The sequence below is a fragment of the Methylotenera sp. genome (assembly GCF_030684185.1).
Classification (GTDB): domain Bacteria; phylum Pseudomonadota; class Gammaproteobacteria; order Burkholderiales; family Methylophilaceae; genus Methylotenera.
In genome coordinates this window covers 458,035-573,377 of sequence record NZ_JAUXOY010000014.1, presented here as the reverse complement: position 1 = coordinate 573,377, position 115,343 = coordinate 458,035, and the positions used below count along the sequence as shown (strand labels likewise).

The 115,343-nt window shown below is 44.0% G+C and carries 109 protein-coding genes (2 of these 109 only partly in view); 45 read left to right on the top strand and 64 right to left on the bottom strand.

Annotated elements, in window-relative coordinates:
- The 4 genes from purL to htpG form a co-directional block, all read right to left on the bottom strand.
- On the bottom strand, window positions 1-132 hold the beginning of the coding sequence (purL, locus tag Q8J82_RS05450) for a phosphoribosylformylglycinamidine synthase (protein ID WP_305327896.1). Its footprint begins 3,816 nt before the window's first position; 132 of the gene's 3,948 nt are visible here — the first part of the coding sequence; the start codon lies at window positions 130-132; its stop codon lies beyond the left edge, outside the window.
- A gap of 423 nt (window positions 133-555) precedes the next feature.
- Entirely contained in the window at window positions 556-1,197 is a 642-nt protein-coding gene (locus Q8J82_RS05445) for a DUF4197 domain-containing protein (RefSeq protein ID WP_304891869.1), read from the bottom strand.
- Window positions 1,198-1,452: 255 nt separating this feature from the next.
- A complete protein-coding gene (locus Q8J82_RS05440; protein WP_305327895.1) occupies window positions 1,453-3,996 on the bottom strand; it encodes a glycogen/starch/alpha-glucan phosphorylase in 2,544 nt (847 codons plus the stop codon).
- A gap of 161 nt (window positions 3,997-4,157) precedes the next feature.
- Window positions 4,158-6,074: a molecular chaperone HtpG gene (htpG, locus tag Q8J82_RS05435; protein WP_305327894.1), complete on the bottom strand. Its 1,917-nt coding sequence runs from the start codon at window positions 6,072-6,074 to the stop codon at window positions 4,158-4,160.
- 212 nt (window positions 6,075-6,286) lie between these two features.
- Between htpG and Q8J82_RS05430 the strand changes: the two genes are divergently transcribed.
- The gene (locus Q8J82_RS05430) at window positions 6,287-7,840 is read left to right on the top strand and encodes a Ppx/GppA phosphatase family protein (RefSeq protein ID WP_305327893.1); all 1,554 of its coding nucleotides are present in this window, start codon (window positions 6,287-6,289) and stop codon (window positions 7,838-7,840) included.
- A gap of 78 nt (window positions 7,841-7,918) precedes the next feature.
- Entirely contained in the window at window positions 7,919-8,353 is a 435-nt protein-coding gene (locus Q8J82_RS05425; protein ID WP_304891860.1) for a hypothetical protein, read from the top strand.
- A 19-nt stretch (window positions 8,354-8,372) separates the two neighbouring features.
- On the opposite strand, the gene Q8J82_RS05420 is transcribed toward Q8J82_RS05425, so the two are convergent.
- The 11 genes from Q8J82_RS05420 to lepA all read right to left on the bottom strand — a co-directional run bounded on the left by Q8J82_RS05420 (window position 8,373) and on the right by lepA (window position 18,529).
- Entirely contained in the window at window positions 8,373-8,846 is a 474-nt protein-coding gene (locus tag Q8J82_RS05420) for a histidine phosphatase family protein (RefSeq protein ID WP_304891859.1), read from the bottom strand.
- A 21-nt stretch (window positions 8,847-8,867) separates the two neighbouring features.
- A complete protein-coding gene (gene ppk1 / locus Q8J82_RS05415) occupies window positions 8,868-10,949 on the bottom strand; it encodes a polyphosphate kinase 1 (protein WP_305327892.1) in 2,082 nt (693 codons plus the stop codon).
- A gap of 102 nt (window positions 10,950-11,051) precedes the next feature.
- Entirely contained in the window at window positions 11,052-11,822 is a 771-nt protein-coding gene (locus Q8J82_RS05410; RefSeq protein WP_370868627.1) for a ThiF family adenylyltransferase, read from the bottom strand.
- A gap of 8 nt (window positions 11,823-11,830) precedes the next feature.
- Complete coding sequence (gene acpS, locus Q8J82_RS05405; protein ID WP_304909199.1) at window positions 11,831-12,208, bottom strand: holo-ACP synthase; 378 nt, start codon at window positions 12,206-12,208, stop codon at window positions 11,831-11,833.
- A 41-nt stretch (window positions 12,209-12,249) separates the two neighbouring features.
- Window positions 12,250-12,978 (bottom strand): pyridoxine 5'-phosphate synthase, encoded by a 729-nt coding sequence (gene pdxJ, locus Q8J82_RS05400; protein WP_304909200.1) that lies wholly within the window; start codon window positions 12,976-12,978, stop codon window positions 12,250-12,252.
- A gap of 41 nt (window positions 12,979-13,019) precedes the next feature.
- Window positions 13,020-13,754: a DNA repair protein RecO gene (gene recO / locus Q8J82_RS05395; protein WP_304909201.1), complete on the bottom strand. Its 735-nt coding sequence runs from the start codon at window positions 13,752-13,754 to the stop codon at window positions 13,020-13,022.
- Window positions 13,755-13,799: 45 nt separating this feature from the next.
- Complete coding sequence (era, locus tag Q8J82_RS05390) at window positions 13,800-14,711, bottom strand: GTPase Era (protein ID WP_304892196.1); 912 nt, start codon at window positions 14,709-14,711, stop codon at window positions 13,800-13,802.
- Window positions 14,708-15,415, bottom strand: a complete 708-nt coding sequence (gene rnc / locus Q8J82_RS05385) for a ribonuclease III (protein WP_305327121.1) — start codon at window positions 15,413-15,415, stop codon at window positions 14,708-14,710. The genes era and rnc overlap by 4 nt, the downstream gene beginning before the upstream one ends.
- Before the next feature lie 30 nt (window positions 15,416-15,445).
- Window positions 15,446-15,838 (bottom strand): DUF4845 domain-containing protein, encoded by a 393-nt coding sequence (locus tag Q8J82_RS05380; RefSeq protein WP_305327122.1) that lies wholly within the window; start codon window positions 15,836-15,838, stop codon window positions 15,446-15,448.
- A gap of 37 nt (window positions 15,839-15,875) precedes the next feature.
- Window positions 15,876-16,655, bottom strand: coding sequence for a signal peptidase I (gene lepB, locus Q8J82_RS05375; protein ID WP_305327123.1), 780 nt, complete (start codon window positions 16,653-16,655; stop codon window positions 15,876-15,878).
- Window positions 16,656-16,735: 80 nt separating this feature from the next.
- Window positions 16,736-18,529: a translation elongation factor 4 gene (gene lepA, locus Q8J82_RS05370; RefSeq protein WP_304892192.1), complete on the bottom strand. Its 1,794-nt coding sequence runs from the start codon at window positions 18,527-18,529 to the stop codon at window positions 16,736-16,738.
- A 300-nt stretch (window positions 18,530-18,829) separates the two neighbouring features.
- Here lepA and Q8J82_RS05365 point away from each other — a divergent pair, with 300 nt between their 5' ends.
- Together Q8J82_RS05365 and clsB are read left to right on the top strand one after the other, a co-directional pair.
- Window positions 18,830-19,582 (top strand): endonuclease/exonuclease/phosphatase family protein, encoded by a 753-nt coding sequence (locus tag Q8J82_RS05365; protein WP_305327890.1) that lies wholly within the window; start codon window positions 18,830-18,832, stop codon window positions 19,580-19,582.
- Window positions 19,579-20,769 carry a cardiolipin synthase ClsB gene (clsB, locus tag Q8J82_RS05360; protein ID WP_304892190.1) on the top strand — a complete coding sequence of 397 codons (1,191 nt, stop codon included), beginning with the start codon at window positions 19,579-19,581 and terminating at the stop codon, window positions 20,767-20,769. Before Q8J82_RS05365 ends, clsB begins: the two co-directional genes overlap by 4 nt.
- A gap of 120 nt (window positions 20,770-20,889) precedes the next feature.
- Here the strand turns inward: clsB and Q8J82_RS05355 are convergent, their stop codons facing one another.
- The 5 genes from Q8J82_RS05355 to rpoE all read right to left on the bottom strand — a co-directional run bounded on the left by Q8J82_RS05355 (window position 20,890) and on the right by rpoE (window position 25,297).
- Complete coding sequence (locus tag Q8J82_RS05355) at window positions 20,890-22,314, bottom strand: DegQ family serine endoprotease (protein WP_305252233.1); 1,425 nt, start codon at window positions 22,312-22,314, stop codon at window positions 20,890-20,892.
- Between the two features lie 69 nt (window positions 22,315-22,383).
- A complete protein-coding gene (locus tag Q8J82_RS05350) occupies window positions 22,384-22,884 on the bottom strand; it encodes a SoxR reducing system RseC family protein (RefSeq protein WP_304891971.1) in 501 nt (166 codons plus the stop codon).
- A gap of 66 nt (window positions 22,885-22,950) precedes the next feature.
- Window positions 22,951-23,913: a MucB/RseB C-terminal domain-containing protein gene (locus Q8J82_RS05345; protein WP_370690408.1), complete on the bottom strand. Its 963-nt coding sequence runs from the start codon at window positions 23,911-23,913 to the stop codon at window positions 22,951-22,953.
- Between the two features lie 5 nt (window positions 23,914-23,918).
- The gene (locus Q8J82_RS05340; RefSeq protein WP_304891969.1) at window positions 23,919-24,443 is read right to left on the bottom strand and encodes a sigma-E factor negative regulatory protein; all 525 of its coding nucleotides are present in this window, start codon (window positions 24,441-24,443) and stop codon (window positions 23,919-23,921) included.
- A 68-nt stretch (window positions 24,444-24,511) separates the two neighbouring features.
- Window positions 24,512-25,297, bottom strand: coding sequence for an RNA polymerase sigma factor RpoE (rpoE, locus tag Q8J82_RS05335; protein WP_370868626.1), 786 nt, complete (start codon window positions 25,295-25,297; stop codon window positions 24,512-24,514).
- A 160-nt stretch (window positions 25,298-25,457) separates the two neighbouring features.
- On the opposite strand from rpoE, the gene nadB reads away from it, so the two are divergent.
- From nadB to Q8J82_RS05315, 4 genes are all read left to right on the top strand, one after another.
- Window positions 25,458-27,107 (top strand): L-aspartate oxidase, encoded by a 1,650-nt coding sequence (nadB, locus tag Q8J82_RS05330; RefSeq protein ID WP_304891968.1) that lies wholly within the window; start codon window positions 25,458-25,460, stop codon window positions 27,105-27,107.
- Window positions 27,104-27,601, top strand: coding sequence for a thermonuclease family protein (locus Q8J82_RS05325; protein WP_304891967.1), 498 nt, complete (start codon window positions 27,104-27,106; stop codon window positions 27,599-27,601). Before nadB ends, Q8J82_RS05325 begins: the two co-directional genes overlap by 4 nt.
- Window positions 27,602-27,839: 238 nt before the next feature.
- Entirely contained in the window at window positions 27,840-29,456 is a 1,617-nt protein-coding gene (locus Q8J82_RS05320) for a DEAD/DEAH box helicase (RefSeq protein ID WP_370653580.1), read from the top strand.
- A gap of 123 nt (window positions 29,457-29,579) precedes the next feature.
- Window positions 29,580-30,059: a peptidylprolyl isomerase gene (locus Q8J82_RS05315; protein WP_304891966.1), complete on the top strand. Its 480-nt coding sequence runs from the start codon at window positions 29,580-29,582 to the stop codon at window positions 30,057-30,059.
- Between the two features lie 74 nt (window positions 30,060-30,133).
- Here the strand turns inward: Q8J82_RS05315 and mutS are convergent, their stop codons facing one another.
- From mutS to Q8J82_RS05300, 3 genes are read right to left on the bottom strand one after another with little or no spacing between them, the layout of a single operon-like run.
- Window positions 30,134-32,752 carry a DNA mismatch repair protein MutS gene (mutS, locus tag Q8J82_RS05310; protein ID WP_304891965.1) on the bottom strand — a complete coding sequence of 873 codons (2,619 nt, stop codon included), beginning with the start codon at window positions 32,750-32,752 and terminating at the stop codon, window positions 30,134-30,136.
- Window positions 32,749-34,797 carry a site-specific recombinase gene (locus tag Q8J82_RS05305; RefSeq protein WP_305327889.1) on the bottom strand — a complete coding sequence of 683 codons (2,049 nt, stop codon included), beginning with the start codon at window positions 34,795-34,797 and terminating at the stop codon, window positions 32,749-32,751. The genes mutS and Q8J82_RS05305 overlap by 4 nt, the downstream gene beginning before the upstream one ends.
- A 2-nt stretch (window positions 34,798-34,799) precedes the next feature.
- A complete protein-coding gene (locus tag Q8J82_RS05300; protein WP_304891963.1) occupies window positions 34,800-35,606 on the bottom strand; it encodes an inositol monophosphatase family protein in 807 nt (268 codons plus the stop codon).
- A 142-nt stretch (window positions 35,607-35,748) separates the two neighbouring features.
- On the opposite strand from Q8J82_RS05300, the gene Q8J82_RS05295 reads away from it, so the two are divergent.
- From Q8J82_RS05295 to fdx, 10 genes are all read left to right on the top strand, one after another.
- The gene (locus tag Q8J82_RS05295; RefSeq protein ID WP_304908728.1) at window positions 35,749-36,510 is read left to right on the top strand and encodes an RNA methyltransferase; all 762 of its coding nucleotides are present in this window, start codon (window positions 35,749-35,751) and stop codon (window positions 36,508-36,510) included.
- A 4-nt stretch (window positions 36,511-36,514) separates the two neighbouring features.
- The gene (cysE, locus tag Q8J82_RS05290) at window positions 36,515-37,273 is read left to right on the top strand and encodes a serine O-acetyltransferase (RefSeq protein ID WP_304891632.1); all 759 of its coding nucleotides are present in this window, start codon (window positions 36,515-36,517) and stop codon (window positions 37,271-37,273) included.
- Window positions 37,274-37,555: 282 nt separating this feature from the next.
- Window positions 37,556-38,062, top strand: a complete 507-nt coding sequence (locus Q8J82_RS05285) for an Rrf2 family transcriptional regulator (RefSeq protein ID WP_304891633.1) — start codon at window positions 37,556-37,558, stop codon at window positions 38,060-38,062.
- 2 nt (window positions 38,063-38,064) lie between these two features.
- Complete coding sequence (locus Q8J82_RS05280; protein ID WP_304891634.1) at window positions 38,065-39,219, top strand: cysteine desulfurase family protein; 1,155 nt, start codon at window positions 38,065-38,067, stop codon at window positions 39,217-39,219.
- Window positions 39,220-39,259: 40 nt separating this feature from the next.
- On the top strand, window positions 39,260-40,513 hold the full coding sequence (locus Q8J82_RS05275; protein ID WP_304908727.1) for an IscS subfamily cysteine desulfurase: 1,254 nt from the start codon (window positions 39,260-39,262) through the stop codon (window positions 40,511-40,513).
- A 169-nt stretch (window positions 40,514-40,682) separates the two neighbouring features.
- Window positions 40,683-41,099, top strand: a complete 417-nt coding sequence (gene iscU, locus Q8J82_RS05270; protein WP_304891636.1) for a Fe-S cluster assembly scaffold IscU — start codon at window positions 40,683-40,685, stop codon at window positions 41,097-41,099.
- Between the two features lie 91 nt (window positions 41,100-41,190).
- The gene (gene iscA / locus Q8J82_RS05265; protein ID WP_304891637.1) at window positions 41,191-41,514 is read left to right on the top strand and encodes an iron-sulfur cluster assembly protein IscA; all 324 of its coding nucleotides are present in this window, start codon (window positions 41,191-41,193) and stop codon (window positions 41,512-41,514) included.
- Window positions 41,511-42,032 carry a Fe-S protein assembly co-chaperone HscB gene (gene hscB / locus Q8J82_RS05260; RefSeq protein WP_304891638.1) on the top strand — a complete coding sequence of 174 codons (522 nt, stop codon included), beginning with the start codon at window positions 41,511-41,513 and terminating at the stop codon, window positions 42,030-42,032. Before iscA ends, hscB begins: the two co-directional genes overlap by 4 nt.
- 1 nt (window position 42,033) lies before the next feature.
- Window positions 42,034-43,938, top strand: a complete 1,905-nt coding sequence (gene hscA, locus Q8J82_RS05255; protein WP_305327888.1) for a Fe-S protein assembly chaperone HscA — start codon at window positions 42,034-42,036, stop codon at window positions 43,936-43,938.
- A 104-nt stretch (window positions 43,939-44,042) separates the two neighbouring features.
- Entirely contained in the window at window positions 44,043-44,384 is a 342-nt protein-coding gene (gene fdx, locus Q8J82_RS05250) for an ISC system 2Fe-2S type ferredoxin (RefSeq protein ID WP_304908724.1), read from the top strand.
- A 227-nt stretch (window positions 44,385-44,611) separates the two neighbouring features.
- On the opposite strand, the gene Q8J82_RS05245 is transcribed toward fdx, so the two are convergent.
- The 22 genes from Q8J82_RS05245 to Q8J82_RS05140 all read right to left on the bottom strand — a co-directional run bounded on the left by Q8J82_RS05245 (window position 44,612) and on the right by Q8J82_RS05140 (window position 65,076).
- On the bottom strand, window positions 44,612-45,250 hold the full coding sequence (locus Q8J82_RS05245; protein ID WP_304908723.1) for a carbonic anhydrase: 639 nt from the start codon (window positions 45,248-45,250) through the stop codon (window positions 44,612-44,614).
- Window positions 45,251-45,329: 79 nt separating this feature from the next.
- Window positions 45,330-46,676 (bottom strand): alkaline phosphatase PhoX, encoded by a 1,347-nt coding sequence (locus tag Q8J82_RS05240; RefSeq protein WP_305327887.1) that lies wholly within the window; start codon window positions 46,674-46,676, stop codon window positions 45,330-45,332.
- 109 nt (window positions 46,677-46,785) lie between these two features.
- Window positions 46,786-48,261 carry an OprO/OprP family phosphate-selective porin gene (locus tag Q8J82_RS05235; protein ID WP_305327886.1) on the bottom strand — a complete coding sequence of 492 codons (1,476 nt, stop codon included), beginning with the start codon at window positions 48,259-48,261 and terminating at the stop codon, window positions 46,786-46,788.
- Window positions 48,262-48,399: 138 nt separating this feature from the next.
- Complete coding sequence (locus Q8J82_RS05230) at window positions 48,400-49,257, bottom strand: EamA family transporter (RefSeq protein WP_305327885.1); 858 nt, start codon at window positions 49,255-49,257, stop codon at window positions 48,400-48,402.
- 140 nt (window positions 49,258-49,397) lie between these two features.
- Entirely contained in the window at window positions 49,398-50,165 is a 768-nt protein-coding gene (gene phnP / locus Q8J82_RS05225) for a phosphonate metabolism protein PhnP (RefSeq protein ID WP_305327884.1), read from the bottom strand.
- Window positions 50,166-50,401: 236 nt separating this feature from the next.
- Window positions 50,402-51,025, bottom strand: coding sequence for a phosphonate metabolism protein/1,5-bisphosphokinase (PRPP-forming) PhnN (gene phnN, locus Q8J82_RS05220; protein ID WP_305327883.1), 624 nt, complete (start codon window positions 51,023-51,025; stop codon window positions 50,402-50,404).
- Window positions 50,985-52,139, bottom strand: coding sequence for an alpha-D-ribose 1-methylphosphonate 5-triphosphate diphosphatase (locus Q8J82_RS05215; protein WP_305327882.1), 1,155 nt, complete (start codon window positions 52,137-52,139; stop codon window positions 50,985-50,987). The genes phnN and Q8J82_RS05215 overlap by 41 nt, the downstream gene beginning before the upstream one ends.
- Window positions 52,136-52,897 (bottom strand): phosphonate C-P lyase system protein PhnL, encoded by a 762-nt coding sequence (gene phnL, locus Q8J82_RS05210; RefSeq protein WP_305327150.1) that lies wholly within the window; start codon window positions 52,895-52,897, stop codon window positions 52,136-52,138. Before phnL ends, Q8J82_RS05215 begins: the two co-directional genes overlap by 4 nt.
- A gap of 136 nt (window positions 52,898-53,033) precedes the next feature.
- Complete coding sequence (locus tag Q8J82_RS05205; RefSeq protein ID WP_304889926.1) at window positions 53,034-53,864, bottom strand: ATP-binding cassette domain-containing protein; 831 nt, start codon at window positions 53,862-53,864, stop codon at window positions 53,034-53,036.
- On the bottom strand, window positions 53,857-54,735 hold the full coding sequence (locus Q8J82_RS05200; protein WP_305327881.1) for an alpha-D-ribose 1-methylphosphonate 5-phosphate C-P-lyase PhnJ: 879 nt from the start codon (window positions 54,733-54,735) through the stop codon (window positions 53,857-53,859). The genes Q8J82_RS05205 and Q8J82_RS05200 overlap by 8 nt, the downstream gene beginning before the upstream one ends.
- Complete coding sequence (locus Q8J82_RS05195) at window positions 54,732-55,877, bottom strand: carbon-phosphorus lyase complex subunit PhnI (protein WP_305327880.1); 1,146 nt, start codon at window positions 55,875-55,877, stop codon at window positions 54,732-54,734. The genes Q8J82_RS05200 and Q8J82_RS05195 overlap by 4 nt, the downstream gene beginning before the upstream one ends.
- Window positions 55,877-56,458, bottom strand: coding sequence for a phosphonate C-P lyase system protein PhnH (gene phnH / locus Q8J82_RS05190; RefSeq protein WP_304908510.1), 582 nt, complete (start codon window positions 56,456-56,458; stop codon window positions 55,877-55,879). The genes Q8J82_RS05195 and phnH overlap by 1 nt, the downstream gene beginning before the upstream one ends.
- Window positions 56,451-56,936, bottom strand: coding sequence for a phosphonate C-P lyase system protein PhnG (phnG, locus tag Q8J82_RS05185; protein WP_304908511.1), 486 nt, complete (start codon window positions 56,934-56,936; stop codon window positions 56,451-56,453). Before phnG ends, phnH begins: the two co-directional genes overlap by 8 nt.
- 178 nt (window positions 56,937-57,114) lie before the next feature.
- Window positions 57,115-58,140, bottom strand: a complete 1,026-nt coding sequence (phnE, locus tag Q8J82_RS05180) for a phosphonate ABC transporter, permease protein PhnE (protein ID WP_304908512.1) — start codon at window positions 58,138-58,140, stop codon at window positions 57,115-57,117.
- A 10-nt stretch (window positions 58,141-58,150) separates the two neighbouring features.
- The gene (gene phnC, locus Q8J82_RS05175; protein ID WP_304908513.1) at window positions 58,151-58,957 is read right to left on the bottom strand and encodes a phosphonate ABC transporter ATP-binding protein; all 807 of its coding nucleotides are present in this window, start codon (window positions 58,955-58,957) and stop codon (window positions 58,151-58,153) included.
- An 89-nt stretch (window positions 58,958-59,046) separates the two neighbouring features.
- Window positions 59,047-59,169, bottom strand: a complete 123-nt coding sequence (locus tag Q8J82_RS05170; protein WP_304908514.1) for a hypothetical protein — start codon at window positions 59,167-59,169, stop codon at window positions 59,047-59,049.
- An 8-nt stretch (window positions 59,170-59,177) separates the two neighbouring features.
- Complete coding sequence (locus Q8J82_RS05165) at window positions 59,178-60,119, bottom strand: phosphate/phosphite/phosphonate ABC transporter substrate-binding protein (protein ID WP_304892260.1); 942 nt, start codon at window positions 60,117-60,119, stop codon at window positions 59,178-59,180.
- Between the two features lie 61 nt (window positions 60,120-60,180).
- The gene (gene phnF, locus Q8J82_RS05160) at window positions 60,181-60,909 is read right to left on the bottom strand and encodes a phosphonate metabolism transcriptional regulator PhnF (protein ID WP_304892259.1); all 729 of its coding nucleotides are present in this window, start codon (window positions 60,907-60,909) and stop codon (window positions 60,181-60,183) included.
- Window positions 60,910-61,224: 315 nt separating this feature from the next.
- Entirely contained in the window at window positions 61,225-62,781 is a 1,557-nt protein-coding gene (lysS, locus tag Q8J82_RS05155) for a lysine--tRNA ligase (RefSeq protein ID WP_304892258.1), read from the bottom strand.
- 2 nt (window positions 62,782-62,783) lie between these two features.
- Window positions 62,784-63,888, bottom strand: a protein-coding gene (gene prfB / locus Q8J82_RS05150) for a peptide chain release factor 2 (RefSeq protein WP_304908515.1) whose coding sequence is annotated in 2 segments (ribosomal slippage) — window positions 62,784-63,806 and window positions 63,808-63,888 — 1,104 coding nt in all. Because the reading frame shifts where the segments join, the coding sequence is not laid out codon by codon here.
- 142 nt (window positions 63,889-64,030) lie between these two features.
- Complete coding sequence (gene arsC, locus Q8J82_RS05145; protein ID WP_305327879.1) at window positions 64,031-64,435, bottom strand: arsenate reductase (glutaredoxin); 405 nt, start codon at window positions 64,433-64,435, stop codon at window positions 64,031-64,033.
- Window positions 64,432-65,076, bottom strand: coding sequence for an MIP/aquaporin family protein (locus Q8J82_RS05140; RefSeq protein ID WP_305327878.1), 645 nt, complete (start codon window positions 65,074-65,076; stop codon window positions 64,432-64,434). The genes arsC and Q8J82_RS05140 overlap by 4 nt, the downstream gene beginning before the upstream one ends.
- A gap of 391 nt (window positions 65,077-65,467) precedes the next feature.
- Between Q8J82_RS05140 and Q8J82_RS05135 the strand changes: the two genes are divergently transcribed.
- From Q8J82_RS05135 to phoU, 5 genes are all read left to right on the top strand, one after another.
- Window positions 65,468-66,466 carry a PstS family phosphate ABC transporter substrate-binding protein gene (locus Q8J82_RS05135; protein ID WP_305327877.1) on the top strand — a complete coding sequence of 333 codons (999 nt, stop codon included), beginning with the start codon at window positions 65,468-65,470 and terminating at the stop codon, window positions 66,464-66,466.
- 99 nt (window positions 66,467-66,565) lie between these two features.
- Complete coding sequence (gene pstC / locus Q8J82_RS05130) at window positions 66,566-67,513, top strand: phosphate ABC transporter permease subunit PstC (protein ID WP_305327876.1); 948 nt, start codon at window positions 66,566-66,568, stop codon at window positions 67,511-67,513.
- Between the two features lies 1 nt (window position 67,514).
- Window positions 67,515-68,462, top strand: a complete 948-nt coding sequence (gene pstA / locus Q8J82_RS05125) for a phosphate ABC transporter permease PstA (protein ID WP_305327875.1) — start codon at window positions 67,515-67,517, stop codon at window positions 68,460-68,462.
- Window positions 68,463-68,505: 43 nt separating this feature from the next.
- Window positions 68,506-69,285: a phosphate ABC transporter ATP-binding protein PstB gene (gene pstB, locus Q8J82_RS05120; RefSeq protein ID WP_305327874.1), complete on the top strand. Its 780-nt coding sequence runs from the start codon at window positions 68,506-68,508 to the stop codon at window positions 69,283-69,285.
- A 79-nt stretch (window positions 69,286-69,364) separates the two neighbouring features.
- Window positions 69,365-70,072 carry a phosphate signaling complex protein PhoU gene (gene phoU / locus Q8J82_RS05115; RefSeq protein ID WP_304892248.1) on the top strand — a complete coding sequence of 236 codons (708 nt, stop codon included), beginning with the start codon at window positions 69,365-69,367 and terminating at the stop codon, window positions 70,070-70,072.
- A 72-nt stretch (window positions 70,073-70,144) separates the two neighbouring features.
- Here the strand turns inward: phoU and Q8J82_RS05110 are convergent, their stop codons facing one another.
- Window positions 70,145-71,365, bottom strand: coding sequence for a glycosyltransferase (locus Q8J82_RS05110; protein WP_305327873.1), 1,221 nt, complete (start codon window positions 71,363-71,365; stop codon window positions 70,145-70,147).
- 139 nt (window positions 71,366-71,504) lie between these two features.
- Between Q8J82_RS05110 and Q8J82_RS05105 the strand changes: the two genes are divergently transcribed.
- The 5 genes from Q8J82_RS05105 to Q8J82_RS05085 all read left to right on the top strand — a co-directional run bounded on the left by Q8J82_RS05105 (window position 71,505) and on the right by Q8J82_RS05085 (window position 77,651).
- Window positions 71,505-72,371, top strand: coding sequence for a zinc dependent phospholipase C family protein (locus Q8J82_RS05105; protein ID WP_305327872.1), 867 nt, complete (start codon window positions 71,505-71,507; stop codon window positions 72,369-72,371).
- 245 nt (window positions 72,372-72,616) lie between these two features.
- Window positions 72,617-74,410, top strand: coding sequence for an OmpA family protein (locus Q8J82_RS05100; RefSeq protein ID WP_305327871.1), 1,794 nt, complete (start codon window positions 72,617-72,619; stop codon window positions 74,408-74,410).
- 13 nt (window positions 74,411-74,423) lie between these two features.
- On the top strand, window positions 74,424-75,968 hold the full coding sequence (locus Q8J82_RS05095) for a hypothetical protein (RefSeq protein WP_305327870.1): 1,545 nt from the start codon (window positions 74,424-74,426) through the stop codon (window positions 75,966-75,968).
- Complete coding sequence (locus Q8J82_RS05090) at window positions 75,965-76,795, top strand: hypothetical protein (protein WP_304908771.1); 831 nt, start codon at window positions 75,965-75,967, stop codon at window positions 76,793-76,795. Before Q8J82_RS05095 ends, Q8J82_RS05090 begins: the two co-directional genes overlap by 4 nt.
- A 25-nt stretch (window positions 76,796-76,820) precedes the next feature.
- Entirely contained in the window at window positions 76,821-77,651 is an 831-nt protein-coding gene (locus Q8J82_RS05085) for a LemA family protein (RefSeq protein WP_304908772.1), read from the top strand.
- A gap of 22 nt (window positions 77,652-77,673) precedes the next feature.
- Here the strand turns inward: Q8J82_RS05085 and Q8J82_RS05080 are convergent, their stop codons facing one another.
- The 5 genes from Q8J82_RS05080 to rlmE form a co-directional block, all read right to left on the bottom strand.
- Window positions 77,674-78,210: a phosphatase PAP2 family protein gene (locus tag Q8J82_RS05080; protein WP_304892241.1), complete on the bottom strand. Its 537-nt coding sequence runs from the start codon at window positions 78,208-78,210 to the stop codon at window positions 77,674-77,676.
- A 121-nt stretch (window positions 78,211-78,331) separates the two neighbouring features.
- Window positions 78,332-79,690, bottom strand: a complete 1,359-nt coding sequence (gene glmM / locus Q8J82_RS05075) for a phosphoglucosamine mutase (protein WP_304892240.1) — start codon at window positions 79,688-79,690, stop codon at window positions 78,332-78,334.
- Window positions 79,691-79,727: 37 nt separating this feature from the next.
- Window positions 79,728-80,555 carry a dihydropteroate synthase gene (gene folP / locus Q8J82_RS05070; protein ID WP_305327869.1) on the bottom strand — a complete coding sequence of 276 codons (828 nt, stop codon included), beginning with the start codon at window positions 80,553-80,555 and terminating at the stop codon, window positions 79,728-79,730.
- A 73-nt stretch (window positions 80,556-80,628) separates the two neighbouring features.
- Window positions 80,629-82,521, bottom strand: a complete 1,893-nt coding sequence (gene ftsH, locus Q8J82_RS05065; RefSeq protein WP_305327868.1) for an ATP-dependent zinc metalloprotease FtsH — start codon at window positions 82,519-82,521, stop codon at window positions 80,629-80,631.
- Window positions 82,522-82,726: 205 nt separating this feature from the next.
- Window positions 82,727-83,347 (bottom strand): 23S rRNA (uridine(2552)-2'-O)-methyltransferase RlmE, encoded by a 621-nt coding sequence (gene rlmE, locus Q8J82_RS05060; protein ID WP_304892237.1) that lies wholly within the window; start codon window positions 83,345-83,347, stop codon window positions 82,727-82,729.
- 55 nt (window positions 83,348-83,402) lie between these two features.
- Between rlmE and Q8J82_RS05055 the strand changes: the two genes are divergently transcribed.
- Window positions 83,403-83,693 carry a YhbY family RNA-binding protein gene (locus Q8J82_RS05055; protein ID WP_304892236.1) on the top strand — a complete coding sequence of 97 codons (291 nt, stop codon included), beginning with the start codon at window positions 83,403-83,405 and terminating at the stop codon, window positions 83,691-83,693.
- Window positions 83,694-83,737: 44 nt separating this feature from the next.
- Here Q8J82_RS05055 and Q8J82_RS05050 read toward each other — a convergent pair whose 3' ends face one another.
- The 4 genes from Q8J82_RS05050 to carA form a co-directional block, all read right to left on the bottom strand.
- Window positions 83,738-84,187, bottom strand: coding sequence for a DUF4149 domain-containing protein (locus tag Q8J82_RS05050; RefSeq protein ID WP_304892235.1), 450 nt, complete (start codon window positions 84,185-84,187; stop codon window positions 83,738-83,740).
- Window positions 84,187-84,669, bottom strand: coding sequence for a transcription elongation factor GreA (gene greA / locus Q8J82_RS05045; RefSeq protein WP_304908773.1), 483 nt, complete (start codon window positions 84,667-84,669; stop codon window positions 84,187-84,189). Before greA ends, Q8J82_RS05050 begins: the two co-directional genes overlap by 1 nt.
- Window positions 84,670-84,750: 81 nt before the next feature.
- Window positions 84,751-87,957 (bottom strand): carbamoyl-phosphate synthase large subunit, encoded by a 3,207-nt coding sequence (gene carB / locus Q8J82_RS05040; protein ID WP_304908774.1) that lies wholly within the window; start codon window positions 87,955-87,957, stop codon window positions 84,751-84,753.
- A 474-nt stretch (window positions 87,958-88,431) separates the two neighbouring features.
- Window positions 88,432-89,568, bottom strand: a complete 1,137-nt coding sequence (gene carA, locus Q8J82_RS05035) for a glutamine-hydrolyzing carbamoyl-phosphate synthase small subunit (RefSeq protein WP_305252210.1) — start codon at window positions 89,566-89,568, stop codon at window positions 88,432-88,434.
- Between the two features lie 247 nt (window positions 89,569-89,815).
- On the opposite strand from carA, the gene Q8J82_RS05030 reads away from it, so the two are divergent.
- Window positions 89,816-91,150 (top strand): glutamine synthetase family protein, encoded by a 1,335-nt coding sequence (locus tag Q8J82_RS05030; RefSeq protein WP_304908777.1) that lies wholly within the window; start codon window positions 89,816-89,818, stop codon window positions 91,148-91,150.
- 14 nt (window positions 91,151-91,164) lie between these two features.
- On the opposite strand, the gene Q8J82_RS05025 is transcribed toward Q8J82_RS05030, so the two are convergent.
- From Q8J82_RS05025 to bamE, 3 genes are read right to left on the bottom strand one after another with little or no spacing between them, the layout of a single operon-like run.
- Window positions 91,165-91,779, bottom strand: coding sequence for a DUF2238 domain-containing protein (locus tag Q8J82_RS05025; RefSeq protein ID WP_304891372.1), 615 nt, complete (start codon window positions 91,777-91,779; stop codon window positions 91,165-91,167).
- Window positions 91,780-91,811: 32 nt separating this feature from the next.
- Window positions 91,812-92,630: a 4-hydroxy-tetrahydrodipicolinate reductase gene (gene dapB, locus Q8J82_RS05020; RefSeq protein ID WP_304908778.1), complete on the bottom strand. Its 819-nt coding sequence runs from the start codon at window positions 92,628-92,630 to the stop codon at window positions 91,812-91,814.
- Window positions 92,631-92,654: 24 nt separating this feature from the next.
- Window positions 92,655-93,857 (bottom strand): outer membrane protein assembly factor BamE, encoded by a 1,203-nt coding sequence (bamE, locus tag Q8J82_RS05015; protein WP_304891370.1) that lies wholly within the window; start codon window positions 93,855-93,857, stop codon window positions 92,655-92,657.
- 87 nt (window positions 93,858-93,944) lie between these two features.
- On the opposite strand from bamE, the gene fur reads away from it, so the two are divergent.
- Window positions 93,945-94,370 carry a ferric iron uptake transcriptional regulator gene (gene fur / locus Q8J82_RS05010; RefSeq protein WP_304891369.1) on the top strand — a complete coding sequence of 142 codons (426 nt, stop codon included), beginning with the start codon at window positions 93,945-93,947 and terminating at the stop codon, window positions 94,368-94,370.
- Window positions 94,371-94,397: 27 nt separating this feature from the next.
- Here fur and recN read toward each other — a convergent pair whose 3' ends face one another.
- Both recN and Q8J82_RS05000 read right to left on the bottom strand, forming a co-directional pair.
- Complete coding sequence (gene recN, locus Q8J82_RS05005; protein WP_305327867.1) at window positions 94,398-96,077, bottom strand: DNA repair protein RecN; 1,680 nt, start codon at window positions 96,075-96,077, stop codon at window positions 94,398-94,400.
- Window positions 96,078-96,219: 142 nt separating this feature from the next.
- Entirely contained in the window at window positions 96,220-97,089 is an 870-nt protein-coding gene (locus Q8J82_RS05000) for an NAD(+) kinase (RefSeq protein ID WP_304908780.1), read from the bottom strand.
- Window positions 97,090-97,190: 101 nt separating this feature from the next.
- Here Q8J82_RS05000 and hrcA point away from each other — a divergent pair, with 101 nt between their 5' ends.
- The 6 genes from hrcA to waaF all read left to right on the top strand — a co-directional run bounded on the left by hrcA (window position 97,191) and on the right by waaF (window position 103,617).
- Window positions 97,191-98,207, top strand: a complete 1,017-nt coding sequence (gene hrcA / locus Q8J82_RS04995) for a heat-inducible transcriptional repressor HrcA (protein WP_305327866.1) — start codon at window positions 97,191-97,193, stop codon at window positions 98,205-98,207.
- A gap of 24 nt (window positions 98,208-98,231) precedes the next feature.
- Window positions 98,232-99,335, top strand: coding sequence for a ferrochelatase (gene hemH / locus Q8J82_RS04990; RefSeq protein ID WP_304908781.1), 1,104 nt, complete (start codon window positions 98,232-98,234; stop codon window positions 99,333-99,335).
- Window positions 99,336-99,499: 164 nt separating this feature from the next.
- Window positions 99,500-100,489, top strand: coding sequence for an ADP-glyceromanno-heptose 6-epimerase (gene rfaD, locus Q8J82_RS04985; protein WP_305252205.1), 990 nt, complete (start codon window positions 99,500-99,502; stop codon window positions 100,487-100,489).
- A gap of 41 nt (window positions 100,490-100,530) precedes the next feature.
- Window positions 100,531-101,097, top strand: a complete 567-nt coding sequence (locus Q8J82_RS04980; protein WP_305252203.1) for an SIS domain-containing protein — start codon at window positions 100,531-100,533, stop codon at window positions 101,095-101,097.
- A 27-nt stretch (window positions 101,098-101,124) separates the two neighbouring features.
- On the top strand, window positions 101,125-102,588 hold the full coding sequence (rfaE1, locus tag Q8J82_RS04975) for a D-glycero-beta-D-manno-heptose-7-phosphate kinase (protein ID WP_304891893.1): 1,464 nt from the start codon (window positions 101,125-101,127) through the stop codon (window positions 102,586-102,588).
- A 6-nt stretch (window positions 102,589-102,594) separates the two neighbouring features.
- Complete coding sequence (waaF, locus tag Q8J82_RS04970; RefSeq protein WP_305327012.1) at window positions 102,595-103,617, top strand: lipopolysaccharide heptosyltransferase II; 1,023 nt, start codon at window positions 102,595-102,597, stop codon at window positions 103,615-103,617.
- A gap of 31 nt (window positions 103,618-103,648) precedes the next feature.
- Here waaF and lpxO read toward each other — a convergent pair whose 3' ends face one another.
- The 4 genes from lpxO to edd form a co-directional block, all read right to left on the bottom strand.
- On the bottom strand, window positions 103,649-104,548 hold the full coding sequence (gene lpxO, locus Q8J82_RS04965; RefSeq protein WP_304891895.1) for a lipid A hydroxylase LpxO: 900 nt from the start codon (window positions 104,546-104,548) through the stop codon (window positions 103,649-103,651).
- Between the two features lie 91 nt (window positions 104,549-104,639).
- Window positions 104,640-105,317, bottom strand: a complete 678-nt coding sequence (locus tag Q8J82_RS04960) for an HAD family hydrolase (RefSeq protein ID WP_305327865.1) — start codon at window positions 105,315-105,317, stop codon at window positions 104,640-104,642.
- A gap of 88 nt (window positions 105,318-105,405) precedes the next feature.
- A complete protein-coding gene (eda, locus tag Q8J82_RS04955) occupies window positions 105,406-106,032 on the bottom strand; it encodes a bifunctional 4-hydroxy-2-oxoglutarate aldolase/2-dehydro-3-deoxy-phosphogluconate aldolase (RefSeq protein ID WP_305327864.1) in 627 nt (208 codons plus the stop codon).
- 241 nt (window positions 106,033-106,273) lie between these two features.
- Window positions 106,274-108,088, bottom strand: a complete 1,815-nt coding sequence (edd, locus tag Q8J82_RS04950; protein WP_305327863.1) for a phosphogluconate dehydratase — start codon at window positions 108,086-108,088, stop codon at window positions 106,274-106,276.
- Between the two features lie 213 nt (window positions 108,089-108,301).
- Here edd and Q8J82_RS04945 point away from each other — a divergent pair, with 213 nt between their 5' ends.
- The 8 genes in view from Q8J82_RS04945 to Q8J82_RS04910 are tightly spaced (at most 31 nt apart) and all read left to right on the top strand, a layout consistent with a single transcriptional unit that may run on beyond the window.
- Window positions 108,302-108,913, top strand: coding sequence for a CatB-related O-acetyltransferase (locus Q8J82_RS04945; RefSeq protein WP_305327862.1), 612 nt, complete (start codon window positions 108,302-108,304; stop codon window positions 108,911-108,913).
- A gap of 26 nt (window positions 108,914-108,939) precedes the next feature.
- Window positions 108,940-110,277, top strand: a complete 1,338-nt coding sequence (locus tag Q8J82_RS04940) for an O-antigen ligase (RefSeq protein WP_305327861.1) — start codon at window positions 108,940-108,942, stop codon at window positions 110,275-110,277.
- On the top strand, window positions 110,264-111,088 hold the full coding sequence (locus Q8J82_RS04935) for a glycosyltransferase family 2 protein (protein ID WP_305327860.1): 825 nt from the start codon (window positions 110,264-110,266) through the stop codon (window positions 111,086-111,088). The genes Q8J82_RS04940 and Q8J82_RS04935 overlap by 14 nt, the downstream gene beginning before the upstream one ends.
- Before the next feature lie 2 nt (window positions 111,089-111,090).
- Complete coding sequence (locus Q8J82_RS04930) at window positions 111,091-111,858, top strand: glycosyltransferase family 2 protein (protein ID WP_305327859.1); 768 nt, start codon at window positions 111,091-111,093, stop codon at window positions 111,856-111,858.
- 31 nt (window positions 111,859-111,889) lie between these two features.
- Complete coding sequence (locus Q8J82_RS04925; protein WP_305327858.1) at window positions 111,890-112,804, top strand: glycosyltransferase family 2 protein; 915 nt, start codon at window positions 111,890-111,892, stop codon at window positions 112,802-112,804.
- A 3-nt stretch (window positions 112,805-112,807) separates the two neighbouring features.
- Window positions 112,808-113,983 (top strand): glycosyltransferase family 9 protein, encoded by a 1,176-nt coding sequence (locus tag Q8J82_RS04920; protein WP_305327857.1) that lies wholly within the window; start codon window positions 112,808-112,810, stop codon window positions 113,981-113,983.
- On the top strand, window positions 113,968-114,966 hold the full coding sequence (gene waaC, locus Q8J82_RS04915; RefSeq protein WP_305327856.1) for a lipopolysaccharide heptosyltransferase I: 999 nt from the start codon (window positions 113,968-113,970) through the stop codon (window positions 114,964-114,966). The genes Q8J82_RS04920 and waaC overlap by 16 nt, the downstream gene beginning before the upstream one ends.
- An 11-nt stretch (window positions 114,967-114,977) precedes the next feature.
- A protein-coding gene (locus Q8J82_RS04910; protein ID WP_305327855.1) for a lysophospholipid acyltransferase family protein crosses the window boundary here: on the top strand, window positions 114,978-115,343 show its start. It continues 522 nt past the right edge of the window; the window shows 366 of its 888 coding nt (coding positions 1-366); the start codon lies at window positions 114,978-114,980; the stop codon falls past the right edge of the window.

Genomic DNA, 115,343 nt, shown 5'->3' with positions numbered 1-115,343 from the left:
AAACTCCGCGTACAAATGCTTGATATTCGTATTGTGGCTCAGTTGAGATTGAATCTTTTCAATACGAAATTGAGATAAAGCGGCGCTGCCACGCAGGCAAGCCATTTGAGGGCTGGAGTTAGATTGGCTCATGGAATATCGGGCAAAAATTCATCGATTTAAATAAGCCGAAATTTTAACAGATTAGCGCCCATTCAGCCGAAAAAATACAACAGTTGACGTCTGCATTAAAACGTCATTTTTGATGATTATATGCTCGAAAGAAAACAATGCCTCCGAAAGCCTTTATTTATAAGGCTTTCGGAGGCATTAAAAAGAATATAGGCGAAAATCTTTCATGCCAGTGTAGACTAAAATCTAAGAAACAAATCATTAGCATTGCTAATGATTTGTTGTAGGGCGTTTTAATGAAACATAATATGCCGAACGAAAGATATTTCATACAGCGGATTATGCAAGCTAATCAGCCCTAATCAGGCATAATCTTTCCCTAGAAATCAACTTTACATTGAATCAATGAACCAGAATCAATTGATTCATCCCTTATAAGCAAAATTACTTGCCCAAGGCCCCAAACACTTTCTTTAGCAAGCTGCTTGCCTGCCCCACAGGGTCTTGGCGAATCGCTGCCTCTTCTTTCGCAATCATCAAATACACGCCATCTAAAGCTTTTTTGGTCACGTATTGGTTGATATTCGCATCTTCTTTTTTCACCAATCCAAATTTACTGCCTTGTTCGGCATATTTATTATATGAATCAGCCAATTGAACGTTGGCAGTGGCTTTTTCTACAATAGGTAAAAACTTGGCGGTCATTTGCTCTGAAGTGGTTTTTTTGAAATATTGTGTGGCGGCATCATTCGGGCCTGTCAAAATCGCTTTGGCATCGGCCACACTCATTTTTTTAATGGAATCGACCAATAAGGTTTTGGCCTCGGGTACGGCGGCTTCAGCAGCACGGTTCATTTTTAAAACGAGCTCATCAGATTGCTTGCCCATGCCCATCAGTTTCATGCCTTTTTCTATTTTTTTAAGTGAGTTGGGCAGCGGAATTTTCACTTCATTATTACCTAAAAAACCATCAGTGGCTCCGAGTGAACTCACTGCTTTGCTAACACCTTGCGTCAACGCTTCTTTTAAGCCCGCGCTGGTTTCCTTATTGGTTAACTCACTAACACCTAAGGCATTAGCATGCATTGCATATAAGACAAAACCTAAAGTTGCTAAACTATATTTTGTAAAAAAAAGACGCATTTTTATCTCCAATGAATGACGTGTAACATAAGCATAACCTTAAATGGCGGTTTTGCTTGAGTGCTAATGATAATTTACGTTTACCTATTTTAGTGCGTTTTAATACACACAGGCTATAAATGAACACTGCCCTGCAAGCCAATATCCATCAGGCTTACAGGGCAGTTCTTTTAAAGACTTTTAAATCTGAATTAGGTTTTATACATGCCAGATATTTTTAGCATAATCACTTATCGCACGATCACTAGAGAATTTAGCCATATTAGCCACGTTCAAAATAGCCAAACGTGTCCACTCATCTTGATGTTGGTACAACTTGCCTACTCTATCTTGCGTTTCAATGTAGCTTGCATAATCGGCCAGCAACAAATACTGATCGCCATTTTTCAGCAAATTATCAACAATTGGCTGATAACGATTTGGCTCATCGATTGAGAAGTATCCATCAGCAATCATATCCAGCACTTGTTTCAGCTCTGGATTACTATGGTAACAATCATTCGGGTTATAGCCATTCGCTTTTACTTCAGCTACTTGCGGTGTTGTGAGACCGAATATAAATATATTCTCATCACCGACTTCTTCCATAATTTCGACGTTTGCACCGTCTAGGGTACCAATGGTTAGTGCACCATTTAAAGCCATTTTCATGTTACCCGTGCCACTTGCCTCAGTACCGGCTGTTGAAATTTGCTCAGACAAATCACTGCCCGGAAATAAAATTTCAGCCGCTGAAACTTCATAATTGGGGTAATACACCACTTTGAGCTGGTCACCAACGGCAACATCTTCATTCACGATTGCCGCCACATCGTTGATTAAACGGATGATTTGTTTAGCCATCCAGTAACCAGGCGCAGCTTTTCCGCCAAAAATAACCGTACGCGGTGTAAGTCCTTTTTCACCGCTACGAATGCGGTTATACAAAGTAATGACATGCAATACATTAAGCAATTGGCGTTTATATTCGTGAATACGTTTAATTTGAACATCAAACAAGCTATTCACATTCAGCTTAATACCGGTTTTTTGTTCAATCTTGGCAGCCAACCTGGCTTTATTAGCATGCTTTACTGCTGCAAATGCTTTTCTAAATTCTGCATCATTAGCTAAAGGTGTAATTTTTTTGATTTGTGTCAGATCTTTTTTAAAGTCAGCACCAATCGCTTTTTCTATCAGGGCAGTCAATCCAGGATTTGCTTGGTTCAACCAGCGGCGAGGTGTTATGCCGTTGGTCACATTGGTCATTTTTCCAGGATAAATGCGATCAAAATCAGCAAAAAGATGTTGTTTCAATAACTCACTATGCAAGGCAGCCACGCCGTTTACTGTATGACTACCAACTACAGCCAAGTGCGCCATGCGCACACGACGGCCATTAGACTCATCAATGATTGATACGCGTTTCAACAACTCAGGGTCACCCGGGAAGTGATGGTTAACCATGTGCAAGAATTCAAAATTGATTTTATAAATAATTTCTAAATGGCGTGGTAGCAAACGTCCAAAGAGATCTACTGTCCAGGTTTCCAAGGCTTCTGGCATTAAGGTATGGTTGGTATACGCAAAAACCTTAACCACTAACCCCCATGCAAAATCCCAAGCCAGCCCATGCACATCCACTAATTGATACATCATCTCCGCTACACCAATCGAAGGGTGCGTATCATTAAGCTGAATGGCAATTTTGTCTGGCAGGATTTTCCAGTCCGCCTGTTTTTTCATTTCATGCGTACTTAAAAAGCGACGCAGAATATCTTGAATAGAGGCTGAAACGAAGAAATACTGCTGTTTTAAACGTAACTCTTTACCCAATACTGAAGCATCATTTGGGTAGAGTACTTTAGAAATATTTTCAGTATCGTTACGCTCTTGCACGGCTTTTTCATAATTACCGTCATTAAAATGACTCAAATCAAACTCTCGCGCCGCTTTGGCCGACCACAAACGCAAGCTGTTTACAGTATCGCCGCCGAAGCCAGGCACGGGCACATCGTATGCCATTGCCACTACGTGCTCAGCATCTACCCAATGCTGCGTTTCACCGCCTTCAGACGCATACTTCACTACGTTGCCATAAAATTTGATGTTATAAGTGGCTTCCGGGCGTTGAAATTCCCAAATATTGCCATAACGCAGCCAGTTATCCGGGTTTTCAACTTGCAGCCCATTTTCAATGGTTTGCTTGAACATACCGTATTCGTAACGAATGCCATAGCCTGTAGCTGGAATATCCATTGTTGCCATTGAATCCAGAAAACAAGCAGCCAAACGACCCAAGCCGCCATTACCTAGTGCAGCATCCGTTTCCATTTCCACAGTGTTTTCTAAATCACGTCCTAATGATGAAAGTCCATCTTTTAGTTCATCATTTATGCCCAAATTTAGTGCGGCATTACTTAACATACGCCCGATTAAGAACTCCAATGATAAATAATAAACGCGTTTTGGATCATCTCGATAATAAGACTCGGCTGTTTTAACCCAACGCTCCACCACATGGTCGCGCACAGTATAGCTAGCTGCATCGTACCAATCCCTAGGTGTTGCGGCATCGTTTGTTTTAAAACTGGAAAAAATCAAATGGTTCTGCAAAGCTTGATCTATAGGCGATAGCTTAGGAACAGCAGCCACTTTAGACTTACTTGTTTTCTTCGGCTTTTCACTGATCCCGTCTTTTGCTTTGGGTGAAGCTTTAGTTTTAAGGGTTGCTTTAGCAGGGGTTTTCGCTGGAGTTGTCATTGGAGCCTTTGGTTGCTAATTATTAAATTTTAATCTCAACCTGTATTCTAGCAAAAAATGTACCACCTACAAATGACTGTTCATTGACAATTTCTTTAAACCAATATGAAAAAACCCGCCTGGCTTACGCCGAGCGGGTTCTTTTATTGAATCACCAATCGCTAACCGATTAAACTATTCATACGTTTAACAAAGCTTGCCGGGTCATCAAGCGTGCCTCCCTCAGCCAACAAAGCCTGGTCAAACAATACAAATGCCAAGTCACTAAATACTGCATCTGCTGATTCTGCTTCAAGACGCTTCACCAACTTATGCGTAGGGTTAATCTCCAATATAGGTTTAGATTCTGGTGCTTTTTGTCCCGCTGCTTTTAACATACGAGCTAGGTTACCTGATAAATCATGCTCATCGCTGACCAAACAAGCGGGTGAATCGGTTAATCGATGCGTTACGCGTACATCTTTCACTTGGTCACCCAGCGTATTTTTTATTTTCTCAACTAAAGTTTTGGCTTCTTCTTCAATTTTCTTATGAATCTCTTTTTCAGTATCCGATTCAAGCTTGCCCAAATCCAAGTCACCTTTGGCAATAGACTGTAGTTTTTTACCTTCAAACTCGGTCAAACTACCAAGTAACCATTCGTCAACGCGGTCACTCATCAACAACACTTCAATGCCTTTTTTGCGGAAAATCTCCAAATGCGGGCTATGTTGCGCTGCAGCAAAGCTGTCAGCAGTAATGTAATAAATCACATCTTGCTCAGGCTGCATACGCGCTACGTAATCTTTTAATGAAACTTCTTGCACACCAGAATCCGCTTTGGTTGAAGCAAAGCGCAACAAGCTAGCAATTTTGTCTTTGTTGGCAAAATCTTCACCTGGGCCTTCTTTCAATACGCGACCAAACTCGGTATAGAATTTTGTGTAATCTTCAGGCTTGTTTTCAGCCATATCCTCAAGCAGGCTCAACACTTTTTTCACAGAACCCGCTTTAATCGCGTCCACATCACGGCTAGATTGCAAAATTTCGCGCGATACATTTAATGGCAAGTCAGAAGTATCAATCACACCACGTACAAAACGCAGATATTGCGGCATCAACTTTTCAGCATCTTCCATAATAAATACGCGTTTTACATACAACTTGATACCATGACGGCGGTCGCGGTCGTATAAATCAAAGGGTGCCTTGCCTGGAATATACAGTAGTGAAATATATTCCTGCTTGCCTTCTACACGGCTATGCGTATAGGCCAGTGGGGCTTCAAAATCATGCGAAACATGTTTATAGAACTCTTGGTATTCTTCTTCGGTAATATCGTTTTTGCTGCGCGCCCACAAAGCAGAAGCCTTATTCACGGTTTCTTCTTCATCAGTTGCAACTTCAGCACCCTCTTTCCACTCGTTTTTTTTCATCACGATTGGTAAAGTAATGTGGTCTGAATACTTGCGAATAATGGTTTTAAGTTTCCAGTCACTTAAAAACTCATCTTCTCCTTCACGCAAATGCAGTACCACTTCCGTACCGCGGCCTGATTTTTCCGCCGCCTCAAGCGTAAAGTCACCTTCGCCTGTTGACTCCCAACGCACTGCTTCAGTAGCTCCTGCACGGCGAGTCGTCAGCGTGACTTTGTCGGCAATAATAAAGGCTGAGTAGAACCCCACGCCGAACTGGCCAATCAAATTAGCGTCTTTTGCCTGGTCGCCAGAAAGTGCATTAAAAAACTCTTTAGTACCTGATTTTGCAATCGTACCAATGTTCGCGATCACCTCTTCACGGCTCATACCAATACCGTTGTCAGTAATGGTCACCGTACGCGCATCTTTATCAAATGCGACACGAATCTTTAACTCACTATCACCTTCAAAAAGCGCACCATTTGCAATGGCTTCAAAGCGCAATTTATCTGCGGCATCAGAGGCATTAGAAATCAACTCGCGCAATACAATCTCTTTGTTACTATACAAAGAGTGAATCATCAATTGAAGTAGCTGCTTAACTTCAGCCTGAAAGGCCATCGATTCTTTTGGATGAGTCTCTTTTTGCGATGTTTCTTTTTGTGCAGTCTCTGCGGACATAGATTAAGCTCCTAAATAGGTTAATGAAAAACAATAAAGCACAAATGGGGATGAAACAGAATTTTTCAAGCGGCATATATTTAACTCACATTAGTACAATTGTTCAATTAAATATAACTTTGTCATCAAACTTTCAAACTATAATTACACTATAAACAATATTATTGTTTTTTCCATTATTAAAAACTCATATAAACCACCGATAAGTCACTATGGAAAATCTCCCAAATAACTTGCCCCCCAATCCTGCAGATAAAGCTTTGCTGGCCGCGATTGACTTAGGTTCCAATAGCTTTCGGCTGGAAATTGGCCGTTTGGATAGCGGTCATATTCAGCGTGTAGAATACCTGAAAGAAGCCGTGCGACAAGGCGGTGATTTAGATGAAGATCGCAACCTGACAGCAGAGTCCATAGAACGCGGTATACGCTGCCTAGCAAGGTTTGGCGAACGCCTTCAGGGCTTTGATGCCTCTCACGTGCGTGCCGTAGCAACCCAAACTTTACGAGAAGCGAATAATCGTGATGTGTTTATCAAGCTTGCTAAAAAAGCGCTGGGGTTTGATGTAGAGGTGATTTCCGGCGTTGAAGAAGCGCGACTCATTTATCAGGGTGTAAGTCGATTTCTACCGCAATCGAATGATAGGCGGCTGGTGATTGATATTGGTGGGCGCTCTACGGAGTTTATTTTAGGACAAGGCTTTACATCGCACCATACGGCCTCGTTACATGTAGGTTCGGTAGCGTGGTCACTCAAGCATTTTGGTACTGGCGATTACACTGAAAAAGCATTTACCCGTGCAGAAATTGCTGCTGAATCTATATTTGAAACGCTAGGGGCTAACTTTAGCACCAAGCAATGGGACGTTGCCTACGGCGCCTCCGGCACGGTAAGCGCGGTGGCTGATGTTTTAGTGCAATACGGCAGACCTGCTGATGCTGTGACCAAAGAGGGCTTACATTGGTTACGCGAAGAGTTATTACGCACTCGACATGTTGATAAACTGCGCCTGCTTGGACTAAGAGAAGATCGAAAACCTGTGATTGCTGGTGGTTTATCCATATTAATCGCTATATTTGATTTTTTAAATATTGAAACTTTAAATGTTGCACAAGGCGCACTCAGGCACGGCTTGCTATATGACATGCTAGCCCGTGAAAATGATATGGTGGATTTAAGAAACGCCTCTGTAAAGCGCTTAGCTCGCAAGTTTGATGTAGACGAAACTCACGCTAAAACAGTAGCAGATGTTGCAGAAAAGTTGTTTGAAAAAATAAGTGAAGATATTCAATTTGCACAGGGCGAGCGCCAGCTACACTCCCGTAAATTATACTGGGCGGGACTATTACATGAAATTGGCTGTATCGTCTCACCAATTGATGCACATTTACATGGTGCATATATACTGGAGCATACTGAACCTGCAGGATTTTCTCAAAGTGAATTACATTGCTTGAGTTTGTTAATATTAGGCCAAAAGGCGAAATTGAAACGATTAGAAGCGGATTTTACTGACCGTATTTTTGTCATGCAATTAATCTGCTTACGTTTAGCCGTTATTTTATGCCATGCCCGCCAAATGCCTAACCTGCGAGGCTTTCAGCTTCACTATGCAAAAAACAACGCAAACAACAACGCAAACAACACCATTCGGTTAACTTTACCAAAAACATGGCCTGATAAATACCCTCAATCCTATTATTTGCTAGATGAAGAAACCCTGGCTTGGCAAAAGATAAATTGGCGTTATGAAATAGCAAACAATTGACAAATTGTCATAAATATTTCATATTCAAAGCAGGCTTAACGGTATAAACTGTTTATACCGTTTATTTTGGAGATTTCAATGTCAAAAATCAATCAACTGCAAGCAGCTGCTTTAAGTGCACCCGTCAATAAAATTGAGCCTGTAAAGGCTCCAGTAAAAAAACCTGTTACGACTAAACCTGTTGTTTCAAATCCAGCTGCAGCGCAATCAGCGGCTGTAAAACCAGCTAGCGCCAAACCTGTGGCAGTGGTTAGCAAAGCTAAAGTCACCAAGCCTGTAAAAGAAAAAGTTCCTAAATTGAAAATGGAGCGCGATAGCTTTACAATGCCTAAAGCTGAATATGCGCAATTTTATGTGTTAAAAGAACGTTTAGCGAAACTAGGCCAGCCCGCTAAAAAAAGTGAATTACTACGTGCCGGAATTATGCTTCTGACTGCGATGACTGATGCTGCTTTAAAAGCAGCTATGAGCAAAGTGCCTACCATCAAAACAGGAAGACCAAAAAATAAATAAACTGCCACTATGATGTAGTTTAGTAATCTGGGTGTTGTACCGTAAATAGATAAGTCTGCAATACCCCGCTTACCTCACGTTGGCGCAGCCACCAAACTGCGCCCTTTTTCACCACGCAGGCACTTTCGTTCATACCCAGTAACTTTGCAATTAACATCCCTAGGTTTGGCTGATGGCCGATAACCAGTATGGTTTTAGTACTGTCGTCATTTGTTATTTTTTTGGCAATCTGCTCCACTGTACTATCCACGCTTAAAAAATCGGCTATTTTAATTTCAAGCCGGCTAAAGTTTTGCAAAGCTTCTGCAGTCTCAAGGCAACGCTTGGCTGGGCTACATAAAATCTCTGTATTTGGCGGCAAATGCTGGCTTAGCCACTTTGCCATTTTTACTGCATCTTTACGGCCATTTTTGGTTAAGATTCGATTTGTATCCAAACCATTTGCGCCCTGCACTTCGGCTTCAGCATGTCGCCATAAAATTAAATTCGCCATTATGTTTCCTGCAGTTCAATACTAATTAGCATATTTTTGAAGCAGCAGCTGTTGAGCACTTAAAGTTTGTTCTTGCGCCACTGCTTTGGCTTTGGACTGGGTTAACTTAGGTGCGCCCAATGTATATGTACCCTCCTGGTTAAGTAACCAGGCATCCTGATTATCATCCAAAGACATTTGGCAGCACTCCTGCAAAATCCGAGCTCGATTCTTTTCATCTGTAATAGGCCACGCAATTTCTACACGACGCATCATGTTACGATTCATCCAGTCTGCACTAGAAAGCCACATGTTTTCTACTTGATCGATTTTAAAATAAAAAATACGGGAATGTTCTAATAACCGACCAATAATAGACCTAACACGGATACGCCCATCCAATCCAGGAGCGTCTACAGGCAATATGCAGGCCCCACGTAAAATCAAATCAACTTCTACCCCAGCCCGGCCAGCCTTCACCAAGGCTACAACTAAGGCTTCGTCAGTAAGTGCATTCATTTTCAAAATAATAGTTGCAGTTTTACCTGCCTTTGCAGCAAGTTCTGCACTTCTGATTTTGGCAAGCATTTGTCTGTGCAAATTAAAAGGCGCAACCAATAACTTTTGCATGCGCAGTAGCTTAACCTGACTGGCAATATGCCTGAACAGATACTCCATATCACGTGTTATTTGAATATCAGATGTCAGCATACTCACATCCGTATATAAACGTGCGGTTCTGGGGTTGTAGTTACCTGTAGAAACATGCCCATAGTGTTTTAATTGTGAGCCTTCGCGACGCATGACCAGCAACATTTTTGCATGTGTTTTTAAACCGACAATACCGTAAACCACTTGTGCTCCAACAGACTCCAGATCTTCAGCCCAGTTGATATTAGCTTCTTCATCAAACCTGGCTTTCAGCTCCACTACCGCCATCACCTCTTTGCCACGTCGCACGGCTTCTTGTAACAATTTCAACATACGTGGATCCGAGCCAGTTCGATAGATAGTCTGCTGAATAGACAAGACATCTGGGTCGTAAACCGCTTCACGCAAGAAATCAATGACCGACTCAAAACTTTCATACGGCTGATGAATTAATATGTCCTGTTGTTTCAACTGCGTAAAAAATGATTGATTAGGCACTAACTGCTGACTAATCTTAGGTTCAAATGGTTTAAACTTAAGATCATTACCTTCTGCTAAATCTGCTAGCTGCATCAACCTAGCCAAGTTCACAAGGCCATTCACGCGATACAAAGATTGTTCTGGTAAGTCAAACTGTTGCAATAAAAATTTGGCTAATTTCTCATCACAACCATGTGACACTTCCAACCTTACCGCATCACCAAAATTACGTTGTACCAAACCTTTTCGTAACGCGGTGCGCAAGTTTTTAACATCCTCTTCATCAACCGCCAAATCCGAATGGCGTGTAACCCTGAATTGCGAGAAATTTATCACCTCTCGACCTGTGAATAAACTCGACAAATGTGCCCGAATCACGCTTGATAAAGATACAAATTTCTGCTGTTTATCACTTAAGTTTTTAGGCAGTTTAATTAAGCGCGGCAACACTCTTGGCACTTTAACAATGGCAATATTATTACTCCGACCAAAGGCATCATTGCCGCCAAGCAATACAATAAAATTAAGCGCTTTATTAGCCACTAACGGAAATGGATGCGAAGGATCAAGTGCGACAGGCACTAATAATGGACGCACTTCAGATTCAAAATACTTTGCAACCCATCGGCGTTGTTCTGCTGTACGGTCGCCATGTGACACTAAATGGACGCCATGATTGGCAAGCGCTGGCATTAATTCTGTATTAAAAATCTGATACTGCTTATTAACCAGCGCATGTGCTACATCTGAAATTGCCTGATAACTGTGTACATTGATCTCGCTCTGCTGTTGCTCATCGCGCATAGCATCGACATGCGGGGCTGCACGCACCTCAAAAAACTCATCAAGATTTGAAGAAACAATACAAACAAAACGCAATCGCTCAAGTAGCGGATAGTCAGGGTTTTGTGCAAGACTCAACACCCGCTGATTGAACGCCAAAATACTAATGTCGCGATTGAGTAGCTTTAAAGGTGGGTAAGTTAAGCGCATAAAATCATCTAGTTTATTGTGCTTTAATGGTATGCGCCGATTATGACAGTTTAATGAATTTTTGATGTAAAACTAACACTTCATTTAAGTGACTTGCTAACACTAGTCGTTCAGTATTTGTTGCAACAGCAAACCAGCCGCCACAAAACCAAAAGGCGCTGTCACACACACGCTTGAGCCATAGCCTGCGCAGTTTAATCCAGTCATTGCAGTTTCACTGACCTCACATGCACTATCAGGCTTAATGACGTCCTCATCGGAGTAAACACATTGAATATCCAATTTCGGTGACTTGCCTTTTGTACTGTGACCATTATTGAATCCATAGTCGCGACGCAATAAGTTACGCACTTTGGCAAGTAACTTATCATGACTAACCTGGCTTAAATCAGCTTGCTTGATACGGGTTGCATCTAAGCGCCCACCAGCAGCACCAGTCATGACCAATGAAATACTGTTCGCCATGCAGAAATTAGCAATTGCTGCCTTGGCTTTAGCATCATCGATGCAATCAATCACGCCATCAAACGACTGATTTAACGTGCTACTAACGTTTTCAATTGTAACGAAATCTTCAATCTCATTCACACTTGCAGATGGATTTATCAGTCTAATACGCTCAGCCATTGCAGTCACTTTGGCTTTACCGAAGGCACCATCGACAGCATGTAATTGCCGATTAACATTTGATTCTGCAATGTTGTCTAAATCAATTAAAGTGATGGCGCCAACGGCGTTGCGAGCCAGCGCCTCGGCCGCCCAAGAACCCACACCACCAATGCCAATCACGCAGATGTGTGCAGCCTTTAATTTGGCTAAGCCCTTTGCACCATATAAACGGGAAACGCCACCAAATCGACGCGCTGCATCCATGCCAGCACTCACGATTCAAGCACCACAAACGCAGCTGCGAGATTCTTTTCATCACTGATACTAATGTGTGTTTGCGTGATATTTTTAGTCTGCATGAAAGACTGTAACTCTAATGCCAACACTAAAATAGGTTTACCTAATTCATCGTGTGAAACTGCAATATTTTGAAAGGTCGCTGGGGTGCGCAAACCAGTACCCAGAGCCTTTGAAAATGCCTCTTTAGCTGCAAAACGCTTGGCTAAAAAACGCGCTTTGATAAGAGATTGTTGATAGCTCTCAAATTCACTTTCCGCCAAAATTCGTTTGGCAAAGTCATCCCCGAATTGCGCGATGGAAGTTTCAATACGAGACACTTCAACGATATCTGTACCTATGCCGAAAATCATATAGATGAAGTCTTATTAAGGGTTAAATAAAATTGGCTGATTTACGCGTATGAAAACTCTTTAACCAATGCCTTCATTTCACGAACAGCGTTATCCCAACCCACAAAAAGTGCGTGCGCTACGATTGCATGACCAATATTTAACTCATCTATACCTTCGATTGAGGCGATTTCATGCACATTATGATAATGCAAGCCATGACCAGCATTGACCACCAAGCCCAGTTTCAAACCGTGACTGACTGCATCCTTTATGCGCTGCAACTCACGCACTTTGTCTGCCGGATTTTCAGCATCTGCAAAGGTGCCAGTGTGTAACTCAATCACAGGTGCACCTGCTTTTTTTGCTGCTTCGATTTGTGCAGTATCCGGCCCAATAAATAATGAAACTCGAATGCCTGCATCACTTAATTTTTTAACAGCATTTTGCACATTTGCAAAATTACCTACTACATCAAGGCCACCCTCTGTCGTGCGCTCTTCACGACGCTCAGGCACTAAACATACGTCCTGCGGGGCAACTTCTAGCGCAATGCTTATCATTTCATCAGTCACCGCACATTCAAGATTCATGCGAGTTTGCAGCAGACCCCTCAAAGCGCGCACATCGGCATCCTGCATGTGGCGGCGATCTTCACGAAGATGCAGCGTGATGCTATCTGCACCTGACTGTTCGGCTCGCAAGGCTGCTTGCACTACACTTGGGTACTTGGTGCCGCGTGCCTGACGGATTGTTGCGACGTGGTCTATGTTGACACCTAATTTAATCATTATTAATTTTCTATCTTTTAAATTTATAAAATCGCCAGCATTTACAACCCTTGTAAGTCAATGAGCAATTGCCTTGTGTGCAATGGCTTATCGCCCAAATAATGCGCTAACAAATAGCGCATTAACTGCTTACTTTGCTGTTGTGTTTGGGTGTTACGGTAGTCATCACTAGCCATATCTATTAAAGTTTTGCCAAATAATTGTACGCCATTTTTTTGACTATTTAATGCACCGCTCAATCTGGTAGCTCCATGTTCAGCCATATAGCGATAACTTTCTGTTTCTACAATTTGCTCATGACTCACATCCTGATGCAATGGAATCGCATAGCCTAATTCCTGCAAAAGTTTTAGCTCAAAACGTCGGAGAGTAGTAGCTAAATCCTCACCGCTAGCCAGTATTTTTAATGTTGCACTGTAATATTCAAAAAGGGCTTCATGTGGGTCTTCACGCGGTAGCAAGCGCAGTAACAACTCATTGAGATAAAATCCACACATGAGTGCTTCGCCCTTCAGCAGCAATAGTCCTCCACCCCAATCTAAACTGTGTAGCGTTTTAAGTTCCAGCTTTCCAGACCATGTCGCAATTAATGGCTGAAAAGACTGCAACATACCGCGCATGGCTGACCTTGGACGCCTTGCACCTTTAGCCGTAGTTGCTACGCGGCCAAAGCCGTGTGCAAACAACTCAACAACTAAACTTGTTTCTTTAAATGGATAGGTATGTAGCACATACACTGGCTGATTGTCTTGACGATGAATATTGACTGAGGCCATGAAAACTCAAATTAGACCGCTGATTTATTAAGATTGGCGATTTAATTAATATCCAAGTGACTTTAACGCTCGCTCATCGTCTGCCCAGCCGCCTTTAACTTTCACCCAAGTTTCCAGATAAACTTTTCCGCCAAACAGCTTTTCCATATCCTGCCTAGCTTCAGTGGAAATCTGCTTCATTTTCTCACCATTCTTACCGATGAGCATGGGTTTCTGGCTATCTTTATCGACAATAATGGCAACAAAAATGCGACGTAAGTTGCCAATTACTTCAAACTTTTCAATTTCCACGGTGACCGCGTAAGGAAGTTCATCACCGACTAATCTGAAAATTTTCTCGCGCACCAATTCAGCAGCTAAAAATCGCTCATTTTTATCTGTGAGTTCATCTTCAGAATAAATCGCCGCTTGCTCGGGCAAATATTTACGAATGGCTTGCAAAAGCTCGTCCAAATTTAGACTCTTCTTAGCGCTCACAGGTACGATTTCTGCAAAAGGAAATTCCAAATCAAAGTCTTGAATCAGCGGCAATATATTACCTTTGTCCCCCATTAAATCTAATTTATTGACGACTAAAAATGTGGGTGTTTTTTCTGAAAGTAATGACAATACTTTTCGATCAGCATCGCCTAATTTCATGGGCTCAATCACAAACAGCACGACATCCACTTCAGTCAGCACTTGCGTAACAGTTTTATTCAATCCTTTATTCAGTGCATTAAGATGCTTTTGCTGAAAGCCCGGTGTATCCACAAATAAAAACTGTGTATCGTCAGTGGTATGAATACCCAGTAAACGATGCCGTGTTGTTTGTGCCTTACGTGAAGTAATCGCTAACTTCATCCCCAAAATGTGGTTAAGTAACGTTGACTTACCCACATTAGGCCGACCCACAATGGCAACTGTGCCACATCTAAATGCAGAAGGTGCTACTAAGTCTGAGTCTGAATCTGTCATTTTTTCGGTTTATCCAATTTAGTATTTACCAAGGAGTGATTGTCTAATGCTACGAGAGCCAGTTGAGCTGCCTGCTGCTCTGCAATACGGCGGCTGGTGCCCTCACCAAGAGTGCGAATATTTAACTTCTCTATCCAACACTCTACTTTAAACACTTGTGCGTGCGCTTCGCCTTCTAAGTGTGTAACGGTGTATTCCGGTACTGTTATTTTTTTGCCTTGAAGCAATTCCTGCAGCAAGGATTTTGCATCTTTATCAATTATTTTAGGGTCGATGGTATCGAGCTTGTCTGTATAAAATTGTAACACTAACGCTTCAGCTGCAGAAAAACCACCATCCAGATATACCGCTCCAATAATAGCCTCAAGCGCATCTGCTAGTATAGAGGGCCTTCGCCAGCCCGCACTTTTCAGTTCACCTTCACCTAATTTAAGTGCATCGCCTATATTGAGCGAAAAGGCTATTTCACTAATGGTAGCTTCTTTCACCAGTTGCGCTCGCAAGCGGCTTAGATCGCCCTCAGCCAGTGTTGGAAAACGCTGATACAATTGATTGGCAATAATAAAATTAAGCGCGCCATCGCCTAAATACTCTAACCGTTCATTATTTTGGGCGGCATAACTGCGATGGGTCAAGGCCTGTGTAAGCAGATTTTTATCTACAAACTTGTACGTAAGACGTTTTGATAAATCCTGCTGAGTCATTTAAAAGGTAAAAAAACCTGTATTTCTAACTTACTTGCCATCACTAGTAGCATTAAAATCCATCAAGACGCTGATATTACCAAAAAGCGGTTTAACTACCTGATACTGTGCTGACACTACAGTTTCGCCCGAACTGTTCTTATCTATGGATAAATCTGCGCCTTTAATCACAGTAATATATCCCGTATCGGCCCGTCTATTAAACGAATCCTGAATCTCTCTTTTGCTCATAGTACTCAAAGGTTCTTTATTCATAGCACGCATGACAGTTTTAACCGAAAAATATTCTTGGTAAGCCGGGAATATTTTCATCGCAATCAGTGCGACAAATACGATTAAACCACCCACAAACAACATGCCGAGCAAAGTGGCACCAGCTTGTTTTTTTGCACTATGCTGTTGATTAATTTGATAATGATGCATTATTTTCTCCGCCTTTATAGTTGAATGCTAATTGCCATCAATGTATTGAATTGCCTATTCTAGAACCTTGATCAAAATTCATCCAGATAAAAAATGCTTTACCTACTAAATTTTTCTCTGGCACAAACCCCCACACGCGGCTATCTGAACTGTCATCACGATTATCACCCATCGCCAAATAATGCCCATCGGGCACTACCACCTCTTCATCATTTGCAAATTTAGACCCAATAGCATCAGCATCGTAGCTACCCACCCAGTCATTAATCAAAATATCGTGTTGCTCACTACCAAGTTGTTCACGGTATTGCTTTGCTGTCACCATATTAAGTCCTGGTTTAACATAAGCGTAATCACCCACTTCTTGTACATCTAACAATTTTCCGTTGATTGTCAGTTGCTTATTTTGATATCGAATCTTATCGCCCGGTAAACCGACTACGCGTTTAATATAGTCTACTGATGGCTCTGGTGGGTAATGAAACACAAATACATCGCCACGATTCGGGTGATTGATCTCAAAAAATGTATTGTTCAAAATTGGCACACGTAAACCATAGGTAAACTTATTTACTAAAATATAATCACCCGCCAATAAAGTTGGCATCATCGAGCCAGATGGGATTTTGAAAGGCTCCACAATAAAAGAACGTACAAAGAAAACCACTAAAATGACAGGGAAAAAGCTTTTGGCATATTCCACAGCAACTGGTTCAGCTGCACCAACTGCACGTTTTTTACGCAATACCAAACTATCCAGCATCCATATGAAACCAGTAATCACCAGTATTGCCACCATAAACAAAGCAAAATACATTATTTATTAATCCTATTTAATTAGCTGTAACTTAATATTCAGCATATGAATTACAAAGGTCTATCTTCTGTAGCAAGTTATTACTTATCTTCAACACGTAAAATCGCTAAAAACGCCTCTTGTGGAATCTCGACATTCCCCACTTGTTTCATGCGCTTCTTACCCTCTTTTTGCTTATCTAATAGTTTTCTTTTACGTGAAACATCACCACCGTAACATTTTGCAATCACGTTTTTACGCATCGCTTTTACCGTTTCACGCGCAATAATATTCGCACCTATAGAAGCCTGAATTGCTACATCAAACATCTGACGTGGAATCAATTCACGCATTTTAGCCGCCACTTCGCGTCCGCGATGCACACTATTTGCTCTGTGCACAATCATACTTAACGCATCCACGCGCTCACCATTCACCATAATGTCAAGCTTCACCAAATCCGCCGCGCGAAACTCTAAAAACTCGTAATCCATAGAGGCGTAGCCGCGTGAGACCGATTTTAATTTATCAAAAAAATCCAGCACCACTTCGTTTAGCGGCATTTCATAACTCAACATTACTTGCCTACCCATATACTGCATATTCTTTTGAATACCGCGCTTATTGTTACACAAGGTCATGACTGGCCCTACATAATCTTGCGGCATCAACAAATTCACGTTAATCACTGGCTCACGCGTTTCTTCAACGCGTGAAGGCTCAGGTAAGCGTGATGGGTTTTCAATCTGTACCACCGAACCATCTTTAAGCAATAGCTCATAAACTACAGTTGGTGCAGTAGTAATCAAGTCCATATCATACTCACGCTCTAAGCGTTCCTGTACGATTTCCATATGAAGCAAGCCCAAAAAGCCGCATCTAAAGCCAAAACCCAAGGCTGTTGAGTTTTCAGGCTCAAACAATAAAGAAGCATCGTTCAAACTCAGCTTTTCAAGTGCTGTTCGTAAGGCCTCAAACTGATTAGATTCAACTGGATACAGCCCGGCAAACACTTGCGGTTTCACTTCTTTAAAACCTGCTAACGGTTCAGTTGCAGGCCTATTCACCAAAGTCACGGTATCGCCCACTTTAGCACTCGCCAGCTCTTTAATGCCCGCAATGATAAAGCCTACCTCACCTGCTGAAAGCGAAGTTTTCTGCAAAGATTTTGGCGTAAACACACCTACTTGCTCACATAAAAAGTCTGTATGGGTCGCCATTAAGCGTATTTTATCTTTTGGTTTTAATACACCATCAATTACGCGCACTAACATCACCACACCAACATAATTATCAAACCACGCATCAATAACCAACGCCTTGAGAGGCGCATCCACATTACCTTTCGGCGGCGGTACTTTTTTAATTACCGCCTCTAAAACATCGCGCACGCCCAAACCGGTTTTAGCAGAACACAGCACCGCATCACTTGCATCTACACCAATCACATCTTCAATTTCTTGCTTTACACGCTCAGGGTCGGCCGATGGCAAATCGATTTTATTCAATACCGCTGTCACTTCTACACCTAAATCGAGCGCAGTGTAGCAATTAGCAACACTTTGTGCTTCAACACCCTGGCTAGCATCCACTACTAATAATGCGCCTTCACAGGCGGAAAGTGAACGCGAAACTTCATAACTAAAATCAACATGGCCTGGTGTATCAATCAAATTGAGATGGTAAATTTGACCATCATCGGCTTTATAGTCCAAAGCCGCCGTTTGAGCTTTAATGGTAATGCCACGCTCACGTTCAATATCCATAGAATCAAGTACTTGCGCCTCCATTTCACGGTCAGCGAGGCCGCCACACAAATGAATGATACGATCTGCCAAGGTAGATTTACCGTGATCAATATGGGCAATAATGGAGAAGTTACGAATATTTTTCATTTAGTCTTTTAAGCTTTTTAAAACTTTGAATTCTGCTTTACAAATAAAGATAAGGCGCCAAAAGCGCCTTTTCACAATAGGCGTGATTTTACAACAAATGCTTGATTAGTTTGTAATTAATTGTGAGCCTGACTTTATAGTTTAAGATAAAACTCCATGTAAGGTATTTAATGTCATAAGCGCCATAAAACTGGTTGGCACAGCGATACCCCGTTCATTTCTGAACAATATGCTGCTCATCATGCCTATGCTTTTGTTGTATGATTATTCTAACGACAAGTTCTATCAATCGAGTTAAATTTGCACAATACGCTACGCATCGCCACATTCAATATCCATAAGGGCTTTACACACTTTAACGCCCATTTTTCTTTACATGTTCAACGTGAAATACTAAGAAAATTACATGCTGATATTATTTTTTTGCAAGAAGTTCAGGATGTGCATACTAAACATACCGAACGTTTTGCTTCATGGTCAACTTCAGGGCAAATGGAGTTTTTGGCTGATGCGATATGGCAGGATTATGCCTATGGTAAAAATTCGGTGTATCCGGCAGGGCATCACGGCAATGCACTCCTTTCAAAATTTCCGATTATTAGAAGTAACAACAAAGATATTTCTGCACATGCTACAGAACAGCGTGGCATGCTGCATAGTGAAATCAACGTACCTAACTGGGATGTACCATTACATGCCGTTTGTGTACATCTTGGTTTATTTGCAAGATGGCGGCGCCAACAATTAAGCGCTGTATCAGACTACATCGAACAGCACGTGCCAGCGAATGCACCTCTGATTATTGCAGGTGATTTTAACGATTGGGGCATGCATACCGGGCGCACCTTTGCCAAACGACTACACATGCATGAAGTGTTTGAGCATCATGCAGGCAAGCCTGCGAGGAGCTTTCCATCTTGGTTGCCGGTACTGCGACTAGACCGCATTTATGTTCGTGGTTTTCATGTAAAACATGTAGAGGTGCACTCCGGGGCGCATTTTGTTAAAGTATCCGACCACGCGATTCTTACTGCAACACTTTCTAAAATATGACGCATTTTGTTGGCGGCAATCAAATAGAACTATTACGAAATGGTGCCGAGTATTTTCCTGCACTTGAATCTGCCATTAATGGTGCCGCACGCGAAATTTATCTGCAGGCTTATATTTACCAAGCTGACTCTGCAGGTACTCGTATTGGCGACGCCCTTAAACACGCTGCAAAACGCGGAGTGGCTGTAAAAGTATTGCTAGATGGATTTGGCAGCAAAGATTTACCAAAAACTTTTGTATTAGAGCTAGAACAAGCGGGTGTTCTGGTGATGTTTTATCGTCCAAAAATATCACCTTGGACGCTGAAAAAAAGACGTTTACGGCGGCTGCATCATAAAATTGCCACTATTGATGGAATTATTGGTTTTGTAGGTGGCATTAACATCATAGATGACTTTGACATTCCCAACCAAGCCCCTAACAACGTACCTCCGCGTATTGATTATGCTGTGCGTATTCAAGGCAAACTCTTACTGGCCTTGGTAGCAAATGTACAAAAGATTTGGCGCCGGATTGCATGGATACATTTACGCCAAGTTGATGCCTCCTATGTAAAGATAACCAAAAGTTCAACTGAACCTGCCAATCTGCAAAGTAAAATGAATGAAGGGGTTAAAGCAGCGCTTGTGGTTCGTGACAACGTATTACACAGGCGCGATATTGAAGATGCTTATATGTCTGCTATAAGCCAAGCAAAACGCGAAATAATTATCGCCAATGCGTATTTTGTGCCTGGCAGAAGATTTCGTCTGGCCTTAATCGCGGCAGCCAAACGCGGGGTGAGGGTCAGGCTACTGCTACAAGGTCGCATGGAATACTTTGTTATGTTTGCTACCCATGCTTTTTATAGTGAGTTTCTAAAAAATGGTATCGAAATTTACGAATATCGTAAAAGCTTCATGCATAGCAAAGTTGCCGTAATAGACAGTGTCTGGGCAACTGTAGGTTCGTCCAACATCGATCCTTTTAGCCTGCTATTAGCGCGTGAGGCCAATATAGTCATGGAAGACAATCATTTTTCTAAAGAATTGCAGTTGGATATTGAGTCATCTATTCAAGAAGGCGCTCATCGTGTGGATGCTAAAAGTTGGGCTCAAGGCAATATTATTAAACGTATTGCTTCATGGATTGCATACGGATTCGTCCGGTTGCTTTTAGGTGTGATTGGCCAGTCAACTGAAAAGTGATTTTTTAATATCGATTGAAGCTTTTGAAAAAGATAAACCCGCCAGCAGGCGGGTTTATTTCATCTTAAAAACAGCCAATCTATAAAGCTGATTATTTTGCTAATTTATAGATAGCGGTAATCACTTAGTCACTTTAATCGGCACATACAAAGTATTTTCACCACGCAACACTAATACAGCAATAGTTTTACCGCTGACGACAGCATTAATTTGCTTATTAAATTGCTCCACACTTTGTGTTTCAGAATTATTTAAGCCTAATATTACATCACCACGGCGGATTCCAGCTTGTGCCGCTGCGCCGATACTATCAATCACCAATAAGCCGTTTTTACCATTCAGCTTTTTCTTTTGTTGTGGAGTAAGTTCTTTTAGTGTCAGGCCAATTTTATTGGCCTCAGCTTTAGACTCCGGCTTATTGGGCTGAGCAGCTTCATTTGAGTCATTAGGCATTTCACCTACACCTATATTGAGTGTTTTGGCACTCCCTTTACGCAAAATCTCAACTGCTGCAACTTTTCCTGGTTTGGCAGAACCGACTGCACGTGGCAAGTCAGCCGAAGTAACAATGGGTTTACCATCAAACTTGGTAATCACATCACCAGCTTCTAACCCACCTTTGTCCGCAGGGCCGTTTTTCTCGACACCGGCTACCAAAGCACCATTCGTATTCTTCATACCAAAAGATTCAGCAAGCTCTTTGGTAATTTCTTGAATAGCAATACCTAGCCAACCGCGTGTAATTTTGCCAGAGGCTTTGAGTTGATTTGAAATATCAATCGCCACATCAATAGGTATGGCAAACGAAAGACCCATAGAACCACCGCTGCGACTGTAAATTTGTGAATTAATCCCCACAACTTCACCTGCCAGATTAAACAATGGTCCGCCTGAATTACCAGGGTTAATCGCCACATCGGTTTGAATAAAAGGCACGAAATTTTCTTGCGGCAGCGCACGGCCTTTTGCACTGACAATGCCTGCTGTCATGGTATTTTCCAGACCGAATGGAGAGCCTATCGCAGCCACCCATTCACCTACTTTTAATTTTGATGAGTCGCCAATTGTTACCTTTGGTAAGCCTGAAGCTTCAATTTTAACAAGTGCGACATCCGTACGTTTATCCGCGCCTATAATCTTAGCCTTGAATTCACGTTTGTCGGACAGTTTGACAATGACTTCATCAGCTTCATTAATTACATGTGCATTGGTTAAAATATAGCCATCACTACTAATAATAAAGCCTGAACCTAATGATTGCGATTTGTAGTCTGGCTGGGGTGCACCATTTTGCCCAGGCATACCTGGCATACCCGGAATACCAAAGCGTTTGAAGAACTCCTGCATTTGCTCATCGCCCTCCATGCCCGGAAAAGGCATCGCATTTCTACCAGCACGGACATTTTGCGTCACACTGATATTCACAACCTCTGCGCCGTGTTTTTCTGCAAGCTCAGTAAAATCCGGCAAATTTTTTGCATAAACATTTGTACTAATCGCAGTAACTAAGCTAAAACCAATCACAGTAATCCAATTTCTTAACATCTATTCACCTCGTTTAACTTTTAGAAACATTCTGAAATTTAACAACGTTTACAACGTTACTATTTAATTTCAATATTTGGTAATGTCTTTAATTTGGGCATTATTACAATTTTCAAGCCTTGCATCCTCTGCATATCGCAAAATAACGGCTTGATATTTTTTACTGTAAGCAACACCAGAATGATGATGGCCAATAAGATGCCCTTTTACCCACAAGAAACCTAATACCAAGCCTGTAACTGCACCAACAATCACATATAACTGATTATTGAAGAAATAATCCGTCAACACCGTTCCTATCAACAATCCAATCAACGGCACGACATAAAGAAAGAACGCAGAATTCAATACAGCCTGCTCATCAATTCCAACAACCACGCTATCACCTACTTTAGCGCCAACTGGATTTTCAGCAGTAAAAGTATGGCTGTTATGCCCAAGCAACTTGCCCCAAGTAGCATTTCCGCAACCGCGAGTCTGCCCACAAAGTCCACAAGCCGTGCGTCTTTCTACTTCTAAAGTCGCTTGGTTGTCTATGCAACCAGTAACAATGGCGTACTCTTCTATCATGGCCAGACTTTTTTACTTTTTAATGAAATTCTATGAATGAAATTTAAAGTTAGCGTATTTTAAAAGTTATTTTATAAATACAACTGCATTTGCAATTTGAGCGACAGTCGCTTCTGGCACTTCACCTAACGCTGTAATTTGTAAGTATCCTGCAACACTTGAATAAAAACTCGTATTACCCACTACACTATTGCCCGATCTAGGTTTAACGCCTTTGGCGATTGGTTCAATAAACAATGAGACCGAGGCCAAGCCATCAGAAAATATCACATGGGTGACTGGAAAAGATTTGCCATGCACCATGCGTATCATCTGATCAACCTTGCGATAGCCTGCAGGCAATTCTTTCAATGTCCAATGAGGGCTGACGTTATTATCAGCTTTTGTTGGCACTTCATCTTCCATCACGTAACTTTTTTTGGAATCAATTCTAGGTTTAAACCAATCCAGATCAACGGTATTGAGCAGGTTTAATTGATTAAAAGCAATGCTGTCCATCATTTGGTTACGGCCATTAAACATCACCGATTTTAATATCAGTCCGTATTCCTTATCAATCCAGAACCTGTAGCTGTAGCGCAAGTTATCCTTAGGCTCTAAAAATAATATCAGCGCTTCACGATTCGCTACGCGTTCAGTATCACCTGTTCGTACGGAGTAACTCGCTTTAACCAAGTCCAGATTTGTAGGTAAAATAGCGGGGAACATGTTTTGTCCACGTCGTTTTTCAATCACAATTTTTTCGTTTTTTTGGTTGTAAATAACCAAGTCGCCGCCTTGACTAAGCACTTCACGCGGCGAACCATCAAGTACAACATTGTGCCCAAACTCATTTTGACCATCAAAATAATGCTTGATTTGAACAGATTTGGTATTTTGCCCAGACTGACAAACAAATATACCCTGATAGCTCAGTGCGCGCGCTGCAACCGCTGCTTTTTGCAGGATTTGCCAGCCATCTTCATCATTGGCAGCCTGTGCACTCAGTGTTACGCCAACTAATAGGCAGGCTAAAACAAAACGCTTCATGGGCATTACTCTGAATAACTGGCTGATTGAATGTAGTATGAGCTGGCCGTTGGGGCGGACGCTCGATGTGCCATCAAATAATCATCCGGAATCGCTTGTTCTGCTTCTATAGGTAAAGCTGGTGCTTGTTTTGTAACTACTGCCTGAGCAACTACTACTGGCGCCATGGTATCTGTCACTTGCGTTTGCAGCAACATCCATCCAACGACCATCACTGCGGCAAATGAAGCCGCTATTGACCATGTGACAGGCGTTTTGCTGGTGATTTCTGCAGATTGCTGATGTGTTTGGGCTTGATTCATCCATCCCGCATTCGGCGCCAGCACAGTGGGTTCAAGCTCTATTTTATGCATTAAATTTTGTTTAAAGCCAGGACTTAATGTGGCGGTTCCTCGCATCACGTCACCAATCAAATGATATCGGCCCCAAACCTCAGCCGCATGGCCATTGGTTTGCATAGCGGCTATCAAGTGCTCAGCATCTTTTAAGGCAATTTCATCATCGGCCAAGGCGGATATTTGTTCTGTCATCGTTAACTCCAAAATCTCATACGTTGTTTCTTTAAACGTCTCTTAAAATCAAATTGCAAAATTTACAACTACCATCTTTTGTTATCTGGCGTATCTAACAGCGGCTTCAATTTGAGTGAAATCGTGTCACGCGCTCTGAAAATACGCGACCTTACTGTACCAATTGGACAATTCATAATGGTAGCGATTTCTTCGTAGCTAAGGCCTTCAATTTCACGCAAGGTAATCGCCGTGCGCAATTCCTCTGGTAAACCCGCCACGGTATCATTCACAGTTTGTGCGATTTGCTTGGTCATCATAGAAGACTCCGGCGTTTCCATCGTACGTAACTCGTCACCATCTTCAAAGTTCTCGGCATCTTCAATTTCAACACCTGTGCTCACTGTAGGTCTGCGACCCATGGATACGAGATAATTTTTTGCAGTATTAATACCGATGCGATAAAGCCAGGTATAAAACGCGCTGTCGCCGCGAAAGTTTGGCAATGCGCGATACGCTTTTATAAACGTGTCCTGCACAATATCTTCGATTTCGGATTGATCCCGCACCATGCGCGAGAGTAAACGCGCCAATTTGCGCTGATACTTATCGACCAGCATACCAAATGCGCGCTTGTCACCACGCTGAGCGCGCAAAACAAGCTCATAATCAATCTCTCGATTTCCAGCTGAAGGATTAACGGCCACTACGCTTAGGTTTCCTGTTGGTTTAGTCTGGTTATTTTTAGGCACATTAGTAATTTCACTGATACTTTTTCCACTGTCACTTTCTGTAATAATTGAAGTATAACCTTGCGTAGCAGGTTGCACTAAACTTAGTTGCGTAAATTCTAATATTTTACCAATATGCATAATTATGCTTTCCTCTTAACAACAATACAAAATTACAATCTAGTTTTTTGTTACGTTTGTCAGGTATCTCTATTGCCTTTTATAAAGACAGCGATACACTCTCATTAGTTCCAGCGCGTGTATTTATCAACTGAAAGTTTAAAACAGAAATCACACCTTAAATATGCAGCAATTTGATGTCCTGATTATTGGAAGCGGTCTTGCAGGGTTGACCCTTGCACTGCGCACGGCGGCAGACAAAAAAGTCTGCCTGGTGAGCAAGCGTTGCATTAACGACACCGCCAGTGACTGGGCGCAGGGCGGGATTGCTGCGGTATTAAATGATGATGACAGCATAGAAAATCATATCCAAGATACGCTGATTGCTGGCGCGGGCTTGTGCGATGAAGCCGTTACTAAATTGGTGGCAGAACATGCCAAAGAAGCCGTTGAATGGTTGATTGAACAAGGCGTAGGCTTTACCCGTGACCAAGATAATAGCGGCTATCATTTAACGCGCGAGGGCGGTCATAGCCACCGCCGCATTATTCACGCAGCCGATGCTACCGGTCATGCGGTACAAATGACGTTATCAGACAAAGTAAAACGGCATCCCAATATTACTTTGATGGAAAATCATATTGCGGTCGATTTGATTACGACGCGTAAGATGGCAAAAACAAAATTCCAACCCACTGATTACAATACTGACGACAACGCCTGCTTAGGCGCTTATGTATTAGATAAAAATACAGGTAAAGTCATTACCATTGCAGCACAAAACACCATTTTAGCCACTGGCGGTGCAGGAAAGGTATACCTATATACCACCAATCCAGATGTAAGTACTGGTGACGGCATTGCCATGGCATGGCGGGCAGGTTGCCGCATTGCAAATATGGAATTCATACAATTTCATCCCACTTGTTTGTTCCATCCGCACGCTAAATCTTTTTTAATTAGTGAAGCTGTACGTGGCGAAGGTGGTCTGCTTAAACTGCCTGATGGCACAAGATTCATGCCCGAACATGACCCCCGTGAAGAGCTCGCCCCGCGCGATGTCGTTGCCCGCGCCATAGACTTTGAAATGAAAAAACGCGGCTTGGACTGCGTTTATTTGGATATTACAGACAAACCTTTAGCTTTTCTCAAGGAACATTTTCCCAATATTTATCGACGTTGTTTAGAATTAGGCATTGATATCAGTAAAACACCGATTCCGGTAGTACCAGCCGCGCATTACACCTGCGGCGGCGTAATGACGGACGATAAAGGGCGTACTGATATTAAACACTTGTACGCCATTGGCGAAACAGCGTGCACAGGTTTACATGGTGCCAACCGTCTTGCTAGCAACTCATTGCTTGAATGTTTGATATTTGGTAAAACAGCCGCTGAAGACATTCTAAGCCAACCCACAAAACCCTCGCCGCAGCTACCCTATTGGGATGAAAGCCGCGTGACAGACGCAGACGAAGAAGTACTGATTACGCACACGTGGGATGAGCTACGCCGCTTTATGTGGAACTACGTGGGGATTGTGCGCACCGACAAGCGCTTAAGCCGGGCGTTGCACCGCATTCACATGCTGCGTGATGAAGTGCATGAGTTTTATAGCAATTTTAAAGTCAGCAACGATTTAATCGAGCTGCGGAATTTGCTACAAGTAGCCGAATTGATTGTTGAAAGCGCCATTTCTCGCAAAGAAAGCCGTGGTTTACATTACAGCAAAGATCATCCAAACGCTGAATTAGAGCCTATCCCCACCGTGCTGGAGCCATCGAATTATTACAGCTTGCTAGACCGTGAGCATGGCAACGAGCATCAACATTGAATCGTAACTTTTGCTTTGCCTTCATTTTTATTAGCTTGCTTACCGCCTCAGCGAGCCATGCTGATGAAACTTTATACACCGTTGTTTACGTTTATGATGGCGACACTGTAAAACTAAGACCCATTAACTCAAATAACAAAAAAAATGACTTCAAACTCCGCCTTACAGAAATTGATGCGCCCGAGCGCAACCAGAACTACAGCCTAAAGTCACGCCGTGCGCTTATTAAGCTTTGCCAGGGTAATGACATCCTCGTCACCACTGAGGTTATTGCCAAAGATAAATACCATCGCTCATTAGGCAGGCTGCAATGCAACCATATTGATGCTAGCCTTTACTTGGTCGAACAAGGCTTGGCTTGGAATTACACGAGATATTCCATAGATGCAGAAATTTACCAAGCTGAAATCGATGCGCGTGTAAAAAGGCTGGGGCTTTGGGCAGATGATTATCCAGTTTCCCCTTGGGATTGGCGCCGCCAGCATACACATTAGCTGTGTTTTAGTCTAATTGTAATTACCCTGCAAAATACAAAACTAGCTTTAATTGCAATCTTCCGTATAATACTAGGCACGAAATATCAAAACCCTATGCCAACCAATCAGCGTAGCGGTCTCATTACCTTAATCTTCTTGATTTTCAAATCACTTGAATGATTATTACATTTGCCTTCCTCGATTGGTGTTGCTTCATAAGTAATAGGTCGGCTTACACCCAAGCTGGAGCTATACATTGACAATTGAAACCATTGTGCCTATTGAACATAGGCCACTTAACTTTAACGAGTTAGGCTTATCCGAACCGATTTTGCGTGCTATTAACGACGCGGGTTACACAACACCAACCCCCATTCAGTCTAAAGCGATACCGCAAGTATTAAGCGGTGGCGACTTACTGGCAGGCGCGCAAACAGGTACGGGCAAAACCGCTGGTTTTACCTTGCCAATTTTGCATTTACTCAGCCAAAAACCTTTATCCGAAGTCGCTAAAGGCCGCCCCCGCTGTTTAATGCTCACCCCTACGCGTGAACTGGCGGCACAGATTGAAGAGTCGGTAAAAACCTATGGTAAATATTTGCCGCTGACTTCAACCGTGATTTTTGGTGGCGTGAACGCTAATCCGCAAATTGCACGCTTGAAAAAACCGCTGGATATTCTGGTCGCCACACCTGGCCGCTTACTTGATCATGCTAACCAAAAAAATGTAGATTTGTCAGGTGTTGAGATTTTAGTGCTTGATGAAGCCGATAGAATGTTAGACATGGGCTTTATACGCGACATCAAAAAAATTCTCGCGATGTTGCCTAAGCAACGACAAAACCTGCTGTTCTCTGCCACATTCTCGGACGAAATTAAAGCCTTGGCCGACGGATTGTTACACAACCCCGGCTTTGTTGAAGTGGCGCGCCGCAATACCGCATCTGAATTGGTTGAGCAGACCGTACATATGGTCGCACAAGGTCATAAACGTGACTTAATGAGTCACCTGATTAAGCAAAACGACTGGAAGCAAGTGCTGATATTTACCCGCACTAAACATGGGGCGAATCGTTTAGCAGAAAAACTGGTTAAAGATGACATTCAGGCCGCTGCAATTCACGGCAACAAAAGCCAAGGCGCACGTACCAAAGCATTAGCGCAATTTAAAGATGGCAGTATGCGCGTACTGGTAGCAACTGACATTGCCGCACGCGGCTTGGATATTGACCAATTGCCGCAAGTTGTGAATTTCGAATTGCCAAATGTGCCAGAAGATTATGTGCACCGTATCGGCCGAACTGGTCGCGCAGGTAGTAGCGGTGCAGCGGTTTCACTGGTTGACCGTGAAGAATTGAAGTTACTGAAAGATATTGAAAAGCTGATTAAACGTGAGATTCCTAAGGTACATGTAGAGGGTTTTACGCCAAATGCAAACCCTGAGCCTGATGCGCCACGTTCTACTCAACCGCATGGCAGACCGCCGCGCGGGCACGGCCAAGGTCAGCAGCGTAAAGCACATGCGCCATCTAATACTGAGGGCAGTGCTGCAAACCCAAATGCTGGACGCAATCAGAACAGAGGCAATGGACAACGTAATGGCCAAAGTAGAAACCAAACCGCGCAGATTAATGAAGGACGCCCAGCGCAAGGAAACACACAAAAGCCTGCACAAAATATAAGCACAAAGAATATGTCTGAAGCGGCCCGTCATCAGGCAATGCCGCAACCAGCTCTATTTGTACCGCCAAGCCCTAGCCGTCACCAGCCAAATCGGCAAAATACAACACGTCCAAGTGAAAGTCGTGGTAACGCTGGCAGAACCAATACCAACCCGAACAGCACACATAGAAGCGGCGGTAGAGGTCGTTAATGTTTAGTAATTAAAAATAAATTCGCTTAATATTTTAGTGAATATCTAAAATAGATTAAAATTATATCCATAAAATTTTACAAACTTTGATTTAGAACTTTAGCTTAGAATAAGGATAGCATCATGCAAATTGCAATGAACACCGTAGTAACAATGACTTACGAACTTAAAGATGCTGATGGCAATGTGCTGGAATCTAGCGCAGATCCAGTGGCATATTTACACGGCGGTTACGACAATATTTTCCCGAAAGTAGAAGAAGCCATGCATGGTAAAAATATCGGTGACGTTGTGATTGTTGATTTACAGCCAGCCGATGCTTTTGGTGAATATGACGAAGAGTTGGTTCAAATTGAACCTGCAAATGCATTCCCAGCAGCTGATTTAAAAGTCGGCATGCAATTTGAAGGCGAGGACGAAACTGGCGAAGTGATTTTATATACTGTGACAGAAATCGCAGACGGCAAAGTGATTGTTGATGGCAACCACCCATGGGCTGGTGAGCGCGTGATATTTAGCGCAACCATTACCGCTGTGCGTGCCGCCAACAAAGAAGAAGTAACACACCAGCATGTACATGGCGCTGGTGGCCATCATCACTAAAATACCAGCACTGCTAATACAAAAAAGCACTCAGTTTTTGAGTGCTTTTTTATTGGGGTTGAAACCTGATTGATTCAATCCTTATTAATTAAATCTTTAAGTTTATATAAAAAATCTAGTGCTTGTTTAGGCGTTAAATCATCAGCTTGCATTGTTTCCAGCTCTCTAAGCACAGGGTGAATCGGTATTTCGGCCACCAGCTCATGAGTGATAAACATATCTGGCTGTGAAGTATTTTCAGCGACCTGATTACGCTCTAATTGAAATAGTTTTCGCTTAGCTGCAGCGACTACAGACCTCGGAATGCCAGCTAATTGCGCCACTTGCAAACCATAACTTTGATTGGCTGCGCCCTCTTCTACCTTATGCATAAACACAATAGCCTTATTATTCTCCGGGCCATGCTCAACCGCATCCAGATGAACATTAGCCGCATGTTTGAATTCATCGACAATGCGTGTAAGCTCAAAATAATGTGTAGCAAACAATGTGTAACTGCGATTCTTTTCGAGTAGTTGTTTCGCCACCGCCCAAGCCAGACTTAAGCCATCAAACGTTGAGGTACCACGCCCAATTTCATCTAAAAGCACTAAGCTTTTATCAGTGGCATTATGCAAAATATTGGCAGTTTCAGTCATCTCCACCATAAAAGTCGAACGGCCACCAGCCAAATCGTCAGAAGCGCCTATTCGCGTCATGATGCGATCAATATTGCCAATATTCGCAGAAGATGCTGGTACATAGCAACCGCAATGCGCCAGCAATACAATTAAGGCAGTTTGCCGCATAAAAGTGGACTTACCACCCATATTGGGGCCGGTAATCAGCAATAGCTGACGATACGGGTTTAAATTCACATCATTAGCTACAAATGGCTGCGAAATATTTTCTACCACTGGGTGACGGCCATTCACGATTTGAATTCCGGCTTCAGTCGTAAATTGCGGCGCTACATATTTCAGCGTGACTGCCCGTTCAGAGAAGCAACATAAAACATCCAGGCTGGCAACCGCTCCAGCATTGGCTTGCAGGCCAGCAATATGGGGCGCTAATTGCTCTAGCACTTCAGCGTACAGCATCTTTTCACGCGCTAAAGCACGGTCGTTCGCGCTCAGCACTTTATCTTCAAAGGCTTTGAGTTCTGGCGTAATAAATCGCTCTACGTTTTTAAGTGTTTGACGACGCCTATATTCTGTAGGAGCGCTTTCCGATTGGGTGCGGCTCATTTCAATGTAAAAGCCATGTACACTGTTGTACTCTACTTTTAGGTTTGCAATGCCCGTACGTTCTTTTTCAAGTACTTCATACTGCAATAAAAACTCACCGTGATTATTTTGCAGAACACGCAACTCATCCAACTCTGCATCATATCCATCTGCGATTACACCGCCTTCACGCAATACCGTACTTGGCTCAGGTTTAATGGCCGCTGTAAGCAAACTCACCACGGCATTAGACGGTGTTAAGCTAGACCCTAATGTTTGCAACAAACTGGTTTGCGAATTTAGCAACTGCGCTTGTAATAACGGTAACTGCTGCAAACTTGCGGTTAACCCAGATAAATCGCGTGGCCTTGCCGTCTTTAAGGCAATGCGTGCCGTAATGCGTTCAATATCACCAATCGCTTTAAGTATTTGAGTCAGCGGCGAATAAACCCCCTCCTGAATCAGCTCAGCAATTGCCTCATGGCGCTTCAATACAAAGTTTCTATCTTGCAGAGGGTGATGTAGCCAATGCCGCAATAGCCTTGCGCCCATTGCTGTTTGAGTGGTATTGAGCAGCGAATATAGTGTGGGAGCAGCCTCACCGCGCAAAGTAACATCAATCTCTAAATTGCGACGCGTAGCTGCATCCAGCTGAACGTAGGCACTCGTTACCTCGACGCTAATCGCATTGATATGCGGCAATGCAGTCCGTTGCGTATGCTTGACATAATCTAACAAAGCACCAGCTGCACAAATAGCTGGATTAAGACTAGCACAACCAAAACCATTCAAGTCATAAGTATCAAGTTGCTTGGTCAGTGTTTTAAAGCCACTGTCAAAATCAAACTGCCAAGGACTTAAGCGTTTTTTCGCTACTTTACAAAGATTTATGGCGGCATGCTGAAAATCATCGGCCAATAAAATTTCGCTAGGCGCGATGCGTTCAATTTCCTGGCCTAACAAACCGATAGCAATTTCACTCAGAATAAATGTGCCGGACGCTAAATTTAAACGCGCTAAGCCAATCACGCCGTCTGACTGAAAGATGCTTAATAACTGATTGTCGCGCGACGCATCTAATAATGCAGTATCAGTTAAAGTGCCTGGTGTCAGAATACGCGCTACCTGCCTGTCGACCGGGCCTTTACTGGTTGCAGGGTCGCCCACTTGCTCGCATATCGCAACTGCCTCACCCAGTTTGGCGAGCTTCGCCAAATACTGTTCAACCGCATGATACGGCACACCCGCCATTTTAATGGGCTGGCCATTGCTACTGCCGCGATGCGTCAGCGTGATGCCAAGTAAACGCGAAGCTTTTTCAGCATCTTCAAAAAACAGCTCGTAAAAATCGCCCATGCGATAAAACAACAACATGTCTGGATGCTGTGCTTTTAAGCCGAGATACTGGCGCATCATTGGGGTATGACTAGCGGTTGCAGGATGAGAGGAGGCTTGATCGGCATCCAACTGATTTTGTATATCGCTCATTTTTCAGTAAGGTTATCAATCGGACTTTTTTGAGGTGGCAGGATGAATTCACCTGGATGCTGATTCAGCCTAGACGCTAGATTACCCAATAATAAACGCCATTGTTTAAAGCGCACTTTACGCGACTTCATCGCCACATACAAAGCCAAGCCAAAGCTAACAGCGAGATTCACAATGCCTATTAGCACCAAACCTAACCCGGCAAATAACACAGCTTGCCAACTAAGCATAAAGTCCAGTCCAACCATAGAAAATCCAACAAAAGCCGATGAAAATGTAATATGCCGAATATCAAATGGCAAGCCAAACAACACGCCGATTGCTGCCATGCCGCCCAATAAACAGCCAAAGTAAAAGTTACCTGCTAGCGCACCCAGATTATTTTCAATGTAATTAGCGATGCGGTCTAATCTCGCCACACCAAGTAATTTTTGCAACCAATTTAAAGCGCGTAAACGCTGTGGAATTTTGTTATACACCGCTAAATTATCATGATACCCAGCGATTAATCCGGATAAAAACAAACAAACACCCGCGATAGCCGCGTAAAATAAAGCTCCGCTATTGATTGGATCAATATCCGCCAATAAGTGGCGTGCTTTTTCCGGGCTGACAAAATGCTGACCACTGAAGTAGTAGGTACCCCAAGCAATCAACATGGCGATAGGAATCGCCAACACTACATTGCCAAAAATTGCGGCCATTTGGCTACGCATGGTGCAGGCAATCATCGCAACTAAATTATCCATCCCCCTCGACTTACCATCACTTGCATCAATACTGGCCGCGATAGCCGCCGCTGTCATTGCTGGTTGCTTAGTGGCTACGGTAAAATGCAAGATATGAATTAATATGAAACCTAGTCCATAATTCAGGCTGAATAAAATAGCCTCTGTTAATGGTGCTAAGTGCTGCTTGGCAAACAGAATTTTAATCATTGCCATTATCCCTACAATCACACCCGCCCCCATCGCGGATCGCATTAGCGCAAAATAATCGCTACGATTTTCGGTAATATAATGCTCACCCGTGCGACTTGCATTTTCCGTCACACGTAACGCCATCAGCTCCATGTTTTCTTGCCAGTGTTCATGGACGTCATTCTTATGGCATTCACTGTAAACAAGCGCTTTAAATAACTGCACCACTTCAACATTTGCAGTTTTACCGCAATTTAAATGATCAATAATATTGAGCAGTGTTTCTAAACGACTAATTTGCTGCGACATGCGCTGCAACAGAAGAGTGAGTTGAATACTAGTACCAGTTTGCGTGCTATTTCGCCTAATTTTGCTAATGATGTTGTTACATTGATCCAGCATCACCAAAATATGTTTAATATCAGCAACATCTTCGCTGGCAACATCACTGGCAACAACATCAAGATTGGTAGTTGCATTAAAGACTGTATTGCCAGATGAAGCTAAATACTCTGCCAGCTCTGTATGCTGCGTAATAAAAGGTGAGCTATGCTGCTCAAGCTCTGGATGATTTCGTAAGAGTTCCGGCTCCAGACCCAATGCGGCAATCCGATACGACAACACTTGCGTAGCTTCTAACAAGTTCTGGCGGCATGGTTCCGTAACATTAGTAGAAGCATCCTCAAAACGGATTGCAATGATTAGCTGTTCCCAAACGCTATCTGGCACAGCCAAAACCCACAACTCATCGCTAGACTTAGTGAAAAAAAGTGCAAATAAATCAATTAGATAAGAAGTATCAATCGCTTCCGGTAAAAACTTATGCGAGATACGTCGGCGCATTTCGGTAAAAAACCCAGAAAATGCAGAATGGCGTGCAACGACAAATAATGAGATGGGGTTATGCTCGCTTAACAGCTTGAGTATTGCCTCACGCAATAGTCTTGTTTTTTGCGGGTCATTATTAAGCAAATAACAGAGTGCCTGAATCGCCTTAACCGCCGCCTCCACCTGATATGGTTTCGGCGGTCTAATTTCTGCAATTAAATTTGCAACAAAATTAGCTGTTAACTGCGGTGAGCGATGAACGTCATTCGCATACCGCTCAAACACCTGTTCTATCATGTTTATTTCGGTGTCTTTAAATCTTCAGTCACGTGCGGACTTAAAGTTTGTAACATTTGCGCAAATACTTTTGGATTGGCTGCGACAATATTACCAGTTTTAAGCCACGATTCATTGCCCTCAAAGTCACCTACAATGCCACCTGCTTCTTGTACGATCAAGCCACCTGCTGCAATATCCCAAGTAGATAGGCCAATTTCCCAGAAGCCGTCATACCAACCAGCAGCAACATAGGCTAAATCCAAGGCCGCAGAACCAGGACGACGTATCCCTGTGGTTTTTTTAATCATGTCTTTTAACATGTCTAAATATGTATCTAAGTGCGTAAAATCACGAAACGGAAAACCTGTCCCGATAATAGACTCTTGTAGCTTAGTGCGCTGCGTCACGCGAATGCGCTTATCATTCAGAAATGCGCCGCGACCTTTGGTAGCCGTAAATAAATCATTTCTGTTAGGGTCGTATACCACAGCATGCGTCAGCACGCCACGTTCCTGCAATGCAATTGAAATGCAGTATTGCGGAAGACCATGCAAGAAGTTTGTAGTACCGTCTAAGGGGTCAATAATCCAAATGAAATCTGCATCAATATTGGATTCACCACTTTCCTCACCTAAAAATCCATGGGTTGGATACAGCTCTTTAAGCGTATCAATAATGGCATACTCAGCCGCTTTATCGACCTCGGTCACAAAGTCATTATAGGTTTTGGTTTGAATCTTGAGTGAACCAATATCCTCTGAGGCACGTGTAATAATACTGCCAGCGCGGCGTGCAGCTTTCACTGCGTTTGATAGCATAGGATGCATATTTTCTCGAATCTGTGTAGGTGCTTTACTTATATCAGATATTTACTATGCAAAAACTATGCATATAAAAAATCTAATTTTAAAGTCGTGTTAAAGAACTGATAAAATAGCATTTTAACGGTTATTACCGTGACTTGAACATATGACTTCAAAATTAGATTCAACAAAATTACACACATTACACAATTTTCGTGTGGTGTTATGCCAAACCAGCCATCCTGGCAACATTGGTTCAGCGGCGCGCGCCATGAAAACAATGGGGATTAGTCAGCTATATCTGGTCAAGCCAGATAGTTTTCCGGATGCACATGCAACGGCATTATCTACAGGTGCAGCAGACTTACTGGAAAATGCAGTGGTGACTGAAACTTTAGCTGAAGCGCTGACTGGTTGCGCTTTTGCAATAGGGTTAAGTGCACGTAAACGTGGCTTGTCTCACGAATTGGTCAATGTACGAACAGCCGCTACAAAAGCGATAGAAATCGCCGCAACGCAACCTGTTGCTTTGGTATTTGGTACGGAGATGAGCGGCTTATCCAATGCCGAGCTAGATCACTGTCAAATGCTGGCAATGATTCAAGCTAATCCTGAATATTCATCGCTTAACTTAGCCGCTGCCGTGCAGATTATGTGCTACGAACTTAGAATGGCGGCGCTTGATGAAAACACGATTAGCCCAAATGCAATGCCAGAATATGCCACCATTGATAGTCTGGAAGGATTTTACGCTCATTTGGAAGAAACCTTGCTGCATATCGGCTATTTAAACCCTGCCGCACCTAAAAAGCTAATGGAACGCTTAAGACGTATTTACGCAAGAGTTCGATTAGAAAAAGAAGAAGTAAACCTGTTACGTGGCATACTTACATTAACCGTTACCCCTAGAAAACACGACAAGTACTAACACTATGTTTGATCACGTTAAAGAAGATATCGCCATTGTGTTTGATCGCGATCCAGCCGCCAGAACACACTGGGAAATACTCACGACCTACCCGGGTGTACATGCTTTATTAATGCATCGCTTCTCTCACTGGCTGTGGCAGCAAAATTTATACTGGCTTGCGCGTTTTAATTCACATATAGGCCGATGGCTTACAGGTATTGAAATTCACCCAGGCGCCACCATTGGCCGACGCGTGTTTATCGACCATGGCATGGGTGTTGTGATTGGTGAAACAGCCGTGATTGGTGATGACTGCACGCTGTACCACGGGGTAACGCTAGGTGGCACTTCATGGAACAAAGGTAAACGTCACCCTACGCTGGAAAATGGCGTGGTAATTGGCGCTGGCGCAAAAGTGCTTGGTCCGATTACGGTTGGCACTGGTGCGAAAATTGGCTCCAATGCCGTAGTGGTGAAAGACGTGCCTGCCAATGCAACCGCAGTTGGAATTCCTGCACGTATTTTAGAGGAAGAAAAAACCAACAAAGAAAATGTTAATAAAAGCACAAGCTTTACCGCTTACGCGGTGATTGATGATAATGATAAATTTAATCATGAAGCAATGTCTAAAGCACTGCAATCACTGCTGGAGCGTAACGCAGTTCAAGATGCCCAACTAGCCGAAATGGCCCTTCAGTTAAAAGCGCTAAGTGATGACGTAGTTAGTGACGAAGAAGTTGCATCCGCATTTGATGTTAAACAGCCCGCAAAAGGCAAGTAAAGCAAAAGCAGTAAAACTAAAAGAGACCTTTGCTAAAGTATTTATTGCGGCAAATTACTGCGTTGCACGGTACTCGCAACCTCGCTGTACACCGAGTACTATCTCGGTTTCTGTGTTCCGTGCGCCTTGTACTTTATCCACACTAAACACTTTTGCAAAGACCTCTAAAAATTAGCAATCAAGACCTAACCCCGCTCGTCCATGGAACTTAATTCACTAATAGTTGACCAAAGTTATCAAGTATTATAAAATTACTGATAATTATTAAGGTGCAATTAAGTCATGAAACTCACTACCAAAGGCCGTTTTGCTGTTACTGCAATGCTTGATATTGCCATGCATGAGTCGAGTACACGCGATACAAATGCAAAACCTGTCACGCTCGCTGGAATTAGTGAGCGTCAAAGCATCTCTCTCTCATATTTAGAGCAACTGTTCAGTCGCTTGCGCCGCCAAGGTTTGGTGAGCAGTGTTCGCGGACCAGGTGGTGGTTATAAGCTAGCTAAAGATATTTCTAACATTTCTGTGGCTGAAATCATCAACGCGGTAGACGAGCAAATTGATGCAACTCAATGTGGCGGACATGAAAACTGTCGCGATGAAGGGCGTTGTATGACGCATGATTTATGGGCAACACTCAATAGCAAAATTTTAGACTATCTCGCAGGCATAAGTTTGGCTGACATGGTGGCAGCACAAAATAGCGGCCAGAAAATAGCCATCATGCCACGTACCTGCAACACCGAAAAAACGAACCATGCACATAGCCCTGAGTCAGTGAGCGCCTAATAATGGCCAGTGTTTACTTTGATCATAATGCAACCACAGCGCTAGACAGCACAGTGCTAGAAGCAATGCTGCCTTGGATGCAAACTCAAAGCGGCAATCCGACTAGCCGCCATAGCTATGGCCGACGCTCGCGTGATGCTATTGAACACGCAAGAGCACAAGTTGCAGAAGCTTGCGGCGCATATAGCTCTCAAGTGGTGTTTACTTCATGCGGCACAGAAGCCAATAATTTTGCAGTAAAAGGCATAGTGGGCATTAAACCTGCCGTCACTGCTCAGCAAATTTTAACTAGTGCGGTTGAGCATCCTTGTGTGACGCGCCCTGCTCTAGCAATGCAATCTTTAGGCTATGTAAGCCGACACATTGCAGTAGATGCAAATGGAAAAGTGGATTTAGAACAATTAAAATCTCAGCTTGTTAAATCCACTGGTTTGGTTTCAGTAATGTTAGCAAACAATGAAACAGGTGTAATACAGAATATCGCCAGTATTGCTGATGTGGTGCGTAATGCAGGTGCATTTATGCACACCGATGCAGTGCAGGGTTTAGGCAAAATTGAATTAAATTTTGCCGATTTAAACGTACATGCCATGACGGTTTCGAGCCATAAAATTCATGGCCCACAAGGTGCTGCAGCACTGATTTTAGACAAACGGGTTGATATACAACCATTGCTACATGGTGGCGGGCAAGAAAAAGGCTTACGTAGCGGCACAGAGAATGTCGCGGCAATAGTCGGTTTTGGCGCGGCTTGTGAGCTAGCTATAGCCAATCAAAAACATTTTGCAGCCCATACGCAAGCGCTACGCGAACAGTTTGAACAAGGTTTAAAATCGCTGAACGTTACTATTTTTGGCGATCAGGCTTCTCGCTTGCCAAACACCAGCTTTTTTGCGATTGATGACATTGAGGGTGAAACATTAGTCATGGCATTAGATCGCAAAGGTTATGCGGTTGCCAGCGGTTCTGCCTGCTCAAGTGACAGTACGAAACCAAGTCATGTGCTATTAGCGATGGGTGTGCATGCCGATATTGCGCGTGGCGCGGTTCGCGTAAGTTTTGGCGCTGGCAATACTTCAGCGCAAGTCACTGACTTTTTAGCCACACTGAGCAATGAAATTTTAAGATTGAAACAATTAACGTCTATTGCCGCTTAAATAGCGTCAATAACAACAATAGCCAAGGATAAATGAAAGAATGTCAGCTTCAATAGAAATGCCAGTAGTCAAAAACTCAGAGGATGGTCAGCATCCAATCTATTTGGATTACTCCGCCACCACGCCTGTAGACCCGCGTGTGGCCGCCAAAATGATTCCCTACCTGACTGAGAATTTTGGCAACCCCGCCTCACGCAGCCACCCGTATGGCTGGACGGCTGAAAAGGCTGTGGAAAATGCACGTGAAGAAGTCGCAAAATTAGTCGGTGCAGACCCGCGTGAAATTGTGTGGACGTCTGGTGCGACAGAATCAAACAACCTCGCCATAAAAGGCGCCGCCAACTTTTATAGTGGCAAAGGTAAGCATATCATCACCATCACTACCGAACATAAAGCAGTAATTGACCCAATTCGCGATCTTGAAAGACTAGGCTTTACTGCAACCTATTTGGACCCTGAACCGAATGGTTTGGTTGATCTGGAAAAATTCAAAGCGGCGATTCGTCCTGACACCGTGCTGGCTTCCGTCATGCTGGTAAATAATGAAATCGGCGTGATTCAGGACATTGAAGCAATCGGTAAAATTTGCCGCGAAAATGGCGTGATTTTTCATGTAGATGCGGCGCAAGCAACAGGTAAAGTGCACATCGATTTAGAAAAACTACCGGTAGATTTAATGAGCTTTAGCGCCCATAAAACCTATGGACCAAAAGGAATAGGCGCTTTATATGTACGCCGCAAACCCCGCATTCGCATTGAGGCACAAATGCACGGTGGTGGACATGAGCGCGGCATGCGTTCTGGTACATTAGCCACCCACCAAATTGTAGGTATGGGCGAAGCATTTAGAATTGCCCGTGAAGAAATGGACTTGGAAAATGCGCGTATTTGTCGCCTGCGCGACAAACTATTGCAAGGTCTGGAAACAATGGAAGAAGTGTATGTAAATGGCGACTTAGAACACCGCGTACCACATAACTTAAACATCAGCTTCAATTATGTTGAAGGTGAATCGCTGATTATGGCAGTTAAAGGCATTGCAGTATCAAGTGGTTCTGCATGCACCTCCGCCAGCTTAGAGCCTAGCTATGTATTGCGTGCTTTAGGTCGCTCAGATGAATTGGCGCACAGCTCAATTCGTTTCTCAATCGGCCGATTTACGACTGAAGAAGATGTTGATTACACCATCGCACTGATGAAAAGTAAAATTGATAAATTAAGAGAATTATCCCCACTTTGGGAAATGTTTAAAGACGGAATTGATCTAAGTAAAGTGCAGTGGGCTGCACATTAGGTAAAGTGCAGTGGGCTGCACACTAGGGTTTTGTGATAATTTGAGACACAACAAACGGTTAAAATAGGAAGCAAAATCAAGGCGACAAGCCGAAGACAGTACGAATAGTACGGCAAGGTGCGGTCAACGATGAGTTTGCGAAGTATTTTAAGCGTATAGGAGAAATAAAATGGCATATTCAGATAAAGTTTTAGACCACTATGAAAACCCGCGTAACGTGGGTACATTAGATAAAAATGACCCTAACGTAGGCACTGGCATGGTTGGTGCGCCTGCTTGTGGTGACGTAATGAAGTTAATGATTAAAGTGAACGATGCTGGCATTATCGAAGATGCTAAATTCAAGACTTACGGTTGCGGCTCAGCAATCGCTTCAAGTTCATTAGTGACAGAATGGCTTAAAGGCAAAACCGTAGATGAAGCTTACGCGATAAAAAACTCTGCGATTGCAGAAGAGTTAGCTTTACCGCCAGTAAAAATTCACTGTTCAGTATTAGCGGAAGATGCCATAAAATCAGCCGTAGCTGATTTAAAACAAAAGCAAGCCGCTGTAGCCGACATTAAAGCAAAGCAAGCGGCGAATTAAGCTGCTTCCTGAGCTTGTCGAAGGGTGTGGCACCCTTCGACAAGCTCAGGGAACACCGCATTTATAAGAATTTCATTAGAAAAATTAAATTATGGCAATCACACTGACACAAACCGCAGCAGACCGCGTTGAAAAATTTCTGGCCAATCGTGGTAAAGGCTTGGGTTTACGCTTGGGCGTTAAAACCACAGGTTGCTCCGGCATGGCTTATACACTGGAGTTTGTGGATGAGCTACATGAAGAAGACACCACGTTTGAAAGCCATGGCGTTAAGGTCATTGTTGACCCTAAGAGCCTTGTGTACATTGACGGCACCGAGCTTGATTTCACCAAAGAAGGCTTAAACGAAGGGTTTAAGTTTAACAACCCGAACGTGAAAGATGAGTGTGGCTGTGGTGAGAGCTTTACAGTGTGAGTCTAAATTACTTTGAATTGTTTGACCTGAAGCCAATATTCAATATTGAGCTGGAAATCTTAGAAAGTAATTACCGTAAAATACAATCTGAAGCGCATCCAGACCGTTTTGTCACGGCACCAGCAGCCGAAAAGCTTAAATCCATGCAATTAGCTACACTAGCAAATGAAGCGTATTTAACGCTTAAAAATCCTGCTAATCGTGCAAAATACTTATTAGAGTTGCAAGGCATTACAGCTATAAGCGAAACCAATACTGCAATGCCTGCAGAGTTTTTAATGCAGCAAATGGAATGGCGTGAAACTTTAGAAGATGCAATAACAGCTAAAAACATTGAGCCACTTGAAGACTTGCTAAGTGAAATTCAAATTGAAGCAAAAAGCTTACAATCCAGTCTAGTTAAGTTACTCGATGAAGAAAAAGATTACGCCACAGCCACCGATGCCACTCGCAAACTGATCTTTATCGAAAAAGTGTGTGCCGACATCCATAAGGCAATTGAACAAATAGAGAATTAGTATGGCTTTACTACAAATATCCGAACCCGGCATGAGCGCCGCCCCTCATCAACACAAGTTGGCTGTAGGCATTGATTTAGGCACGACAAATTCTTTAGTTGCTACAGTAAGAAGCAGTATGGCTACCGTATTGCAAGATGAACATGGCCATGCACTGTTGCCTTCAGTGGTTCGCTACATGCCAAATGGTAAAGTGATTGTTGGCCATGAGGCACTCGCACAGCAGAGCAATGATCCTGTCAATACCATCGCCTCGGCTAAACGTTTCATGGGACGTAGCCTGAAAGACATTGCTGACAGAGCACATATTCCCTATCACTTTGTTGACAGCTCCGATTCGACCAAACTATTACAGTTGCAAACTTGTGCTGGGCTAAAAACGCCAGTAGAAATATCCGCTGAAATTCTTAAAACACTCAAAGATCGTGCCGAAAAATCCTTAGGAACAGATGAAGGGCGTGGTGAGTTGGTTGGCGCTGTCATTACCGTACCAGCCTATTTTGACGATGCGCAACGCCAAGCGACGAAAGATGCCGCACGTCTGGCAGGCTTAAATGTATTGCGTTTATTGAACGAACCCACGGCAGCGGCCGTTGCCTATGGCTTGGATAATGCAGCTGAGGGCACCTTTGTCATCTATGACTTAGGTGGAGGCACATTTGATATTTCTATTCTAAAACTGACTAAAGGCGTGTTTGAAGTGCTTGCCACTAATGGTGATTCCGCCCTTGGCGGTGATGATTTTGACCATCGTATTTACTGCTGGATACTCGATAAAATTCGTGAAAGCAGCAGCAGTTTTAGCCCGCTTAGTGAACAGGATACACGGTTACTGCTTACCAAGTCACGCCAAGCCAAAGAGTGGCTGACGGATAACCATGAAGCGCAAATCGTCTGCCGTTTAAGTAATGGCACCTTGGTCGATGTCACACTAAGCGCTACACAATTTGTAGAACTCACCCAACAGCTTGTCATTAAAACCCTCGCCCCCACGCGCAAAGCCATGCGCGATGCCGGCCTTACGCTAGATGACATCAAAGGTGTTGTGCTAGTTGGCGGTGCAACGCGTATGCCACAGGTAAGGCACGCGGTAGAAGACTATTTTAAGCAAACACCGCTCACTAACTTAGACCCGGACAAAGTTGTGGCACTTGGCGCAGCTATTCAAGCTAACGCACTGGTAGGCAACCGTAGCGAGCAGGATTTATTGCTATTAGATGTCACGCCGCTTTCTTTAGGTTTAGAAACTATGGGCGGCTTGGTAGAAAGAATCATCCCGCGCAATAGCACCCTACCCGTAGCCCGCGCGCAAGATTTCACCACTTACAAAGATGGTCAAACTGCAATGAGCATACAAGTCGTACAAGGCGAGCGTGAAATGGTAGCCGATTGCCGCTCACTGGCACGCTTCGAGTTACGTGGAATTCCACCCATGGCAGCTGGCGCAGCTCGCATACGCGTGACTTTTCAGGTAGATGCGGATGGTTTGCTTTCAGTCAGCGCACGAGAACAAACCCTTGGTATAGAAGCGCATGTGGTGGTTAAACCTTCTTATGGTTTAACTGAAGATGAAATCACCAACATGCTAAAATCTTCATTCGGCAGTGCAGAAGCTGATAAAAAAGCACGTATGCTGGCTGAAGCACGGGTAAATGCAGGTGCGATTATCAGCGCAGTGACCCTCGCACTAGCCGCTGACAGCAATCTGATTAGTGATGAAGATAAACAGGTGATAGAAACTGAAATACATCAACTGCAGTCTATTAGCCAAACTGAAGATGCGGTAGCTATCAACAAAGCGGTGGATAGCTTAAACCATGCAACAGAAGCGTTTGCAGCCGCGCGTATGAATGCTAGCGTTAGCCGTGCGTTAAGTGGTAAAAATTTAGATTCGATTAACCTATAAAAAAACCATATGTTGCCTGAGCCTGTCTAGGCGTTCCCTGAGCTTGTCGAAGGGAGCGCGATTCCCTTCGACAAGCTCAGGGAACGAGTACCAAAGGAAACAAAATGCCACAAATCATCATACTACCGCACGTAGAGCTCTGCCCAGACGGTGCGGCGATTGAAGCCAACACGGGCGAATCAATCTGCGATGTGCTATTAAACAACCACATTGATATCGACCACGCCTGCGACCAAGCATGCGCCTGCACAACTTGCCACGTGATAGTACGTGAAGGCTTTAAATCACTGAATCCATCGAACGACCAAGAAGATGATTTGCTGGATAAAGCCTGGGGTTTAGAACCAAACTCACGCCTATCATGCCAAGCGATTGTTGGCACAGAAGACTTAGTGGTAGAAATACCAAAATACAGTATCAATATGGCGAAAGAAGGCCATCGTTAATAACCAGTAACTATTGAGCTCACACCATTGATTGCCAACCCACTAAACAATGACAGTAATATATTGTTTTTTGTAGGAGCGACGGGACGTCGCTCCTACAAACCCATAATATTGATATCCCATGACTTTATTTTTGGGAACAGCTATACCAACTCAACGGTATGTTAGGCGCACAATTTACAAGGTGAATACCGAAGGCAGAGAAGGTACCCTGGGGTATTGTGCGCCTACAGCCCCAGCGCGTTCTGCATAAAACGCACCTCGCCCGTAGCTAAATCGTAAATGCCGCCAATAATCGCAATCTGCTTGCTAGCGACCATATCTTGCAAAATATCGCTGGTATGCATAATTTCATCCATTTGCACTTGTACGCTTAACTCACATACTTTGGCCACAAAATCATCATTACTAGAATTTCTATTCTCAAGTATGCTTTTTTCTAAGCGGACTGCCGGCTTAATTAAATTGGTAATTTCGCCAATATGCCCATCTTTGAAATTATCACAAGCCGCTTTTACTGCACCGCACCCAGTATGACCAAGCACTACAATCAGCTTACTGCCTAAGTATTTACAGCCAAATTCCAAGCTGCCTATCGCTTTATCTGAGGCAATATTGCCTGCCAAGCGCACGCTAAATACATCGCCCAAGGCTTGATCAAACACCATCTCCACCGGCGCGCGGGAGTCACTACAACTTAACATGGAAACAAAAGGATGTTGTTTATCCTTAGTCATCATCACCAGGTTATGCAAATCTTTATTCGCCGTTAAATTATTGGAAAAACGGTGATTGCCATCAATCAGCACATCCAACGCTTCTTGTGGCGTCATTTTGTCGCGGTCTAGCAAGGGGTGTTTATACATGCTTCACTCCATTAGAATAATTAGCGGATTATACCTTAACCACACGCAAGCTCATGTTTAGTAGTAGCGCCTAAGCCAATCAATGTTTACTAGCGGTTGCTGAACTCGTAATCAACCATAACTGGCCATGTTCCACTAATTCGGCATCCGCGTGTTCAAGATGCGATTGCGTCGTGCCCAAATAATATCGCCGATTTACATCAAACCAAGAGGCTTTCTTAAGCATAGGTGTAATTTCTACAATGCCAGAATGCTCTTCATCTTCTGTCATAAACTGCGCTTGGCCTGATAAAAATAATGCAGGGCGCGACTCAAAAAGTTTAAGTGCAGTTTTACGCACCGGGTCAAATTGCCAAATAGCCGCCAAACGTGCGTCTTTACCTGGGTCCTCTTGAATCAAGACATTTCCTGCATCATCCACCGTGAGGTTGTCAAACATTTCAGCACCAATATCGCGTCCGTTTAGCACCACCTCTATACGTCCACCCAGTGTCGGTTGCTTCACATCATCAAACTGTAATCGATGCAACTGTGTATTACCGCCCACTTTATCTGTCGTCGTAAAATAAAATATATTGGCATTTTGCGTATTCCACGCACCGTCTTCAGGCCGTGCGAATAATTTAGCGCCAAGTTTTGCCGCCTGCGCACGTAAGGCTTTACCGTCCAACTTGGCCGCATCACCCAACTCAACCAAGTCAAAACGCGCGCCCTCCGCTTTAATGGCATATAAGCGCCCACCCACTAACCCAGCTTGCTCCACGGGGTTACCTTGCGCGCGCTTTTCACCTACATAAGTCAGCACTAACCCATCGTGAATATCATCCATGCCTATCACTAGGGTGGTATCGCCCGTATGAGCGTTTGCCAGCACGTTCTCCCATGCGATACGGCCTAAGTCTGGCAATGCGTAACTGGTGCCATTGAGAGCATGCGCAAACGCTTGGCCACCCGCTTTATCTTCCTCACCATTTAAAAACAAACGCTCGGCATACCCTTTACCGCTCGCTGCATTAAAAAAAGCGGATTGCGGTGCTAAGTCCGCTGAACACAAACGATTAAATGCCAAACCGGCAGGCACGGTATTTTGCACCAAATCTGCTCCCGAGCGGACCGCCAAAGTTTCTGCATCAATCACCCAGCGTGAAACAAAAGCGCCTTTTTGCCCATGCGCACGTATCACCCCTTTGTCTGCGGCAATTTCATGATTCATCAACAAGGTGAATGAACCATCGTCGTTGTCATGTGCCCCCAAACCATCTGGCACACCCACCATGCGGTAGCCATTAGCGGCAGATTCACCCACCGTTATAATGGGGCGCACTTCCCAACCTACGGTCGCAGGTTGAATATAAGCATCGCCCGCTACCGCAGGGATGCAGCAAAAAACTAGCAAAACTGCCAGGCATTTAGTCATCGTTTTCATTATCAGAATTATAGCCTTTCAAGCTGTAAAAAAAGCCCGCTTGCGCGGGCTAAAGGGGATGCGGCGTAAACCGCAAGGAGAAACTTATTTAACTTTTATCAATCAAGCTTTAGAAATCAACCTGAGCGCGTAAGTTAACTGCTTTCTCGCTGTCCTCTGTACAAACTACACCAGTAGCACAGTCCATATTGGTTTTAACGTAATTTAACATCAAGCGAGTGTTAGGGCTAGGAATCCATTTCAAACCCAAAGTCCAGGCATCCACTTCATTGAATCTATTTTGAGCAGCTGTACCTGTAGTAGTTGTAGGAATACCTGTACCTGTGTAAGCATTCACTAAATCACCATTTGCAAAATCTGATGCATCAAGTTTACTGTAACGTGCGCCAATTTCCCATGCACCCCAACCAGATTTGCCGTTTTTAGGGTCAAATTCTGATTTTGGTTTCATACGACCACTGAACAAGCCACCTTTATATACGTCAGCATAGTTTTCACCCGTAATCATCCAGTTTACAGCGGCATACCAAGCGGTAATGTCTTTATCACCGGCTGTACCGCCTGCTATCAATTTTTGTGTGCCATCTGCTTCAAATTTAGCCTTTAACCATTCACCTTGCAATTTAACTGGACCATAAGCCACAGCACCTTCTAAACCTGTGCGTTTTAAGTCATAGCCACTGTTGGCAGTACCAATTGCAGTAAACGGACTGGTTTTAACCGTGCTGGTACCACGACCTTCAGTACGAATATCAATCGCGTTAATAGCATCACTATCCGTAGTGCTGGAATAGGCTGCACCTAAGTGGTAAACGGCTTCTTTATTATCCATCATCTCGGCAATATTGACCGTTGCACGACCAGTCACTGACTTACCATCAGCAAGAATATTGTTATCATTAGCATTAGTTCCACGGTTGATACCGACACCGTTGAAATAACCTAAAGCATAAGTCGTACCTTTGAATGGTGCACCATGCACTTGCGCACCACGGTCAATTGCTGGCACTAGCTGTGTGAGTAATGAACGCTCTGTGAAATTACTAAAGCGTGAACTGCCTAACTCTTCCATACTGAATGGCTGTTTGAATTGACCGATTTTAAACTGCGCTTGTTCCCACCAGCGCACGTTAGCGTATGCGTACAACAAATCTGAGCCTGTTGAACCTGCACCGTTGTAAGTCACTTCAAAATCATAAGTATCGTAAAAAGAGCCTTTTGCACCTAAATAAGCACGGCGGATGTCCCAAGTATCGGTTTGGTTGTGAGTAACATCATCACTAAAGCTACGGTAATCAGCTTGTGCACGTCCATTGATTGAGAATTTATGTTTTTTGTCACCTGATTCAAATACGATTCCGTCTTTGAATGATGTGCTGATTGCGCTTTCTTTCTTTTTAGCAGCGGCTTCTTTTTCACCAGTGCGGCCTTTTTGCAACAAGGCGCCTTCTTCTTCAGTCAATACACCTTTGGCGATTAAGGCATTTAAAATATCATCGGTGCTATCTGCCATGGCTGGTATTGCATTAAACAACATTGCACCTGCTACTGCGGCAATGACACCGCGCAATTTATTACTATTCATTAAGTTACTCCCCGTTAAAAATTTCATAAAAACTGTTTAGCTCATTAAGTTTTAATACGAATGCGATTATGCGTTTTGAATATGACATCTTTGTGACATAGCACTATTTTTACAACGTGATGTTGCATAAAAACAACACTAATTTCGAGCGATTGCCAGCATAATTAAACCCGCCATCACAATAGCCATACCAAGCAAACGTGGCTTCCAGTGCTGGCGTTCGTGAAACATAAAAATCGACAACGCACCCGCAATGACAATGCCCGCGTTAGTGAAGGCGACCACCACGGCAGCCGGCATGCTACGCATAGCGTGTATCACCAGCACATAAGCCAACCCGATACAAAGTCCTGCGATCAGCATCGTGAGTAGTGGGGGCCGACGCTCTGGGCGCCACCGACCATGCTCTCGGCGTAACAGTACGGTAATGGCAATAAAAGAAAGTGCATAACCGACGCTGATAAAACCTAGTACGCTGGATAGTGTAGGCAAAAAGGGGGTCGCCGCTTTGTCGGTAAGTGAATAAACGCTGGTTGCCAATGCCGCAGCCAGTGCCCACGGCAATGCGGCACGCGCATCATTACGCCAAGCGGTAGAAGCCAGCAGCAGCAACCCTGCCACGCTGAGGAGCATGGCCAACCAAGCCCATACGCCTAACGATTCGCCAAATAACAACAGACTCCAGATGGCAATTAACAAAGGGGAACTGCGCACCATAGGGTAAACCAATGCTACAGGCGCATGGTGGTAGGCGCGATCTAATGCAACAAAATAGGCAACATTGGCGAGACTGGATGCCAGCAAAACCAATGCCAGTTGCGGCGTCCAGTGTGCTTGTGTCACTAATGCATAAAACCCCCATGGCGCTAAAATCAAACAATGGGTTGCAAGCGCCCACCATAACAGGCGAGTTTTAGCGCCTTGCTGGCGTACCAGTAAATTCCACGCCACGTGCATGGTGACTGAGCCAGCAATGGCAAGCATGGCGGTGTTCATGCAGAATTCTCCACTAGGCTAAAATGATACAAAAAAACCGCTCTTTGACGGGTGGTTCCCGAGCCCTTCGACAGGCTCAGGGAACGGTACCTTGTCGAAGGACTCGGGGAGCGGACGCGCGGTGAATGACAAATGTTGGCTCATGTACCAATCACCATATCGTCATGCGCTACAAACACATTGCTGGGTAACGCATCAGGGTGTTTATTAAGCCACGCATCCAGTTCATGACCAATATGGGTCAGTAAAGCTTGCTGAGGCTGCACTAATGCGATGCTTTCCAACGCACGCGTGACATCATTGTGCCCTTTTGGTAAATCTAATCTGGGCGGATAAGAGCAGTCAAGGATGAGCTGGGTGGGTTGCCATTGCTGCAAAAATTCTGCGGTAGCTGGCGGCAAACCAACGGTATCGGTCAGGTAGGCTATGCGTGTGTCGCGCCACTCCAGGCAATAGCCCAGTGTAGGTTTAGAGTGAATCAGTGGCACCGGCGTGATCATAATTTCACCGATATTAAACGGCTCAAATTTATGCACGGTGCGAAAATCCAACAGACCAGGGTTTTTGTATAAATCAGCGCAACCTTCAGTATCTGGCGGGCCATAGACAGCAATTTTTTCACCCACACCCCAGCGAATAGGTAACAAGCCCTGTACATGGTCAGCATGAAAATGGGTGATCAGAAAGGCGTTAAAACTCCCTGCTGGAAAACGCTCGCCCAAGTTGTGCAACCCTGCGTCTATCAGCAATCTGGTATTGCCAGCCTCAATCAGCGCGGAGGCTGGGTTGCGTTTAAGGGTTGGGTTGTTGCGCGCAGCGGTGCATACAGCACAGTCACAGCCGTATAACGGGGCGGCACTGGTAGAGCCAGTGCCAATAAAAGTCAGATGCATGCCGCAAGTACTCATGTTGTAAACCCTTTAGGAAACTTCTGATTAAGTTGATTCCGTCCATGGTTCGACAAGCTCACCACGAACGAAATTAATCCCGGATTTTCCATTAGGCTAAAGATCCCTCCCCCCTTGCAGGGGGAGGGTTAGGGAGGGGGTCGAAACGTGGCAATGTTGCTGCTCTACCCCCATCCTAGCCTTCCCCCTGCAAGGGGGGAAGGAACGGTTCGGTTCTAATGGAAAATCTGGGTTAATTACACGCCGTTCGTCCTGAGCTTGTCGAAGGACTTGTTCAGAGCCTCTTTAGGCGCAATCAATTGCACCAGTTGTTCACCGGCATCTTCCAGCGCACCATCATTGCGAATGGTAATGCCGCCTGGTGTAGCTTGATACATCGCAGCACGCATGAGCCTCTCACGGATATCCGCTTCATCTTCACGACCCCGCGCACGCAAGCGTTCTGCTAACACCTCCTGTTTAACCTCTACCCACACGGGAGTTAGTTTTGGGTGGCTTTTTTGCGCATAAGGCAAATGCTCACGCGAGCCATTCATCACTACGTTGTAACCTTTGGCCAACCACATATTGATTTCACTGCCGATGCCATAACGGCAACCGTGGCTTTCCCAATGCATGGCAAATAAGCTGGATTGCACTCGGGTGGTGAACTCTTCTTCACTTAGCGCAACGTGGTTTTCACCCCCGGCATTGGCAGGGCGGGTGATGTAACGATGTGCAAATACCACTTTAGGATTAGTGGCCAACTTTTTGCGTGCATAGCTCATCAGGCTATCTTTACCGCTGCCAGAAGGCCCAACCACATAAAATAAGCTACCTTCAACCATGGTCGAACCTCGCTTGATAAGCCAGCCTGCCATTAGTCCAAACACTGGAAGCCTGCACTAAACCGTTGATATGTGCCACCGACACTAAATCCGCACGTTTACCTATAGCAATACTGCCTCTGTCATCTAAACCCGCCGCACGCGCAGGGTTGCTGGTGACTAAGCGAATCGCATCAGCCAGAGAAATACCGGCTAACTCAGGCAAACGAAATATAGCGACAATTAAAGCGGCTGGCGCGTAGTCTGCGCATAGGCAATCTGCCACATTGGCTTTCACTGCATCTAACGCTTTCATCGAGCCAGACTGGCTTTTACCGCGCAAGATGTTGGGCGCACCAAACACGGTAAACATGCCATTAGCTTTGGCCGCCTGTGCTGCGGCTAAATTGATCGGGAACTCTGAAATACTCACGCCTAAGCCATGCACAGTATCCACTTTTTCGGGCGTATCATCATCATGGCTGGCTACCTTTATGCCATGACCGCGCGCGGCTTCAACCAGCACTTCAATGCGCTGCATCGCCCCTTCAGACTGGGCGGCTTTCTCAACCAGCAGGGCATCCAGCTCGGCATCGGTCTTTTTATAAGTGCGTGCGAGATAATCACGAAAAGTAGCAATATCCTTAAATTGACCTTGCCCAGGTGAGTGATCCATCACTGAAAATAAGTGCATGTCACCTTTTTGCATTAAATCCAATAATATCGGCGGTGCGGTGGGGTCGGTGACTTCATAACGGCAATGTACGCGGTTGTCAACCAGCGCATGCGGTTGCCAGGCATGTACGGCGCGAGCAATTTCTGCGGCAAAGGCATTGTTGCGCACGCCTAGCTCGTGGTTGGCGAATGACAGTGCATGGAATACCGTAGTCACGCCAGCGGCAGCATTACGCTTATCAACCTGAGCGCAGGCAAAATCCAGCGGAAAATGTACGTTAGGGCGCGGTTCAACTTCTTTTTCCAGTGCGTCACAATGTAAATCTATCATGCCCGGAATTAAAGTCTGTCCGCGCAGGTTAACTTCTTCAGCGCCGTTGACCTGCTGCGGATTGATGGCCGTAATAACACCGTTCTCAATCAGTACCGCAGCATCGTTCAATACTTCGTTCTCCAGCACCACTTCGGCATGGGTGAGATAAATTTTAGTCATGCGAATACCTCTACTTTCTGTTCATTTGTGCCTGATTTTTCTTTTATATCAGCCTGTTTGCTTGTAGCTGGTGGTGGCGTAAGTTCAACCACGCGGTCACCCAAGCGCTGTGTCAATTCTGGATGGTGAAAAATGGCCAGCATCGCCACGCCTTCTGCTTTGATTTGTTCGATTAACGCGATGACGCGTTCGGCGGTGACTGGGTCCAGGCTGGCGGTTGGTTCATCCAGCAATAGTAGACGTGGCCTAGCCACCAACCCGCGTGCAAGATTAACACGCTGTTTTTCACCTCCTGAAAAAGTGGCAGGTGAAATACTCCACAACCGCTCTGGCAGATTGAGTGCTGTTAGCATCTCTGCGGCTTTTGTACGCGCCGCTTCGCGGCTCATGCCGCGCACCACCAGCGGATGTGCAACCACATCCAATGTCGATTGCCGTGGCAGGCAGAATAGAAACTGTGTCACAAAGCCGATTTCCTCATGACGTAGTTGCAACATGCGGTATTCGTCAGCCTGGGCAAGGTCAACCTCAACGCCGTTTTTATCGCGGTAAAGTATTTTGCCGGCACTCGGCAAATAAGTACGATAAATGCCTTTGAGTACTGAAGACTTACCAGCACCCGTGGGGCCGATGAGCGCAGTGAGTTCACCTGCATAGACTTCTAAATTCACATTGTGTGAAGACGGAATGCGCTTATTCTGCTCATGCAGGGTAAAGTGCTTGCCGAAACCTTCAATTTTAAGTATAGGTGTTTTCATTTCTGTCCTTTATCAAGCTTATATAGCTGTTTTCTTAATAAATCCGATGCTGCAACTAATTAGCACTGCCGTCATACCAGCCACCCTTCGACAAGCTCAGGGAACAGCGGGGATGACAGATTATTTAGCGTAATAGTTATAATGCTGATGCCACAAGCCGTTGCGTGTAAGCGTGCTGCGGATCTTCGAGGATTTGATCCGTCAGACCGGATTCAATCACGCGGCCATATTTCATCACCAGTGCGCGGCCAGTCAGCAGGCGAATCACGCCTAAATCATGCGTCACCACAATCATGGCGGTGTTGCGCTCTTGTTGAATTTCCAAGATCAAATCCAAAATACGCGCCTGTACTGAAAGGTCTAAGCCCGTGGTCACCTCATCTAAATACAGTAGCGGCGGATTGGTGGCTAGTGCCTTGGCAATTTGTACGCGCTGTTGCATGCCGCCCGAGAAGTTACCTGGCGACTCGTCCATGCGCGATAGCAGTACTTCGGTGCGTGATAACAGCTCTTTTGCGCGTTCGCGAATTTCGCCGTAATGTGAAACATCATTCATCAATAGTCGCTCGGCAATGTTACCGCCAGAAGAAATACCGAAATTAAGTCCCAGGTGCGGGTTTTGATACACCATACCAAAACGCTGGTTACGCAAGCGACGTTGTTGTGCGGCGTTCAGGTGAAACATATCTTGCGTGCCAGCCTCGTCAAAGAACCTTGCTTCACCGCTGGTGGGCGTTTGGTCAAAATAAAGATTTTTCACCACGGTAGATTTTCCGCTGCCAGATTCACCCATCAAACCAAGAATCTCGCCTTCATGCAGGTCAAAGCTCACATCATGAATCGCCACTACGCTGCCGCAGTGCGGACACATATTGGTGTCCGCTTCAGGGCCTGTGGACTCGATACAGCGCGGGCACCCTTTGCCATAGATTTTAGATAAATTGCGTACTTCGAGAATTTTACGCATGGGTAGTTGCCTCCGTCATCATGTCTGCTTCCAGCGTTTCATCGCAATAATCACTGTCAGAACATTGATAGCGTTTGCTGCCGTCTTCATTCATAAATTCATCCAAAAATGTATCTGTTGCACCACAGCGGGCACAAGCGCGACGCTTGCCTTGTGCATCACGGAAATCTTCTACGCGGAATGGCACGTCTTCAAACGCCAATGGCTCGCCTTTTGTATGTGGCGGTACTGCGTAAATTTTCTTTTCACGACCTGCGCCAAACAAAATAAGTGCGGGTGAGTTATCCAGCTTAGGCACATCCCAGCGCGGGATAGGCGAAGGGTCTATCACATAGTGGTCATTGATGCGCGTAGGGTAGCGATGTGAGATCGTAATCTCATCAAACTTCACAATGTCTTCATATAATTTGACCAGCAGGCGTGCATAATCAGCTTCGCCGTGCATGATCTTGCGCTTATCTTCGGATGGCTCAACCACCACTAACGGGTCAGGGTATGGCACTTGCAATACCAGCACCTGCTCAGGTTTTAATGGGGTTTCCGGGATACGATGACGTGATTGAATCAGCGTCGCTTCACTCAAACGCGTAGTGGTATCAATGCCTGGACAAGTCATTTCGATGAATTGACGCAGATTGACTGCATTAACAGAATCATCTGAGCCTTGATCAATCACCTTTAGCGTGTCATTGGCGCCGATTAACGATAAAGTAATCTGTAACCCGCCCGTGCCAAAACCACGCCCCATCGGCATTTCACGAGATGAATACGGCACCTGATAGCCAGGAATACTAATCGCTTTGAGGATGGCGCGACGCACCTCTTTTTTAGCGTGTTCGTCTAAAAAACCAAAATTGTAGCCGGCACTCATACCTGTACCTCCTGTTCATTGTCTTGCTGTTTAACGTCTTGCTGTTTAACTGACTCATGTTTTTGCTGCGTGGTACGTAAACGATCCATATCAGATTGGAACGTCACGTAATGCGGCATTTTGTAGTGGCTGGCAAAGCCCATAGAATCTACACCGTCTATATGCAACAGCACGAATTCAGGGTCTTCCGAAGGATTAGTCGGACCATCGCGCATGCCTTTTTGCAAAGCGCGGTCAAGAATCGCCATGGCAATCGCCTTGACTTCGTTATGGCCAAAGCAAGCGCCGTAGCCCAAGGTAAAGGTCGGCGCGCCTTTGGCATCGTCATCTTCATACATGGCGACCACTTCGCATTCAGTCATCAACACCTCGCCCACTTCTACCGGCTCACCGGTAATGGGATGTGGCAACATCACTGGCAAATAGCCCACGCGCAGTTCAGCCACGGTAGGATGCACATCACCATAACCGCGCATATTGGAATATGCCAAGGCCAAAATGGAACCCGTTTCCGCCCGCGCCATCGTGGCAAGTGCAGCTGAGCGCGGCACTGGAAAAATGAGTGGCTCACGGGTGATGTCAAAAGGTGTTTCTGTGTGATTTTCTACAGGCGGTAACAAACCCTCAGCACGTAAAGCCTCGACTACCTTAGGAAAAGTGTCGGGCAGGTTTGGCTCTGGCGTTTCTGCAAGAAATTCGCGCGCTACTTCACGAAAAATTTCAGGCGACTCATTTGCCAAATCCAATCGCATGAGTCTTAAAGCATAGTCGTAAGTTGGGCCTAACATTTGCCCACCAGGAATATCCTTGAAGGCTGACGAAATGCGCCGAATCAAGCGCATACGGCTAGTGTCTTGCGTGCATGTTTCCAGCAATCTCGGCTTGGTGGAACGATACGCCCGCAATGCAAATGCTGCCTCCAAGGTATCACCCTGTGACTGCTTAATAGCGAGCGCCGCCAGTTGCGGATGATACAGCCCGCCTTCTGAAACAATGCGCGAAGTCAGCAAGCGCAATTGATGTTCAATGCTTTGCGTGGTCAGCGGTGTGCCGTGTTCACCTTCCGCAGTACGTAAAGCCTCCAGCACATCTTCCGCGCCTTGAATGGCTTGACCACCGCCTTTAATGGCTACATATCCCATTATTTTATCTCCTCAATTCGCGTGGTACGCGGTAACGCCATTACTTGATGTTCAGCTACCAGTAGCATATCCACGCCTAAAGGAAACGCGCTGTTCCATTCTTGGTGCGCTGCAAGCCATGCCGGGTGTAACCCATTAACCGCCACTTCACATGCACCGTCAACACCAGGACCTGTCAGCTTCAAACGATTACCGCTACCAATTTCCTGTATTTTTAATATAATCGTTGCACCCGTGTCTGGAGATTCCAGTGTGCCTAGTGATGGCATAAAGGCTGGGGCAACTTTACCGTGAGTGAGTACAAAGCGCGCCTGTTCGGCTGCTAGTGTACTAACCTCTAACCTTGCCAAATCATGCTCAGACAATAGACCATCAACGTCAGCCAAGGTAGTCGCTCCGTCAAGCAAGGTCGCTAGTGTGAGTAGCATGCCATCGCCTTCTAAAAATTCGCCTTCTAGAGTCTCTATCACACCAGGGCGCGCAAAGGCATTCATAATTTGTCTAAAGGTTCGTTGCTGGGTATCTGCCTGCCAGATGCCAGACAACGTGGATTGCAAAGCGGCTTTAAAATTATTACTCATCACCATCCTCCTCTTCTGTACTGCCAAGTAGCGCAAAATCAACACGCGTGCGCGCCAGCATTTTTTTACGCGTAATACTTTGTTGCGTTAATAACGCCGCACCACGATCTAAGAGTGGCTCAACTGCCTCACTACCTGGCAGGTTTCCTGCCAGCACCGCATCTATCACCGCTACAGCACGGGCAAATGTGGCGCTATCGTGCATGACTTGCGCCGCACCTTCATACTGAGCGCCATCTTTACTGGTGAGCATCACACGCGCTGAAGCCAGTGGAATTTCACCCGGGTAATAAGCTTCGTTGAGCGCGCTATCACGAAGTTGCATCAATGCCAGCCCGGCTTGTGGCAAAGTGACATCTTCAATCTGATACTGACTGGCAAGCGTTGCTGCGACGGCAATCACCTCTGCCGCTGGCACGGCCATCAACTGGCGCGGCCACTGTGAACGCTGACTGGTAATGCTTGTTGTTTGATTCATATATTTATCCTGTACACCTTCTTGTAAATATGCTTTTTGATATAGATGTCTAGATGTTTTGGCATCGACTCTTTCGCTATATGAAAGTATTAAAATTCCGTCATTCATGCCCCCTTCGACAAGCTTGGTTAGTGAGCATGCCGAACTGCAGCAAACAAGGCGAGAAGGTTTTGTCTATTTAAATAAGCTTAGCGCGCAAGCGTGCCGAGAACTGATCCAGCAGAAATACCACAATAAAAATGGCAATCAAGATGGTCGCGACATGGTCATACTGAAACATATCAAAGCGACCTTTTAGCTCTTGGCCAATACCGCCCGCACCTACCAGACCAATCACCGTTGCCATCCGCACATTGCGGTCTAAAATGTAGAGCGTATAAGCAATGTATTGCGGCACTACTTGCGGCATCACGCCATACCACAGCGTTTTGAGCTTGCCTGCACCGATGGCTTCAAGCGCCTCTTGCGGTTTTTTGTCAGCATTTTCAATGTCTTCGGCGTAAAATTTCCCTAAAAACCCTGCTGCATGAAGCCCTAGTGCCAGCACACCTGCAATCGGGCCAAAGCCATAGGCCAACACCAAAAACAAAGCAACGATTAGTTCTGGCATGGAGCGCAGTAAACTAATCGTGCCGCGTGCCAATGTGTAAGTAAAATGATTAACCGTATAGTTTCGTGCCGCAAACCAAGCCAGCGGAATAGAAAGCACCACTGAAAACAGCGTGCCCCATATCGCAATTTCAATGGTTTCCAGCATTTTGATAAATACAGTCCACGCATAGCCTAATGGCTTGATGAGCAACTCTACCTTTTCGCTGCTTGTCTCCATTTCAAGCGTGTCAGGGTTGAGGTGCTGCTCTACCTTTTCGCGTGTTTCTATTTTGGCAAGAAAGGGTAATTGGTCACGGTCTAAATCCGTCAATCGCGCCACTTCTTCTTCCGTGCCAAACGCTGGCGGCCACATTGATGCACCCACACGCGACAAGCCACGCACTACTTGTGAATCATCAGCCAGTCCGACAAGGTTGCCGACTGCCTGCCCAGTCATCACCACCATCTTGTCCATCTCGGTGCGATGCCCGGTAAAAAGCAACACGGCCAACACAAGCAATAGCAATAGCAAATGCTTTGCACGATATGGTTGATCTAGCTGCCAATCTAGCGTTGTGCCCTGCGCGGGCACGGGTATTGGTTTAATATCCATTATTTTTCTCTTAAGCAGCCACTAATTGCGGTTGCAATGCATCGTTATATAAATCTGCTGCCTCTGCAACAGCGTTATCTTCCCACTGTGCACCTTGATACAGGGCTTCCATGCGCTCATCTGTAAACTCGGCTGGCGTACCATCGAACACAATTTTTCCGTCACGCATACCTACAATGCGGTCGCCAAATTCACGCGCTAAATCTACTTGATGCAAACTGCAAAGCACTGTTGCGTTGCGTTCACGCGCCGCATCTCGTATCAAGCTTAAAATTTCGCGTGAGATTTTTGGGTCCAAACTTGCCACAGGTTCATCTGCCAGCACTACTTCAGGGTCAAGCATAAAGGCGCGTGCCACACCTACGCGTTGCTGTTGCCCACCCGAAAGCTCACCTGCGCGGCGCAACAAATGCTTAGGGTCTAGCCCAACGCGCGCTAACAAGGCACAGGCTTTTGCACGATGCGCGGGCTCAAACCAGCCTAAAATCGCGCGTCCTGTAGAAACTACGGGCAACAACCCAGCCAGCACATTAGCCGCCACGCTCATGCGCAAGGTTAAATTAAAATGCTGATGAATCATCGCCACGCGCTGACGCAATGTGCGGGCAGTAGCCGCTGTCAACTCTGTACCATCAATGTTGATGCGCCCACCAGTCGTTTGCGTAAGCCCGTTGACTGTGCGGAGTAGCGTTGACTTACCAGCACCTGAAGGCCCTAAAATTACACAAAACTGCCCTTTTGGAATACTCACATTCACATCAGACAGTGCTAACGTGCCGTCTGGCCATTTTTTTGAAATTTGTTGAAATTCGATCATGTTGATATCTCCTTAATGATGTTAGTGTAGCCATCGCTGTGCCGCCCAACTCAAGTTGAGACCTTTGCAAAAGTGTTTATTGCGGCAAATTACTGCGTTGCGCGGTACTCGCAACCTCGCTGTACACCGCGTACTATCTCGGCTTCTGTGTTCCGTGCGCCTTGTACTTTATCCACACTAAACACTTTTGCAAAGGTCTCAAGTTGTTGCAAAAAATTGACTAGCGTTTACCTGCTTTTTGCATGATTTCGGTTTTCACTTGGTCAGTCACGGTGTCAAACATTCTGCCAGTTTCTGCCATTTGCGCCTCACTCACCGCTGAGGTGTAACCATCTACCTTAGCACCGCCGTAACCACGAATTTGCTCTTTAGTAATGCCGTCCATTTTGGCTACATTGCTGAATGCAAATTTAAGTTTCGCTTTAAGCTCTTTGCTTAATTCTGGATGCACAGCCAATGGTGGGTTAGGAATTGGGGCACTCTTCATTACCACCTTAATTTTGCTCGGGTCAATGGCTTTTTGGTTCACGGCTTTTTCGTAAGAATCAAACGAAGCGCCGCCTGCATCAACCAAGCCTTCAGCCAAGGCTTTCAGCACGTTGGCATGGCTACCTGCCATATTGATGACTGAAGCATCTTTAGCAGGATTCACGCCATTAGCTAACATCATGGCCACAGGTACGTTAAAGCTAGAGGTTGAATTCACATCGCCCAAAGCAATTTTTTTACCTTTAAGATCAGTAATACTGTTGATGTTGGCATCTTTACGCGCAAAAATGCCTGAGTAGTAAATAGATTGATCATTCTTCACAGCTAATGCTAATAAATCTGCACAGCCACGGTTATGCGCTTGCATGTATGAAGCTGGGCCAAACCAGGCAATATCAGCCGCACCGTTGCACATCGCTTCAACCACAGCGCCGTAGCTCTGCCCCACTTTGATATCGAACTTGATGTTATAAAACTTTGAAATTGCATCAAACACTGGCTGAAAATCTTTTTTGGTACCATCTTCGGTACCGCCATCAGCAGGCACTAAAATCACGCGCAGAGGCTTAGCTTCACTACCGTCGTTTTGTGCTGCAAAGCTCAGAGTAGGGGTCAGAATAGAAGCCGTTAATAGCGCAGCAGTCATCGTGGAAAACATTTTTTTAGCAAACATTTGAAACACTCCTTTAAGGTTAGATAAAGCAAAATTTATAAAACAAAAATTAATAAAACTATTACGGACAAATCCTCAGCTGAATGCGGTCGGCACGAAATCTTGTTAATGCATATTCCAGTGGCACGCCAGTATTTACATCGACATTCACGCTCTTAACCCGTAACACTGCCTGATGCTGTGGCATGTGTAGCAAACCGGCATCATCACCTAATGGCAGTGTGGCTGTTACCAAACTTTCCACCCTGCGTAGAGATATTTGATAGTTGCTAAGAATAAAATCGTGAAGTGATCCGCCGGTATAACTTTCCAGCAATTCAGGAAAGCGCTGTAACGGGAGAAAGTGAGAAATCACGCAGTAAGGCCGGTCATCTACCAAACGCAAGGTTTCCAGCCAAGCCACTGGCGTATCCTCGGCTAGACCAAGGCGCTTGGCCACGCCGTCGCGCGCTGGTATTTGCAGCTTTCTCAAAATACGCGTGACTGCCGTCATGCCTTCGGCTTCCAGCAGTTCGGTAAAGCGCGTATTCTGTCCCAACGTATAATCAATCGGCGCATCAAGTACACGTGTGCCCTTGCCGTGATTGCGTTCGACCAAGCCAGACTGCATCAGCTCTTCAATCGCACGACGCAGCGTATGGCGATTCACGCCAAAACGTTGCGCAAGCAGAGCCTCGGACGGCAAATAACTGCCAGGCTGATAGAAACGCTGGATTTCATCTTCCAACTGACGGGCGATTTGGCTGTAAACAGCCTCACCCCCAAAACGATTGATTGCAAGTAAACTCATCTAGACATGCCGATAACATTAAGATGAGCCTAGTTTAGTGAGGCTTTATGACACTTACGTGAAGGTAATATGAAGGTTTTTGTTGAACTGCGTGTGCAACTAACAATGTGTCAAACGACTTTCAGCTTGAGTGCTGGCAATATCGCTATCTTTTATCTTAGACAATAAAAAACCGCTAAGCTAATTAAATTTAGCCAGCGGTTTGAAGATGTTTTGGTAGGAGGGGCTTGTAGCCCCGAATGCGATGGTGAAGTTCCGACCATTGAAACTTGTTGCTTGGGTTGTTCGCGGCTGCAAGCCGCTCCTACATACGGATTAGCTTTCAGCGCGCATGTGCGGGAACAGAATCACATCACGAATACTTGCGCTATCGGTAATCATCATCACTAAGCGGTCGATACCGATACCGCAACCGCCTGCTGGCGGCATGCCATATTCCAAGGCGCGTATAAAGTCCGCATCGTAGAACATCGCTTCATGGTCACCCGCTTCTTTGGCTTTCATTTGCGCGTGGAAGCGCGCTGCCTGGTCTTCAGCATCATTAAGCTCACTGAAGCCATTGGCAATTTCACGCCCTGTGACGAATAACTCAAAACGCTCGGTAATTTCTGGATTTGAATCAGAAGCACGCGCTAAAGGTGAAACCTCAACCGGGTAATCAATAATATAGGTTGGATTCCATAACTGACTCTCAGCTGTTTCTTCAAACAGGGCTAATTGCAATGCACCTAAGCCTGCGTGATCAAAAGGTTTTGTGCCAAATTTCATGATTTCTGCACGTAAAAATGCGGTATCGTGCAACTGCTCATGCGTATATTGCGGTGCATATTTTTGTATCGCACCTACAATCGTCAGGCGCTCAAACGGTTTGCTTAAATCTAACTCGCGCCCCTGATATTCGAGCACCGCTGTACCACGTGCCGCAATTGCCGCAGCACGAATACAACGCTCAGTGAAATCCATCAACCATAAGTAATCCGTATAAGCTGCGTAAAACTCCATCATGGTGAATTCAGGGTTATGACGAACACTTAAACCCTCATTACGGAAATTTCGGTTTACTTCAAATACACGCTCAAATCCGCCCACTACCAAACGCTTTAAATATAACTCTGGGGCGATACGCAGATACATTTGCATATCCAGCGCATTGTGATGTGTGATGAATGGTTTAGCCGATGCGCCACCTGGAATAGGGTGCAACATAGGGGTTTCAACTTCTAGAAATTGATTTTCCAGCATAAACTCACGAATGGCTGAAACCACTTTACTACGCGCGATAAAAGTTGCACGTGTTTCTTCAGACACAATCAAATCAACATAGCGCTGGCGATATTTCACCTCTTGGTCTTGCAGACCATGAAACTTTTCAGGCAGCGGGCGTAAAGATTTAGTGAGTAAGCGTAGTTCAGATACCTTAACTGAAAGCTCGCCTGTTTTGGTTTTAAATAATACGCCTTTAGCTGCAATAATGTCGCCTAAATCCCAATGCTTAAAAGCATCGTAAATCGCCTCTTTATTCTCATCCGTTATATTGTCTTTAGAAATGAACAACTGAATGCGCCCGGTGCTATCTTGCACAGTAGCAAAACTGGCTTTACCCATCACGCGCTTCAGCATCATGCGGCCAGCGATGCTCACATGCACGGCTTTAGGGTCTAGCACTTCATTTTCAAAACCACCAAACTCGGCATGTAATACCGCAGCCTGATAATCCGGCTTAAAGTCATTCGGGAAAGCAACGCCTCCTGTCGCTTCACGAATTGCTTTCAGCTTTTCACGACGCTCGGCAATGACGTGATTTTCGTCTACTGGCGTACCTTCATTATTTGCATTATTTGCATTTTGCTGACTACTTTGTTCGTTACTCACTCTTAAACTCCCTGCTTCAAACTTTCAGTAATAAATGGGTCAAGATCGCCATCTAGCACGCCTTGGGTATTGCCAATTTCAACACTTGTTCGTAAATCTTTAATCCTTGATTGATCAAGCACATAAGACCTGATTTGATGTCCCCAGCCAATATCGGTTTTAGCATCTTCAAGTGCTTGCTTGTCTGCATTCCGCTTGTTTAGCTCCAGGTTATACAGTGCGCCTTTAAGCATATTCATAGCTTCTGCCCGGTTGCGATGCTGCGATCTGTCGTTTTGACATTGCACTACGGTATTGGTTGGAATATGCGTTATACGTACGGCAGAATCAGTCTTGTTAATATGCTGACCACCAGCGCCACTGGCACGGTAGGTATCTACCCGCAAATCTGCTGGGTTGATGTCAATCTCGATGGAATCATCCACTTCAGGGAAAATCTGCACACTGGCGAATGAAGTGTGGCGTTTGGCATTAGAATCAAACGGTGATTTACGCACTAGTCTATGCACGCCATTTTCAGTCCGCAGCGTACCGTAAGCATAGTCGCCAGAGACCTTGATTGACGCGCCTTTAATGCCCGCCACATCACCTTCAGACTCTTCCAGCACTTCTACCTTAAAGCCTTTGCGCTCACAGTAACGCAAATACATGCGCAACAACATATTGCACCAGTCCTGCGCTTCGGTACCGCCACTGCCTGACTGAAACTCAATAAAACAATTGTTAGCGTCCATCGGCTGCGAGAACATGCGTTTAAATTCCATGTCGGCGATTTGCTTTTCCAGCGCTTCAGAATCCGCAGCAACACTTAATAAAGCGTCATCATCGCCTTCTTCACGCGCCATATCAAACAGTTCTTGCGAATCTTTTAAGCCCGCTTGTAAGCTGGTTAAAGAATCCACAATTAAGCCTAGCTCGCGCTTTTCTTTACCTAGCGCCTGGCTTTTAGCGTTATCGTCCCAAATTTTCGGGTCCTCTAACAAGCCGTTAACTTCTTCTAAACGCTGTGACTTCGTCTCAAAGTCAAAGATACCCCCTAAGGGCGTTATTGCGCTCGCTTAAATCGACCAGGCGATTAGCAATGATATTGAGTTGTTCAGCTTCCATAATGACTTCATTGAATTCTAAAAATGAGCATTATACAGCAAAGGCTTATATGGTTTCATGCTCCCTGAGCTTGTCGAAGGGATAAGGCTCAAGTGACAGATTCCCTTCGACAAGCTCAGGGAACCGCTAACTCAGGGAACCGCTAACCAACATTCACCACTTCGCCATCCTCTTTAACAAACGTAGCAAAGTTAATATTATCCAAAAGTGGCAGCACCAGTTCAGATGGACGGCATAACTTCACGCCTTTGGCCGTCACCACAATCGGGCGGTTGATTAAAATAGGGTGTAGCATCATGGCATCAATCAGCGCGTCATCAGATAAGCTTGGATTGCCAAGCTTAAGCTCGGCGTAAGGCGTGCCTTTTTCGCGCAATAGCTGACGCGGGCTAATGCCCATTTTTGAAATTAACTCAACCAGCTTTTCACGGCTTGGCGGGGTCTTCAGATACTCAATCACCTCAGGCTCCACACCGCTGGCGCGTATCATCGCCAAGGTGTTTCGAGATGTACCGCAAGCCGGATTATGATAAATAGTGACACTCATTTCGCTTCAGCCTTAATTAAAATTGATATTAATAATACCGCAACCAATTGCGCGGAAACAAAACCCAACACATCTGATGGGTGAATACCCACAAAAGTATTGGTTAGACTTCTTGCCAATGTAACCGCAGGGTTTGCAAAAAAAGTAGAAGAGGTAAACCAGTATCCGGCGGTGACCGTCAATGCCACCAGCATCGCCACTTTTTCTTTGGCATGCTTTACGCCTAAGCGAATCACGCTAAGCAAAACCAGTGTGGCAATCAGCTCGCTTACCCAAATGCCCAGGCCATGCCTGGGCTTGGCTGAGGCCTGAATAATTGGCAAAGCAAACATCAAGTGGACCAGCCAAACGCCGCCGATTGCGCCGGTAATTTGCGCTGCGATATAACTCAATAATGTTTGCAAATTAAGCGCGCCAGCGCGCCAGAACATAATGCTGACTACCGGGTTAAAATGCGCGCCAGATAAAGGTGCAAGCAAGGTAATCAGCACATACAGGCCGCAACCGGTGGCAATGCTGTTGCCTAGCAACGCCACGGCGGCATTGCCAGCACTCATAGCTTCACCCATGATGCCGGAGCCCGTCACTACAGCCAGCAGCAGCGCGGTCCCAAAAAATTCTGCAACTAATTTGATTTTCATATTTTTGTCATATCTATGTCATAATTTTGCTGCCGGAAACGCACTGTAGCGAACTACTCTGCCGGGCAATTATATAACAAGGATATCCGGCTTAAAGAATTTAAATTTTCTGTTTTATACCCGCGAACTCACGCGCGTGCGGTTAAATAAATCGTATACATAATAACTAATTTCATTTGGGGAGAACAAACATGGCCAGTGGCGTTTTTAGTCGTTTAATGACATCTATCACACCGCGCAGCGACAATTACACAGTATTAGCTCGTTTTAAAAGGGCCTTTAAAATGCCCTTTTTTATTTAACAAAGTCATATTTTTGTCATCAATTTGTCACAATTAAATTCTAATATTCGCATCAGATTAAAAATCTTTTTAACTTTGATGGAGATACTATGAACACAATACTAACCAAATCACTACGTGTCGCGACTTTAGTTGCTGCAACATTTTCAACATCACACGCACTTGCCGCAGAAAAAATCATCAAGATTGACGGTTCAAGCACAGTTTATCCAGTCAGTGAAGCAGTGGCTGAAGAGTTTCAAAAAATTTCAAAAACCAAAGTAACTGTTGGCGTTTCAGGTACTGGTGGCGGTTTCAAAAAGTTCTGCCGTGGTGAAACTGACATTTCAAATGCCTCTCGTCCTATTTTGCAAAAAGAAATTGATGCTTGTAAAGAAGCTGGTATTCAATTTATTGAATTGCCGATCGCTTACGATGCACTTACTGTGGTCATTAACCAAAAAAATGATTTTGCCAAAAAAATGACGGTTACTGAACTTAAAAAACTATGGGAACCAGCAGCACAAGGTAAAGTGAAAACCTGGAATCAGGTCAACCCGGCCTGGCCTAACACGCCGGTGAAATTATTTGGCCCTGGTGCTGATTCAGGTACGTTTGACTACTTTACCGAAGCGATTGTGGGTAAGGCAAAATCCAGCCGCGGTGACTTTACTGCCTCTGAAGATGACAATGTACTGGTAAAAGGCGTAGTGGGTGATGTTGGCGGTCTTGGTTATTTCGGTTATGCCTATTATGAAGAAAACCAGGACAAATTGACTGCGGTGGCGATTATTGAAAAGGCAGGCAAACCAGCTGTATTGCCTTCAAAAGCAACGATTGAAGATGGCTCTTACCAACCGCTTGCGCGCCCGATCTTTATTTATGTCAACGCAACTGCTGCCGCGTTTAAACCAGAGGTCAAAGCTTTTGTTAACTACTATCTGGAACAAAGCAAACCGCTGATTGAAGAAGTAAAATATGTGGCGTTACCAGAAAAAGAGCAGAATGCAGTAATTAAACATTGGAAAGAGCTCAAACCAGGCACTGGTTTTGGCGGTAAAGCTGAAGTTGGTGTAAAAATTGAAGAGTTATTAGCCCGTATTAAATAATATGAGCTAACTGGTTCTGGCTTGTTAGGTGTTAAATTTAATCACACTAACAAGCCAGCATCTTTCTAAAATCCGCTACAATAAGCTGGTGTACTCAACGTGAATACGGTAAATCAAGTGCTAAATAACCCTATCAATCTTCAAATCAGCGATCGCCTATCTAAAAACTTTACCCGACACTTCAAAGAACGTGTCATCGAGTTCGTGTTAATGCTGGCCGCCCTCTCGGCCGTGTTTACGACGGTGGCCATTGTCGGCATTTTATTGTATGAGTCTTACGGCTTTTTTGAGCATGTTGCGCTTAAAGACTTTTTAACGGATACCGTCTGGACACCGCTATTTGAAAACCCGCGTTATGGAATATTGCCATTAGTATCGGGTACGCTAACAATCACTGGGGTTGCGCTCATGATAGCTATTCCGATTGGTACGATTAGCGCGATTTATCTTTCTGAGTTTGCCTCTCACAAAGTACGTGAAACAGTCAAGCCCATATTGGAGCTTTTAGAAGGTGTGCCGACCATTGTGTTTGGTTACTTTGCCCTGTTATTTATAACACCTTTATTACAAAAAATATTCCCAGGATTACCCACTTTTAATATGCTAAGCCCCGGTATTGTGGTTGGCATTATGATTATCCCCTACATTGCTTCAGTATCTGAAGATGCCATGCGCGCCGTACCCATGAGCATGCGCGAGGGCTCTTATGCCATGGGGGCAACACGTTTTCAAACTGCAATTCGCGTGGTGACACCAGCGGCCATATCCGGCATTGTGGCTGCTTACATTCTAGGCATATCGCGCGCCATTGGTGAAACCATGGTAGTGGCCATTGCAGCAGGTCAGCAGCCTAACCTCACCTTTAACCCGATGGAGTCAGCTGCAACAATTACCGCTTATATTGTGCAAGTGGCGATGGGCGATTTGCCGCACGGCAGTATCGGCTATCAAAGTATTTTTGCCGCCGGCCTAGTATTGATGCTAATGACGCTCACTTTGAATCTTATTGGCCATATGACACGCAAGAAATTTAGCGAGAGATATTAAAATGAATCCGCAACCACAAGCAAACACACTTAAAAATCTTGATGAAGTGCGCGCCATGATTAAGCGCCACAAACTCAATGATTATATTTTTTCAATCATCGGCTTACTTTGTTTAATGGTAGGCTTACTCACCCTACTGACGCTGTTTATCGATTTAATTCTATCGGGTTACCCTAAATTACTTTCAGCCAGCTTCTATACTGATTTTCCTTCCCGCCGTGCAGATAGCGCGGGTTTGTTGTCGGCTTTGGTCGGCTCTTCTTTGGTGATGCTGGTAACGTTTTTTTCAGCCGTACCCATGGGCGTCATGGCGGCAATTTATCTTGAAGAATACGCACCTAAAAACTGGTTCTCTGATTTAATTGAAATCAATGTATCTAATCTTGCGGCAGTGCCTTCTATCATTTACGGTTTATTGGCACTTGGTCTATTTGTGTATATTCTGGATTTTGGTCAGAGTATTCTCACGGCTGGCTTAACACTGGGTTTGTTAATTTTGCCAGTAGTGATTGTGGCCACACGTGAAGCGATACGTAGCATCCCGATTGCTATTCGTGAAGCAGCCTACGCAGTAGGTGCCACCAAATGGCAAGTGGTGTACGACCACGTGATTAAATATTCCTTCGGCGGCATTCTCACTGGCGTCATCATTGGCATGGCACGTGCGATCGGCGAAACAGCCCCGATTATCACCATTGGTGCACTCACGTTTATTGCATTTTTGCCGCCATCGCCAATCACGACAGCCGCACCTTTCTTAAACTTTGAGTGGCTGTCTTCGGGCTTTACTGTACTACCGATTCAAATGTTCAGTTGGCTTTCCAGACCTAGCGAAGCGTTTCATGTCAATGCAGCTGCGGCAGGTGTGGTAATCATTCTAGTCACATTGTTGATGAATGGTTTTGCTATCAGAATGCGCTACAAAATGCGCAAAAACATCAAATGGTAATGAATAATTATTTGAATATCTATTAACAGGAATCTACCTTCACATGATGACAACAACTACGCCGGTAAAGGCTGAAGCACGCAACCTCAGCTTTTTTTACAACGGTGGTAACCATGCGCTTAAAGGCGTCAATATGCCGCTTTATGAAAATAAAATTACCGCACTCATCGGGCCATCCGGTTGCGGAAAATCCACATTCCTGCGCTGTTTTAATCGCATGCATGATTTATACCCTGGCAATAAATATGAGGGTCAAATCGTCATGCACCCTGACAACACCAACATTTTGGAAAAAAGCGTTGATCCGATTGAAGTACGTATGCGCATTAGCATGGTGTTTCAGAAGCCCAATCCGTTCCCTAAATCCATTTACGAAAATGTAGCTTACGGTCTGCGTGTACGTGGTGAAAACAACAAACGTATGCTGGATGACAAAGTAGAAGAAGCCTTAAAAGGCGCTGCATTATGGAATGAAGTCAAAGACCGCCAGCAAGACTTAGCCTTTAATTTATCAGGTGGCCAGCAGCAACGTTTGTGCATTGCTCGCGCGTTGGCAACCGACCCTGAAATTATGCTATTTGACGAGCCAACTTCGGCACTTGACCCAATAGCCACAGCCAACATTGAAGAGCTAATGAGTGAACTAAAAAATAAACTTACAATTTTAGTGGTAACACACAATATGCAACAAGCGGCTCGTGTTTCAGATTACACAGCCTATATGTATTTAGGTGAACTGATGGAATACGGCGATACAGACACTATTTTTACCCGGCCCACTCGTAAAGAAACAGAAGATTACATTACCGGCAAGTTTGGTTAATTAGGCACATCAAGCCATTTTATATGAGTAAAGTATTTATTTTTAGTGACGCCCAGCAAGACTTTAAAAGGATTAAGTGATGCAATCTGAACATATTTTTAAACAATACGATGCTGAATTAGAAGCCGTACGCGCCAAGGTGCTGGAAATGGGCAGTCTGGTTGAACAACAGATTGTAGATGCACTTGAGTCATTGGTGACATCAAACCCGAGACTCTCTGAGTCAGTGATTAAACGAGACCATCTAGTCAATGCCCTAGAAGTACAAATAGATGAAGATTGCAGTCATATTATTGCAAGACGCCAGCCAACGGCAGGTGATTTACGCATGATTCTGATGATGATTAAAACCATTACAGATCTTGAGCGTATCGGTGATGAAGCCGCAAAAGTAGCCCGATTTGCACAAAAAACATTTGAAACAGACCGTATGTGGACGCCGCGCTTTGCCGAAATAAAAGCAATGGCTAATCTGGCGCGTGAAATGTTACATATGTCGTTAGACGCTTTTGCACGCTCGGATGCGACTAAAGTGCTGGCAATTGCACAAATGGACGAACAGGTAGATGATCAGTACCAAATGACGATTCGCCATCTGATTACATTTATGCTGGAAGATCCACGGGCAATCTCAATGTCTTTAGAAGTATTATTTGTTTCAAAAGCGATTGAGCGCATTGGTGACCACGCAAAAAATATCTCTGAATACGTAGTTTATATGGTTAAAGGTAAAGATGTTCGTCATATCAGCATGGAAGAAATGGAGCAAGAAGCTTCCAGACCTTAAGATATAGCGATTTAGTTATTTAAAAAGCCAGCAGTTGCTGGCTTTTTTATTGGCTGTGACCTTAAAAATTGCTTAATGACTAGCCTGATTTTTTAGAATTTCAGCCTGGAGTTGAGAATAGCCTGCAATAGAGGGCTTACAAACGATGATCTGTGAGTAAAAGTTAATCATGCGCTCAGCCTGCAATTTAGCGGTCCACTTGTCTAATGCATAGGCTTTTGCTTGCTTGCCAAGCTCAAATGCATGCTCTGGGTATATCAATAACTGATGCACTCTTTCAGAAAAATGCTGCGTACATTCATTGGCTATCAATGCGCCTTTACCCTCAATCAAAATTGAGGCTGTGCCCAATTCAGCAATCGCCACCACGGGCGTACCTTGCGCCATAGCCTCTAATAGCACCAATCCTTGCGTTTCACTTTTAGAAGCGAATACAAATACATCGGCAGACTGATAACAGGCATTTAGCTCGGTATGCCTGTCTAAATACCCGATAAATTTTACGTTATCTTCTATTCCTAGTGTTTTAGCCAGCTGATGTAAACTTGCCTCGGCTGGCCCTTCACCAGTGACGACCAACAGCACATCAGGCCGCTTTTCGACCAGTATTTTGGTCATTTCTAATAAAAAATGGATGTTCTTTTCAAAAGCCACGCGACCCACATAGAGTAATTTTGGACGATCTAAGGCTATACCATATTTCAATCTGAATGCCTGACCATCGGCTTCTTTAAAACTGTGTTCTTGTAAACCGGTAGGAATGACTTCAGCAGGCACCTTTACGCCATAAGCGCGCAATACATCCAGCATGGGTTTTGATGGCGCCACAATCGCATCTACCGCATTGCACTGACGTTTGGATATCAACCTCGCCATGCCTCGTGCCAAAGACTTAGGCATCCAAGGTAAGTAATGATGCAAATAATCCTCAAAAAATGTATGGTAGGTTTCTATACAAGGGATATTAAGCTTTGCGGCCAGTTTAAGACCCAGGTAGTGCGCCACAAAAGGTGTATGCACATGAATAATGTCGTATTTTTCTTGCTCAAGACTAGGCAATAATTTCATCGCCTCACCATACTTCATGAGCTTATCTTCAGGATCAAAATATATGCTGCGTGCCGGAATACGCTTAACCCATGAATCATCATCTTGTGCTGCAACTTCATAATCCGGCGCAATCAAATGTACTTCATGGCCTAAACTCTGCATTTGCTCTACAAAAGTTTTAATAGAAGTAGATACGCCATTAATGCGCGGAAAGTAAACATCTGAGATAAATAAGATTTTCATATATTTAATCAAGTAGTTAATTAAATTGAACAATAGCGGTTTAATATGACGATTTTATGAATAGCCATCATCAATTTTGTCACTAAAAAATCATGGTTTTGTAACGTTTAATTCATAACTGCATGGCAAATTAGAAGCCATGCAATTACCAGCATACCTAAAAAAATGTTATTGGTGGTTACCGTGTTGCCTATATTCAATAGATGCCAACGCATGGGGCTTAGTAACGCATTTGTATTTCGCACAATCGTTACTTTGGGCAATGCCATTGCTAGACCCACGTCTACAAAGCGCTATTAAAAAATTTCCTGAACTGGTTATGGCTGGGGCTTGCTTGCCTGATCTGGCGATTGTAAGCCATCGTTATCGGCACACGCATCTGTGGGAAAACGCCCACCAACTGATGCTAGCCGCACAAACGGATGAAGAACTTGCGATTGCGATTGGTTATATGAGTCACTTATATGTTGATGTAATCGCCCATAACCATTTTGTCCCCGCACATGAAGCGATGTGGCATAAAAATGAAGTATTGACCCATATTGCATCAGAATGGGCGATGGACGCACATTTGGCGCCAATAATGAACACCTCTCCTCGTTACCTGCTAACTCGTCACCAAGATGTTATTGCACAATTTATTTCGATAAATTTTAGATGCACTAAAATCGTGACTATAGTTGCCTTAAAGCGGCTAGCATTCTGGGATGGCATATTACGTTTTGTCAGACTACCGAATGTGATTTATTTCTTAGTACGTTTATTAGATAAACGTGTATTTAGGCACTTTGTGTATTACATAGCTAAAACACAGCTGGCCGTAGCTGATATAGGTGAGGCATTAAATGGAAGAAATCCAATATTAGAACCTGAACTCAAGAATCTGAGTATGGCACAGCTAGATAGTTGGCGAGAACAATGCGCTACACATTTAAAGTATTTTCCACCAAAGCCAATTGAATATTTTAATGTAAATCTATACAAATTTAATGTAACTGAACTTTGAAGTAGATTTGCACTTAGCACCAAGCAGTTCTCAAGTATTTTTTGCTGGCGTTTTGAGCTTCTGTAATTAAATCTAAATATACATTTATACTAAATTACAAACAATCTCAAAATGGTATTTTGAAGGTATTTGAAACTCCCCATAAAAAAATCATTTGGGCCTGTCAGCGAAACGAACATTAAACACGTTACAATTAATTACAAGTAAGTTACAATCAAAAAAAATTAATAAAAAAAGGTATTTTGATGCGTAACTACAGCCATAAAAAACTGGCCGCTTTCCCTGCTCGTCTTTTTAAAATGAAACATCCGTTAGTCAATCAGCTAGCACCACGGTTAGAACTTGCTACTTTTTTAAATAAATTCAGATTATCTCCTCGCATCATCGCAACACCGCTACTTTTATGTTTAACGCTACAAGGTTGCGTTACTACCAACCCGAAAACTGGAAATTCTTCAATCAAAGAAACATTCAAGCAAACTTTTGCTAGCGATGATCCTTGTGCTAACAATGCCCGTAACATCGGCATACTAGCAGGGACGATTTTAGGCGGTGTTATCGGTAGCCAAATTGGCGATAGCAAAACCACGGGTATCTTACTTGGCATTGGCATCGGTGGTGCGCTAGGTGCATTTATTGGCTCAGAAGTTGATAATCGCCAATGTGCACTTTCAAAAATTGGGCAAAAATATGGCTTGGATATGCAGGTCACGCCGCTAGCGGTTAGTGCGGAGATGGAGCCAACAGACAAAACATCAGCTGACACCACGCAAAAAGTAGGGCTTTCTGTTTCAGTGGTGGACGTAGATGGTAAACCTCAATTTACTAGCGGATCAGGCGAACTTCAAGCGGAGGCAAAACAGCACTTTAGCGAAATTGCTAAACAGTATTCAGCAAAAGAGCAACTCGCACTTATCAGTAAGGATAAGACCGAGCAAGAAAAAAAAGTCATTTTTGACGAGCTACGTAAAAAACGTATTTTGCTAATTGGTCATACCGACGACACTGGCAACTCTAAAACGAATGCCGATTTGTCAGAAAAACGCGCCCAGTCGGTTGCTAAATTATTTAAATCTATGGGGGTTGAAGAAAGCCAGCTGTTCTACCAAGGCGCAGGCGAAACTATGCCCGCTGATGACAATGCCACGCCTGAAGGCCGCGCTAAAAACCGTAGGGTGGAAATTGTAGATTTAACCAATGAGGAAGCATTCAAGCTTTATCTGCAAAATAAGCGTGCTAAAACCGAGTATTACCGTGCCATAGATGTAACCAAAGATGTGACCAATGCGAAAAGTAATGCAGAAACCTCCGCAAACACCTCTCAAGCAGAAACTAAAGCCACTAATAAAGTACCATTCAATAAAAAAGAAAAAGTAACTGTTACCACTAAAAAAGTGGACCAAAAAACCACGACCACTAAAGATACCTCTATAGCAAAAACTAAAGTATTGCCACGATCATGGATTGATTTTGGTGGGGCACCAGTCACACGCGAAAATTCTGCAGTGAATATTGGCGAAGTAGCAGGCACCAAACCTAAATTCGCACTTATAAGTACAGCGCAAGCAAGTGATATGCGACAGATCAGTGCTTGCAATTTAGATAGGCCGCGTGATTCTGGATCAGTGAAATCGCTTAAAGATGGTAAAGCTTTTGCAACGAACGACCATCTACCAGGGCTTAATGGACGCTCATGGCAAGACACAGTGGGCGGCAATCTAGTAGTACTAAACCACGTAGCCGTGTTGCGTGACGGTGCAACGCTTGCTAATGCACCAGAACTCAAAGTCTATAGCAACTATAACCCAAACAAAAATCGCAATCCTAAACCGGATGTTTTAATCAACCCACCCGTCAATACTTATCAAGGTAGCAATGGGGTGATATATCGCGTATTTGCACAAGGTGCACATGGTTTGCAGTGCATGGATATTTTAATGCCTGCCGATAGTAGTGGCATATCGAAAGAAGGAAAAATAATATATGGCGATAGAGATAATACGCTTGTAGCTGACTTTAAACCAAAAATGATTCGTTAAGAGGAAATGACCCATGTTGGAAACGATTAAAGAAATTTTCGCCGCCTCACCAGTAATGGCTTGGAGTGTTGTGAGTGTAATGTTTGCGATGCTGGTAATGGCAGCATTATGGGATAAGGTAGCATGGTGGTGGCTCAACACCTGGATGAGCTTTCCGTTAGTGGGCCGCATTAGCCGACTATCAAAAGACCTGAACCGTGACTCGGCCGATAATACGTGGTTTAAAGCAGAAAAAGCGCTGAGCCGTGATTACAAGAAATTCATTCGTATTCAAAATGAGCACGATTTTAATGAAAAAATTGACTACATCACCAAAGCAGGTGATAACGGCCGCACTTCAACGCCAACCTGGATTTTTCTGCTGACGGCCTTATTGGTCTTTGTTGAGGCTATGGGATTTAGTTACGTGCTTGCAGGCTGGACAATTCCAGGGGCGAGTGAAAGTACTCAACAATATGGCGCATTAGGCATTGCATTTTTAATTTCAGTTATTTTGTTTGCTTTTACACACTTTGCAGGGCATGAGTTGTACAAGTCAAATAAAATCAAACACGCGCGCCGTGAGTGGGCTGAGGATGGTCGTAAGCATAAATTCACTACTGGCACCGTCCCTTTAGCACGCAAGCAATCAATCGACGATGGCCAGCCAAACTATACACAATTAGCTAATCGCGTGGGCACGCATGAAAGCTATATGATCACAATTGCAACCGTTGTTATTGTGCTGATTGTAGCCGCTGGCGCCACGTATGTTCGTGGACAAGTGTTAGAGAAAACACTGCACCAAACGGTAGTGGGCGGTCAAAATCAGGCTGAAATTGGATTATCATTAAACGATGATGGTTTAGATATGACGGTTAAAGGCACTGACAATCCCATCATGCCAGATGCAGACCTTGCGCAAAACCAAGCTACCAAAGATAAGGCTATGATGGACGAAATTAACATTGATAGACATGGTGGCTGGGGAACATTCATCATACTGGCTTTTATTTTTATGTTTCTACAAATTTTAGGCGGCTTATTCGGGTATAGATGGGGGTTTGCTGGATCTGATAGCAAAGCCGCGTTTAAGTCTATCGGCAATGGGCGCTACTCAACTTATGCAGATGTACGTGAACGCTATAACGAAGTAGCCGATGCAGCGCAAGCTAAGCTCGAAGCGTTACAACAGAAACTCATGGAACGTAATGCCGACATTGGGACAGAAGGAATGCACACCAAAAACACCTTCTGGAAGTTTATGGAAATGACGCGGCAAGAAGAAGCACGAGACCGCGAAAATCAAGACAAGCATACCGACAGAAAATCCAATAAACCTGACGGTGTTTCAATACCTGCCAGTCAAGAAGCCATAACCTCACCGCTTACGGTTGACCAAGCGCTTCAACAGTTGGACTCTTTACAGGACAAAGATGACAAAAGATCCTATATCAAAAGCCTGCCTCCATCTATGCAAACAGAAGTAAAAAACGCACTTATGCTTGCCAAGGCAGAGGCAGAGAAAGCCAGTGCTACACAAACGCAATTAGATGATGAACTGGACAAACTGCTATGAATAAATACTGGTTACTTTGCCTAGCTTGGTTGGCAGGTCCAGTGGTTGCGGGTCAAATGGACGCAATCCCCACCTGCTACAACGCCAAAATCCCCGCACCCAGTGTTGCCACCACAACCGAGTTATTTGTCATTATTGATCAAACCACTCCGTTCAATAATAGCCTCAAGCAATCGGTAGCAGACAATGTACGTCCTTTTTTGCAACCAAATCAAGCATTTTCAGTAACGCAATTTTCTGCCTTTACTCAAGGTCACTACACTGAAGTACTGGTTTCAGGTAAGCTAGATGTAGCGCTGGCTCCAAAAGTTAGAGATGATATATCCAAACCAGTACTGTCAAAATTTGACCAATGTATAGCCATGCAATCAAAAATGGCTATGCAATTGGTAGGTCGTGCAATGAAAACTGCTTTTGGTGATGGGCGCAATGATATAGCCAAATCCGATGTGTTAGCCAGCCTTAAAGACATATCCAGTAAGGTGCAGCAATCCAAAGCCGAGCAAAAAATAGTGCTTATCGCCTCAGATATGCTGGAAAATTCCTCTATTACCAGCTTTTATGCCAAACAAGCTGTACGCCAGATTAGCACTGAAAAAGAACTCAAACTGGTGGCAGATAATCAAATGTTCGGTGATTTTGGTGGTGCTAAAGTGTATGTGATTGGTGCTGGCTTACTGACTGAAGATGCCAAACATGCCAAAGGCGTTTATCGCTCACCGCAAACCATGCAAGCGTTAGCTACTTTTTGGAAAACGTGGTTTCAAAAATCCAATGCTGAGGTTGTTGAGTTTGGGCAACCTGCATTATTAAACCCTGTTCGTTAGATTCAACTATCTATAAGGAAAAGTAATGAATGCGATTTTGAGTTTTATCGGTAGCTTGTTTACGTTTTTACTGTTTGCGGCGGTTGTCATCGCTGTGATTGCTTTTTGGGGCTACAACACTTTACGCTCACTATCAGAAAACATCCGCGAAGGCTGGTCTAACATTGGCGTTGTTGGTAAGAAACAAGTATCACTTATCAATCAGTTGATTGACGTAGTGAAGGGATATCAAGAGTCTGAAAAACTCGTTATGCTTAAAGTTTCTGATGATGTGTCATCTGCCAACCAACTGGCACAACTGCATCAACAATCAAGCATGGTGCTTTCTGCCGTGGGTGGTATGGTGCAAAAATTCCCAGAGTTAAAAGCTAATGATCAATATCAACGCCTTATAGATAGCATCCAAACTTGCGAAGCGCAGCTAGAAGCAGCACGACAAAAATACAATGCTGGAGTGAAGGTTTACAATGTAACGCGCAGTTCTATTCCACATGTTTTTTATGCCTCAACTTTAGGCTTTAAAAATGCACCTTATCTTGAGTTTGATGGAGAAACACCAGTATTGGAAGTAGGTGCAATGAAATCATTTATTAGTGATGATGACGGCGAGCGTCTTAATATGCTGCTAGGGCAAGCGGGTAACAAGCTATTAGCGGCTGGCAATAAAGCCTTTGAAGGCAGCAAACAAATTGCAGAGGCTGCTCATGGAAAGATAAAACAAATTCAAGAAACAAAAAATAGCACTGACGCTATCCTAGATAATGTAGAGCCAGATTCAACCTGCTTAGCTTGCGGTGCAACCGTTGCTAAAAGCAGTGCGTTTTGCAATCACTGCGGCTCTAAGATTGGCGCCTGACAGCAATTTAAAAATTGAGCATCTAAATAACTTGAAAAGATAGCCCCGCTATCAAGCCACCTATCAAAGCGCCCGCAATCACATCACTTGGGTAATGTAACCCTAACACGACACGCGATAGTGCCACCATCGCAGTAAAAGGCACCACAATGATTGCGAGTTGCGGATAGTAATTGATTGCCACTAAACCAAACACAACAGCATGCAGGGTATGCCCCGAGGGGAAGCTGAATTTATCTAGCGGAGTGCCGGTTAACCAAATGTCCTGATGTACTTCATAAGGACGCGGACGCAAGGTTTTGCCTTTTAACCACTTATAAAGCAATGTGCCAACCAAACCAGCAAGCGCCATGTGCACCACTGGGGTGAGACCTTCAGCTCCTTTGATAATTAAAATGCCTAACATCAGTCCATACCAAAATACTCCGTCACCCAGACGACTTACCAACCTAAAACAATCGCGTATTAATCTATATTGACTTGTATGGTTGACAGCAATACATAAAAAACTATCTATCTGATAAAAGCGATTGATATAAAAACGCATTCTAAGTGGCATATTTGCCTCCAATTTCAATTACTCTTTTAGTTGAGCATGAAGGCTAGAATGTCATTGAATTATTAAAGATTGATGAATGAGATATGAAGGTTTTTTGATGCAAAAAACTGCATTTAATATGCTAAGTTGTTGCTTGTGTTACGACATCTGCAATACTCTGCGCTAAAGTTTGTACTTGCATCAGGTTTTCACCTTCTACCATCACGCGAATTTTTGGTTCGGTACCTGATGCTCTTAACAATACCCGGCCACTGCCGGCAAGCTCTGTTTCTGCAGCTTTTACAGATGCCTGTATTTGAACATGGTGAGCTAAATCTATTTTTTTTGCCGTTTTTACATTAATCAACACTTGTGGATATAACACCAAGCCTGCACCTAACTCTACAAGCGTTTTTCCACTGAGTTTAAGTGACTGCAATACTTGCAAGGCTGCAATAATGGCATCACCGCTGGTATGTTTATCCAGGGTAAGAATATGACCGGAATTTTCACCACCCAGTTTCCAATGTTTTTCATTGAGCAGTTCCAGCACATAGCGGTCACCCACTTTTGCACGCGCAAATGGAATTTGATGTTTTTTTAGTGCGTGTTCTAATGCCAGGTTAGTCATTAGCGTACCCGCGACGCCACCCTGTAACTTGCCTTTACCATACAAACCCATCGCAATGATGTAAAGCAATTGGTCACCATCCAACAAGTTACCATTGGCGTCTACCATCATGACACGGTCACCATCGCCATCAAATGCTATGCCTAAATCCGCCTTGTGCTCAAGCACCGATTTTTGCAGTGCTTGTGGATGCGTTGAACCTACTTGCTCATTTATGTTTAAGCCATCTGGTTTGTTGCCAATGGTGATAATTTCTGCACCTAATTCATGAAACACATTGGGCGCAACATGATAAGTAGCACCATGTGCGCAATCAAGCACAATCTTTAAGCCACGTAAATCCATGTTATTTGGAAATGTACTTTTACAAAACTCAATATATCGCCCAGCAGCATCATCTATGCGACGTGCTTTGCCCAGCTTGGCAGACTCCATCACTTGCATGGGCTTGTCTAACTCTGCCTCTATTGCATGCTCGATGTCATCGGCTAATTTTGCACCTTCACTTGAAAAAAACTTGATGCCGTTATCATAATACGGATTGTGCGATGCAGAAATGACAATACCTGCCTGAGCACGCAAAGCGCGGGTAAGGTAAGCCACAGCGGGCGTAGGCATTGGGCCTGTAAGCAAAACATCAACCCCGGCTGCCGACAACCCAGCCTCTAAGGCGGCTTCTAGCATGTAGCCTGAAATACGCGTATCTTTGCCGATTAAAACCGCTGGATGCGCGCCTTTTGCAAGATTGCTATTAACGGAAGTTAATACCTTGCCTGCAGCATAACCTAAGCGCATTACAAAGTCTGGTGTAATGGTAGATTCGCCAACACGCCCACGAATGCCATCTGTGCCGAAGTATTTTTTAGTCATGTTTATCGCCTATTTTTTTACTAATTTTATTTAAAATTTATTGTATTGCTGCAACCACTTTAAGTGCATCCACTGTCGCTTTCACATCATGCACGCGTATTATTTTAGCGCCTTTCATTGCCGCAATGACTGAAGCAGCAATACTTGCATATAAGCGCTGCCCTTCATCTCCACCTGCAATTGCACCTAAAACTGATTTGCGTGATAAGCCTACTAACAATGGCTGGCCCATATCAAGCAGACTGTCCAAGTGCTGAATTAGCGCAATATTATGTATGCGCGTTTTACCAAAACCAAAGCCTGGGTCAAGCAAAATACGGTTTTTAGAAACTCCATGTGCCATGACCACGTTCAGCCTATCAATTAAGAACTGCTTTACTTCGCTCACCACATCTTCATAAACAGGCTTTAACTGCATCGTTTGAGGTATGCCTTGCATGTGCATTAAGCATACACCCACCTTGCTATTCACCACCGCTTCCAAAGCGCCTTGCTCTTGCAGTGCACGCACATCATTTACAATATCAGCGCCTGCTAAAATGGCTTGTCGCATCACTTCGGGTTTATAAGTATCAATAGAGATTGGGACGGTTGCAATGTGACTTAAAGCCTTAATGACGGGAATCACCCTACTCAACTCCTCATCTAAACTTACTGGTTTAGCTCCTGGACGCGTAGATTCTCCACCTACATCTAAAATATCAGCACCTTCTGCAATCAACTGCAGTGCGTGCTCGACAGCTAAATTGGCAGATGAGAATTGTCCACCATCCGAAAAAGAGTCTGGCGTGACATTGACGATACCCATGACATGCGGGCGATTGAGGTTAAGCTGGTATTTTCCGCATAGAAAGTGAGAGTGCATATGGCATTATACTTAAAATCTAAACAATAAAAAAAGGGCTAGAAAACTAGCCCTTTTAAATCAAAAAAATTACTTAAGTCTTAGCTGTCGGCTGAGGTGCTGGATTAGAGCCTAAACCAGTTGTGCCAGTATCTTTAGGCGGATTAGCCTTGCTTTGAGTTGGTTTGGGTGGACGCGCCGTAATGCCCGCCATAATATCGTTGATTTGATCGGCATCTATCGTTTCGTACTCCATCAATGCTGCAGCCATCGCTTCTACTTTAACGCGGTTATCTTCTAGCAATTTACGCGCTAAACCGTATTGTTCGTCTAATATTCTGCGAATTTCAGCATCCACTTTTTGCTGAGTCGCTTCCGATACAGTTTTAGAACTCATGTTACCAAAGAATGAATCCTGCTCACTACCTGCGTACACCATCGTGCCAAGCGCATCAGACATACCATAACGAGTCACCATATCACGCGCTAATTTCGTAGCGCGTTCAAAGTCATTTGACGCTCCAGTAGACATTTGATGCATAAAAATCTCTTCAGCAATACGGCCGCCAAATAATATAGAAATTTCTTCCAACATTTTATCTTTGTAATTACTAATGCGGTCAAACTCTGGCAACTGCCAAGTTAAACCTAATGCCCAGCCACGCGGCATAATCGTCACCTTATGCACCGGGTCAGCCTTCGGTAACAGCTTGGCAACTACTGCATGTCCAGATTCATGATAGGCAGTATTAAGACGCTCTTCCTCACGCATCACCATCGATTTACGCTCAGGACCCATGAAGATTTTATCTTTTGCGTCTTCAAAGTCTTGCATGTCTACTGTGCGCTTGTTACGACGTGCCGCAAATAGCGCAGCCTCGTTCACTAAGTTGGCTAAATCTGCACCAGAAAAACCTGGCGTACCACGCGCTAAAATGTCGGCTTTAACATCCACATCAATGGGCACTTTACGCATATGCACCATTAGAATTTGTTCACGACCTTTAATATCTGGTAATGACACCATCACTTGACGATCAAAACGGCCTGGACGCAACAGCGCTTTATCCAACACGTCTGCTCGGTTAGTTGCGGCAATCACTATAACGCCAGAGTTGCCTTCAAAACCATCCATCTCGACCAATAATTGGTTTAATGTTTGCTCACGCTCATCATTACCGCCACCAGTACCAGATCCACGGCTACGGCCTACAGCATCAATCTCATCGATAAAGATGATGCATGGCGAGCTTTTTTTAGCTTGCTCAAACATGTCACGCACGCGTGAAGCACCTACACCGACAAACATCTCCACAAAGTCTGAACCTGAAATCGTGAAAAACGGCACTTTTGCTTCTCCGGCAATAGCGCGTGCCAACAAAGTTTTACCAGTACCAGGAGGACCGACCATTAACACACCACGTGGAATACGTCCGCCTAATTTTTGGAATTTGGTAGGGTCACGTAAGAACTCAACGATTTCTGTGACTTCTTCTTTGGCTTCATCACAACCCGCGACATCGGCAAATGTAGTTTGATTATTACCTTCATCAAGTTGGCGTGCTTTACTCTTACCGAAAGAGAAAGGACCACCGCCTTTGCCGCCACCTTGCATTTGGCGCATGAAGAATATCCAGACCCCAATAAGCAATATCATCGGGAACCATGAAACAAAGATGCTCATCAAAAATGATTGCTCTTCATCTGGTTTAGCTTCAACTGTGACATTATTTTTAAGTAAGTCAGAAACTAACCATGGGTCTGCAGGTGCATAAGTATTAAATTTTTTACCATCTTGTGTTGTACCACGCAAAATACGACCGTCAATTTGCACTTTGGCAATACGCCCATCTTTCACTTCTTGAATAAATTGCGAATACACGACTTGGCTATCAACAGCATTTTTAACACCAGTTACATTAAAAATAGCTAATAGAACCATTGCAATGGCTAACCAAATGGCAATATTCTTAAATATGTTGTTCAAAATATCTTTCCTTTTTTAAAGGGGTAATTCTTTAAATTCTAATTGCATTGCTTGTTTAGTTCTACTTTTAACATCTTACGCTTTTTGTAAAATTTATCTTTAAGTGTTGGCTATTAATTTAGAATCGGATATTAAATTAATAGATATATTACTTAAATTACGGCTCATAAAGTAGCTTAACTGTAACTTTTAAATTAATTTAAACCTAGGACTTGCGGCCTAGACCTAATAAATACACTTCGTTACTTCTACCACGTGAAGCTTTTGGTTTACGCGTGACCACTTTATCAAACATTTCCCGCATGCTCTGCAAAATTTGATCAAAGCCTTCGCCTATAAATACTTTGACCAAAAAATTACCACTTGGTTTCAACCAGTCTTTACTGAAGTCTAAAGCCAGCTCTGTTAAATAAGCCGCACCAGCCTGATCCACGATAGTAATACCTGAGATATTGGGGGCCATATCCGCAATTACAAGGTCTACTTGCTTGCCATTTAAACTTTTTTCTAATAATTTCAAAACCGCATCTTCACGAAAATCGCCCTGGATAAACTCTACACCTTTAATCGGCTCCATTTCCAGCAAATCCAAAGCAATAATTCGTCCCTGACCTTTTATACGCTGCACCACAACTTGCGACCAACTGCCTGGCGTTGCGCCTAAATCGACGATCGTCATGCCGGGTTTAATTAACTTATCTTTATCGTCAATTTCAGTAAGCTTATAAGCAGCGCGTGCTCTATAGCCTTCTTTTTGCGCGCGCTTCACGAATTCATCATTGATATGTTCATGCATCCAAGCTTTGCTGGAAGGTTTTAGTTTCATCTGTTAAACTGCTCGCCTATATAAATCAATAAGATAACTCAAGAAGACATCTGCCGTGAACTCAAAACAAATTAGCTACTTGCGTGGCCTAGCACACAATTTAAACCCAGTCGTGATGATAAGCAATAAAGGCTTATCGGAGAGCGTTTTAAAAGAAATCAATGTCAGTTTAGACGCACATGAATTGATTAAAATTAAAGTCATGGGTGACGATAGAGCTCTGCGCGCAAAACTTTTAACTGATATTTGTGAACAAACCAACGCAATAGCTGTGCACCATATTGGAAAACAGTTAGTGATTTACAGGCAGTCCACTAAACCGAAAATTGTCATCCCGCAAAAATAATTCAGATAATAATGAGGCTATTTAGATCAAAGCCTCATATTTCACTACCTAGCGCGTAACACCACCACAAAACCTAATAAGCATTGCATCACGTATGCAATGCTCGCCACACCATGCCAAGTTTTAAATCTGTTGGCAAATACACTTTGCATTACATCGCCTGGAAAAGCGTTTACCTTTAATTGTGCCAGTATCGGCTGAATTCCAAAGTGACCCGCAAGTACAAGTAACAACATTGCAAATACCGCCCAAAAGTAGGATTGTTTTAGCGCCAAAGTGCCATAGCCTAACAGGCGATGTATAAGCAAATAAAACGCTGAAAACAAACCTAAATAAGACACATAAGTAAAAAACTTACCCGCCAATTGCCCTGCCAGCTGGCTATCTTGCAAGGTTTGAAATAGCACGTATGCTACAGCACCTGTAGTCCATAAAGCGCCAACCCAGAAAGTAATCAGAATTAAACTGAGTTTATCTAACCATTGATTTTTCATTAAATATATTGCACTTCTAAAATCTCATATTCTTTAACACCGCCTGGTGCCATCACTTCAGCAATATCGCCTTCAGACTTACCGATTAGACCACGGGAAATAGGCGAACTCACTGAGATTTTTCCGTTTTTAATATCTGCTTCATCATCGCCTACAATCTGATAAGTGGTAATATAACCGCTGTCCAGGTCTTCTATTCTTACCGTTGACCCAAACACACAGCGCCCATCAGCATGTAATGTTGCAGGGTCAATAATCATTGCATTAGAAAGCTTAGCTTCAACCTCTGCGATACGCCCTTCAATAAAACTCTGGCGCTCTTTAGCCGCTTCATATTCTGCATTTTCAGACAAATCGCCCTGCGCACGCGCTTCAGCTATTGCCTGGATGACCCATGGTCGATCAACACTGCGCAAACGCAAAAGCTCTTCTTTAAGTTGTTCTGCGCCTTTAACTGTAACGGGTATTTGGGTAACTGCCATATTGCTAAACCTTATCTATCAATCTAAAAAAATAAACCACACCCAAATCGAGTGTGGTTATGAATAAAAAACTAGTGTATTTTAAGAAAGCTTTTTATGCAAGTCTTGTAGTGATTCTACTGTCAACTCTTGCATGTGTGCCATACCCACGCAGGCAGCCTTGGCACCGGCCAATGTTGTGTAATAAGTCACTTTATTTTGTAGTGCACTTCTACGAATTTCATAAGAATCAGCTACTGCTCGCTTATCTTCCGTAACATTCACAATAAAGCTAATGTCACCATTTTTAATCATATCAACAATATGGGGTCTGCCTTCTGCCACTTTGTTTACTGATGTAACGGTTAAGCCATTCGCTGTTAAAGCTGCAGCAGTCCCCTTGGTAGCTACCAAACTGAACCCTAACTGATGCAGAGCCTGTGCTACTTCAACAACCTTTAAATAGTCTTCTTTACGTACACTGATAAACGCCCTTCCGCCTTCTGGCAATTTGGTGGAAGCACCAAGTTGCGACTTAAGAAAAGCCTCAGCAAACGTTGCCCCAACCCCCATTACTTCGCCTGTTGATTTCATCTCTGGGCCTAAAATAGTATCAACACCCGGGAATTTAATGAACGGGAACACAGCCTCTTTTACTGAATAAAATGGTGGAATAATTTCGCGCGTCACACCTTGTGATTTCAGTGAAGTCCCTATCATGCAACGTGCAGCGACTTTGGCTAGTTGCAAACCACATGCTTTTGATACAAATGGAACTGTACGTGAAGCGCGAGGGTTTACCTCAAGCACATAGACTGTCTCACCTTGAATAGCAAACTGCACATTCATTAACCCCACCACGCCTAATGCGCGGGCCATTTGTTTGGTTTGGTCACGTAATTCATCTTGCAATTTGGCTGATAAACTATACGGCGGCAATGAACATGCTGAGTCACCAGAGTGAACGCCAGCCTGCTCAACGTGCTCCATAATGCCGCCAATAATCACATCTCCAGTGTTATCACATAAGGCATCTACATCAACTTCCAAAGCGTCATTTAAGAATCTGTCCAGCAAAACTGGTGATTCGTTAGAAACTTTTACAGCTTCTCGCATATAACGTTCAAGTTGAGATTGCTCTTGCACAATCTCCATCGCGCGACCACCTAACACATATGATGGACGCACCACGAGCGGGTAACCGATTTCCAAGGCTAAGCGTATCGCTTCATCAGGGGTTCTGGCAGTACGGTTTGGCGGTTGTTTTAACCCAAGCTCTTGCAACATTTTTTGAAAACGTTCGCGGTCTTCGGCTTTATCAATCGCGTCTGGTGTCGTACCAATGATTGGCACACCCGCTTTTTCTAAATCACGCGCTAATTTTAGTGGCGTTTGGCCACCGTATTGCACAATCACGCCCACTGGTTTTTCTAAAGCAACGATTTCCAATACATCTTCCAGCGTCACTGGCTCAAAATACAAGCGGTCTGAAGTGTCGTAATCGGTCGAAACGGTTTCAGGGTTACAGTTCACCATAATGGTTTCATAACCGTCTTCACGCATCGCGAACGCAGCATGAACACAGCAATAATCAAACTCAATCCCTTGTCCGATACGGTTCGGTCCACCTCCCAAAATCATGATTTTCTTTTTATTGGTTGGCGCTGCTTCGCATTCTTCTTCATAAGTTGAATACATATAAGCCGTGTTGGTTGCAAATTCAGCTGCACAAGTGTCTACTCGTTTGTACACAGGGCGAACTTGTAAAGCCTGCCTGTAAGCACGCACAGCATGCTGATCAGTATTTAACAAAGTGGCTAAACGTCTGTCCGAGAAACCGCTACGTTTCAACTTGAGTAAAGCACTCTTATCCAAATCCGCTATTTGCTTGCCTTTTAGCGCCTGCTCTCTATCAATCAGGTCTTTAATCTGCACTAGGAACCAATGGTCTATGCTCGATATTGAGAATACTTCTTCAACCGTCATGCCCATTCTGAAAGCATCACCCACATACCAAATACGCTCTGGTCCTGGCACGCCTATTTCTTTAGTAATGGTATCTAAATCTGTAGTTTTTTCATCAAGTCCATCAACACCAACTTCTAGACCACGCAAAGCTTTTTGAAAGGATTCTTGGAAAGTTCGGCCAATTGCCATTACTTCGCCCACTGACTTCATTTGTGTCGTTAAACGAGAGTCAGCCTGTGGGAATTTTTCAAAAGCGAATCTTGGTATTTTTGTTACCACGTAATCAATGGATGGTTCAAATGATGCAGGTGTTGCACCGCCTGTAATTTCATTGCGTAACTCATCTAAAGTAAACCCAACTGCAAGTTTGGCAGCAACTTTTGCTATCGGGAAACCGGTGGCTTTTGATGCAAGTGCTGATGAACGCGATACGCGCGGATTCATCTCAATCACAATCATGCGACCATCATCTGGGTTGATAGCAAACTGCACATTTGAACCGCCCGTATCCACTCCGATCTCACGCAGTACGGCCAATGAGGCGTTACGCATAATTTGATATTCTTTGTCAGTCAGCGTTTGTGCCGGTGCAACGGTGATTGAATCACCAGTATGCACACCCATAGGATCCAGGTTTTCAATCGAACAGATAATGATGCAGTTGTCCGCAGAGTCGCGTACCACTTCCATCTCGTATTCTTTCCAGCCGAGTAGGGATTCTTCAATCAACAACTCTTTAGTAGGTGAAGCGTCTAAGCCGCGCTCACAAATGGTGATGAATTCTTCACGATTGTAAGCAATACCACCGCCGCTGCCACCCATAGTGAATGATGGACGGATAATAGCCGGATAGCCAATATTGGCTTGCACTTGCAGCGCCTCTTCCATGCTGTGTGCAATCATAGAGCGCGCAGAACCCAAACCAATTTTGGTCATGGCTTCTTTGAATTTTTGTCGGTCTTCGGCTTTATCAATCGCTTCTTTAGAAGCACCAATCAACTCAACATTATATTTTGCCAATACACCATGCTTATCCAAGTCAAGTGCACAATTAAGCGCAGTTTGCCCGCCCATGGTTGGCAACAACGCATCCGGTCGTTCTTTAGCGATGATTTTTTCAACCACTTGCCAAGTCACCGGCTCGATATACGTCGCATCCGCCATTTCAGGGTCAGTCATAATAGTGGCTGGGTTAGAGTTCACCAGAATGACGCGATAACCTTCTTCACGCAATGCTTTACATGCCTGCGCGCCAGAATAGTCAAACTCACAGGCTTGCCCAATTACAATGGGGCCTGCGCCAATAATTAGAATAGATTTAATGTCTGTACGTTTTGCCATTTAATTATATTTTCATTTTTTACGTTTACTAATGTCTTCAGTTAATTCTGAGTAGAAGCAACCTCGAGGTTTTTTATCTTTTTAACACAGCCTTACAACCCAATAAACTTTTCTTGTAATCTGCATCAAATTGCTTCAAATCTGCAGATGCAGTCGAACTCTCATATATTTGCCACGGTATCCATACCACCACAGAGGCCACATATTTGCAGCTACCCCACGGCAGTCAAACCAATCTCTATGCGCGGGGAAAAGGTCAACCCCCCCATCTGATACACTACGAACTCTCCTAGACTCTTCCCCAATTTCTGAGTCTGTTGGGTTGGTGCGCATTAGCTTTCGTGCGCGCGTCATTTCATTCTGAGAAGATAAAAGCCATTCCTTTGCATTCTCCAAATTTACATCGACCGCCCAAACATTAGCCGAAAAAGACACTAACAGCGAGAAGAACATGATGAATCTCATTACCTACCTCTATTCTTGCATCAAATCAATAAACTGATCAAACAAATAACTCATTTCAGTAGGACCCGGACTTGCTTCTGGATGCCCTTGGAAGCTAAACGCAGGCTTGTCTGTACGTGCAATACCCTGAAGACTGCCATCAAACAATGAAACATGCGTGGTTTTAATATTAGCTGGCAAGTTAGCTGCATCAACCGCAAAACCATGATTTTGGCTGGTGATATAGACGCGCTTAGATTCAACATCTTGCACTGGATGATTTGCGCCGTGATGACCAAATTTCATTTTATGAGTCTTAGCGTCACTCGCTAATGCCAATAACTGATGGCCCAAGCAAATACCAAACGTTGGAACGCCTGTTTCTACGATTGTTTTGATGGCAGCAATTGCATAATCACAAGGTGCTGGGTCACCAGGTCCGTTTGAAAGGAACACACCGTCTGGTTTGTAAGCGAGCGCTTCAGCGGCTGATGTTTGTGCTGGCAACACTGTCACCTTACAACCGCGCGAAACCAACATACGTAGAATATTACGTTTAACGCCGTAATCATAAGCAACCACATGGAATTGCGTTACGGGCGCTTCAGCAAAACCTTTGCCCAACGCCCACTCTCCTTGTGTAAATTCATAAGGCTTGTCGCAGGTCACAACCTTGGCAAGGTCCATGCCAGATAGACCAGGGAAGCCAGCAATTAAACTTTGCGCCAAAGAGACAGCTTTAGCTTCATCTGCTTCGCCCGCGATAACCACACCCGTTTGCGCACCTTTTTCACGTAAAATTCTAGTTAATTTACGAGTGTCAATATCAGCAATAGCTACAACATTATTAGCACTGAGATACTCTGCCAGTGACTGAGAGTTTCTAAAGTTGCTATGAGTAAGTGGCAAGTCACGAATAATCAAACCGCTGGCATATACCTGGCCAGACTCAACATCTTCAAGATTCACACCATAATTACCAATGTGCGGATAAGTCAGCGTGACGATTTGTTTGGTGTAAGATGGGTCTGTGAGTATCTCTTGGTAGCCAGTCATTGAGGTGTTGAAAACAACTTCACCAACAGTTTGGCCAACAGCACCGATTGACGAGCCCCGAAACACAGTTCCATCTGCAAGTACGAGTATGGCGGGCAGGTTTTGTGACACGGTAACTCCTTGTTTTTACTTGTTTAAAAGTAATCTTTATCAGACGATTGTCTGGGTTAGTTAATTTTTATGCTCTATGTTCAGCATGAACTGATGGCAGATACGCAAAACGGGAGGAGCTTTATACTCTTCCCGTTTCAGAATTAACGAATTATAGCGAAAAGCTACATACTTTTCAACTTGAGATTGTAAATACAGGTGTTCGATTCTAAAGTAGAAGTAAATAAAAACACGCTAAAGGATAGTTATGAGTAAATCGATTTCTCAGCTCATCGCCGAGCATCACATACACGAAGTAGAGTGTGTTATTCCAGATATGACGGGTATTGCACGTGGAAAAATTCTACCTAAAGATTTATTTTTAAGTGCCGGCGAGATGCGTTTACCCAAGAGCGTGTTGCTAAATACTGTAAACGGTCAGCAGCCAGATAACGGGCCATACGTGGGCGATACCGACCCTGATATGGTTTGCAAACCTGATATTTCCACCTTTAGAGTCGTGCCTTGGGCAGCAGAGCCTGTAGCGGTGATAATTCATGACTGCCTTGAGTGGGATGGTTCTCCAGTTGCGCTTTCTCCACGCGCCGTGCTTCGCCGCATGATTGATCTTTATGCACAGCGCGGATGGCGTCCTGTAGTTGCGCCAGAAATGGAGTTTTTTCTAGTAGCACGTCAGCAAAATCCGCACGAACCACTGCAACCACCTATTGGCCGGACTGGTAAACCTGAAGCGGGTAGACAAAGCTACTCAATAGATGCGGTCAATGATTTTGATCCATTTTTTATGGAGCTTTCTAAATTCTGTGATGTGCACAGACTGGGCGTTGAGACTTTAATTCACGAAGCTGGCGCTGGTCAGATGGAAATCAACTTTACCCATGGCGACCCGCTAGAGCTTGCAGACCGTGTATTTCTATTCAAACGTACAGTGCGTGAAACCGCTTTACGACACGGCATTTTTGCCACCTTTATGGCAAAACCTATGGAAGCTGAGCCTGGCAGCGCGATGCACATTCACCAAAGCATAATTGATGCTGACGGCAATAACATTTTCAGCAAACCTGATGGCACAGCAAGTGCTGAATTTTTTCATTACATTGCAGGTTTACAGAAGTACGTACCTCAAGTGATGCCAATGTTTGCGCCTTATGTAAACTCTTACCGCAGGCTCGCCCCATTTATGTCAGCTCCCACAAACGTGCGTTGGGGCTATGACAATCGCACCTGCGGCATTCGCGTACCAAATTCCGATGCCGCCTCAAGACGAATAGAAAACCGCGTGCCTGGCGTTGATGTAAACCCATATCTGGCGATTGCCGCCACGCTAGCCTGCGGTTATCAAGGCATTCTAGAAGCGCAACAACCTTCCGATGCACTCAGCACCAGCGCATGGAATATGGCTGATGACCTGCCGCATCACTTAGAAGATGCGATTGAACGTTTACGTGGCTGTGCGCCGATGCATGATCTATTTGGAGCAAAGTTTGTAGACGCTTTTTGCGCAGTGAAAGAGCTGGAATACGGCACCTACAACCGCGTGATTAGCTCTTGGGAGCGAGAGCACTTATTACTGCTGGTTTAAAGATTTACTAAATTTTAATGCTGGTTTAATAACTGTTTATCATGAGTTTTGGCTAATGCAACCTGCGCCACAATCGCACCGATGAGCGCAGTAAACATGTCCCACTGCGTATCCCACACGTCACCCTGCGTACCCAAAAACGCTTCAGCCGCACCACCTTCATAAACGGCTACCCACCATTCGACAAACTCATACACTGCACTGATGCTGAGGCATATACAACAAGTAATGAAGAATAACCAGCGACCTTGCTGTAATGGCGACTTTTTAAGCATAATTTCACGCACGATAATCGCTGGAACAAAACCTTGCACGAAATGGCCGACCCTATCGTAATAGTTACGTGATAAATCCAACACATCTTGCAACCAATCAAATAGCGGCACCTCAGCATAAGTATAGTGTGCGCCAATCAATAGAATAATGGCATGAACCAGCATCAGAAAATAGGCTAATTGCGTGAATTGCAAGTGCTTATAAGAAAAGAACAAAATGGGCAATGCAATGATTACTGGCGCGACTTCTAGCCACCACGTCAGGCGATCCGTTGGAGTAATTGCAGACCACACAAACATTGCACTGAGTATAGTGAACAGCAGTAAAAAGAACTGATTTCCTGTTTTTCTCACGCTATAATGAGCTTTACTAGAAGTGAGACTGATTAGCGCAAGCCCAGAACATCTTGCATATCAAACAAACCCTTAATTTTTCCATTGGCAGAGTCTTTTCCGCTTAAAAACTTAGCCGCTCGCAATGCGCCTAGCGCAAACGTAGCACGACTGCTGGCTTTATGTGTCAACTCTACGCGCTCTCCGATGCCAGCAAGTACTACAGTATGGTCACCCACGACATCGCCGCCACGTAGCGTGGCAAAGCCGATTTTTCCTGCTTCGCGCTCGCCAGTCACACCTTCACGTGCGTATATGGCACAATCCTTTAACGACTGTCCCAAGCCTTGTGCAGCCGCTTCGCCTAGACGCAGAGCGGTACCAGAAGGAGCATCGATTTTATGACGATGGTGCATTTCCACCACTTCAATATCATAGCCATCATTCAGCACTTTGGCGGCTTGTTCCACCAAGTTAATCAGCAAGGTCACACCGACACTCATGTTTGGTGCAAAGACTATAGAAATATTTTTGGAAGCTGCTTCGATAGCTAGTTTTTGTTCAGGTGAAAAACCTGTAGTACCGATAACCATTTTTACATGATGCTTTTGGCATGCATCAAGATACATCATGCTTGCCTCAGGACGCGTAAAATCAATCAACACATCTGCATTGCTCAAAGCAGCTTCAATATTGCCTGTCACTTTTACGCCAGATACTTTACCAAACTGCTCACCTGCATCCCGCCCTACTTGTGGATTTCCAGCACGATCTAGCGCACCATGCAGCACTAATTCAGCATCAGCAAATACTCCTTCGAGTAAAGCTTGCCCCATACGGCCTGTTACACCTGCTATCACTACTTTAATCATTCTAACCTTCTAAATAATACAGACTTAAAAGCCAATTTTTTCAATCACGCCATCGAAATGTTCAATGGTATTTTCAGGTGCCAACACCTTCTGCACCTCGGGCCTTTGCGCGTTAGCCACTACCGACTCTTTCACAATCAACCAGCGATTTGATTTTGCATCAAACTCTAAATTCAACTGCTTAGTGACTTGGTCGCTAAACACTTTTGATTGATATTTCTGAAAAAACTGCACCGTCGCCTGTTTGTCTTGTACCTGCACTTGAACATCCTCTAAAGCCAAACTTATATCGCCCTGCTTGCCTGAAAGACGTTGTTTTCGTTGTGCAACCCAAGTTTTTTTACTTACAGCACCTTCCGGTTTAAATTTATCTGCATAAAAGCCAAGATATTGATTTGCATTTCTGGTTCGCCAAGCATCAGCCCAATCATTCACCGCCTGAACTACGGCTTCATTACTTGCGGATGCTCCACTGACTTGTGCAACTGCATTAGCTTCAGCAGCACCGGCTTCTTCTTGCAAAGGTTCTTTCACGGCTTGCTGTACTTGCTGTCCTTGTGAGCTTGGTTGCTCAATCGACTGCGGAGTTAAAGGCAACTGAATATCTTGCACTAAAACCGACTTTGGCGCATCCGCTTCGACATTTGCCTCCTTCTCTGTTGCAGCGGCTAATGTTGAATCTGCTAAAGGCACCGCTACAGCGGCCAGGACAGCTTCGGTCGCAGCAGGTGTTGCAATTACTGCGGCACTTGATACTTTTCCTGCCACCTCAACTTCGTCACTTTTCCAGAACTTAAGTTTATCAAGCATGCTTTTTTTCTGCGTTGGTACAGCTGCTTCTACGACTCGTGTGCCAGTATTTGCCTTTTCGCTGGATTGTTCACCCGCTTTAGGAATCACATCGCCACGCACGGTTTTCAACAACTCATCTTCAAAATCTAAAATAACGCGACGTTGTTCAGTTATTTTGCCTTTTTCACGCATCTGATAGACATAATCCCAACGATTACCGTGAAAACTATCTTGAATCAGCGGAGTGCCCATAATGAAACGCACTTGTGACTTCGTCATACCAGGACGTAGTTGCAACAACATTGCAGAGGTCACCACGTTGCCTTGCTGCACATCTAGTTTATAAGGTTTTATGGTTGGCAAGGCCGTGCCGCATGACGCGCACAGTACCGCCAATAAAATGACAGAGTAACGAAAAACAGAAAAAATACGCATATTATGACTTTAGTTAGAATTAGCGTTAATATAACACGTAGACAGCGAACCCAAAACACTGTCATTGTTAATTGTGAGTAAACGACTATGCAAGATCAAAAAGACTTAAAAAACGCAGGCCTTAAAGCCACACTGCCTAGACTAAAGGTATTAAGCCTGTTTGAGAACAGCAAAGACCGCCATCTATCTGCCGAAGATATATACAAGGTAATGATTAACGCTGGCGAAGATGTTGGCTTAGCCACGGTTTATCGCGTGCTCACCCAATTTGAGCAAGCGGGCTTACTGATACGCCATCATTTTGAAAGCGGTAAAGCAGTATTTGAGCTGAATACTGGCGGTCATCACGACCATATCGTGTGCATTAAATGTGGGCGTGTTGAAGAGTTTTATGACGCAGAAATCGAAAAAAGACAAGAAAGTGCAGCGGCAAAATTGGGATTTAAAATGCAAGACCACTCGTTAACGATTTATGGCGTTTGTGACAAACAGCCATGTTCAAATAAAAGTTAATCGGTAACCATCATTTTTTCATTAAAACTATCGTTCTAACATCTCTTTCGCATGCTGGCGCGTGGTTTCCGTAATCTCAATGCCACCCAGCATCCGCGCAATTTCTTGCACTCGGGCTTCGTCATCCAGCGCAGCAATGGTACTTAGGGTTTGTTCATTGACTAATGATTTACTGACGCGTAAGTGATGTGACCCTAAAGCCGCTACTTGCGGTAAATGTGTAATAACCAACACTTGGCGCTGACTTAAGATTTTATCGCCTTGTTGCTGCTCACCTAATTGTTTTAATAGCTGCCCTACCACCTCCGCCACGCCTCCGCCAATGCCAACATCCACTTCATCAAATATCATGGTGGGAATACTTTCTTTTTGTGCAGTAACGACACGAATAGCCAAGCTGATTCGTGAAAGCTCACCGCCTGATACGACTTTAGCCAAAGGTCTTGCAGTTACACCTGCATGACCAGCCACCAAAAACTCAACCTGCTCGAGCCCATATTGGCTTGGTGCCTGCTCAGTTAATGCCACTTCAAACTTACCGCCACTTAAGGATAATCGCTGCATTTCCGCACTGATTTGTGTGCTTAATTTAACTGCGGCAGATTGACGGCCATCACTAAGTTTTTTAGCTAGTTCCATGTAGGCCGCTAAAGCTTGCGCTTCCTGCTTGGCAAGTTCACCATCATTTGCAAATAACTCCAGCTCAGCCATACGCAATTGCGATTTGGTGAGCAAATCCACCAGCTCTTCTGGTTTTACGCGATACTTGCGTGAGGTGTTGTGTAAGTTTTGAATTTTAGAATCCAAGGCTGCAAGCCGTTCAGGATCAAGTTCCGCACGCTGTAGGTAACGGTTCAAAAAACGTGCTGTTTCTTCTAACTGAATGATGGCGGAATCCAGCGTTTCAGTTGCTTCAGCAATTGCAGCATCATATTCACGCAGATTTTGTAGCTTATGCTGCACTTGCGTCAGCAAGCGCATTGCAGACAACTCACCCTCGCTCAACAATTCTCTACATTCTTCACCACCCGTAATTAGGCTGGCACCATTGGATAAGCGTAAGTGCTCATTCTGCAACTCATCCCACTCACTTGGGCTGATTACAATTTGCGATAATTCGCGTGTTTTATCGCGTAAATCTGCCAACTCATCTGCATACGCACTTGCATTTTTTTCGGCTTCTTCGCGCTGCTGATTGAGCGTGTACCAAGTACCATATTGCACCGCAACTTGCATCGCGAAGCTAGATAATCCACCGAAATTATCAAGCACATTACGTTGCGTTGCCAATTTCAACAACGAATGGTGTGCATTTTGGCTGTAGATATCCACTAACAACTCACCAAGCTCTTTTAACTGGGTCACATTAACAGTAGTGCCATTAATAAATGCACGCGAGCGCCCATCTGCATACATCACACGGCGTAATATTAACTCGTTTGCATCATTTTCCATTTCAGCATCTACTAACCACTGCTTAGCTTCAAGATTATTGGTAATAGCAAAAATTGCACTGATTTCAGCTTTATCACAGCCTGCACGCGTGACTCCGCCCTCGCCTCTCGCGCCTAAAGCCAATGAGAGTGCATCAATCAATATAGACTTGCCCGCGCCCGTTTCCCCGGTAAGTACGGTAAAACCAGCCTCAAACTCTAAATCGAGTTGATTGACGATGACAAAATCACGAATGGAAAGGCTTTGTAACATTATAAAATCAATAAGTTAGATAAATTTTTATATTATTTTCTTAGGCTATTTTGCTAAGAATTGAAAATGACAAGGCTAAGACAGTACGAATAGTACGGCAAGACGAAGTCAACACTGTCAGTTTTGATTGTTAGCAAAAATATCAACCCCAGTTAAGCTTATTACGCAGCATATCAAAATAGCAATAATCACTAGGATGCAGCAAAGAAATAGTTTGCTGAGCGCGAGTTACAATAATCTTGTCACCAATTTCTAAAGTCACCTGGAATTGACCATCAAAACTTAATTGCGCCTCATCAAACTGCACCACAGTGACTTCGATTTGACTGTCACTATGCACGGCAATCGGTCGGTTACTTAAAGTGTGCGGACAAATAGGTACTAATGTAAAAGCATGCAAATTGGGATGTAAGATTGGTCCGCCGGCTGATAGCGCATACGCTGTAGTTCCCGTTGGCGTACTGATAATCAGGCCATCAGCACGTTGCTTATGTACGAATTTTTCATTGATAGTTACCTCAAGCTCAATTAAGCGCAAAGCGCTCTTAATGACCACATCGTTAAGCGCATAATTGGCATGCAACACTTGGTTATCTCTAACTACCTTTGCGGCAAGCATCACGCGTGGTTCTTTAATGAAATCACCTGCCAAAATCCGGTCTATCTGCACCAGCATATCTTCAACACGCAAGTCCGTTAAAAAACCAAAACGCCCACGATTTACACCGACCAGCGGCACATCATCATCTATCAGGCTGCGCGCCACACTTAGCATGGTGCCATCGCCGCCCATTACAATCACTAAATCAACTTTGCTACCTATACTTTCTAGCGATGCAGTTTTAAAACCTGATAGCTCAGCATGTTGCGCTGTGTTTTCCTCTATCCATACCTCGATATGCTTCGCGGATAAATGGCTGGCCAAATCAGCCAAATCTCTCTGCATTAGCTGCAAAGCTGACTGATTCATGTATTTGCCGATAATGGCAATAGATTTAAAGCTGGTTTGCATGTCGAAGTTTATTCGCGTGTTTCATAAATTGACATAATTATCGCGCAGAATTTTGTTTTGCAGTATAACTATTGCCATAAATCGGGCAAAATATCAAAAACATGGATAAACGCGCACAAATCTTACTAAAGACCTTAGTCGAACATTACATTAGTGATGGCCAGCCCATCGGTTCACGTACACTGCTGCAGCACTCTGGCTTAGACGTCAGTGCTGCAACAATTCGTAATGTAATGAGCGATTTAGAGCATCTCGGTTTTATTGCCAGCCCTCACACTTCTGCCGGACGCATCCCCACGCAAAAGGGTTACCGCTTGTTTGTAGACTCTTTACTCACGGTACAACCGCTGGAAACCCAAGCATTACAACAACTTAAAAACGGCCTATCTTCCCCCAACCCGACTGAGCTTATTGCCAGCGCCGCAGATATGTTATCGCAGCTCACGCAATTTGCAGGATTAGTCATGATTCCAAAACGGAAACGTGTTGCTTTTAAGCATTTGGAATTTCTACCTTTATCAGAAACAAGAATTTTGGTGATTATCGTTACTAGCGATGGCAATGTGCAAAACCGCATCCTTCTGACCGAAAAAATTTACTCTCAAAGCGAACTGACACAAGCCAGCAATTACTTTAATGCGAATTTTTCAGGTCAAACTTTTGAAGAAGTGCAACAAAAACTGCATATTGAACTCCAACAAATGCAATCAGACATGAACCGCTTAATGTCAGCAGCGCTTGAAGCCAGCAGCAAAGCTGTTGATAACAATAAAGATGGCGTTGTGATTGCTGGTGAACGTAATTTGCTTCAAGTTGATGAACTATCAACCAATGTAAGCAGCCTGCGTAAACTGTTTGAGATTTTTGAGCGCCGTACATCGCTGATGCAGCTATTAGACAACAGTCAGCACGCAGAAGGTATACAGATATTTATAGGTGGCGAGAGTGGGTACTTACCTTTAGATGAATGCAGCATGATTACAGCACCTTATGAAGCAGATGGGCAAGTGGTTGGCACGCTTGGCGTGATTGGGCCAACACGTATGGCTTATGAGCGCGTAATACCGATTGTAGATGTCACAGCAAAACTATTATCCAATGCGTTATCGAATAATTAACTTTTATAAACTAAGAAAAAATTAATGGCTTATTACAATCCTGAACCAAAATATGAACACGGCGACCAACTTAAAGTAGGTATTTTACTAGCCAATTTAGGTACGCCAGATGCGCCGACCGCTTCCGCATTACGACCTTATCTAAGACAGTTTTTAAGCGATACGCGCGTGGTGGAAATTCCTCGTGCAATTTGGTGGTTTATTTTAAATTGTATTATTTTAGTAGTTCGACCCAAAAAATCTGCTGAAAAATACGCCCAAGTATGGCTTAAAGAAGGCTCACCCTTACTAGTCCATGCAAAAAAGCAAACACTGCTATTACGAGGTTTTTTGGGCCAAAAAATCAAATCACCATTTGCCGTTGAGTTGGGTATGAGTTATGGCAACCCCAGCATGCAATCAGCCATTGATAAACTAAGAGCGCAACACTGTGACCGCATCCTGGTATTTCCGCTGTATCCGCAATATGCCGCGAGCAGCACCGCAAGCGCGCTTGATGCAGTTTGGCGCGTGTTGCTTAAAACGCGTAACGTGCCAGCCATACGCACCATACGGCATTATCACGACCACCCTGCTTACATTGCTGCATTAGCAGAAAGTGTTAACGAACATTGGCACATTAACGGTGGCAAGCCAAATAAATTAGTGATGAGCTTTCATGGTTTACCGAAATTTCATCTATTAAAAGGTGATCCATATCATTGCGAATGTCATAAAACAGCACGATTATTAGCAGAATCTTTAAGCTTAACAAAAGATGAATATACCGTTGCATTTCAATCCCGTTTTGGCAAACAGGAATGGCTGAAACCCTACCTGGCAAGTACGCTGGAAGAATTAGGCAAAGCCAAAACCAAACGAATTGATGTCATTTGCCCTGGCTTTAGTAGCGATTGCTTGGAAACGCTAGAAGAAATTGCGATGGAAGGTAAAGAAATCTTCACCCATGCCGGTGGCGGTGAATATCACTACATAGCCGCACTCAATGAAAATGAAGCTTGGATACACGCTATGACGGCAATTGCCCTAGAAAACCTGCAGGGCTGGGTTTCGCCAGAGTGGAATTCAGAACAAGCTAAAAAGAACGCTGAAATGACGCACCTTAGAGCGAAGGCGATAGTTTCGTAAAACTTAAGCTGTTGTTTGCTATACTTCTACTGATTACCTAATGTCGACTTTAATTATGAAAAACATTATCTTTAATTTTTTGGTGAGAATTTTTAACAGCGTTATTAAATGGCTCAAGAGTAAGTAAATATAAATATTTAAGCTACAAATACAGGCGTATCAATATGATTGTGATTACCGGCGGTGCTGGGATGATAGGTTCTATCATCGCATGGCATCTAAATACTAAACTACAACGTGATGACATGGTCGTTGTAGACCGTATGACGCATGAGAGTCAATGGCAAAACTTAGTGAAGCGTCAATACGTGCAATATCTGGATAAAGACCAGTTATTGCCTTGGCTTGAAGGACGTACTGACATTGAAGCCATTATTCATATGGGTGCAATCAGTGCGACTACCGAACGCGATTTTAATAAACTAGTTGAATCCAACATTCATTATTCGCAGAATCTCTGGGCTTGGTGCGCTGACAACAAAGCTGCTTTCTTTTATGCCAGTTCAGCAGCGACTTATGGTGATGGTGAGCATGGTTATGATGATGTTTCAATTGAGAGTCTTCGCCCACTCAATGGTTACGGCTACTCAAAACACTTTTTCGATCAATGGGCGTTACGACAGGTATCAGAAAACAATGCTATACCAGCGGCTTGGGCTGGCTTCAAGTTTTTTAATGTCTATGGCCCAAACGAATATCACAAAGAGCGCATGGCGAGTGTAGCGTTTCATAGTTTTAACCAGTTCAAAGATACTGGCACAGTCAAACTGTTCAAAAGCCATAAAGAAGGTTACTCCGACGGCATGCAGTTGCGCGACTTTGTTTATGTAAAAGATGCCGCTGCGGCAGTAGTACACTTTCTCGAAGCCGCTTTGCATGGTGAACCATGTACTAATGGGATTTATAATATAGGTACTGGGAAAGCGCGTGCTTTTAAAGATTTAGCCTCTAGTGTTATGGCCAGCATAGGTAAAGCACCCAACCTTACCTTTATTGATATGCCAGAAGATTTACAAGGTAAGTACCAATACTTTACCGAAGCCACCGCAACAAAACTACGTGCTGCAGGCTACACTCAAGCTTTTTTAAGTTTAGAAGAAGGCGTACAAGACTATGTACAAAATTATTTAATGCATGATGATGCTTATTGTTAGGCTATCGATTGCTAGCAAGCAACCTTTGTGAGAGAGCGAGTATGACCCACCAAACTGAATTTTTGCTAAGCGAGTTACAAGCACACACTGACATGTTTGCTCAACTCCAAAGCATATTTCCTCAAGTAAAAGTTGTTGCAGAGGAATTGCGTGCCACAATTAAACGTGGCGGAAAAATCTTAATCATGGGTAATGGCGGTAGCGCCGCAGATAGTCAACATATTGCTGCCGAAATCGTCGGTCGTTATAAAAAAGAACGTCGCGGCTTGCCTGCAATCGCGCTAACGACTGACACCTCTATCCTCACCTCAGTTGGCAACGATTATGGTTACGACTATATTTTCGCACGTCAAATCGAAGCACTCTGCAGACCTGAAGACTTAGTAATTGGTATTACTACCTCTGGCAACAGCAAGAATGTGGTAAATGCAATCATAGAAGCAAATTCAATTGGTGCGACCACCGTAGGCTTAACTGGCGGCACAGGCGGAAAGTTAATGGAATTATGCAAATTCAACTTAGTGATGCCGAGTAACGATACACCGCGCATTCAAGAAGCGCACATCTTTATTGGCCATAGCCTTTGTGGCTTGCTGGAAGCAGATTAAGTCAAGGGTTTAAGGTAAAGTCCAAATATGAATTCGCATTTAATCGAGACTGTTCGCCATTTTACAGACACTAAAAAATCAATATTAGTCATTGGCGATGTGATGCTTGACCGCTACCTGATGGGCAATGTGAATCGCATTTCGCCCGAAGCGCCTGTTCCGGTGGTGCTACTCAAGCAGTCAGAAGATCGCGCTGGTGGTGCTGCAAACGTAGCTGCCAACTTATCCGGATTAGGATTGCATACAGAAATTATTGGCTGCATAGGTGAAGATGCTACTGGAAAAATACTTAAGAAAATCATTGCTGATGCTGACATCGGTATCGAAAATGTCATGACCTCAACATTGAGACCAACCGTCTCAAAAACCAGAGTCATGAGCGGCAACCAGCAGATCGTACGAATTGACGACGAAAGCAGTGCTGCATTCACTGTTGAAGAAAATGCTCTTTTACTGAGCAATGTTGCAAAAGCGCTTAACAAGAAGCCAGCAATGGTCATTTTGTCTGATTATGACAAAGGCGTATTAAGTGATAACACTTGCAAAACCATTATTGAAAATTGCAAAAAACTTGGCATCCCAGTGATTGCAGACCCAAAAGGTCGAGATTACAGCAAATATAAAGGTGCGAGTACTCTTACCCCGAACAAAAAAGAAACTGCCGAAGCTTGCGGCGTTGATATCAATAACACTGAAGCCCTACTGCACGCTGCGGAACAGCTTAAAAACACATTAGACTTGGATTTCCTTGCGGTCACCCGTGGCGAAGAAGGTATTTCACTAATTGATGATATACAGATACAACATATTCCCGCTACAGCAAAAAAAGTATTCGATGTTTCTGGTGCGGGCGACACCGTCATTGCCACACTTGCGGCAGGTTTAGTGCATGGATTAAACCCTCATGACGCCTTACAACTAGCCAATATTGCTGCTGGCATTGTAGTAGGTAAAGTCGGCACTGTACCAGTAACACAAGCCGAACTATTAAAAGCGTTAGTCAGTGAAGATGGCCAGTCGCAAGCAGATAAAATTTGTGACCGCTCTCAGTTAGCAGAGCTTGTAAGCCGCTGGAAGGCGAATCAACAAAAAATAGTCTTTACCAATGGCTGTTTTGATTTACTACATGCTGGCCATGTGACCTATTTAGAAGCAGCAAAAAAAACTGGTGATAAACTCATTTTGGGTCTTAATACCGATCGCTCTGTAAGCGCCATTAAAGGCCCGACGCGCCCAGTAGTGCATGAGGGGGATCGTGCAAGAGTACTGGCTGCACTGGCCTCGGTAGATGCAGTCATATTGTTTGATGAAGACACTCCGTTGCAACTGATTAATGCCATTCAGCCAGATGTAATTGTAAAAGGTGATGACTACACTGAAGAACAAGTAGTCGGCGGTAAAGAAGTCAAATCTTGGGGCGGTAGCGTCAAGTTAATTCCCTTGGTGCAAGGTCGCAGTACCAGCAATATCATCAAAAAATTAGGCACTTAGCCTATCATGTCCAGCGAGAAATCTAATCATTCCAAAATATTGGTGTTAGGTCCATCATGGGTGGGCGATATGGTGCTCGCGCAAAGCCTGTTCAAAACGCTCAAATCTATGAATCCTGACAACATAATTGATGTTGCAGCACCCGCCTGGACATTACCACTGATTGAACGCATGCCAGAAGTGAATAAGGGCATCGCCCTGCCCTTCAAGCACGGACAGTTTGCACTATTTGAGCGCATAAAATTTGGTAAAAGTCTGCGTAATGAAGCCTATACCCAAGCCATCATTCTGACCAACTCATTCAAATCCGCGATTTTGCCTTTCGCCGCGAATATTCCACAACGCACCAGCTTTTTAGGTGAAATGCGTTATGGACTAATCAACGATGTTCGTGAACTAGATAAAATAAAACTGCCGCGTACGGTAGATAGGTTTGTGACATTGGGACTTAAGCCAAATGCTAAATTGCCGATGAATATCGCCAAACCTACGCTCATTGCAAACAAAGAGAATGCGCTAGCAGCCTTACAAAAACTTGGTGTGATGGCACCCGTTAATAAAATACTTGGGCTTTGCCCAGGTGCAGAATATGGGGAAGCTAAACGCTGGCCTGCGGAATATTATGCAGAAGTAGCACGTGAACCATTAAGAAAAGGCTGGCAAGTATGGTTATTTGGTTCTGAAAAAGACATTCCAGTAACGACAGGCATCAACAGGCTCACGAATAATCAATGTTTAGATTTGGGTGGGAAAACCAGCTTAAGTGAAGCAATAGATCTAATGTCGCTTTGCGATACTGTAATCAGTAATGACTCAGGACTAATGCATGTTGCAGCGGCACTGGATAAGAATCTAGTGGCGATTTATGGTTCGTCTAATCCACACCATACACCACCGATGAACGATAACGCAGCAGTGGAATATTTAGCGCTTGATTGCAGCCCATGCTTTAAACGTGAGTGCCCGCTTGGCCATTTGAATTGCCTGAAAAACATATCACCGCAACAAGTAATCCATCACATCAAATAGATTACATTCTAAAAACCGCAAACTTAAAGAACTAAATTTTCCAAATTAAATAAATCGCCAAAGCAATTAAAGAAAATTTAGTGATTTTATATACCGTTTTATTCCAGTTTTTGAAACGGCGACGATACTGTCCAATTACCCATGCATAATGAAATATGCGATTGATAAATCCAGTTTGATCGCCATCATCATTTGGCGAACTCGCAGCAGTAACAATATTTTTCGCTAGCCAACGATTTACGGTTTGTGCCCAGCGATAGCGCATTGGGCGTTCAACATCGCAAAACAGAATAATTCGGTCTTGGTCTGTGCGGTTATAGGCTTCGTGAATATAGGTTTCATCAAACATCACCGCCTGGCCATCACGCCAGCTATAAGGAACGCCGTCCACATTAATAAAACATTCGTCGTTATTCGGTGTGGTTAGACCTAAATGGTAGCGTAGTGAACCGCCGTATGGGTCACGGTGTGGATTCAATTTTGCTCCAGGCGGTAACTCTGCAAACATCGCCGCTTTTATACTTGGAATTCTATTTAAAATCTCAACGGTCTTAGGGCAGAAGATTGCGGCGGAGGGGTGTTGTGCGTCGTACCACTTTAAATAAAAGCGCTTCCAGCCTGTTTTAAAGAATGAATTAAAGCCCGCATCATTATTGTTTTTTGAAGCTGCAATGCGTTCTTGCTCACGCATATTGAGCGCTTCTTCACGAATAATCTCCCAGGAGTCCGTTACAACCTGCATTTCTGGAAAAGTGCTTGTTGGTAGATATGGTGTGGTAGGCACTTTAGAAAACATGTACATAAACAAATTAAATGGCGCAACAACGGCAGAATGGTCAAATAATTGTTTAAGAATCGGGTGGCGGACTTTTCCACGAAAGTGAATAAAGCCTACTGCCGTTAAGAACAATGCGACTATAAAGTATTTCATGCTTAATAAACTTAACCTTATGATTGGACTGTGATTATTATACAACCATCATCTGTTAGATAGCCGAATCTACTGAAACGATATGTTTCTATTAAACTTTGCCATTAAAACTTACTAACTGAGCAATATTACGAAGTATAGTTAATTTGTTGACCGCACAAAATTCCTGCCAATCTGGCACTTCCGTCCAATCACTTAAGAAAATAAAATCCAATCCCGCACGGTCTGCCGCTTCAAAATCATATTTGCTATCGCCTAAAAACAAGGCTGGAAACTGAATGTTAGCATTAGCAATTTCACGCGCTAAAACTTCATCTTTATTATCTGGGCTACCAAATAAACCGCCATCAAACATGTGGTCAATTTTACGCTTGGCAAACAGCGTTTGAATTTCTTGCTGATCGCCGCCTGAAAGTATCATCCAATTGGCATTTGGCGTAACTGTGCGTAAATCAAACAAGCCTTTTGCCAAGTCGCATTGCATTAAGCCAGCTTCTAACTCTTTGCTAAAATCATCTAATAAAGCTTGAATAGCCTTTTCAGTGAAGGGCTGAAACAGAATCTCGCGTAAGTAATAATCAAACTTGTGATAGCGGGAAATTCCGCCAAGTTTGACGTGATAATCCACCAAAGCCTGCGCTTGTAAGTCTGTTGCGCCTAAGTTTTTTGCAGTACGGAAATACGCTTCTGTCTTGACTACATTGGAGTCAAGTACGACGCCATCGCAATCAAACACGATGGTTTTATATTTTGTAATATCAAGTTTCAAAAAGTATTCCTAAAGTCAGAATGACAAAGTCTTATAAACAAAAAAGGCTGGGCAATTGCCCAGCCCTGTTTAATCTAACTTAAACAACTTATGCTGCTTTGATGGCACTTGCCTCTTTAGCTAATTTTGTAATGTGCGCCCAATCTTTACGTGCTACTGCATCTGCTGGGGTCAACCAAGTGCCACCACAAACCACAACGTTTGGTAATGCTAAGAATTGTGGCGCAGAATCAACTGTTACGCCGCCTGTAGGGCAGAATTTAACATCGCCAAATGGACCAGCAAAGCCTTTGAGCAAGTTAATGCCTCCTACTGCGACTGCCGGAAATAATTTCAAGAAGTAATAATCATCAGCATTCGCCATCATAATTTCAGAGCCAGTGGAAACACCTGGCAATAATGGCAAGCCTATTTTGCGTGAATACTGACCTAGCTCGCTGGTGTAACCTGGACTTACGGCAAATTTACAACCAGCATCTAGCGAGGCCTGTGCATCTTTTAAATTACGTACGGTGCCTGAACCCATAATTGCATCTGGCACATGCTTGGCGATTTGCTCCATTGCTTGCAGCGCACATGATGAACGTAATGTCACTTCTAAAACGCGTATACCTCCGGCAAGTAAGGCTTCTGCCATAGGTACGGCATCTTCTACGTTGTTAATAACGATGACTGGAATTACCGGGCCTTGTTTTGCTAAATCTAATGTGCTCATGGTTTTCTACCTATGATGTTAATTTATTTTTTTACTGGATTCTCACCACCCTTCGACAAGCTCAGGGAACGGCGGGAATGTTAGTTTGATATTTTGGTTAGTTTTATTTTATGATAGATGGTCACCTAAACTTTGCAAATCAGCCGATAACTAGGCACATGAGTGCAGACAGTACGAGTAGTACGGCAAGCCCAATCATTAAAATCAAGGTGTAACAACGTTATCGGTTGATTTGCAAAGTTTACAACCAAGTGATTGCGCCTTCTTCGGCTGACAACACATTCTTGCGCATACCTCCAAACAACTCTCTGCCAAAGCCATGTGCATTCTGATGACGCTTGCTGTCTGGCAATTCTTCAACCTCACGCTCGGCCCATTCATCTTCATCAACCAACACATTGACCATACCAACTGTGGCGTTTAAACGAATAATATCGCCCGTACGCACTTTAGCTAATGGTCCGCCGGCAGAGGCTTCTGGCGTTAAGTGGATTGCGGCTGGAATTTTTCCTGATGCACCACTCATACGACCATCTGTAACAATCGCCACTCTGTAGCCTTTGTTTTGCAACACAGCTAATGGCGGAGTCAGTTTATGTAATTCAGGCATACCATTGGCTTTAGGGCCTTGGAATCGTACCACAGCAATAAAGTCTTTCTCTAACTCACCGCGATCAAATGCAGCCAGCAACTCTTCTTGTGCATCAAACACAATCGCAGGTGCTTCAATAATATGTCGGTCTTCTGGCACAGCAGAAATTTTAATCACGCTACGACCCAAGTTACCTTTAAGCAGGCGTAAACCACCAGACTCATTGAACGGGAAGGCAGCTGTACGCACGATAGTTTCATCGCTACTTTCTTTAGGCAAGTCATTCCAAACCAATTTATCATTTTCTTTGGCTGGCAATTTACCATAATCACGCAAACCACCATAAGCAACAGTGAACACATCTGGGAACATATAACCTGCATCAATCAACTCGCGGATCACAAACGCAGGACCACCCGCCGCCTGGAACTCGTTCACATCAGCTTTGCCATTGGGGTATACACTCGCCAATAGCGGCGTAGTTTTAGCAAGGTGATAAAAGTCTGTCCAGTCAATCATGATACCTGCAGCACGTGCCACTGCCACCCAGTGAATGAGATGATTTGTTGATCCACCTGTGGCGAGCAATGCGACCATTGCATTCACAATCACATGCTCATCTACCAACCTACCAATCGGTGTAAATTGCTTTTTCTTAGTATTTTCCAGCACCATTTTTACTGCTTCACGGGTGAGCAATTCACGCAGGCCGTCGTGAGGATGCACAAATGCAGCCCCTGGTACATGCAAGCCCATGGCTTCCATCAGCATTTGGTTACTATTGGCTGTACCATAAAACGTACAGGTTCCTGCGCCATGATAGGCAGCTGACTCTGAAGCTAACAATTCATCGCGACCAACCTTACCCTGCGCATATTGCTCGCGCACTTTAGATTTCGCCGTATTATCCAGCCCTGTACTCATTGGCCCCGCTGGCACAAAAACACATGGCAAATGACCAAACTGTAATGCGCCAATCAAAAGACCCGGTACGATTTTATCACAAACACCTAAAAGTAACGCCGCATCAAACACATCGTGTGAAAGCGCTATTGCGGTACTCATGGCAATAGTATCGCGGCTAAACAGCGAAAGCTCCATGCCAGGTTCGCCTTGTGTTATACCATCGCACATGGCGGGCACTCCGCCAGCCACTTGTACAGTCGCGCCGTACTTATGCGCTTCATCACGAATAATGTCTGGGTAACTCACGTAAGGCTGATGCGCTGAAAGCATTTCATTGTAAGCAGTAACAATGCCGATGTTAGGTGCTTTTTCTACGACCACACGAAACTTATCATTGGCTGGCATAGCAGCGAATGCGTGCGCCACATTAGCACAACCCAAACGGTCTGCGCCTTTTGGTCGGTTCACAATTTCATCTAAACGATGCAAATAAGCCGTACGGGTTGGGCGGCTCTTCTCAATGATACGTTCAGTAACTTCTAAGTGGGATTGCTTCATTTTACTTATTCCCTGCAAGGATTATCAACTACCTCAATTATCCCCAATGCAGGGCATATCGTCAAACGAATGATGGTTTGTAACGGCTAATTCCTGAACAAATATGAACAAATTAAGGCATAATTACTAAAGCCCTTATCAAATCAAACTTAGCATTCAAATAATCAAGCTCGATAAATGTTCAAAATAAATTTAAAGGAAATTTGGTCGCAATTGACCGGCTCTAAATCTAGCAAAGGTAGATTGCAAAGCTTTGCCCGCCAACAAGCTAAATTTGCAAAGCGTCACCCTAATTATACAATTGGCACAGCCAGCTATGGCCTACCAATCGTTCACGATAATCATGGTCTGACCACTTTAAAAATAGGCGCATATTGCTCTATTGCAAGTAACGTACAAATATTTCTTGGTGGGCAACATTGCATCAATTGGGTGAGTAGCTACCCTTTTCCATTCTTTTTTCATATGGATGCATCTTTTAGAGAAAAATCCTTAGCAGCAGATAGCCGTGGCGATGTCATTATTGGCAGTGATGTTTGGCTGTGCGCAAATTGCATTATTTTATCTGGCGTAACCATTGGACATGGCGCAGTAATCGCTAATGGTGCGATTATTAGCCGTGACGTTGAACCTTATGCGGTAATGGCAGGCAACCCTGCTAAGCTAGTAAAATGGCGATTTGAGGAGCCCACTAGAAAAGCATTACTTGAATCAAAATGGTGGGAATGGCCAGAAGATGAGATTAGCAGGGTAATGGAAAATCTTTGTAGTGATGATATAACAGATTTACTCCACTATTCAAAAGCACGCAATGCTACTAACTAGACGCTTCTAACTAGAACATATCACCCATGATTAAAAATTATCCTCAACTTCTCATATCAAAACTTCATAACCCAGCCGAGCAGCTTTTTATTGCAAGCGCAGTCGTTTCACCCCTGTTTTTGCTTACTATTTCTGGTTGGATGACGCGTATAGTAGCCGTGTGTGCTTTGTTGGCGATGTACGTTCTTTATAGAAATAATAAAGCCAAAAATCATAAATTAGCGCTTAACAGTAAAATCTCTTTCCATACCAAGCTTCTTTGCGCCACACTGGCTTTACCGATTTTAGCCATATTTCTGGGACAATTGTTTAGAGGACAATATACTTGGTCGTACTACGACAGCCCTGCGCATATTTTAATCGGTATATTTATTTTACTCGCCACAGCAAAAGCTGGCGTTCACGTAGTTAAGTGGATGAGCTACACATTTCCAATCGTCACTTTACTGGCATTAGCCAATATACTCATCGACCCTAATTTGCATTGGGGCGCTACTCGCCTATCCACACAAGCGGTAGACCCGCTTATGTTTGGCAGCTTGAGTCTTACCTTTGGTCTATTAAGCTTAATTTCCATCAAACTACATGACAATGACTCAAAATGGCTGACCGTATATAAATTGATTGGTTTTGGGTCGGGGATATATTTATCTATCGCCTCTGGAAGCCGCACTGGCTGGCTAGCACTGCCTATTATCGGGTTTTTATGGCTTTATTTTGACCGTGCAAAATTCACTTTACCCATTAAAATTATCGGGATTATAAGCATTTTAACCTTCATTACTTCAGCCTATTTTTTATCTTCTAACGTGCAGCAGCGCGTAGATATTACAGCTAAAGAAGTTTTAGCGTATCAATGGAATACAGATGCCCCTAACGATAACACCTCCGTAGGCGCTAGAATTTCATTTATCCGCATGGCAGTATTTTTATTCCAGCAAAAACCACTTGGCGGCTGGGGGGATGGTAACTTTGAAAACGTCATCAATGACCCTGCACTTAATTTTTCAAGTCTCGAAGCTAAAAAAATTGCGCTCGAAGCTGGCTTTCATAATGACATTACGGCCAATATGGTGCGGTCTGGTATTTGGGGTTTAATGGCTACCGTGGCGCTATTTTTAATTCCTGCATTATTTTTTATACGCAATATGCACAGTGAATATAAAAACCAACGCGACGTCGCTTTTCTTGCATTGGCATTTTTAACATGTCAATTTGTAAGCAGCTTGAGTATGGAAATATTCAATTTACGCTATTCCGCCTCATTCTTTGGCTTAATGTTAGCGGTGTTTTGTGGTCAAATGCTTTTTTATATGTCACATAACACCACCGACTTCAATGGAAAATACAATGAGCCCACATAAATACGCCATTACCTTTGCTTGTTATAACCAAGTTGAATATACAAAAAAATGTATTGAAAGCATGATTAAGCATGGGGTTGATTTAAGCCGCCTAGTCGTCGTTGATAATGCATCTATCGACAGCACACAAAGCTACCTTGAAACGTTGCCATTAGGTGAACTCATTCTAAATCAGGGAAATCTAGGTTGCGGCGTAGCTTGGAATCAAGGCGCACTCGCTTTGCAAGCTGAATGGACGATTATTATGAACAATGATGTGATTGTGAGTGAACATTGGATTGAAAACCTGATTGAAACCGCTGAAAAAAATAATCTTAAAGTGATTTCACCTTCACTAATTGAAGGTGAGCTTGATTATGACTTTGAGGACTTTTCCACCAAAGCTAGTTTAAAAATGCAACATGCACTGCGACTAGGCGGACATCATGCCGTGTGTTTAGCAGTACATCAATCTGTATGGTTAGAGGTTGGCTATTTCCAGCCTATCCCAAAATTATTAGGCTATGAAGACACCATGTTTTTTAATGAATTAGCCAAGGCAAACATAGCGACTGGAATCACAGGCGCAGCATGGCTACATCACTACGGCTCAATCACCCAAAGTGCTATGAAGCAAGAACGCGGCTTGTCGCAAAAAGACAATCTAGGCTACCGCTACAATTACCGGCTGCTGAAGCAAAATTGGCTCACACGTAAATGTAATAAAATCAAAAAAAATAATCAGTTGAAAATTTGGCGTAACAACGAGCTAGCGCAATACGGCATGACTATGCATGGCACGCGCGTACAAGGCAACTTTGCTTGGCAGTAGTTATGGATACCATTAAACGCGCTGACCTTTCTGTCATTATTATTACCAAAAACGAAGCGCATGATATTCGTGACTGCCTAGCCTCTATTGCATGGGCAAATGAGATCATTGTGTTAGATTCAGGCAGTACAGATGACACCGTTAATATTGCGCGCGAATATACCCAACATGTATATATTGCCTCAGACTGGCAAGGCTTTGGTGTACAAAAAAACCGCGCTTTGGCTTATGCTACAAAAGACTGGGTACTGTCACTTGATGCGGATGAACGCGTTGATGTGGCACTAAAAACCGAAATTAACCAAGTGCTACAATCCCCAAACTTAGATATTTACTATATGCCAAGACTATCTAGTTTTTGTGGTCGATTTATTCATCATTCAGGTTGGCGGCCAGATTATGTAGCCCGCCTTTTTAAGCGTGGCAGTGCACAGTTTAGCAATCACCTGGTGCATGAAAGTTTGACATTTACAGCCCCTGCTGGTCACCTAACGCAATCGTTGTTGCACCTTAGCTACAAAAATTTAGATGAGGTTTTAGATAAAATGCAACGTTATGCCATGTTAGGTGCGGCAGAATTACATGCTAATAACAAACGCACCAGCTTACCGGGGGCTGTTGGCCATGGTGCCTGGGCATTTGTTCGTACTTATATTATTCGGCTTGGTTTTTTAGATGGCGCTCAAGGCTTTATGTTGGCGATTAACAATGCTGAAACCACTTACTATAAATATCTACAACTCTACTTTCTAACAAAACAATCCACTTAAACTTTGTACCTCGAATAGACTCAACAACTCCATGCAAGCCACATTCTTATCTAAAGCACCTGTTATTAGTAGGCACCGTAAGCCAGCCATCGCTGAGAACGCAGTATTTTCAATTATTATCCCTAGTTGGAATAATTTGGTTTTTCTAAAAACTTGTATTGATAGCCTTAGAAAAAATTCACGCTATGCACACCAAATTATCGTGCATCTCAATGAAGGTTCAGACGGCTCGCATGAATGGGTTGTGGAACAAGGGCTTGATTTTACGCATTCTGCAGAAAATATTGGCATCTGTTACGCCATGAACTTAGCCCGCACACTAGCGTCAACTGATTTACTGGTATATTTTAATGATGATATGTATGCATGCCCTGATTGGGATTTTTGGCTATATGAAGAAGTAAAAAAACAAACCTCTCCGTATTTTTTCTTGTCAAGCACCATGATAGAGCCTAGAGCTACAGGTAACTCATGTGCGATTGCACCTTTGGATTTTGGTAGTCATCCAGATAATTTTAACGAAGCCGCCTTGCTAGAAACTTTCGCTGCTCCGCCAAAAGCAGATTGGAATGGCGCCACATGGCCGCCTAGTGTATTACCTACTTTACTGTGGGATTTAGTCGGTGGCTATAGTACAGAGTTCTCACCAGGCATGTATTCTGACCCCGATTTTTCAATGAAACTGTGGGAGTTTGGTGTACGTGATTTCAAAGGTATAGGTAAAAGTCGCGTCTATCACTTTATGTCTAAATCTACAGGCAAACTTACTTTTAAGAAAAATGGTAGCCACATGTTTCTACATAAATGGGGCATCAGTTCAAAGGTTTTTACTCAGCATTATTTGCAGAGAGGCCAAGATTGGACGGGGGCGCTTGAAGTGCCATGCAATACTTTCAAGTTTAGGCTGAGTCATTGGCTTAACAAAATGAAACGAAAAGTAATTTAACTCATGTTTAAAAGTAAAATGTCTCCCAACAAGGTATTACTCATTGCAACACAACAGATTGGCGATGTTTTGCTAAGCACGCCTTTGCTTAAATCCATGCGTGAAGCATGGCCCAATGCGGTGATTGATGTACTGGTATACCGTAATACAAGTGGTATTTTGACGGGCAACCCTGATTGCAATTCGGTCATTGAAACCGAGAATCACCCAGATTTAATGGGCTACTTCAAGCTACTAACAAAAATATTTAGAAAGTATGATCTTGCCGTCACCACACAAGGCAATGATCGTGCACATCAATATGCTTTTTTAGCTGCAAAAAAACGCATTGGTATGATACCTAACCTTATGCGCAAACATTGGTGGAAAAAGAAAATATGTCAGCGCTGGTGCTTATTAGATGAAGAAAGCACACATACTGTAGAACAAAATTTACGTTTAGCCGACCTAATGGGCATTAACAGGCGCTATGAATTAGAGCCTCCCAAGCTAAGCTCTGAGCATTCATTCGCGCGTTTCAACCAATTATTAAATTTTAATTTACTTACAACGCCTTACACAATAATCCACCCACTTCCCATGTGGCAGTATAAACGCTGGACAGATGCTGGCTGGCTAAGCTTAATAGAACATGTATTAAACTTGGGGCAACATGTGATTATTACTGGCGGCCCCGCAGCTAATGAACAGATATATTGCCAACAGCTTGCTAACCAATTTGTAGATCACCCTGCAGGCTTTTTACATAACTTGGCGGGAAAAACTAGTTTTGCAGAGATGAGTGAACTCTTAGCACATGCAACTGCATATATTGGCCCAGACACGGCAACTACCCATCTTGCGGCAGCTTGTGGCACACCTACACTTGCGCTGTTTGGCCCAACTAATCCTGTAAAATGGGCGCCGTGGCCAAAAGGTTATCATGACAAAAAAAGCCCTTGGCAGCGCTATTCTACGCAGTATCAACTCACAAACAATGTGATGTTATTGCAAGGGCTTGGTGATTGCGTCCCATGTCACAAAGCAGGATGCGACGACCATAACAACAGCCATAGCCAATGCCTAGATGAGCTGCCCGCAAGCCGTGTGATTGATGCGCTAAATGTACTGCTAGACAGCAAAACTAAAAGTTTAGATAAAAACCTAGGCAAGATAATACCCATATGCGCCTCCTCTTAGTCAAAATGTCTTCCATGGGCGATATTATTCATAATATGCCCCTGGTGCATGACATCAAACAGCATTACCCAGAAGCGATTATCGACTGGGTGGTGGAGGAGTCATTTGTGGAGCTGGCTAGGTTGAACCCATTGGTTGAACGCATCATTCCAGTAGCTATGCGCCGTTGGAAAAAAGCAATATTCTCAAAAAATACTTGGGTTGAGTTTTTAAAGTTTAAGAAAAACCTACAAACTTGCCGCTACGACGCCATTTTAGATACGCAAGGGTTAATCAAAAGCGCTGTCATTGCTAAATTGGCGCATGGTATCAGTTATGGGCAAAACTCAAACACTGCGCGTGAGAGGTTGGCTGGTTATTTAGTGCGCAATTCACTGGATATTCCGCGTAATCTGCACGCGATAACACGTAATCGCTTGGTTGGTGCGTTGGCTCTCAATTACTCAACAGATGATAATAGTACGCACTATGACATGCAATTCAATCATGAACTTAATCCAGTCTTAACTGATTTACTGCCAAAAAATTGCATCATGCTGTTTCATAGCACCGCAAGAGCAGCAAAGCATTGGCCGAACGAATGCTGGATTGCATTAGGGCTTTACTTAAATGCTCGAGGCTACGCACTAGCGCTGCCTTGGGGAAGTGCCACAGAAAAACAACGTGCGGAATCCATTGCCAATTCACTGAAAGATGCATTAGTTCTACCCAAACTTAGCATCGTGCAATTGGCTGGCTTAATGCGCGACACAAAGGCATGCGTCGGTTTAGATACCGGTCTTACCCATATTGCAGTAGCGTTGAATATACCTACTTTGGCAATTTTTACCGATACCCACTTGTGGCAAGCCGGCACAAAGCCATCACCTCAAGGTTGCGCCATCACCATTGGTGGCAAGCCCGACTTACCAAATGTTAAAGCGTCGATTGATGCATTTAATCAACTCATGGTGATGAAACATGCTTCATCACAACCAAACTAGGCATTACTCGTATGTTGAAATCATTTCTTAAACAAGCCGCCACCGTTCTAGTTGTGCGTTGCCTGAAATTACTGCGATTTTTACCCTTACCTATCATTCACGCACTCGGGGTAATACTTGGCCTGATTAACTACCTATTTAACGGCGACCATCGTGCGCACGCCAAACGTAATCTAAAGCAATGTGGCTTAGCCGCTAGCCCAGCTGAATTTAAAAAACTGTTATTTAAAAGCACGCTTGAAAACAGCAAAGGTGCTCTTGAAACCTTTGCCATTTGGTTTAAACCGCAAGATAAAGTACTCAACTGGGTACAAAATACATCTGGTTGGGAGCATGTAGAAACGGCTCTAAAATCAGGTAAAGGGCTGATTTTTCTA

Bases quoted from the DNA above. Each gene is read 5' to 3' on its own strand.
- Q8J82_RS05085 (WP_304908772.1), top strand. From the start codon at position 76,821: ATGAATGCGATTTTGAGTTTTATCGGTAGCTTGTTTACGTTTTTACTG.
- iscA (WP_304891637.1), top strand. From the start codon at position 41,191: ATGGCAATCACACTGACACAAACCGCAGCAGACCGCGTTGAAAAATTT.
- recO (WP_304909201.1), bottom strand. From the start codon at position 13,754: ATGGCCTCAGTCAATATTCATCGTCAAGACAATCAGCCAGTGTATGTG.
- recN (WP_305327867.1), bottom strand. From the start codon at position 96,077: ATGTTACAAAGCCTTTCCATTCGTGATTTTGTCATCGTCAATCAACTC.
- dapB (WP_304908778.1), bottom strand. From the start codon at position 92,630: ATGATTAAAGTAGTGATAGCAGGTGTAACAGGCCGTATGGGGCAAGCT.
- carB (WP_304908774.1), bottom strand. From the start codon at position 87,957: ATGGCAAAACGTACAGACATTAAATCTATTCTAATTATTGGCGCAGGC.
- Q8J82_RS05295 (WP_304908728.1), top strand. From the start codon at position 35,749: ATGACTTCAAAATTAGATTCAACAAAATTACACACATTACACAATTTT.
- folP (WP_305327869.1), bottom strand. From the start codon at position 80,555: ATGCACTCTCACTTTCTATGCGGAAAATACCAGCTTAACCTCAATCGC.
- Q8J82_RS05355 (WP_305252233.1), bottom strand. From the start codon at position 22,314: ATGTTAAGAAATTGGATTACTGTGATTGGTTTTAGCTTAGTTACTGCG.
- Q8J82_RS05380 (WP_305327122.1), bottom strand. From the start codon at position 15,838: ATGCATCATTATCAAATTAATCAACAGCATAGTGCAAAAAAACAAGCT.
- glmM (WP_304892240.1), bottom strand. From the start codon at position 79,690: ATGACTAAAAAATACTTCGGCACAGATGGCATTCGTGGGCGTGTTGGC.
- mutS (WP_304891965.1), bottom strand. From the start codon at position 32,752: ATGAGCGATATACAAAATCAGTTGGATGCCGATCAAGCCTCCTCTCAT.
- phnP (WP_305327884.1), bottom strand. From the start codon at position 50,165: ATGAGTACTTGCGGCATGCATCTGACTTTTATTGGCACTGGCTCTACC.
- Q8J82_RS04930 (WP_305327859.1), top strand. From the start codon at position 111,091: ATGGATACCATTAAACGCGCTGACCTTTCTGTCATTATTATTACCAAA.
- greA (WP_304908773.1), bottom strand. From the start codon at position 84,669: ATGGCAGTTACCCAAATACCCGTTACAGTTAAAGGCGCAGAACAACTT.
- Q8J82_RS05235 (WP_305327886.1), bottom strand. From the start codon at position 48,261: ATGAATAGTAATAAATTGCGCGGTGTCATTGCCGCAGTAGCAGGTGCA.
- phnC (WP_304908513.1), bottom strand. From the start codon at position 58,957: ATGATCGAATTTCAACAAATTTCAAAAAAATGGCCAGACGGCACGTTA.
- Q8J82_RS05200 (WP_305327881.1), bottom strand. From the start codon at position 54,735: ATGAGTGCCGGCTACAATTTTGGTTTTTTAGACGAACACGCTAAAAAA.
- eda (WP_305327864.1), bottom strand. From the start codon at position 106,032: ATGAGCACATTAGATTTAGCAAAACAAGGCCCGGTAATTCCAGTCATC.
- pstB (WP_305327874.1), top strand. From the start codon at position 68,506: ATGATGACAACAACTACGCCGGTAAAGGCTGAAGCACGCAACCTCAGC.
- acpS (WP_304909199.1), bottom strand. From the start codon at position 12,208: ATGATTTTCGGCATAGGTACAGATATCGTTGAAGTGTCTCGTATTGAA.
- hemH (WP_304908781.1), top strand. From the start codon at position 98,232: ATGGCTTATTACAATCCTGAACCAAAATATGAACACGGCGACCAACTT.
- lepB (WP_305327123.1), bottom strand. From the start codon at position 16,655: ATGTATTTTGCTTTGTTTATGGTGGCAATACTGGTGATTACTGGTTTC.
- Q8J82_RS05215 (WP_305327882.1), bottom strand. From the start codon at position 52,139: ATGACTAAAATTTATCTCACCCATGCCGAAGTGGTGCTGGAGAACGAA.
- Q8J82_RS05165 (WP_304892260.1), bottom strand. From the start codon at position 60,119: ATGTTTGCTAAAAAAATGTTTTCCACGATGACTGCTGCGCTATTAACG.
- bamE (WP_304891370.1), bottom strand. From the start codon at position 93,857: ATGCGTATTTTTTCTGTTTTTCGTTACTCTGTCATTTTATTGGCGGTA.
- Q8J82_RS05110 (WP_305327873.1), bottom strand. From the start codon at position 71,365: ATGAAAATCTTATTTATCTCAGATGTTTACTTTCCGCGCATTAATGGC.
- Q8J82_RS04920 (WP_305327857.1), top strand. From the start codon at position 112,808: ATGTTTAAAAGTAAAATGTCTCCCAACAAGGTATTACTCATTGCAACA.
- Q8J82_RS05420 (WP_304891859.1), bottom strand. From the start codon at position 8,846: ATGGCGAATTTAATTTTATGGCGACATGCTGAAGCCGAAGTGCAGGGC.
- edd (WP_305327863.1), bottom strand. From the start codon at position 108,088: ATGAAGCAATCCCACTTAGAAGTTACTGAACGTATCATTGAGAAGAGC.
- rfaE1 (WP_304891893.1), top strand. From the start codon at position 101,125: ATGAATTCGCATTTAATCGAGACTGTTCGCCATTTTACAGACACTAAA.
- Q8J82_RS05030 (WP_304908777.1), top strand. From the start codon at position 89,816: ATGAGTAAATCGATTTCTCAGCTCATCGCCGAGCATCACATACACGAA.
- Q8J82_RS04980 (WP_305252203.1), top strand. From the start codon at position 100,531: ATGACCCACCAAACTGAATTTTTGCTAAGCGAGTTACAAGCACACACT.
- Q8J82_RS05275 (WP_304908727.1), top strand. From the start codon at position 39,260: ATGTCAGCTTCAATAGAAATGCCAGTAGTCAAAAACTCAGAGGATGGT.
- Q8J82_RS05430 (WP_305327893.1), top strand. From the start codon at position 6,287: ATGGAAAATCTCCCAAATAACTTGCCCCCCAATCCTGCAGATAAAGCT.
- fur (WP_304891369.1), top strand. From the start codon at position 93,945: ATGCAAGATCAAAAAGACTTAAAAAACGCAGGCCTTAAAGCCACACTG.
- Q8J82_RS05140 (WP_305327878.1), bottom strand. From the start codon at position 65,076: ATGAAAATCAAATTAGTTGCAGAATTTTTTGGGACCGCGCTGCTGCTG.
- Q8J82_RS05345 (WP_370690408.1), bottom strand. From the start codon at position 23,913: ATGAAGCGTTTTGTTTTAGCCTGCCTATTAGTTGGCGTAACACTGAGT.
- cysE (WP_304891632.1), top strand. From the start codon at position 36,515: ATGTTTGATCACGTTAAAGAAGATATCGCCATTGTGTTTGATCGCGAT.
- era (WP_304892196.1), bottom strand. From the start codon at position 14,711: ATGACAGATTCAGACTCAGACTTAGTAGCACCTTCTGCATTTAGATGT.
- Q8J82_RS04925 (WP_305327858.1), top strand. From the start codon at position 111,890: ATGCAAGCCACATTCTTATCTAAAGCACCTGTTATTAGTAGGCACCGT.
- htpG (WP_305327894.1), bottom strand. From the start codon at position 6,074: ATGTCCGCAGAGACTGCACAAAAAGAAACATCGCAAAAAGAGACTCAT.
- arsC (WP_305327879.1), bottom strand. From the start codon at position 64,435: ATGAGTGTCACTATTTATCATAATCCGGCTTGCGGTACATCTCGAAAC.
- nadB (WP_304891968.1), top strand. From the start codon at position 25,458: ATGCAGCAATTTGATGTCCTGATTATTGGAAGCGGTCTTGCAGGGTTG.
- Q8J82_RS05315 (WP_304891966.1), top strand. From the start codon at position 29,580: ATGCAAATTGCAATGAACACCGTAGTAACAATGACTTACGAACTTAAA.
- fdx (WP_304908724.1), top strand. From the start codon at position 44,043: ATGCCACAAATCATCATACTACCGCACGTAGAGCTCTGCCCAGACGGT.
- clsB (WP_304892190.1), top strand. From the start codon at position 19,579: ATGACGCATTTTGTTGGCGGCAATCAAATAGAACTATTACGAAATGGT.
- Q8J82_RS05350 (WP_304891971.1), bottom strand. From the start codon at position 22,884: ATGATAGAAGAGTACGCCATTGTTACTGGTTGCATAGACAACCAAGCG.
- Q8J82_RS05445 (WP_304891869.1), bottom strand. From the start codon at position 1,197: ATGCATGCTAATGCCTTAGGTGTTAGTGAGTTAACCAATAAGGAAACC.
- Q8J82_RS05425 (WP_304891860.1), top strand. From the start codon at position 7,919: ATGTCAAAAATCAATCAACTGCAAGCAGCTGCTTTAAGTGCACCCGTC.
- Q8J82_RS05050 (WP_304892235.1), bottom strand. From the start codon at position 84,187: ATGAAAAATCAATGGTTAGATAAACTCAGTTTAATTCTGATTACTTTC.
- phnG (WP_304908511.1), bottom strand. From the start codon at position 56,936: ATGAATCAAACAACAAGCATTACCAGTCAGCGTTCACAGTGGCCGCGC.
- pstA (WP_305327875.1), top strand. From the start codon at position 67,515: ATGAATCCGCAACCACAAGCAAACACACTTAAAAATCTTGATGAAGTG.
- hrcA (WP_305327866.1), top strand. From the start codon at position 97,191: ATGGATAAACGCGCACAAATCTTACTAAAGACCTTAGTCGAACATTAC.
- Q8J82_RS05240 (WP_305327887.1), bottom strand. From the start codon at position 46,676: ATGAAAACGATGACTAAATGCCTGGCAGTTTTGCTAGTTTTTTGCTGC.
- Q8J82_RS05135 (WP_305327877.1), top strand. From the start codon at position 65,468: ATGAACACAATACTAACCAAATCACTACGTGTCGCGACTTTAGTTGCT.
- Q8J82_RS05340 (WP_304891969.1), bottom strand. From the start codon at position 24,443: ATGACAGAACAAATATCCGCCTTGGCCGATGATGAAATTGCCTTAAAA.
- Q8J82_RS05440 (WP_305327895.1), bottom strand. From the start codon at position 3,996: ATGACAACTCCAGCGAAAACCCCTGCTAAAGCAACCCTTAAAACTAAA.
- phnH (WP_304908510.1), bottom strand. From the start codon at position 56,458: ATGAGTAATAATTTTAAAGCCGCTTTGCAATCCACGTTGTCTGGCATC.
- Q8J82_RS05105 (WP_305327872.1), top strand. From the start codon at position 71,505: ATGCAATTACCAGCATACCTAAAAAAATGTTATTGGTGGTTACCGTGT.
- waaF (WP_305327012.1), top strand. From the start codon at position 102,595: ATGTCCAGCGAGAAATCTAATCATTCCAAAATATTGGTGTTAGGTCCA.
- Q8J82_RS05285 (WP_304891633.1), top strand. From the start codon at position 37,556: ATGAAACTCACTACCAAAGGCCGTTTTGCTGTTACTGCAATGCTTGAT.
- lpxO (WP_304891895.1), bottom strand. From the start codon at position 104,548: ATGAAATACTTTATAGTCGCATTGTTCTTAACGGCAGTAGGCTTTATT.
- Q8J82_RS05100 (WP_305327871.1), top strand. From the start codon at position 72,617: ATGCGTAACTACAGCCATAAAAAACTGGCCGCTTTCCCTGCTCGTCTT.
- Q8J82_RS05000 (WP_304908780.1), bottom strand. From the start codon at position 97,089: ATGCAAACCAGCTTTAAATCTATTGCCATTATCGGCAAATACATGAAT.
- waaC (WP_305327856.1), top strand. From the start codon at position 113,968: ATGCGCCTCCTCTTAGTCAAAATGTCTTCCATGGGCGATATTATTCAT.
- phnL (WP_305327150.1), bottom strand. From the start codon at position 52,897: ATGAAAACACCTATACTTAAAATTGAAGGTTTCGGCAAGCACTTTACC.
- phnN (WP_305327883.1), bottom strand. From the start codon at position 51,025: ATGGCAGGCTGGCTTATCAAGCGAGGTTCGACCATGGTTGAAGGTAGC.
- iscU (WP_304891636.1), top strand. From the start codon at position 40,683: ATGGCATATTCAGATAAAGTTTTAGACCACTATGAAAACCCGCGTAAC.
- phnF (WP_304892259.1), bottom strand. From the start codon at position 60,909: ATGAGTTTACTTGCAATCAATCGTTTTGGGGGTGAGGCTGTTTACAGC.
- phoU (WP_304892248.1), top strand. From the start codon at position 69,365: ATGCAATCTGAACATATTTTTAAACAATACGATGCTGAATTAGAAGCC.
- hscA (WP_305327888.1), top strand. From the start codon at position 42,034: ATGGCTTTACTACAAATATCCGAACCCGGCATGAGCGCCGCCCCTCAT.
- Q8J82_RS05280 (WP_304891634.1), top strand. From the start codon at position 38,065: ATGGCCAGTGTTTACTTTGATCATAATGCAACCACAGCGCTAGACAGC.
- lepA (WP_304892192.1), bottom strand. From the start codon at position 18,529: ATGAAAAATATTCGTAACTTCTCCATTATTGCCCATATTGATCACGGT.
- Q8J82_RS04935 (WP_305327860.1), top strand. From the start codon at position 110,264: ATGAGCCCACATAAATACGCCATTACCTTTGCTTGTTATAACCAAGTT.
- phnE (WP_304908512.1), bottom strand. From the start codon at position 58,140: ATGGATATTAAACCAATACCCGTGCCCGCGCAGGGCACAACGCTAGAT.
- Q8J82_RS05080 (WP_304892241.1), bottom strand. From the start codon at position 78,210: ATGCCACTTAGAATGCGTTTTTATATCAATCGCTTTTATCAGATAGAT.
- ppk1 (WP_305327892.1), bottom strand. From the start codon at position 10,949: ATGCGCTTAACTTACCCACCTTTAAAGCTACTCAATCGCGACATTAGT.
- Q8J82_RS04940 (WP_305327861.1), top strand. From the start codon at position 108,940: ATGATTAAAAATTATCCTCAACTTCTCATATCAAAACTTCATAACCCA.
- Q8J82_RS05245 (WP_304908723.1), bottom strand. From the start codon at position 45,250: ATGTATAAACACCCCTTGCTAGACCGCGACAAAATGACGCCACAAGAA.
- Q8J82_RS05195 (WP_305327880.1), bottom strand. From the start codon at position 55,877: ATGGGATATGTAGCCATTAAAGGCGGTGGTCAAGCCATTCAAGGCGCG.
- rnc (WP_305327121.1), bottom strand. From the start codon at position 15,415: ATGACTCAGCAGGATTTATCAAAACGTCTTACGTACAAGTTTGTAGAT.
- Q8J82_RS05095 (WP_305327870.1), top strand. From the start codon at position 74,424: ATGTTGGAAACGATTAAAGAAATTTTCGCCGCCTCACCAGTAATGGCT.
- Q8J82_RS05410 (WP_370868627.1), bottom strand. From the start codon at position 11,822: ATGGATGCAGCGCGTCGATTTGGTGGCGTTTCCCGTTTATATGGTGCA.
- Q8J82_RS05090 (WP_304908771.1), top strand. From the start codon at position 75,965: ATGAATAAATACTGGTTACTTTGCCTAGCTTGGTTGGCAGGTCCAGTG.
- Q8J82_RS05230 (WP_305327885.1), bottom strand. From the start codon at position 49,257: ATGAACACCGCCATGCTTGCCATTGCTGGCTCAGTCACCATGCACGTG.
- Q8J82_RS05300 (WP_304891963.1), bottom strand. From the start codon at position 35,606: ATGCATCCTATGCTATCAAACGCAGTGAAAGCTGCACGCCGCGCTGGC.
- rfaD (WP_305252205.1), top strand. From the start codon at position 99,500: ATGATTGTGATTACCGGCGGTGCTGGGATGATAGGTTCTATCATCGCA.
- pdxJ (WP_304909200.1), bottom strand. From the start codon at position 12,978: ATGATTAAATTAGGTGTCAACATAGACCACGTCGCAACAATCCGTCAG.
- Q8J82_RS05305 (WP_305327889.1), bottom strand. From the start codon at position 34,797: ATGATAGAACAGGTGTTTGAGCGGTATGCGAATGACGTTCATCGCTCA.
- Q8J82_RS05205 (WP_304889926.1), bottom strand. From the start codon at position 53,864: ATGCGTAAAATTCTCGAAGTACGCAATTTATCTAAAATCTATGGCAAA.
- rlmE (WP_304892237.1), bottom strand. From the start codon at position 83,347: ATGAAACTAAAACCTTCCAGCAAAGCTTGGATGCATGAACATATCAAT.